Origin of the sequence: Actinomadura chokoriensis, assembly GCF_039529475.1 — a bacterium.
GTDB classification, from domain to species: Bacteria; Actinomycetota; Actinomycetes; order Streptosporangiales; family Streptosporangiaceae; genus Spirillospora; species Spirillospora bangladeshensis.
Map to the genome: position 1 here is coordinate 167,433 of NZ_BAAAMW010000002.1, position 111,356 is coordinate 278,788.

The 111,356-nt window shown below is 72.5% G+C and carries 114 protein-coding genes (2 of these 114 cut by a window edge); 46 read left to right on the forward strand and 68 right to left on the reverse strand.

Going from position 1 to position 111,356, the window contains the following annotated elements; all coding sequences use genetic code 11:
• The 4 genes in view from iolD to ABFX46_RS05000 are tightly spaced (at most 44 nt apart) and all read right to left on the reverse strand, a layout consistent with a single transcriptional unit that may run on beyond the window.
• Positions 1-1,105 carry the 5' portion of a 3D-(3,5/4)-trihydroxycyclohexane-1,2-dione acylhydrolase (decyclizing) gene (gene iolD, locus ABFX46_RS04985; protein WP_346040144.1) on the reverse strand. 752 nt of this gene lie to the left of the window's left edge, so the window shows 1,105 of its 1,857 coding nt (coding positions 1-1,105); the start codon lies at positions 1,103-1,105; its stop codon lies beyond the left edge, outside the window.
• Entirely contained in the window at positions 1,102-1,962 is an 861-nt protein-coding gene (locus tag ABFX46_RS04990; protein ID WP_346040682.1) for a Cgl0159 family (beta/alpha)8-fold protein, read from the reverse strand. Before ABFX46_RS04990 ends, iolD begins: the two co-directional genes overlap by 4 nt.
• A 44-nt stretch (positions 1,963-2,006) precedes the next feature.
• Positions 2,007-2,951 (reverse strand): 5-dehydro-2-deoxygluconokinase, encoded by a 945-nt coding sequence (gene iolC / locus ABFX46_RS04995; protein ID WP_346040145.1) that lies wholly within the window; start codon positions 2,949-2,951, stop codon positions 2,007-2,009.
• On the reverse strand, positions 2,948-3,829 hold the full coding sequence (locus tag ABFX46_RS05000) for a TIM barrel protein (protein WP_346040146.1): 882 nt from the start codon (positions 3,827-3,829) through the stop codon (positions 2,948-2,950). The genes iolC and ABFX46_RS05000 overlap by 4 nt, the downstream gene beginning before the upstream one ends.
• Positions 3,830-3,996: 167 nt before the next feature.
• Between ABFX46_RS05000 and ABFX46_RS05005 the strand changes: the two genes are divergently transcribed.
• The 3 genes from ABFX46_RS05005 (at position 3,997) to ABFX46_RS05015 (ending at position 7,215) form a co-directional block, all read left to right on the forward strand.
• The gene (locus ABFX46_RS05005; RefSeq protein ID WP_346040147.1) at positions 3,997-4,734 is read left to right on the forward strand and encodes a GntR family transcriptional regulator; all 738 of its coding nucleotides are present in this window, start codon (positions 3,997-3,999) and stop codon (positions 4,732-4,734) included.
• A gap of 124 nt (positions 4,735-4,858) precedes the next feature.
• Positions 4,859-6,205 (forward strand): phytase, encoded by a 1,347-nt coding sequence (locus ABFX46_RS05010; protein WP_346040148.1) that lies wholly within the window; start codon positions 4,859-4,861, stop codon positions 6,203-6,205.
• Between the two features lie 86 nt (positions 6,206-6,291).
• Positions 6,292-7,215, forward strand: coding sequence for a LacI family DNA-binding transcriptional regulator (locus ABFX46_RS05015; RefSeq protein ID WP_346040149.1), 924 nt, complete (start codon positions 6,292-6,294; stop codon positions 7,213-7,215).
• 71 nt (positions 7,216-7,286) lie between these two features.
• Here ABFX46_RS05015 and ABFX46_RS05020 read toward each other — a convergent pair whose 3' ends face one another.
• The 11 genes from ABFX46_RS05020 to ABFX46_RS05070 form a co-directional block, all read right to left on the reverse strand.
• Positions 7,287-7,997 carry an MBL fold metallo-hydrolase gene (locus tag ABFX46_RS05020; protein ID WP_346040150.1) on the reverse strand — a complete coding sequence of 237 codons (711 nt, stop codon included), beginning with the start codon at positions 7,995-7,997 and terminating at the stop codon, positions 7,287-7,289.
• Complete coding sequence (locus ABFX46_RS05025) at positions 7,994-8,812, reverse strand: Cof-type HAD-IIB family hydrolase (RefSeq protein ID WP_346040151.1); 819 nt, start codon at positions 8,810-8,812, stop codon at positions 7,994-7,996. The genes ABFX46_RS05020 and ABFX46_RS05025 overlap by 4 nt, the downstream gene beginning before the upstream one ends.
• On the reverse strand, positions 8,809-9,621 hold the full coding sequence (locus ABFX46_RS05030) for an inositol monophosphatase family protein (protein ID WP_346040152.1): 813 nt from the start codon (positions 9,619-9,621) through the stop codon (positions 8,809-8,811). Before ABFX46_RS05030 ends, ABFX46_RS05025 begins: the two co-directional genes overlap by 4 nt.
• Positions 9,618-10,397, reverse strand: coding sequence for an HAD family hydrolase (locus tag ABFX46_RS05035; RefSeq protein WP_346040153.1), 780 nt, complete (start codon positions 10,395-10,397; stop codon positions 9,618-9,620). Before ABFX46_RS05035 ends, ABFX46_RS05030 begins: the two co-directional genes overlap by 4 nt.
• Entirely contained in the window at positions 10,394-11,524 is a 1,131-nt protein-coding gene (locus tag ABFX46_RS05040; protein ID WP_346040154.1) for an ABC transporter ATP-binding protein, read from the reverse strand. The genes ABFX46_RS05035 and ABFX46_RS05040 overlap by 4 nt, the downstream gene beginning before the upstream one ends.
• A 3-nt stretch (positions 11,525-11,527) precedes the next feature.
• Positions 11,528-13,288: an ABC transporter permease gene (locus ABFX46_RS05045; protein WP_346040155.1), complete on the reverse strand. Its 1,761-nt coding sequence runs from the start codon at positions 13,286-13,288 to the stop codon at positions 11,528-11,530.
• A 126-nt stretch (positions 13,289-13,414) separates the two neighbouring features.
• Positions 13,415-14,611: an ABC transporter substrate-binding protein gene (locus ABFX46_RS05050; RefSeq protein ID WP_346040156.1), complete on the reverse strand. Its 1,197-nt coding sequence runs from the start codon at positions 14,609-14,611 to the stop codon at positions 13,415-13,417.
• Between the two features lie 58 nt (positions 14,612-14,669).
• Positions 14,670-15,329 (reverse strand): DUF47 domain-containing protein, encoded by a 660-nt coding sequence (locus tag ABFX46_RS05055; RefSeq protein ID WP_346040157.1) that lies wholly within the window; start codon positions 15,327-15,329, stop codon positions 14,670-14,672.
• Positions 15,326-16,306 carry an inorganic phosphate transporter gene (locus ABFX46_RS05060; RefSeq protein ID WP_346040158.1) on the reverse strand — a complete coding sequence of 327 codons (981 nt, stop codon included), beginning with the start codon at positions 16,304-16,306 and terminating at the stop codon, positions 15,326-15,328. Before ABFX46_RS05060 ends, ABFX46_RS05055 begins: the two co-directional genes overlap by 4 nt.
• Entirely contained in the window at positions 16,303-17,298 is a 996-nt protein-coding gene (locus tag ABFX46_RS05065) for a Gfo/Idh/MocA family protein (protein WP_346040159.1), read from the reverse strand. Before ABFX46_RS05065 ends, ABFX46_RS05060 begins: the two co-directional genes overlap by 4 nt.
• A gap of 230 nt (positions 17,299-17,528) precedes the next feature.
• Entirely contained in the window at positions 17,529-18,002 is a 474-nt protein-coding gene (locus ABFX46_RS05070; RefSeq protein WP_346040160.1) for a CBS domain-containing protein, read from the reverse strand.
• 116 nt (positions 18,003-18,118) lie between these two features.
• Between ABFX46_RS05070 and ABFX46_RS05075 the strand changes: the two genes are divergently transcribed.
• Both ABFX46_RS05075 and ABFX46_RS05080 read left to right on the forward strand, forming a co-directional pair.
• Positions 18,119-19,144 carry an SDR family oxidoreductase gene (locus ABFX46_RS05075; protein ID WP_346040161.1) on the forward strand — a complete coding sequence of 342 codons (1,026 nt, stop codon included), beginning with the start codon at positions 18,119-18,121 and terminating at the stop codon, positions 19,142-19,144.
• A gap of 33 nt (positions 19,145-19,177) precedes the next feature.
• Positions 19,178-20,980 (forward strand): thiamine pyrophosphate-requiring protein, encoded by a 1,803-nt coding sequence (locus ABFX46_RS05080; RefSeq protein WP_346040162.1) that lies wholly within the window; start codon positions 19,178-19,180, stop codon positions 20,978-20,980.
• 45 nt (positions 20,981-21,025) lie between these two features.
• Here ABFX46_RS05080 and ABFX46_RS05085 read toward each other — a convergent pair whose 3' ends face one another.
• The 13 genes from ABFX46_RS05085 to ABFX46_RS05145 all read right to left on the reverse strand — a co-directional run bounded on the left by ABFX46_RS05085 (position 21,026) and on the right by ABFX46_RS05145 (position 32,177).
• Positions 21,026-21,628: an LOG family protein gene (locus tag ABFX46_RS05085; RefSeq protein ID WP_346040163.1), complete on the reverse strand. Its 603-nt coding sequence runs from the start codon at positions 21,626-21,628 to the stop codon at positions 21,026-21,028.
• Between the two features lie 16 nt (positions 21,629-21,644).
• On the reverse strand, positions 21,645-23,252 hold the full coding sequence (locus ABFX46_RS05090; RefSeq protein WP_346040164.1) for an ABC transporter permease: 1,608 nt from the start codon (positions 23,250-23,252) through the stop codon (positions 21,645-21,647).
• Positions 23,249-24,157 carry an ABC transporter ATP-binding protein gene (locus ABFX46_RS05095; RefSeq protein WP_346040165.1) on the reverse strand — a complete coding sequence of 303 codons (909 nt, stop codon included), beginning with the start codon at positions 24,155-24,157 and terminating at the stop codon, positions 23,249-23,251. The genes ABFX46_RS05090 and ABFX46_RS05095 overlap by 4 nt, the downstream gene beginning before the upstream one ends.
• Positions 24,147-24,812 carry a TetR/AcrR family transcriptional regulator gene (locus ABFX46_RS05100; protein WP_346040166.1) on the reverse strand — a complete coding sequence of 222 codons (666 nt, stop codon included), beginning with the start codon at positions 24,810-24,812 and terminating at the stop codon, positions 24,147-24,149. Before ABFX46_RS05100 ends, ABFX46_RS05095 begins: the two co-directional genes overlap by 11 nt.
• Before the next feature lie 93 nt (positions 24,813-24,905).
• Entirely contained in the window at positions 24,906-25,973 is a 1,068-nt protein-coding gene (locus ABFX46_RS05105) for a S1C family serine protease (protein WP_346040167.1), read from the reverse strand.
• Positions 25,974-26,077: 104 nt separating this feature from the next.
• Positions 26,078-26,749 carry a YoaK family protein gene (locus ABFX46_RS05110; RefSeq protein ID WP_346040168.1) on the reverse strand — a complete coding sequence of 224 codons (672 nt, stop codon included), beginning with the start codon at positions 26,747-26,749 and terminating at the stop codon, positions 26,078-26,080.
• Complete coding sequence (locus ABFX46_RS05115) at positions 26,746-28,542, reverse strand: FAD-binding protein (protein WP_346040169.1); 1,797 nt, start codon at positions 28,540-28,542, stop codon at positions 26,746-26,748. Before ABFX46_RS05115 ends, ABFX46_RS05110 begins: the two co-directional genes overlap by 4 nt.
• Positions 28,543-28,592: 50 nt before the next feature.
• The gene (locus ABFX46_RS05120; RefSeq protein WP_346040170.1) at positions 28,593-29,738 is read right to left on the reverse strand and encodes an enolase C-terminal domain-like protein; all 1,146 of its coding nucleotides are present in this window, start codon (positions 29,736-29,738) and stop codon (positions 28,593-28,595) included.
• A gap of 90 nt (positions 29,739-29,828) precedes the next feature.
• Entirely contained in the window at positions 29,829-30,200 is a 372-nt protein-coding gene (locus tag ABFX46_RS05125; protein ID WP_346040171.1) for a peptidoglycan-binding domain-containing protein, read from the reverse strand.
• 53 nt (positions 30,201-30,253) lie between these two features.
• Positions 30,254-30,424, reverse strand: a complete 171-nt coding sequence (locus ABFX46_RS05130; protein ID WP_346040172.1) for a hypothetical protein — start codon at positions 30,422-30,424, stop codon at positions 30,254-30,256.
• Positions 30,425-30,597: 173 nt separating this feature from the next.
• Positions 30,598-30,945 (reverse strand): hypothetical protein, encoded by a 348-nt coding sequence (locus ABFX46_RS05135; RefSeq protein WP_346040173.1) that lies wholly within the window; start codon positions 30,943-30,945, stop codon positions 30,598-30,600.
• Positions 30,946-30,955: 10 nt separating this feature from the next.
• A complete protein-coding gene (locus ABFX46_RS05140; RefSeq protein WP_346040174.1) occupies positions 30,956-31,879 on the reverse strand; it encodes a hypothetical protein in 924 nt (307 codons plus the stop codon).
• 88 nt (positions 31,880-31,967) lie between these two features.
• Positions 31,968-32,177, reverse strand: a complete 210-nt coding sequence (locus ABFX46_RS05145) for a helix-turn-helix domain-containing protein (protein ID WP_165965080.1) — start codon at positions 32,175-32,177, stop codon at positions 31,968-31,970.
• A 237-nt stretch (positions 32,178-32,414) separates the two neighbouring features.
• Here ABFX46_RS05145 and ABFX46_RS05150 point away from each other — a divergent pair, with 237 nt between their 5' ends.
• On the forward strand, positions 32,415-32,927 hold the full coding sequence (locus ABFX46_RS05150) for a helix-turn-helix domain-containing protein (RefSeq protein ID WP_346040175.1): 513 nt from the start codon (positions 32,415-32,417) through the stop codon (positions 32,925-32,927).
• A 108-nt stretch (positions 32,928-33,035) separates the two neighbouring features.
• On the forward strand, positions 33,036-33,776 hold the full coding sequence (locus ABFX46_RS05155; RefSeq protein WP_346040176.1) for a hypothetical protein: 741 nt from the start codon (positions 33,036-33,038) through the stop codon (positions 33,774-33,776).
• 227 nt (positions 33,777-34,003) lie between these two features.
• Here ABFX46_RS05155 and ABFX46_RS05160 read toward each other — a convergent pair whose 3' ends face one another.
• Positions 34,004-34,189 (reverse strand): hypothetical protein, encoded by a 186-nt coding sequence (locus ABFX46_RS05160; protein ID WP_346040177.1) that lies wholly within the window; start codon positions 34,187-34,189, stop codon positions 34,004-34,006.
• A gap of 209 nt (positions 34,190-34,398) precedes the next feature.
• On the opposite strand from ABFX46_RS05160, the gene ABFX46_RS05165 reads away from it, so the two are divergent.
• From ABFX46_RS05165 to ABFX46_RS05195, 7 genes are all read left to right on the forward strand, one after another.
• On the forward strand, positions 34,399-35,859 hold the full coding sequence (locus tag ABFX46_RS05165; RefSeq protein ID WP_346040178.1) for an aminobutyraldehyde dehydrogenase: 1,461 nt from the start codon (positions 34,399-34,401) through the stop codon (positions 35,857-35,859).
• A 52-nt stretch (positions 35,860-35,911) separates the two neighbouring features.
• Positions 35,912-36,886 carry an agmatinase gene (speB, locus tag ABFX46_RS05170; RefSeq protein ID WP_346040179.1) on the forward strand — a complete coding sequence of 325 codons (975 nt, stop codon included), beginning with the start codon at positions 35,912-35,914 and terminating at the stop codon, positions 36,884-36,886.
• Positions 36,883-38,502, forward strand: coding sequence for a N,N-dimethylformamidase beta subunit family domain-containing protein (locus ABFX46_RS05175; RefSeq protein WP_346040180.1), 1,620 nt, complete (start codon positions 36,883-36,885; stop codon positions 38,500-38,502). Before speB ends, ABFX46_RS05175 begins: the two co-directional genes overlap by 4 nt.
• A 13-nt stretch (positions 38,503-38,515) precedes the next feature.
• Entirely contained in the window at positions 38,516-38,875 is a 360-nt protein-coding gene (locus ABFX46_RS05180; protein ID WP_346040181.1) for a cupin domain-containing protein, read from the forward strand.
• A 46-nt stretch (positions 38,876-38,921) separates the two neighbouring features.
• Complete coding sequence (locus ABFX46_RS05185) at positions 38,922-40,418, forward strand: PucR family transcriptional regulator (RefSeq protein ID WP_346040182.1); 1,497 nt, start codon at positions 38,922-38,924, stop codon at positions 40,416-40,418.
• A 125-nt stretch (positions 40,419-40,543) separates the two neighbouring features.
• Positions 40,544-42,022, forward strand: coding sequence for an APC family permease (locus ABFX46_RS05190; RefSeq protein WP_346040183.1), 1,479 nt, complete (start codon positions 40,544-40,546; stop codon positions 42,020-42,022).
• A gap of 16 nt (positions 42,023-42,038) precedes the next feature.
• Positions 42,039-44,537, forward strand: coding sequence for a CehA/McbA family metallohydrolase (locus ABFX46_RS05195; protein WP_346040184.1), 2,499 nt, complete (start codon positions 42,039-42,041; stop codon positions 44,535-44,537).
• 18 nt (positions 44,538-44,555) lie between these two features.
• Here the strand turns inward: ABFX46_RS05195 and ABFX46_RS05200 are convergent, their stop codons facing one another.
• The 4 genes from ABFX46_RS05200 to dapE form a co-directional block, all read right to left on the reverse strand.
• Positions 44,556-45,122 carry a hemerythrin domain-containing protein gene (locus ABFX46_RS05200; RefSeq protein ID WP_346040185.1) on the reverse strand — a complete coding sequence of 189 codons (567 nt, stop codon included), beginning with the start codon at positions 45,120-45,122 and terminating at the stop codon, positions 44,556-44,558.
• Positions 45,123-45,126: 4 nt separating this feature from the next.
• Complete coding sequence (locus ABFX46_RS05205) at positions 45,127-45,459, reverse strand: hypothetical protein (protein ID WP_346040186.1); 333 nt, start codon at positions 45,457-45,459, stop codon at positions 45,127-45,129.
• A 71-nt stretch (positions 45,460-45,530) separates the two neighbouring features.
• Positions 45,531-46,334: an LOG family protein gene (locus tag ABFX46_RS05210; protein ID WP_346040187.1), complete on the reverse strand. Its 804-nt coding sequence runs from the start codon at positions 46,332-46,334 to the stop codon at positions 45,531-45,533.
• Positions 46,331-47,407 (reverse strand): succinyl-diaminopimelate desuccinylase, encoded by a 1,077-nt coding sequence (dapE, locus tag ABFX46_RS05215; RefSeq protein ID WP_346040188.1) that lies wholly within the window; start codon positions 47,405-47,407, stop codon positions 46,331-46,333. Before dapE ends, ABFX46_RS05210 begins: the two co-directional genes overlap by 4 nt.
• A 30-nt stretch (positions 47,408-47,437) precedes the next feature.
• Here dapE and ABFX46_RS05220 point away from each other — a divergent pair, with 30 nt between their 5' ends.
• Positions 47,438-48,112 carry a 4'-phosphopantetheinyl transferase family protein gene (locus ABFX46_RS05220; protein ID WP_346040683.1) on the forward strand — a complete coding sequence of 225 codons (675 nt, stop codon included), beginning with the start codon at positions 47,438-47,440 and terminating at the stop codon, positions 48,110-48,112.
• A 3-nt stretch (positions 48,113-48,115) separates the two neighbouring features.
• On the opposite strand, the gene ABFX46_RS05225 is transcribed toward ABFX46_RS05220, so the two are convergent.
• Both ABFX46_RS05225 and ABFX46_RS05230 read right to left on the reverse strand, forming a co-directional pair.
• Entirely contained in the window at positions 48,116-49,111 is a 996-nt protein-coding gene (locus ABFX46_RS05225; protein WP_346040189.1) for a YwqG family protein, read from the reverse strand.
• Between the two features lie 49 nt (positions 49,112-49,160).
• Positions 49,161-49,997 carry a 2,3,4,5-tetrahydropyridine-2,6-dicarboxylate N-succinyltransferase gene (locus ABFX46_RS05230; protein ID WP_163059263.1) on the reverse strand — a complete coding sequence of 279 codons (837 nt, stop codon included), beginning with the start codon at positions 49,995-49,997 and terminating at the stop codon, positions 49,161-49,163.
• Between the two features lie 44 nt (positions 49,998-50,041).
• Between ABFX46_RS05230 and ABFX46_RS05235 the strand changes: the two genes are divergently transcribed.
• Positions 50,042-50,959: a hypothetical protein gene (locus ABFX46_RS05235; protein ID WP_346040190.1), complete on the forward strand. Its 918-nt coding sequence runs from the start codon at positions 50,042-50,044 to the stop codon at positions 50,957-50,959.
• A 42-nt stretch (positions 50,960-51,001) separates the two neighbouring features.
• On the opposite strand, the gene ABFX46_RS05240 is transcribed toward ABFX46_RS05235, so the two are convergent.
• Positions 51,002-52,264, reverse strand: coding sequence for an RNA-guided endonuclease InsQ/TnpB family protein (locus ABFX46_RS05240; protein ID WP_346040191.1), 1,263 nt, complete (start codon positions 52,262-52,264; stop codon positions 51,002-51,004).
• Between the two features lie 78 nt (positions 52,265-52,342).
• The gene (locus ABFX46_RS05245) at positions 52,343-52,678 is read right to left on the reverse strand and encodes a DUF262 domain-containing protein (protein ID WP_346040192.1); all 336 of its coding nucleotides are present in this window, start codon (positions 52,676-52,678) and stop codon (positions 52,343-52,345) included.
• A gap of 238 nt (positions 52,679-52,916) precedes the next feature.
• Here ABFX46_RS05245 and ABFX46_RS05250 point away from each other — a divergent pair, with 238 nt between their 5' ends.
• Positions 52,917-54,095: a glycosyltransferase family 4 protein gene (locus ABFX46_RS05250; protein ID WP_346040193.1), complete on the forward strand. Its 1,179-nt coding sequence runs from the start codon at positions 52,917-52,919 to the stop codon at positions 54,093-54,095.
• Positions 54,074-55,372 (forward strand): MFS transporter, encoded by a 1,299-nt coding sequence (locus ABFX46_RS05255; RefSeq protein ID WP_346040194.1) that lies wholly within the window; start codon positions 54,074-54,076, stop codon positions 55,370-55,372. The genes ABFX46_RS05250 and ABFX46_RS05255 overlap by 22 nt, the downstream gene beginning before the upstream one ends.
• Here ABFX46_RS05255 and ABFX46_RS05260 read toward each other — a convergent pair.
• Genes ABFX46_RS05260 through ABFX46_RS43415 form a run of 8 tightly spaced genes read right to left on the reverse strand, consistent with a single transcriptional unit; the run spans position 55,338 to position 61,927 of the window.
• Positions 55,338-56,354, reverse strand: coding sequence for a sulfate/molybdate ABC transporter ATP-binding protein (locus ABFX46_RS05260; protein WP_346040195.1), 1,017 nt, complete (start codon positions 56,352-56,354; stop codon positions 55,338-55,340). The two genes, ABFX46_RS05255 and ABFX46_RS05260, sit on opposite strands and share 35 nt — an antisense overlap.
• Positions 56,354-57,142 carry a sulfate ABC transporter permease subunit gene (locus tag ABFX46_RS05265; protein WP_346040196.1) on the reverse strand — a complete coding sequence of 263 codons (789 nt, stop codon included), beginning with the start codon at positions 57,140-57,142 and terminating at the stop codon, positions 56,354-56,356. The genes ABFX46_RS05260 and ABFX46_RS05265 overlap by 1 nt, the downstream gene beginning before the upstream one ends.
• Positions 57,135-57,971, reverse strand: a complete 837-nt coding sequence (gene cysT / locus ABFX46_RS05270; RefSeq protein WP_346040197.1) for a sulfate ABC transporter permease subunit CysT — start codon at positions 57,969-57,971, stop codon at positions 57,135-57,137. The genes ABFX46_RS05265 and cysT overlap by 8 nt, the downstream gene beginning before the upstream one ends.
• 4 nt (positions 57,972-57,975) lie before the next feature.
• Complete coding sequence (locus ABFX46_RS05275; protein WP_346040198.1) at positions 57,976-58,977, reverse strand: sulfate ABC transporter substrate-binding protein; 1,002 nt, start codon at positions 58,975-58,977, stop codon at positions 57,976-57,978.
• A 60-nt stretch (positions 58,978-59,037) separates the two neighbouring features.
• Positions 59,038-59,898, reverse strand: a complete 861-nt coding sequence (locus tag ABFX46_RS05280; RefSeq protein ID WP_346040199.1) for an ABC transporter permease — start codon at positions 59,896-59,898, stop codon at positions 59,038-59,040.
• Positions 59,891-60,739, reverse strand: coding sequence for an ABC transporter ATP-binding protein (locus ABFX46_RS05285; RefSeq protein ID WP_346040200.1), 849 nt, complete (start codon positions 60,737-60,739; stop codon positions 59,891-59,893). Before ABFX46_RS05285 ends, ABFX46_RS05280 begins: the two co-directional genes overlap by 8 nt.
• Positions 60,736-61,794 carry an ABC transporter substrate-binding protein gene (locus ABFX46_RS05290; protein WP_346040201.1) on the reverse strand — a complete coding sequence of 353 codons (1,059 nt, stop codon included), beginning with the start codon at positions 61,792-61,794 and terminating at the stop codon, positions 60,736-60,738. Before ABFX46_RS05290 ends, ABFX46_RS05285 begins: the two co-directional genes overlap by 4 nt.
• Before the next feature lie 55 nt (positions 61,795-61,849).
• Entirely contained in the window at positions 61,850-61,927 is a 78-nt protein-coding gene (locus tag ABFX46_RS43415; protein ID WP_428831222.1) for a putative leader peptide, read from the reverse strand.
• A 141-nt stretch (positions 61,928-62,068) separates the two neighbouring features.
• Here ABFX46_RS43415 and ABFX46_RS05295 point away from each other — a divergent pair, with 141 nt between their 5' ends.
• A complete protein-coding gene (locus tag ABFX46_RS05295; RefSeq protein WP_346040202.1) occupies positions 62,069-62,968 on the forward strand; it encodes a TauD/TfdA dioxygenase family protein in 900 nt (299 codons plus the stop codon).
• A gap of 58 nt (positions 62,969-63,026) precedes the next feature.
• Here the strand turns inward: ABFX46_RS05295 and ABFX46_RS05300 are convergent, their stop codons facing one another.
• Both ABFX46_RS05300 and ABFX46_RS05305 read right to left on the reverse strand, forming a co-directional pair.
• Positions 63,027-63,506 (reverse strand): carboxymuconolactone decarboxylase family protein, encoded by a 480-nt coding sequence (locus tag ABFX46_RS05300; RefSeq protein WP_346040203.1) that lies wholly within the window; start codon positions 63,504-63,506, stop codon positions 63,027-63,029.
• Positions 63,503-64,582, reverse strand: a complete 1,080-nt coding sequence (locus ABFX46_RS05305; protein ID WP_346040204.1) for an NAD(P)H-dependent amine dehydrogenase family protein — start codon at positions 64,580-64,582, stop codon at positions 63,503-63,505. Before ABFX46_RS05305 ends, ABFX46_RS05300 begins: the two co-directional genes overlap by 4 nt.
• Before the next feature lie 173 nt (positions 64,583-64,755).
• On the opposite strand from ABFX46_RS05305, the gene ABFX46_RS05310 reads away from it, so the two are divergent.
• Complete coding sequence (locus ABFX46_RS05310; protein WP_346040205.1) at positions 64,756-66,387, forward strand: GMC oxidoreductase; 1,632 nt, start codon at positions 64,756-64,758, stop codon at positions 66,385-66,387.
• Between the two features lie 59 nt (positions 66,388-66,446).
• On the opposite strand, the gene ABFX46_RS05315 is transcribed toward ABFX46_RS05310, so the two are convergent.
• A complete protein-coding gene (locus ABFX46_RS05315) occupies positions 66,447-67,793 on the reverse strand; it encodes a hypothetical protein (RefSeq protein ID WP_346040206.1) in 1,347 nt (448 codons plus the stop codon).
• Between the two features lie 174 nt (positions 67,794-67,967).
• Here ABFX46_RS05315 and ABFX46_RS05320 point away from each other — a divergent pair, with 174 nt between their 5' ends.
• Together ABFX46_RS05320 and ABFX46_RS05325 are read left to right on the forward strand one after the other, a co-directional pair.
• Positions 67,968-68,861: a DMT family transporter gene (locus ABFX46_RS05320; protein WP_346040207.1), complete on the forward strand. Its 894-nt coding sequence runs from the start codon at positions 67,968-67,970 to the stop codon at positions 68,859-68,861.
• Positions 68,858-69,727 (forward strand): DMT family transporter, encoded by an 870-nt coding sequence (locus ABFX46_RS05325; protein WP_346040208.1) that lies wholly within the window; start codon positions 68,858-68,860, stop codon positions 69,725-69,727. Before ABFX46_RS05320 ends, ABFX46_RS05325 begins: the two co-directional genes overlap by 4 nt.
• Here ABFX46_RS05325 and ABFX46_RS05330 read toward each other — a convergent pair.
• Positions 69,705-70,736, reverse strand: a complete 1,032-nt coding sequence (locus tag ABFX46_RS05330) for an MGDG synthase family glycosyltransferase (protein WP_346040209.1) — start codon at positions 70,734-70,736, stop codon at positions 69,705-69,707. The two genes, ABFX46_RS05325 and ABFX46_RS05330, sit on opposite strands and share 23 nt — an antisense overlap.
• Before the next feature lie 64 nt (positions 70,737-70,800).
• Here ABFX46_RS05330 and ABFX46_RS05335 point away from each other — a divergent pair, with 64 nt between their 5' ends.
• Positions 70,801-71,511 carry a polysaccharide deacetylase family protein gene (locus ABFX46_RS05335; RefSeq protein ID WP_346040210.1) on the forward strand — a complete coding sequence of 237 codons (711 nt, stop codon included), beginning with the start codon at positions 70,801-70,803 and terminating at the stop codon, positions 71,509-71,511.
• Between the two features lie 20 nt (positions 71,512-71,531).
• Here the strand turns inward: ABFX46_RS05335 and ABFX46_RS05340 are convergent, their stop codons facing one another.
• From ABFX46_RS05340 to ABFX46_RS05350, 3 genes are read right to left on the reverse strand one after another with little or no spacing between them, the layout of a single operon-like run.
• On the reverse strand, positions 71,532-72,098 hold the full coding sequence (locus ABFX46_RS05340; RefSeq protein WP_346040211.1) for a hypothetical protein: 567 nt from the start codon (positions 72,096-72,098) through the stop codon (positions 71,532-71,534).
• Positions 72,053-72,670: a hypothetical protein gene (locus tag ABFX46_RS05345; RefSeq protein WP_346040212.1), complete on the reverse strand. Its 618-nt coding sequence runs from the start codon at positions 72,668-72,670 to the stop codon at positions 72,053-72,055. The genes ABFX46_RS05340 and ABFX46_RS05345 overlap by 46 nt, the downstream gene beginning before the upstream one ends.
• Before the next feature lie 16 nt (positions 72,671-72,686).
• Positions 72,687-73,157 (reverse strand): GNAT family N-acetyltransferase, encoded by a 471-nt coding sequence (locus ABFX46_RS05350; RefSeq protein WP_346040684.1) that lies wholly within the window; start codon positions 73,155-73,157, stop codon positions 72,687-72,689.
• A 186-nt stretch (positions 73,158-73,343) separates the two neighbouring features.
• Between ABFX46_RS05350 and ABFX46_RS05355 the strand changes: the two genes are divergently transcribed.
• From ABFX46_RS05355 to ABFX46_RS05395, 9 genes are all read left to right on the forward strand, one after another.
• Complete coding sequence (locus tag ABFX46_RS05355) at positions 73,344-74,735, forward strand: family 2B encapsulin nanocompartment shell protein (RefSeq protein ID WP_346040213.1); 1,392 nt, start codon at positions 73,344-73,346, stop codon at positions 74,733-74,735.
• Positions 74,736-74,762: 27 nt separating this feature from the next.
• Positions 74,763-76,820 carry a family 2 encapsulin nanocompartment cargo protein terpene cyclase gene (locus ABFX46_RS05360; protein WP_346040214.1) on the forward strand — a complete coding sequence of 686 codons (2,058 nt, stop codon included), beginning with the start codon at positions 74,763-74,765 and terminating at the stop codon, positions 76,818-76,820.
• 280 nt (positions 76,821-77,100) lie between these two features.
• A complete protein-coding gene (locus ABFX46_RS05365; RefSeq protein ID WP_346040215.1) occupies positions 77,101-77,442 on the forward strand; it encodes a TraR/DksA family transcriptional regulator in 342 nt (113 codons plus the stop codon).
• A 46-nt stretch (positions 77,443-77,488) separates the two neighbouring features.
• Entirely contained in the window at positions 77,489-77,821 is a 333-nt protein-coding gene (locus tag ABFX46_RS05370) for an ArsR/SmtB family transcription factor (RefSeq protein WP_346040216.1), read from the forward strand.
• Complete coding sequence (locus tag ABFX46_RS05375) at positions 77,818-78,288, forward strand: SRPBCC domain-containing protein (RefSeq protein ID WP_346040217.1); 471 nt, start codon at positions 77,818-77,820, stop codon at positions 78,286-78,288. Before ABFX46_RS05370 ends, ABFX46_RS05375 begins: the two co-directional genes overlap by 4 nt.
• Positions 78,285-78,911, forward strand: coding sequence for a dihydrofolate reductase family protein (locus tag ABFX46_RS05380; RefSeq protein WP_346040218.1), 627 nt, complete (start codon positions 78,285-78,287; stop codon positions 78,909-78,911). The genes ABFX46_RS05375 and ABFX46_RS05380 overlap by 4 nt, the downstream gene beginning before the upstream one ends.
• Positions 78,912-79,013: 102 nt before the next feature.
• On the forward strand, positions 79,014-80,879 hold the full coding sequence (gene htpG, locus ABFX46_RS05385; protein ID WP_346040219.1) for a molecular chaperone HtpG: 1,866 nt from the start codon (positions 79,014-79,016) through the stop codon (positions 80,877-80,879).
• Between the two features lie 35 nt (positions 80,880-80,914).
• Positions 80,915-81,577 (forward strand): response regulator transcription factor, encoded by a 663-nt coding sequence (locus ABFX46_RS05390; protein WP_346040220.1) that lies wholly within the window; start codon positions 80,915-80,917, stop codon positions 81,575-81,577.
• Positions 81,574-82,722 carry a sensor histidine kinase gene (locus tag ABFX46_RS05395; RefSeq protein ID WP_346040685.1) on the forward strand — a complete coding sequence of 383 codons (1,149 nt, stop codon included), beginning with the start codon at positions 81,574-81,576 and terminating at the stop codon, positions 82,720-82,722. Before ABFX46_RS05390 ends, ABFX46_RS05395 begins: the two co-directional genes overlap by 4 nt.
• A 3-nt stretch (positions 82,723-82,725) precedes the next feature.
• Here the strand turns inward: ABFX46_RS05395 and ABFX46_RS05400 are convergent, their stop codons facing one another.
• Both ABFX46_RS05400 and ABFX46_RS05405 read right to left on the reverse strand, forming a co-directional pair.
• Positions 82,726-85,002 (reverse strand): ABC transporter permease, encoded by a 2,277-nt coding sequence (locus ABFX46_RS05400; protein ID WP_346040221.1) that lies wholly within the window; start codon positions 85,000-85,002, stop codon positions 82,726-82,728.
• Positions 84,999-85,700 carry an ABC transporter ATP-binding protein gene (locus ABFX46_RS05405; RefSeq protein ID WP_346040222.1) on the reverse strand — a complete coding sequence of 234 codons (702 nt, stop codon included), beginning with the start codon at positions 85,698-85,700 and terminating at the stop codon, positions 84,999-85,001. The genes ABFX46_RS05400 and ABFX46_RS05405 overlap by 4 nt, the downstream gene beginning before the upstream one ends.
• A gap of 138 nt (positions 85,701-85,838) precedes the next feature.
• On the opposite strand from ABFX46_RS05405, the gene ABFX46_RS05410 reads away from it, so the two are divergent.
• Together ABFX46_RS05410 and ABFX46_RS05415 are read left to right on the forward strand one after the other, a co-directional pair.
• Entirely contained in the window at positions 85,839-87,212 is a 1,374-nt protein-coding gene (locus ABFX46_RS05410) for an FAD-binding oxidoreductase (protein WP_346040223.1), read from the forward strand.
• 15 nt (positions 87,213-87,227) lie between these two features.
• Positions 87,228-88,769, forward strand: a complete 1,542-nt coding sequence (locus tag ABFX46_RS05415) for an acetolactate synthase large subunit (RefSeq protein ID WP_346040224.1) — start codon at positions 87,228-87,230, stop codon at positions 88,767-88,769.
• A gap of 81 nt (positions 88,770-88,850) precedes the next feature.
• Here the strand turns inward: ABFX46_RS05415 and ABFX46_RS05420 are convergent, their stop codons facing one another.
• Positions 88,851-89,993 (reverse strand): acyl-CoA dehydrogenase family protein, encoded by a 1,143-nt coding sequence (locus ABFX46_RS05420; RefSeq protein ID WP_346040225.1) that lies wholly within the window; start codon positions 89,991-89,993, stop codon positions 88,851-88,853.
• A 78-nt stretch (positions 89,994-90,071) separates the two neighbouring features.
• Here ABFX46_RS05420 and ABFX46_RS05425 point away from each other — a divergent pair, with 78 nt between their 5' ends.
• Positions 90,072-90,773 (forward strand): MerR family transcriptional regulator, encoded by a 702-nt coding sequence (locus ABFX46_RS05425; protein WP_346040226.1) that lies wholly within the window; start codon positions 90,072-90,074, stop codon positions 90,771-90,773.
• Positions 90,774-90,809: 36 nt separating this feature from the next.
• Here the strand turns inward: ABFX46_RS05425 and ABFX46_RS05430 are convergent, their stop codons facing one another.
• The 3 genes from ABFX46_RS05430 to ABFX46_RS05440 form a co-directional block, all read right to left on the reverse strand.
• Positions 90,810-92,306, reverse strand: a complete 1,497-nt coding sequence (locus ABFX46_RS05430; protein ID WP_346040686.1) for a polyamine aminopropyltransferase — start codon at positions 92,304-92,306, stop codon at positions 90,810-90,812.
• 143 nt (positions 92,307-92,449) lie between these two features.
• Positions 92,450-92,893: a DUF350 domain-containing protein gene (locus ABFX46_RS05435; protein ID WP_346040227.1), complete on the reverse strand. Its 444-nt coding sequence runs from the start codon at positions 92,891-92,893 to the stop codon at positions 92,450-92,452.
• Positions 92,894-92,903: 10 nt separating this feature from the next.
• Positions 92,904-93,338: a DUF4247 domain-containing protein gene (locus ABFX46_RS05440; protein ID WP_346040228.1), complete on the reverse strand. Its 435-nt coding sequence runs from the start codon at positions 93,336-93,338 to the stop codon at positions 92,904-92,906.
• Positions 93,339-93,476: 138 nt separating this feature from the next.
• On the opposite strand from ABFX46_RS05440, the gene ABFX46_RS05445 reads away from it, so the two are divergent.
• The gene (locus tag ABFX46_RS05445) at positions 93,477-94,676 is read left to right on the forward strand and encodes an RNA-guided endonuclease InsQ/TnpB family protein (protein WP_346040229.1); all 1,200 of its coding nucleotides are present in this window, start codon (positions 93,477-93,479) and stop codon (positions 94,674-94,676) included.
• Positions 94,677-94,717: 41 nt separating this feature from the next.
• Here ABFX46_RS05445 and ABFX46_RS05450 read toward each other — a convergent pair whose 3' ends face one another.
• The 4 genes from ABFX46_RS05450 to fdxA form a co-directional block, all read right to left on the reverse strand.
• Positions 94,718-95,233, reverse strand: a complete 516-nt coding sequence (locus tag ABFX46_RS05450) for a DUF2617 family protein (RefSeq protein WP_346040230.1) — start codon at positions 95,231-95,233, stop codon at positions 94,718-94,720.
• Positions 95,220-95,852 carry a DUF4178 domain-containing protein gene (locus tag ABFX46_RS05455; RefSeq protein ID WP_346040231.1) on the reverse strand — a complete coding sequence of 211 codons (633 nt, stop codon included), beginning with the start codon at positions 95,850-95,852 and terminating at the stop codon, positions 95,220-95,222. Before ABFX46_RS05455 ends, ABFX46_RS05450 begins: the two co-directional genes overlap by 14 nt.
• Before the next feature lie 277 nt (positions 95,853-96,129).
• Complete coding sequence (dapC, locus tag ABFX46_RS05460; protein WP_131936221.1) at positions 96,130-97,215, reverse strand: succinyldiaminopimelate transaminase; 1,086 nt, start codon at positions 97,213-97,215, stop codon at positions 96,130-96,132.
• A gap of 140 nt (positions 97,216-97,355) precedes the next feature.
• Positions 97,356-97,682 (reverse strand): ferredoxin, encoded by a 327-nt coding sequence (gene fdxA / locus ABFX46_RS05465; RefSeq protein ID WP_067632891.1) that lies wholly within the window; start codon positions 97,680-97,682, stop codon positions 97,356-97,358.
• Between the two features lie 112 nt (positions 97,683-97,794).
• Here fdxA and ABFX46_RS05470 point away from each other — a divergent pair, with 112 nt between their 5' ends.
• Positions 97,795-98,064: a putative acetyltransferase gene (locus tag ABFX46_RS05470; protein ID WP_346040232.1), complete on the forward strand. Its 270-nt coding sequence runs from the start codon at positions 97,795-97,797 to the stop codon at positions 98,062-98,064.
• 19 nt (positions 98,065-98,083) lie between these two features.
• Here the strand turns inward: ABFX46_RS05470 and ABFX46_RS05475 are convergent, their stop codons facing one another.
• From ABFX46_RS05475 to ABFX46_RS05485, 3 genes are all read right to left on the reverse strand, one after another.
• A complete protein-coding gene (locus tag ABFX46_RS05475; protein WP_346040233.1) occupies positions 98,084-99,055 on the reverse strand; it encodes a polysaccharide deacetylase family protein in 972 nt (323 codons plus the stop codon).
• A gap of 280 nt (positions 99,056-99,335) precedes the next feature.
• Positions 99,336-100,208, reverse strand: coding sequence for a crotonase/enoyl-CoA hydratase family protein (locus tag ABFX46_RS05480; RefSeq protein WP_346040234.1), 873 nt, complete (start codon positions 100,206-100,208; stop codon positions 99,336-99,338).
• A gap of 48 nt (positions 100,209-100,256) precedes the next feature.
• Positions 100,257-100,592 carry a hypothetical protein gene (locus ABFX46_RS05485; protein WP_346040235.1) on the reverse strand — a complete coding sequence of 112 codons (336 nt, stop codon included), beginning with the start codon at positions 100,590-100,592 and terminating at the stop codon, positions 100,257-100,259.
• Positions 100,593-100,632: 40 nt separating this feature from the next.
• Between ABFX46_RS05485 and ABFX46_RS05490 the strand changes: the two genes are divergently transcribed.
• From ABFX46_RS05490 to ABFX46_RS05500, 3 genes are all read left to right on the forward strand, one after another.
• Entirely contained in the window at positions 100,633-101,445 is an 813-nt protein-coding gene (locus ABFX46_RS05490; RefSeq protein ID WP_428831213.1) for a class I SAM-dependent methyltransferase, read from the forward strand.
• A gap of 42 nt (positions 101,446-101,487) precedes the next feature.
• Positions 101,488-102,144: a hypothetical protein gene (locus ABFX46_RS05495; protein WP_346040237.1), complete on the forward strand. Its 657-nt coding sequence runs from the start codon at positions 101,488-101,490 to the stop codon at positions 102,142-102,144.
• A gap of 139 nt (positions 102,145-102,283) precedes the next feature.
• On the forward strand, positions 102,284-103,456 hold the full coding sequence (locus ABFX46_RS05500; protein WP_346040238.1) for an alpha/beta hydrolase family protein: 1,173 nt from the start codon (positions 102,284-102,286) through the stop codon (positions 103,454-103,456).
• A gap of 11 nt (positions 103,457-103,467) precedes the next feature.
• Here the strand turns inward: ABFX46_RS05500 and ABFX46_RS05505 are convergent, their stop codons facing one another.
• Positions 103,468-104,421 carry a zinc-binding dehydrogenase gene (locus tag ABFX46_RS05505; protein WP_346040239.1) on the reverse strand — a complete coding sequence of 318 codons (954 nt, stop codon included), beginning with the start codon at positions 104,419-104,421 and terminating at the stop codon, positions 103,468-103,470.
• 157 nt (positions 104,422-104,578) lie between these two features.
• Between ABFX46_RS05505 and ABFX46_RS05510 the strand changes: the two genes are divergently transcribed.
• The 3 genes from ABFX46_RS05510 to ABFX46_RS05520 are packed head-to-tail and all read left to right on the forward strand — an operon-like array spanning position 104,579 to position 107,729.
• Positions 104,579-105,172: a hypothetical protein gene (locus tag ABFX46_RS05510; protein WP_346040240.1), complete on the forward strand. Its 594-nt coding sequence runs from the start codon at positions 104,579-104,581 to the stop codon at positions 105,170-105,172.
• A gap of 23 nt (positions 105,173-105,195) precedes the next feature.
• Positions 105,196-105,972, forward strand: coding sequence for a hypothetical protein (locus ABFX46_RS05515; protein WP_346040241.1), 777 nt, complete (start codon positions 105,196-105,198; stop codon positions 105,970-105,972).
• A 29-nt stretch (positions 105,973-106,001) separates the two neighbouring features.
• Positions 106,002-107,729 carry a serine/threonine-protein kinase gene (locus tag ABFX46_RS05520; protein ID WP_346040242.1) on the forward strand — a complete coding sequence of 576 codons (1,728 nt, stop codon included), beginning with the start codon at positions 106,002-106,004 and terminating at the stop codon, positions 107,727-107,729.
• A 238-nt stretch (positions 107,730-107,967) separates the two neighbouring features.
• Here ABFX46_RS05520 and ABFX46_RS05525 read toward each other — a convergent pair whose 3' ends face one another.
• Positions 107,968-108,243, reverse strand: coding sequence for an ATP-binding protein (locus tag ABFX46_RS05525; protein WP_346040243.1), 276 nt, complete (start codon positions 108,241-108,243; stop codon positions 107,968-107,970).
• Between the two features lie 234 nt (positions 108,244-108,477).
• On the opposite strand from ABFX46_RS05525, the gene ABFX46_RS05530 reads away from it, so the two are divergent.
• The 3 genes from ABFX46_RS05530 (at position 108,478) to ABFX46_RS05540 (ending at position 110,619) form a co-directional block, all read left to right on the forward strand.
• Positions 108,478-109,260, forward strand: coding sequence for a helix-turn-helix domain-containing protein (locus ABFX46_RS05530; protein WP_346040244.1), 783 nt, complete (start codon positions 108,478-108,480; stop codon positions 109,258-109,260).
• Positions 109,197-109,427, forward strand: a complete 231-nt coding sequence (locus tag ABFX46_RS05535; protein WP_346040245.1) for a DUF397 domain-containing protein — start codon at positions 109,197-109,199, stop codon at positions 109,425-109,427. The genes ABFX46_RS05530 and ABFX46_RS05535 overlap by 64 nt, the downstream gene beginning before the upstream one ends.
• A 388-nt stretch (positions 109,428-109,815) precedes the next feature.
• A complete protein-coding gene (locus ABFX46_RS05540) occupies positions 109,816-110,619 on the forward strand; it encodes a hypothetical protein (RefSeq protein WP_346040246.1) in 804 nt (267 codons plus the stop codon).
• A 1-nt stretch (position 110,620) separates the two neighbouring features.
• On the opposite strand, the gene ABFX46_RS05545 is transcribed toward ABFX46_RS05540, so the two are convergent.
• On the reverse strand, positions 110,621-111,356 hold the 3' portion of the coding sequence (locus ABFX46_RS05545) for an SAM-dependent methyltransferase (protein WP_346040247.1). It continues 89 nt past the right edge of the window; 736 of the gene's 825 nt are visible here — the last part of the coding sequence; its start codon lies beyond the right edge, outside the window; its stop codon occupies positions 110,621-110,623.

Here is a 111,356-nt window from a genome sequence, read left to right on the forward strand (position 1 = left end):
TCTTCTCCCGGTAGGCGTCGGGGACGGAGTGGCCGCCGAGGGACGCACCGAGGGCCCGGAGCGCCTCCCGCGCATCGGCGACCACGCTCGTGGCGGCGAGCTTGACGGCGTCGGGGCGGGCGACGTTGATGTTGACGAAGCGGACGCCCGGATCGCCGAAGAGGCTGTGGGAGGCGGTGGTGAAGTCGCTGTAGCGCGTGCCGATGCCGAGCACGACGTCGGCTTCGCGGGCCAGCGCGTTCGCGGCCGCCGTCCCGGTCGCGCCGATCGCGCCCACCGAGCACGCGTGGTCCCACGGCAGCGCGCCCTTGCCCGCCTGGGTCTCGGCGACCGGGATGCCCGTCCGCTCGGCGAAGGCGCGCAGGTCGTCGGTGGCGCGGGAGTAGATCACGCCGCCGCCCGCGATGATCAGCGGGCGCTCGGCCGACCGGAGGACCTCCGCGGCGTCCGCCAGCGCGGCCGGTTCGGGGACAGGGCGCGGGATGCGCCAGACGCGGCGGGCGAACAGCTCGTCCGGCCAGTCGAACGCCTCCGCCTGCACGTCCTGCGGCAGGGCGAGGGTGACGGCGCCGGTCTCGGCCGGGTCGGTGAGAACGCGCATCGCCGCCAGCAGCGCGCTCGGCAGCTGCTCCGGCCGGTTGACGCGGTCCCAGTACTTCGACACCGGCTTGAAGCAGTCGTTCACCGACACGTCGTGGGAGCGGACGTCCTCCAGCTCCTGCAGGACGGGGTTGGCGGGGCGCGTGGCGAAGATGTCGCCCGGCAGCAGCAGCACCGGCAGCCGGTTGATCGTCGCCAGCGCCGCGCCGGTCACCATGTTGGTCGCGCCCGGCCCGATGGACGTCGTGCACGCCAGCGTGGACAGCCGGTCGTTCATCCGGGCGTAGCCGGCCGCGGCGTGCACCATCGCCTGCTCGTTGCGCGCCATGTAGTACGGCAGGTCGCCGGCGTGCTGGAGCAGGGCCTGGCCCAGGCCGGCGACGTTGCCGTGCCCGAAGATCCCGAAGCATCCGGCGAAGAACCGGTGCTCCTCGCCGTCCCGCTCGCTGTACTGCGCGCCCAGGAAGCGGACGACCGCCTGCGCCACCGTCAGTCTCGTGCTCATATGACCTCCACTGCTGCGTCCACGGCTCCGGCCACATCGCCGTCGGCAGGGTAAAGAAGGGAGCGGCCGACGACCAGGCCCCGCACGGTCGGGAGCCGCAGGGCGCGCCGCCAGCCGTCGCGGGCCGCGCGCGGGTCGGCGGAGACCTCGCCGCCGAGCAGCAGCGCGGGCAGGGTCGAGGCGGCCATCACCCGCTCCATGTCGGGGACGACGGGGACCTTCAGCCAGGTCCGCGCCGAGGTCGTGCCGAGGGCCGACGCGATCGAGATCGCGCGGATCATCGCCTCCGGGGTGAGGTCGTTGCGGACGCGGCCGTCCACCCGGCGGGCGATGAACGGCTCGACCATCGCCATCAGGCCGTGCCCGGCGAGCGCGGACACCGCGCGGGCGCAGCCCTCCAGCGTGCGCGGCGTCGCCGGGTCGTCGTCGTCGACGCGCAGCAGGACCTTGCCGCCGTCGAGGCGGGACGCGGCGATCGCGTCGGCGCTGTAGGCGGTGAAGCGGTCGTCGATCTCGAAGGACGCGCCGGCGAGCCCGCCGCGGTTCATCGAGCCGATCACGATCTTGCCGTCGAGGGCGCCGAGGAGCAGCAGGTCCTCCGCGACGTCCGGGGTGGCGAGGACGCCGTCCACGCCGGGGCGCTCCAGTGCCGTGCACAGCCGGTCGAGGAGCTCGCCGCGGTCGGCCATGGCGAGCGGGTCGCCGCCGGCGGCGAGGGCGCCGCGCGCCGGGTGGTCGGCGGCGATCAGCATGAGCCGCCCGGTCGGGCCGAGCAGCGACGCGCGCCGGGTGCGGCGGGCGGCGGCCGCGGCGATGGCCTCCGGGCGGGCGGCGCGCGTCTCGGCGAGCGCCGCGATCCGCCCGGCCCGCGACGGCCCCGGCGGGGTCTGCGTGTCGAGGGTCACGGGGCCACCGCCGGTTCCGCGATCTCGGCGGCGGTGGGCATCGCGGCCGAGCAGGCGAGCCGGGACGCGACGACCGCGCCGGCCCGGTTGGCGAACCCGATCGCGCGCGGGAGGTCCCAGCCTTCGAGCAGCCCGTGGCAGAGGGCGCCGCCGAACGCGTCCCCGGCGCCGAGGCCGTTGACGACCTCGACCGGCACCGGTGGGGACTCCACCACCCGCCCCTGGTCGTCGACCGCGAGGACGCCGTCCGGCCCGCGCTTGACGACGGCGAGGCGGACGCCCCGGTCGAGGAGCGCGCGGGCGGCCCGCATCGGGTCGCCCTCCCCCACCGCGACCTCGCATTCGGCGAGGTTGCCGACGGCGACGGTCGCGTGTTCGAGGGCCTCGCCCGCCAGGCGTCCCGCCTCGGCCGGGGAGTCCCAGAACATGGGCCGGTAGTCCAGGTCGAGGACGGTGAAGCCGGTGCGGCGGCGGGCGCCGAGCGCGGCGAGCGTCGCCGTCCGGGACGGCTCGGCGCACAGCCCGGTCACGGTCGTCCAGAGCAGCCCGGCGGCCTCGATGGCGGGGAGGTCCAGCTCGTCGGCGCGGATCTCCAGGTCGGGAGCCTTCGGGAAGCGGTAGAAGTACAGCGGGAAGTCGTCGGGCGGGAACAGCTCGCAGAACGTGACGGGCGTCGGCAGGCCGGGGACGTCCGCGACGAACCGGGCGTCCACCCCGTACTCGGCCAGGGCACGGCGGACGAAGCGGCCGAACGGGTCGGCGCCGGTGCGGGTGACCACGGCGGCGCGGCGGCCGAGCCGGGCGGCGGCGACCGCGACGTTGGTGGCGCTGCCGCCGAGGAACCGGGCGAACGTCTCGACCTCGTCCAGCGGTGCGCCGGACTGGAGCGGGTAGAGGTCGACGCCGACGCGGCCCATGGTGATGACGTCGAACCTGGTCATGCGGCGATCCCGGCGAGGAAGTCGACGCAGGCGCGCACGTCGGCGAGGGGGCCGGCGCCGGGCGCGGGCTCGGCGTCGATGATCATGTCCTGTTCGAGGACGTACCAGCCGTCGTAGCCGGCGCCTTCGAGGGAGCCGATGATCCCGGCGATGTCGATGTCGCCCGCGCCGAGCGGGCGGTAGATGCCGTCCCGGACGGCACCGGTGTAGGAGGTCGCGCCCGTCCGGACGGCCTCGGCGAGCGATGCGTCGACGTCCTTGAGGTGGACGTGCGCGATCCGGCCGGGGGCGCGTGCGGCGAGGCCGCCGGGGTCCGTGCCGCCGATCAGCAGGTGGCCGGTGTCCAGGCAGAGCGGGATCCCCGACCCGTCGAGGACGCGCTGCACCTCGTCGGACCGTTCCACCATCGTCCCGACATGCGGGTGCAGCACCGCGCGGACGCCGGCCTCGGCCGCGGCCGCGTCGATCCGGTCGAGGTTGCCGAGCAGCGCCGCCCAGCCCGCCGCGTCGAGTTCCGGCCTCTCGTCGTAGCCGTCCAGGCCGGTGACGGCGGCGAGCACCAGCGTGAGCCGGTCGTTGGAGCGTTCCACACCGAACCCCGACAGAATCCGCCGGACGTCGGGCAGCGGGTCGCGGTCCGGGTCGTGCAGCACGACCGGCGCGAACCCGCCCACCGCGCGGAGCCCGTACCCGGCGAGCAGCGCGGCTCGCTCGGCGGCCCCGGCGGGCAGGAAGCCGTCCGGCCCGAACTCGGTGGCGGCCAGCCCGAGATCGCGCATCTCCGCCAGCACCCGCGCGGGCGCCAACTGGTGGCCCCAGCCGGGCACCTCGCACACCCCCCACGAGATCGGGGCTCCCGCGACACGATCCTTGATCATCGACTCACCATCTCTCCAGCGGACGTGCTCGCGCCGGCGGTGCCACCGGCTCCGCCGAGTCTGCTGAAGCCCGGGCGGAGATGTCAATAGTTTGTTAGGACATTATGAGGTAATAAGTTAAACACACACTCCGAGGTACGATCGTCCCGTACGAGAGGAGACGATGGGTGTACCGACCGCGCGTGACCGTGGACCGCAGCAGCCCCGTGCCGCTGTACTACCAGCTCGCCCAGCAGCTGGAGGCGGCCATACGCGCCGGTGAGCTGGCTCCGGGCACCCGGCTGGAGAACGAGGTCGAGCTGGCCGACCGGTGCGGGCTGTCCCGCCCGACCGTCCGGCAGGCCATCCAGCACCTGGTCGACCGCGGGCTGCTGGTGCGCAAGCGCGGCGTCGGCACGCAGGTCGTGCGGTCGGAGATCCGCCGCCCGATCGAGCTGACGAGCCTGCACGACGACCTGGCGGCGGCCGGCCGCGAGCCGCGCACCCGGGTCCTGGAGCTCGGGCCCGTCCCGGCCGGGGACACGGTGGCCAAGGAGCTCGGCGTCCCGCCCGGCACCGAGGTCGTCCGGATGCGCCGGATCCGGTGCACCGGCGACGAGCCGCTCGCGGTGCTGACCAACTACCTGCCGCCCGACCTGATCAAGGTGACCGAGGCCGACCTCGCCGAGCACGGCCTCTACGAGCTGCTCCGCGCGACCGGCATCAACCTGCGCATCGCGAACCAGACCATCGGGGCGCGCGGCGCGACGGCCGCCGAGGCCCGGCTGCTGGACGAGCGGCGCGGCGTCCCGCTGCTGACCATGAACCGCACCGCCTACGACGACAAGGGCATCGCGATCGAGTACGGCTGCCACGTGTACCGCGCCGACCGCTACTCGTTCGCGCTCACCCTCGTCGAGCGGTAGCCGCCCGGGAACGGCCCGGCGGACCCGGGCCGGATTCCCTTGATCAATTAGAGCGCTCTATTGAATTAGAGCGCTCTAACGTTTACGGTGCAGGCATCCCCCTTCGCGCATCAGGAGGAACCCGATGCACCTGAAACCCACCCCCAAGGGCGTCCGGCTGGCGGCCGCCGCCACCACCGCGGTGCTCGCCGCCGCCGTGCTGTCGGCCGCCCCGGCCGCCGCCGACGGCGACGACCTCGCCCAGGTCCGCGCCACGCTGGAGACGCCGCCGAACTTCGACGACGAGGCGGGCGGCAACGCCAACGCCGACGACCCCGCGATCTGGAGCCACCCCGACGACCGCGACGGCGACCTCGTCATCGCCACCCTCAAGGAGGGCGGCCTCGTCGTGTACGACGCCGCCGGCCGCGAGATCCAGCGGTTCGCCGCGCCCGCCCCGCCCCGGCCCGGCGACGAGCCCGGCCGGTTCAACAACGTCGACCTGATCTACGGATTCCAGCTCGGACGCCACAAGGTCGACCTGGCCGTGGTCTCCGACCGGGGCCGCGACACCGTCCGCAGCTACGTGATCGACCCGGACGAGGCCGAGGACCACGGGGCGCCGCTCACCGACGTCACCGACCCGTCCGTGCCGTTCGTCTTCTCGTCCTCCCTCGACGACGTCAACGAGCAGGCGACGGCGTACGGGCTGGCGTCCTGGGGCGACTCGGACGGCGGCGGCTACGTCGCGCTCAGCCGCCGGCACACCTCCCGGCTCGGCCTCGTCCGGCTGGTCGCCACGCGGGCGGGCACGATCACCTACCGGCACGTCCGCGACCTCGACCTGCCCACCTCGTTCCCGGTGCCCGGCGGCACCTGGACGCCCTGCGAGGACCCGGGCGAGGGCCCGCAGGTCGAGGGCATGGTCGCCGACCCCGAGCACGGGGTGCTGTACGCGGCGCAGGAGGACGTCGGCATCTGGCGCATCCCGCTGAGCGGCACGCCGCGGCTCATCGACAAGGTCAAGGAGTACGGCGTCCCCGCCACCTACAACCCCGAGACCGAGGAGTGCGACCCGAGCGGACCCGACCCCGGCGTGGGCGGGCAGCACATCACCGCGGACGCCGAGGGCCTGAGCCTCTACAAGCAGGACGACGGTGAGGGCTACCTCATCGCCTCCAGCCAGGGCGACAACACCTTCGTCGTCTACGACCGCGAGGACCCGACCGACTACATCGGCCGGTTCCGCGTCGCCCCCGGCACCCTCGTGGACGGCTCCGAGGTCTGCGACGGCGCGATGGTGACCAGCGCCCCGATCGGGCGCTTCGGCAACGGGCTCCTGGTCGTCCACGACGGCGAGAACTCGCCCGACGACGTGGACGGGAACGGCGAGGTCCGCGAGAACACGAACTTCAAGTTCGTGGCCTGGGAGGATGTGGCCCAGCCGCTGGACCTGGACATCACCCCCGGCGACTGGGACCCGAGAGACTAGCGACCGCGTTGACTTGCGGCGTGTTGTTGTTATGAGGCCGCTCATAACAACAACACGCCGCAGTTCAACGATGAGAAGGAGTTGGTGTGGCCCACCCGACGCTGGAGGACGTCGCCGCTCGCGCCGGCGTGTCCCGGGCCCTGGTGTCGCTGGTGATGCGCGGCTCCCCCAAGGTCGCCGAGCAGCGCCGCAAGGCCGTCCTGGAGGCGGCCCGCGAACTCGGCTACCGGCCCAACATGATGGCGCGGAGCCTCGCCGCCGGCCGGACGGGCATCATCGGCGTCCTCCTGTCCGACCTCGGCGACCCCGCCTGCGCCGCGGTCCACGACGGCCTCGCCGAGGAGGCCGCGCACGGCGACGTGCGGCTGCTGGCGGCCACCGGCCGCGGCCGCCCCGCCCGCGAGCTGGCCGCCCTGAACGACCTCCTCGACCTGCGTCCCGACGGCGTGATCCTGGTGGAGCCGAGGATCGCCGCCGCCGACATCGAACGCGCCGCCGCCGGCTGCCCGGTGACCGTCGTCGGCCGCTCCCTCCGCTCAACCCACGTCGACTGCGTGACAGGCGACGACGCGGCGGCCGTGGAACAGGCGATCGCCCACCTGGCGGAACTCGGCCACCACCACCCGGCCTGCCTGGATGTAGGCGCCCGCCCCTCTCCCCTGCGCCGCGCCTGCGAGACCGCCGGCCTGCCCGTCGCGACCACCCCGGACGAGCTGCCCCGCACCGCCACCGCCGTCCTCGCCCTCGGCGACACGACCGGCACGACCGCCCTCACCGCTCTCCTGCGCGCGGGGAGACGCGTCCCCGAGGACGTCTCCCTGATCGTCCACGGCACCCCGCCGGGCGCCGAGGCGGCGCGGGTGACGACGATCGCCCCGCCGCCCGCCGACCTGGGGCGCCTGGCGATGACGGCCCTGCTGTCGCGCATCAAGGACGGCCCCTCGGCGAAGCCGCAGCGCCTCACCGTCCCCCCGCACCTGGACCCCCGCGCCACCACCGCACCCGCCTGAAAGCGACCGGCAAGCGACCCGAACGGCATGGGCGTCCCCCGAAAGGCACCGCCCGCGAACGTGAAGGCGGGTCAGGCGATGACGCGGAGGCCCGGGGCGGCGAGGGTGATCGGCCCGTCGTAGGACTGGCGGGCTTCGTTCAGGGCCGCCGCCGTGTCGGCCCAGGGACGCAGATGGGTGAGGACGAGGTGCTCGGCATCGGCCCGTTTCGCCAGGTCGCCCGCCTGTGCCGGGGTGAGGTGCGTCTCGGCGGCGCCGGGGGTCTGGACGGACGCCGCCGCTTCGCAGAGGAAGATGTCGGCGTCGCGCGCCAACTCCAGGACTTCGGGGCATTCGCCGGTGTCGCCGGAGTAGGCGAGGGTGCGGCCGCCGACCGTCACCCGGACGCCCAGCGCGGGCACCGAGTGGCGGACCGGCGCCGTCTCGACCGTGAACGGGCCCAGCGCGAAGGGCGCCGGCGGCGGCGTGCGCCAGTCGAAGGCGTACTCGTGGCCGGGCGGCGCCGCCTCCTCGGCCGGGGCGATCACCGGGAGCCGCGGGGACGGGCCCCGGTGGTGCCGGATGTAGGCCAGGGGGACGAGGTCCGCGCAGTGGTCGCGGTGGCCGTGGCTGATGACCGCGGCGTCGAGCGCGCGCGGGTCCGCGAAGCGCTGCAGGGGGCCGGCCGCGCCGGTCCCGGCGTCCAGGAGGAGCCGGAAGCCGTCGTGCTCCAGCAGGTAGCAGGAGCACACCGCGTCCGGCCCCGGGACGGAACCGGCGCAGCCGACGACCGTCAGGATCACGGCAGGACGCGCGCGACCAGGTCGGCGACCGCGCCGTCCGCGCACGCCGCGACGACGATGTCCGCGGCGGCGCGGACCGCCTCGGCGCCGTCGCCCACCGCCGCGCCCAGGCCGGCGGTCTCGATCATGTCCAGGTCGTTGGGGTTGTCGCCGATCGCCGCGACGTCGGCGAGCGCCACGCCGCGGGCGGCGGCCAGCTCGCGCAGCGCGGCGCCCTTCGTCGCGCCCGCCGGGAGCGCCTCCAGGTAGGTGCTCTCCGACCGGACGAGGGTGACGCCCTCGGCGTTCGCCGCCACGACCGCCTCGGCCGGGTCCATCAGCTCGGGGCGGTCGCAGACCATCATGACCTTGGTGATGTCGTCGAGCGGCAGGTCGCCCCAGGCGCCGATGCGGGTGAGCGCGATGCCGTCCCGGTCGGCGTACTCGCGCAGCGCCGGGCTCTCGGTGACCACGTGGGCGCGGCCGCCGCTGAACGCCACCGGCCAGGCCCCCTCGGGGAGGGAGCCGAACAGCATCGTCAGCTTCGCCCAGGTGGCGACGCTCAGGCAGCGGCGGTGCAGGACGGCGCCGGTGCTCAGGTCGACCACGCGCGCCCCGTTGTAGAGGATCGCGGGGGTGGTGAGCCCGAGCGCCCGGTAGTACGGGAGCGCGGCGGCCTCGCTGCGTCCGGTCGCGATGACGACGGTGCCGCCCGCGTCCATGAAGCGGCGCAGCGCGGCGAGGCTCGGCTCGACGATCTCCTTGTCGCGGCCGACGAGGGTGCCGTCCAGGTCGGTGACGATCCAGTCGACCGTGCGGACGCCGGTGGTGCTCATACGCCGGCCACTTCGCGCATGACGGAACCGTCGAGGTCGAACCCGCTGACGCAGGCGAGGTAGCCGGGGGCCTCGTGGTCGGGGGCGCCGGGCTTCCCGCCGAGCGGCAGGTACGTCCCGCCCGCCTGCCGGACGAGCAGCAGCGCCGCGGTGACGTCCCAGGCGTTGATGGACGGGTCGTAGGCCACGTCGGTCCAGCCGGCGGCGACGTGCGCGAGGGTGAGCGCGGCGCTGCCCGGGCGGCGCAGCGTGGCGAACGCGTCCACCATCTGGCCGAAGCGGCGCAGCGCGCCGTCGCGGTCCGCGTGCAGCTCGCGGGCGTTCGGGTAGGACGTGGCGACGACCGCCGTCGCGTCGCGGGAGGCGCCCTTGCTCTCGATGCGCGCCCCGTTGCAGGTCGCGCCGGCGAGGGACGCGCTGAACATCTCGTCCCGCACCGGGTCGTACACGGCGCCCGCGACGACCTCGCCGCCGGAGACGGCGCCGATGGACACGCAGAAGAACGGCAGGCCGACCGCGAAGTTGGCGGTGCCGTCGATGGGGTCGACGTACCAGCGGAGGTCGCCGTCCTCGCCCTGCGCGCCGCCCTCCTCGCCGACGACGACGCTGCCCGGCGTCTCCTTGGCGAGCACCTCGCGGATGGTCTCCTCCGCCGCCCGGTCGTGCTCGGTGACGGGGTCGTGCATGTCGCGCTTGGTGTCGACCGCGGGACGCGAGCGGAACGCCGTCCGCAGCCGGTCCCCCGTGGCCCGAGCGGCGAGCTCGGCGATTCCGGCCAGGTCCCGCGAGGCGGGCACATCGACGTTCATGCGTCTCCTTCTGTGGCGTTGGTGAGCAGGTCGAGCAGGCCGTGGCCGTCGTCGACGACCGCGTCCGGGCGCGAGCGGACCTCGTACGGGACGTCGTAGGTCCCCTTGGCGACCATGAGGATGTTGCCGCCGACGCCCGCGCGCTGCCCGCAGACGACGTCGCGGTCGAAGTTGTCGCCGACGTACCAGGCGTCCGCCGGCTCGATGCCGAGCGCGCGGGTCGCGATCCAGATCATCTCCGGGTTGGGTTTGCGCACGCCGACCTCGTCGCTGTAGACCTCGAAGGCCAGTTTCCCCGCCAGACCCGTCGCGGCGGTGAAGTCCCGGTGGACGGCGCCCGACAGCGTGTTGCTGACGACCGCGCACGGGATGCCGAGCCCGTCGGCGGCGTCCAGCAGCTCGGGGATCCCGGGCCGGACGCGGCGGTCCTGCCGCAGCTCCCCCATCCGCTTGCACAGCGGGGTCGCGTGCGCGAGGACGAGCTGCCGGGCGGGCGCCGGCCAGTCGGCGGCCACGTAGTCGCCCCAGAACGCGGCGTGGGTCATCTCGGGCGGCGCGAACGGGCGGGACATGGCGTCCTTCCAGCACCGGTCCGCCGCGACGCCCGCCTTGAGGTCGGTCTCGACGGCCGCGGCGTCGAGCTCGTGGCAGCCGGCGCGGGCGAGCGCCTCGTGCACCTCCTTGGCGACCACGGCCGTCCAGCCCTCGCGCCGCGAGGTCTCGACGAGGACGCCGCCGAAGTCCAGCAGCAGCGCGCGGGGCCTGGGCAGAGTCATGAGGCCGCCTTCGCGACGGGCGCGACGGCGTCGTCCCAGGCGTCCATCCGGGAACCGTCCGCGGCGAACAGGTGGAGGCGTCCGGGGCGCGCCCAGCAGGTGAGCCGGTCGCCCGGCCCGGCCTCCGGGTCCTCGTGGGTGACGGCGAACAGCTCGGTGTCGAGGACGCGGAGCTGCACGGTCCAGCTCGCGCCGGTCGGCAGGACGGTCTCGATGACGGCCTCGTCCGACCAGGCGGTGTCGGGCACGTCATCGGCCGTCCGGGCCAGCTTCAGCGCCTCCGGCCGGACGCCCACGCACCCCGGCGCCCCCACGGCGCGCTTCTCGGTGTACCGGAGCAGCGACCCGGCGAGCCCGTCGGGTTCGTCCGGAACGGGCACGATGTTCATCGGCGGGCTGCCGACGAACTCGGCGACGAACCGGTTGCCCGGCCGCTCGTACATCTCCATCGGTGGCGCCACCTGCTGCAACTCCCCCTCCGACATGACCGCGATATGCGTGGCCATCGTCATGGCCTCCATCTGATCATGCGTCACGAACACGACGGTCGCACCGGTCTCGTCGTGGATGCGCTTCAGTTCGGTCCGCATCTCCAGGCGCAGCCGCGCGTCCAGGTTCGACAGCGGCTCGTCCAGCAGCAGGACGTCGGGGTCGACGGCGAGCATGCGGGCGAGCGCGACGCGCTGCTGCTGGCCGCCCGACAGCTGCGACGGGTAGCGGTCCATGCAGTCGGCGACGTGCACCTTCTCCAGGGCCTCCTGGGCGCGGGCCTTGCGCTTCTCGGCCGGGACCTTGCGCATCCGCAGCCCGAACTCGGTGTTGCCGCGCACGGTGAGGTGCGGCCAGAGCGCGTAGTTCTGGAAGACCAGGCCCATGTCGCGCTTCTCCGGGGGGACGTAGACGCCGCGTTCCACCGAGTCCAGTACCCGCTCCCCCACGGCGATCTCACCGCGGGACGGCTGCTCCAGCCCGGCGATCATGCGCAGGGTGGTGGTCTTGCCGCAGCCGGACGGGCCGAGCAGGCAGGTGAACGAGCCGTCCGGGATGGTGAGGTCCAGGTCCTTCACCGCCGGGCGGGCGCCGCCGGGATAGGTCTTGACCACTCCGCTGAGGGTGATGGCCGGCATTGATCAACCTCCGATGCCCGAGGCCAGGCTGCTCTTGGTGAGCCGCTGGGCCAGGTAGGTCATGGTGAACGAGAGCAGGGCGATGATGAGGACGACGCCGTTGGCGAGCTGGGTGTAGCCGTACTCGACGAGCCCGATGGACAGGGTGGTCAGCAGCTGGGTGCCGGCGGTGGTCAGCATGATGACGATGCTGAGCTCCTTCAGCCCGGAGATGAACGGCAGCACCACGCCGGTGACGAGCGCGCCGCGCTGGATCGGCATGATGATCCGCGTCATCCGGGTCCACCAGCGGGCGCCGCTGATCTGCGCGGCCTCCTCCGGTTCCCGGCCGAGCTGCATCATCGCCGAGATCCCGGACCGGGACGAGTACGGCAGGTGCGTCACCACCATCACGACCACGAGCAGCGTGATCGTCCCGTACAGGGCCGGGATCGGCCCGCGCTGGACGGCGAACAGCGACAGCGAGGCGGCGGCGAACGCGATACCGGGCACCAGGTACGGCAGGAACGACACCTGCCGCAGGAAGCCGGAGACCCGGCTCCCGGCGCCGCGCACCACCACGTAGCCGATGAGCAGTCCGGCGATGCCGCAGACGAGCGCGGCGACGCCGACGATGCGCAGGCTGTTCCAGGCCGCCGCCCACAGCTCGGTGCCGCGCAGCACGCCGTGCGGGAAGCCGACCGCGCCTTCGAGCTCGGCGCCGAACCAGTACTTGAGCGTGAAGTTGTCGGCGCTGAACACGCCCGGCGTCTTGGTGACGGTGGACAGCAGCAGGGTCAGGACGGGGATGACGACGCTGGCGGCGAACACGGTCATGCCGAGGCCGAACGCGGGCCACCGCCAGCGGCGCAGGTCGCTGCGGCGGTCCATGGCGCCCTTGCCGCCGACCGTGACGAACCGGCGCTGCTCCCGCACGAGCCGGGTGTCGACGACCACGACGAGCACGCCGATCAGCACGATGACGCCGGCGAGCGTCGAGGCGACGCCGGTGCTGCGGTCGCGGATGGCGTGGTAGAGGCCGGTGGACAGGACGTTGTAGTCGCTGGGCAGCCCGAGGATGTAGGGGGTGCCGAACGTGCCGAGGACGCGGCCGAGGACGAGCAGCACCGCCGACGACAGCGCGGGCAGCATCAGCGGCAGCGTGATGCGGCGGACGACCGTCCGGCCGCCGGCGCCGAGGATGCGCGCCGAGTCCTCCAGCTGCGAGTCGATGCGGCGCAGCGCGTTGCCGAACAGCAGCAGGACGAACGGGTAGTAGTGCAGCCCGAGCGTCACGATGATCGGCAGCGGCCCGTAGGCGAGCCAGTCGGGGGTGTGGATGCCGGCGCCCTGCAGGTAGCCGACCTGGCCGCCGGAGCGCTCGTTCTTGAACAGCGACAGCCACGCGAGCGCGAACGTCCAGGACGGCAGCATGTAGGGGACGACGAGCGCGCCGGCCAGGAACTTGCGTCCGGGGACGTTCGTGCGGGTCACGAGCCACGCCATCGACCCGCCGACGACGAGCGCGAAGGCGATGACGCCGACCGCGACCGTGACGGTGTGGAGCAGCGGCTCCCAGAACAGCAGCTTGCTGACGGGCGAGCGGAACACCCGCCACAGGTAGTAGCCCGTCAACGAGCCGTAGTCCTGGCCGGACCGGGCCTCGTCGCCGTACTGGACGCGGGCCGCGTCCGAGATGACCGACACGAGCGGGGCGATGACGAGGTAGAGCAGGACGGCGCTCAGCACGAGGCCGAGCAGCACGGTCGGGTCACGCAGGAGCACGCGTGCCCGGTACAGCACGCGCCGGCCGCGTGACGCCGGCCGTGCGGGGGCGGCGACCGCCATGGGCAGTTCCTCCGGGGGATGGAGCCCGGCGGGCCGCCTCCGCGGCCCGCCGGGAGACGGTGGTCAGGAGTGGTTGACGCGCCAGAAGTCCTTGATGTCCTGGCGGGCGCGGAAGTCGGCGATGAGCTTGTCCGAGGAGAACCAGTACAGCTGCGTGTTCCAGTCGGTCAGCCCGGGCGGGTTGTGCGGGCTGACGCCGACCTCGTTGTTGCCGGAGACGCCGCCGGAGTGGGCCTCGAGGTCGAAGCCCTCCTTCTCCATCGCGAAGTGCACGAAGAGCTTGGCCGCGTTCGGGTGCTTGGAGCCGGCCGCGATCGTGGCGAACTTCGGGTAGGCGAAGCCGGTCCACGGGGCCAGGCCCTCGCAGACCTTCATGTTGAACTTCTTGTCCTCCAGGTCGCGGAACTTGGCGATGGAGAACAGCCCGATCGTGGTGCGGGTCTGGTTGGGCGCGCCGACGGCGGTGGCGACGTCCTCGTCCTCACTGGTGAGGACCGGGTCGTTCTTGGCCAGCCGCTTCACCCACTCGTGGGCGGCGTCCTTCTCCTCCATCTTGAGCTCGCCCTTGCCGAGCTTGCCGTAGGCGGCGGCGAGCTTGTCGGTGCCCTGCTCCGACATCTGCGTGAACCACTGGGTGAAGACCTCCTTGCCCAGCGGGTCCTGCATCATCACCTTGCCCTTCCACTGCGGCTCGGTGAGCTCCCACATGTTCTTCACCGGGCAGCCGCCCGGGTTGAGCTTGGGGTTGTAGGCGAACACGTACGCCTTGGAGATCATCATCAGCGGGTTGCGGTTCTTCTCGTCGATGTTCTTCGCGAGGTCCGGCGGGATCCACGTCTTGACGATCCCCTGCGGGAGGAGCTGCCCGACGAGCATCGGGCCGTCCTCGAACAGGCTGACGTCGATGGTGACGTTCTTGGCCTGCGCCTCCCGGGTCATCTTCTCCGCGGTGGCGGCGGCCTTGGACTTCACGCCCTCGGCCTTGATCCCGTACTTCTTCTCGAACGCCGCCGCCATGTCCTTGACGTCGCCGCTGCCGTCGTAGGCGAGGACGCTGCCCTCCTTCTTCGCGGCGGCGATGAGCGCGTTCAGGTCGAAGGACGCGGCGTCCTCCACGGTGACGGTCGGCAGCGGCTTCTCCGCCGCCTCCTCGCCGCCGGTGGACGGCGCGCAGGCGCCGAGCGCGGCGGTGGCGAGCGCGGCGAGCACGGCGGCTCCCGCGCGCGCCCGGTGCCCTCTCGGGATGGTGGTGCGGATCATTGTGGGTTCTCTCCTTGCGTCCGCCGACGGCCCGGCCTGCGGCGATGGGGGTGGGTGATCAGTGACTGCGTTTGAGCATCGCGTCCGAGAGCGCGTCGGCGGCGTCGCCCAGGCGCCGCCCCACCGCGTCCAGCCGGTCGAGCAGCTCGCGCCTGCGCAGGACGTCGATGTCGAGCGGGCCGGCGAACAGCCGCGCGAGCGCGGCCTGCCGGTTCTCCCGGACGCGGTTGCCGGCCTTGCGCGCGCCCAGCGCCGCGATCGTGACGGCGGCGGGCTCGGCGAGGACCTTCCGGACGGCGGCGTCGAGGGCGGTCAGCCCCTCCAGCACCGCCTCCAGCGGCGGGACGGCGAAGCCGAGTCCGGGCGGCCCGAACATGTCGGCCTCGCGGACGAAGTCGCGGAGGTTGTCCAGGACGTCGTCGACGGAGCGGGAGAGCCGGTAGAGGTCCTCCCGGTCGATGGGGGTGGCGAGGACGCCGCGCAGCATCGCGGCGAGCGCGGCCCGCTCGGCGTCCCCGGCGTGCTCGATCTCGGCCATCCGGGTGCGGGCCGCCGCGGAGGCGATCCGCCCGGCGGCGAGCTCGCGGGCCAGCTCGGCGCCGTCGCGGGCGGCGCTGACCTGCCGGGCGACCTGCCCGATGACCCGGTCGCCGGACCGGCCGCGCAGGTCGTCCCAGACGAGCCTCAGCCGGCGGGCGGGGCGGACGGCGGCGCTCACAGCGCGCTCACCGCCAGGCCGCCGAGGACGCCGCCGGCGAACGCGAGCGGGAGGGTGAACACCCAGGCCGCGCCGATGCCGAGGACGTTCTGCCAGCGCACCCGCGCGGCTCCCTCGCTGGCGGCGACGCCGACGACCCCGGCGGTGACCGACTGGGTCATGCTGACCGGCGCGCCCGCGATCGAGCTGGCCGCGACGGACGCGGCCGCCGCCGCCTCGGTGGAGACCACGTGCAGCGGGCGGGCGAGCACGAGCCCGCGGCCGAGCCGCTCCCCCACCCGGTGGACGGCGCTGAGCGCGCCGGCGCAGAACACGACCGCGATCGCGATCAGCACCGCCGGGGTGGGCTGGACGGGCCCGATCGCGCCGAGCTTGCGGGTGGACACGACGTGCCGCGCCACGCTGACGACGGCGAGCATCTTCTGCCCGTCGTTGGCGGCGTAGGCGGCGCACTGGGCGCTGTAGGCGAGGACGTGCGCGGTCCGCACGGCGCCGGGCATGCCGGTGAAGGACGGGATCCGCCGGGAGGCGAGCCCGAGCGCGTAGCCGACGGACGTCCCGACGAGCGGGGCCGCCGCGCCGATGGCGAGGACGAGTCCGAGGCCGCGCCAGGAGACGTCCAGCCCCATGCCGAGCCCGGTGCCGCCGATGCCGCCGACGATCGCGAGGGTCAGGCTGGTCGGGAGCCCGCGCCGCGACAGCTCGGCGACGACGGCGAGCGCGACGGTCACGCCGAGCAGGAAGGCGAGCGCGCCGCGCCGGTCGCCGAGGTCGGTGAGCCCTTCGGTGAACGTCCGCGCGACCGCGACCGTCCACTGCGGGACGAGGACCAGCGGCACGAGCACCAGCGCCATCAGCAGCGGCCCGGACGAGCGGGGGTAGCGGCCGCTCAGCCCGAGCAGGGCCGCTCCGTCGTTGACCCCGGTGACCCAGACGAAGGCCAGCGCGACCGCGGCGAACGCCATCGCCCAGATCATCGCAGCTCCGCCAGCGCGACCCGGCGGCCCTCGTGCAGCGACAGCGTGGCGGCCTCGGCGACGAGGAACGCCTCCAGCGCCTCGTCCACGGTGCAGGGGCTCGGCATGTTGCCCTTCGCCACTTCTAGGAACGTTCCAATCTCGTTCGCGTAGGCGGGATCGAAGCGCTCCTGGAAGTCGGTCCACGGGTCGCCGGAGGGCCAGTCGACGCCGGGTTCGGCCGACCGGAGCGGCGCGCGCTCGTCCAGCCCGACCACCCAGGTCGCGTCGGTGCCGGACAGCTCCATGCGGACGTCGTAGCCGGCGCCGTTGTACCGGGAGCCCTGCAGCGTGGCGATCGTCCCGTCGTCCATCTCCAGGACGGCGGCGCTCGTGTCCACGTCGCCGGCCGCCGCGAAGTAGGCGTCGCCGCGGTTGGCGCCGACGGCGGTCACCGCCGCGACCTCGCGGCCGGTGACCCAGCGCAGGATGTCGAAGTCGTGGATGTGGCAGTCGCGGAACATCCCGCCGGACGAGCGGACGTACTCGGCCGGCGGCGGCGCCGGGTCCGCGGTGACGAGGTGGACGCGGTGCAGCGCGCCGAGGCGCCCGTCGAGGACGGCCCGGCGCGCCGCCGCGTAGCCCGCGTCGAACCGGCGCTGGAAGCCGATGTGCACCGGGACGCCGGCCTTGGCGGTGCGGTCGCGGACCGCCAGCGTCGTGCCCAGGTCGGGGGCGACGGGCTTCTCGCAGAACGCGGGGACGCCCGCGTCGCAGGCGCGTCCGAGCAGTTCGGCGTGCGTGGCGGTGGGGGTGGCGATCACGACGGCGTCGAGCCCGGCGGCGAGCACCGAGTCCGGGTCGCCGGCGCTCGCGCCCATCGGCCCGGCGAGCGCCGCGGCGCGCCGGACGTCGGCGTCGCCGATCAGGAGGGCGTCCACCTGGGGATGCCCGCCGAGGAACCGGGCGTGCCACGCCCCGATCCGCCCCGCGCCCAACAGTCCGACCCGCATGGTGCCTCCCAAGACCTGTCCGATCGGATGGCGAGTTCACCGGGTGGACCGATGGTGGTCACCGGCCGTTCACCTTCTCGTCATCTTCATGTGGCTTGAGGCACATTTGTAGCCCGAGCCGGACGGGCAGTCAATACTTTGTTCTTACATCTAGACGTTCTGACCTGAAGTCATACAACCTGACACCGCACCGCCGGCGCGGCGCGGGAACGGGTCCCGGCGGGGCCGGGTCAGCCGTCGCCGGGCGCGGGGAGGAGGCGGTTCAGCAGGTGGGAGGCGGTGACGACGCCGATCACGGCGCCCTTCCCGGGGTGCCGCCGGTCGTCGGAGACCGCGACCACGGGGCTGCGGGCGCCCGCCATGGCGCTCGCGATCTCCATCACGGTGGCGTCCGGGCCGACGACGGGGAGCGGCATCGGCTCGTCCTCCAGCAGCTCGGCGACGGTGCGGCCGGTGAGCCGGGCCGCCAGCCGGTCGGCGTGGCGCTCGTCGTAGACGCGGGCGAGCGTCGGGTCGTCGCGGACGTGCGGCGGGACGATCCGGCGCAGCAGCCGCGAGCCGGGCACCACCGCGACCGCGCGCCGCCGCTCGTCCACCACGACGAGGCCGGGCAGCCCCTGGGCGGCCACGAGCCGGGCGGCGTCCAGCGCGGAGTCCGCGGGCGTCACGGTCGGGTACTCGGCGGCGAGGTCACGGGCGCGCACTCCACGACGGTATCCGAGCGCCGCCCGGTGAGCGCCGGGCGGCGGGCCGCCGCGTTACAGAGCCCTTGCTGCGGGCAGTGGGTCCCTGTACCGGATCCGGCCGCCGCGGGAGCGTGATGAAACACAAGATCGGCAAGGATTGCGTCGTCGTGCTCACCGGTGCGAGCGGCGGCATCGGACGGGCCGCCGCGGTGGCGTTCGCCCGGCGCGGCGCTGCGATCGCCCTGCTGGCGCGCGGCGAGAAGGGCCTGGACGGCGCCGCCGCCGACGTGGCTGCGGCCGGCGGCCGGGCCCTGCCCCTCAGCGTCGACATGAGCGACGGCGACGGGGTCGAGGAGGCCGCGCGGCGGGTCGAGGACGAGCTCGGCCCCATCGACGTGTGGGTGAACGTGGCGTTCTCCTCGGTGCTGGCGCCGTTCTGGGAGATCGAGCCGGCGGAGTTCGAGCGCACCACCCGGGTCGCCTACCTCGGGTACGTCAACGGCACCCGGACCGCGCTGCGGCGGATGATGCCGCGCGACCGCGGCGTCATCGTCCAGTGCGGGTCGGCGATGGCCTACCGGGGCATCCCCCTGCAGAGCGCCTACTGCGGTGCCAAGCACGCCATCAAGGGCTTCCACGAGTCACTGCGGACCGAGCTGATGCACGAGGGCAGCGGCGTGAAGGTCACGATGGTGCAGATGCCGGCGGTCAACACCCCGCAGTTCGACTGGGTCCTGTCGCGGCTGCGCAAGCGCCCGCAGCCCGTCCCGCCCATCTACCAGCCGGAGGTCGCGGCGGACGCGCTGCTGTACGCCGCCGAGCACCCCGCGCGCCGCGAGTACTGGGTCGGCGCCAGCTCCGTCGGCACGATCCTCGGCAACAGGCTCGCGGCCGGCCTGCTGGACCGCTACCTCGCGAGGACGGGCTTCGCGTCGCAGCACACCGACGAGGACGCGCGCCCGGACCGCCCGGCGAACCTGTGGGAGCCCGCCGACGGCCCCTCCGGCGAGGACCACGGGAGCCACGGCCGGTTCGACGATCGGGCGCACGGGACGAGCCCGCAGCTGTGGGCGGGGCGGCACAAGTACCTGGTGGGGGCCGCGACGGCCGGTGCCGCCGCCGGTGCGGCGGCCGGCGCGGCGAGGCTGCTGCGGCGCTGACGGCACGACGACACCACGACGAAGGAGAGATCAATGGCGCAGCAAGTGGCCGACTACGTCCTCCAGCGGCTGACGGAGTGGGGCATCGAGCGGGTCTACGGGTACCCGGGCGACGGCATCAACGGGATGCTCGGCGCGTTCGACCGCGCCGAGGGGAAGCCCGAGTTCATCCAGACGCGGCACGAGGAGATGGCCGCGTTCATGGCGTGCGCGCACGCGAAGTTCACCGGCGAGGTCGGCGTCTGCACGGCGACGTCCGGTCCCGGTGCGATCCACCTGCTGAACGGGCTGTACGACGCCAAGCTGGACCACCAGCCGGTCGTCGCGATCATCGGGCAGCAGAAGCGGCTCTCCCAGGGCACCCACTACCAGCAGGAGGTGAACCTGGAGAACCTGTTCTCCGACGTGTCGGAGTACTGCCAGATCGTCATGGAGCCCGGGCAGATGCGGCACGTCATCGACCGGGCGTTCAAGACGGCGCTGACCACCCGCGGCGTCGCGACGATCATCATCCCGGAGGACGTCCAGGAGTCGGAGGCGGTGCCGTCGCCGCCGAAGGAGCACGGCGCGGTGTACTCCAGTGTGGGCTGGAGCCGGCCGCGCGTCCTGCCGAACAAGGAGGAGCTGCACAAGGCCGCGCGGATCCTGAACGAGGGCAAGAGGGTCGCCATGCTGGTCGGCCAGGGCGCGGCGAACGCGCACGCGGAGCTGATCGAGACCGCCGAGCTGCTCGGCGCGGGCGTCGCCAAGGCGCTGCTCGGCCGCGAGGTGCTGCCGGACGACCTGCCGTTCGTCACCGGCCCGATCGGGCTGCTCGGCTCCAAGGCCAGCGATGAGATGATCATGAACTGCGACGTGCTGTTCATGATCGGCACGAGCTTCCCGTACGCCGAGTGGCTGCCGGACGAGGGCAGCTGCAAGGGCGTCGAGATCGACATCGACGGCCGCATGATCGGCATCCGCTACCCGATGGACGCGCACGTCGTCGGGGACGCCAAGGAGACGCTCAGGGAGCTGATCCCGCTCCTGGAGCGCAAGAAGGACCGCTCCTGGCGCAAGGAGATCGAGGAGAACGTCCGCACCTGGGACACGGTCATGAAGAAGCGCGCCGGGCAGAGCTTCGAGGGGAAGATCAACCCGCAGGCCGTCGCGCACGAGGTGTCCCCGCTGCTGCCGGACGGCGCCATCCTCACCGCCGACTCGGGGTCGGCCACCAACTGGTGGGCCCGGCACATCAAGCTCCGCGACGGGATGCAGGCGTCGCTGTCGGGGACGCTCGCCACGATGGGCCCCGGCGTCCCGTACGCGATCGCGGCCCGGTTCGCGTTCCCGGACCGCCCCGTCATCTGCTTCGTCGGCGACGGCGCGTTCCAGATGAACGGCATGAACGAGATGCTCACCGTCAAGCGGTACGCCGACCGGCTGGCCGGCTCCCCGCCGCTGGTCTTCGCCGTGTTCAACAACCAGGACCTCAACCAGGTCACCTGGGAGCAGCGCGCGATGGGCGGCGACCCGAAGTTCAAGGGATCGCAGAGCATCCCGGACTTCGAGTACGCCAAGTACGCCGAGCTGTGCGGCCTCAAGGGCATCTACTGCGACAAGCCGAAGAAGGTCACCGACGCCTGGAAGGAGGCCTTCGCCAGCGACCGTCCCGTCGTGATCGAGTTCGTGGTGGACGACGAGATCGCCCCGATCCCGCCGCACATCATGAAGGACCAGGCGAAGAAGGCGGTCAAGGCCGGCCTCAAGGACCCGCAGAAGGTCGGCATGGCGGCCCGCGGCTTCCGGCAGAAGCTCACCGACATGTACGAGAACATGCCGGGCCGCAAGCACTGACCGCCCTCGCCGGGGGCGGGGGCGCGGGCCCGTCCGCCGGGACGGCTAGAGCTGGGTCTCGGCGTAGTCGCCGGGAGAGAACTCGATGCGGGGCTGCGCCCGCTCCAGGAGGTCGAACGCCTCGGGGACGGTGGCCGTCCAGCCGATGGCGTCCCAGATCTTCGGGCGGGCGAAGCCCTGCTCGGTGAGCCCGACCATCAGGTCGCGGAGCGGCTCGTACACGCCGGTCGGGTCGAGGATCACGACGGGCTTCTCGTGCATCGCGAGGACCCGGGCCGTCCACACCTCGAACAGCTCCTCCAGCGTGCCGATGCCGCCCGGCAGGATGAGGAACGCGTCGCTGCGCCGGTCCATCTCGCCCTTGCGGGTGCGCATGTCGGGCGTGACGATCAGCTCGTCGTTGTCCTCGTCGGAGATCTCGACGCTGACCAGCCCCTCGGGGATCACCCCGACGGTCCGGGCGCCGCCGGCCCGCGCGGCGCGGGCGACGGCGCCCATGCACGACACCTGGGCGCCGCCGCTGACCAGGCTGTGGCCGCGCCGGGCCAGTTCGGCACCGGCCTCGGCGGCGAGTTCGACGTAACGGCGGTCGATCGTGCCGCTGGACGAGCAGAACACGCAGACGGCGAGGGATGTCGAGGTCGTCACCCGGCAATGGTACGGGTCAGTGCGCCGCGAGGTCCCGGCGCCGGAAGCCCGCCAGCCCGGCGGCGGCGAGCACGGCCGTGACCGCCACCAGCCAGAGCACGGGCGCCGCCGCGAACGACTCGCCCGGCAGCTTCGGGATGTGGGTGAACGGCGAGACGTCCAGGGCCCACTGCTCCAGGCCGAGCGCGGCCCCGAAGAGCGTGACCATGGCGCAGGCGGCAACGGCCGTCCAGGACCCGCCCGCCGTCAGGCCGGGGACCAGCCCGAACAGCGCCAGCGCGATCGCGGCGACCAGCCAGACGGCGGGCAGCTGCGCCAGCGCGGCGCCGAGGACGCGCGGCACCTCGCGGCCGGGGTCGCCGGTGTCGATGCCGTGCGCCGTCCCCGCGGCGAGGCCCGCCACGGTGAGCGCGGCGACCGGGCCGAGCAGCGAGAACAGCAGGTGGCTCGACGCCCAGCGCAGCCGTCCCGTCGCGGTGGCGAGCAGCGCCTCGGCGCGCTGCCCGGCCTCCTCGGTGCGCAGCCGCAGCGTGGCCGACACGGCGTAGGCCGCCGCGAACAGGCCGAGCATGCCCATCACGGAGGCGAAGTAGGCGTCGGTGATGCCGCTCTTGCCGCCGAGCCGGGCGAAGACCTCCCCCAGGTCGGGGTTGTCCTCCACCATCTCCCGCACCCCGCCCGCGACCGCGCCGTAGACGATGCCGAGCGCGAGGAAGCCGGCGAGCCACCCGTAGAGCAGGCGGCTCTGCAGCCGCCAGGCGAGCCCGAGCGGCCCCGACAGCCGGGCCGCGGCGCCGGCCCGCCCGAGCCTCGGCGGCAGCACGCCCGCGCCGACGTCCCGGCGCGCCGACAGCCTGCCGGCGGCGGCCACCAGCACCGCGACGAGCGCCACGACCAGCGCGAGCGTCCACCAGCGCTCCCCGCCGTAGGCGCGGATCCGGTTGATCCAGCCGAACGGCGACAGCCAGCCGAGCCAGGACAGCGAGTTCCCGGCGCCGCCGACGTCGGCGGCCATCCGGACCGCGAACGCGCCGCCGAGCGCGGCGAGCGCCGTGCCGCGCGCGGTGCCCGCGCTCTCGCTGAGCTGCGCGGTGACGCCCGCGACGGCCGCGAAGACGCAGCCGCCGGCGGCCATCTGCAGGCCGAAGGCCAGCGATCCGGCGACGGGCAGGCCCTGCCCGGCCAGGCCGGCGGTGAGCAGGGCGGCGAGGACGAGGTTCGCCGCGAACGTGACGATGAGCGCGGCGGCGAGCGCCGCGCCGCGCCCGGTGACGGTGGCGCCGAGCAGCTCGCGGCGGCCCGCCTCCTCCTCGGTGCGGGTGTGCCGGACGACGGTGAGCGCGCTGATCAGCCCGACCACGACCGGGATGAACCCGGAGCGCTGCGCGATGATGCTGCCGAGGTCGGTGCCGTACATCGGCCCGTAGAGGGCCAGGAACGTCGGGTTCGTCCCGGTGGTCAGCGCGTACTGCAGCCGGTCGGCGGCCTCCGGGTAGAGGCTCTCGGTGGCGCCGACGAAGCCGAGCGGCACCACCGCGATCCAGACCACCCAGGCGGGCAGCAGGACCCGGTCGCGGCGCAGGATCAGCCGGATCAGCCCCCCGGTCCCGGTGAGCGCGGTCATCGTGCGGCCTCCTGCAGCTCGTCCTTGTAGTGCCGCAGGAACAGCTCCTCCAGCGTCGGCGGACGGCTGACCAGGCTGCGCACGCCGATGCCGGTGAGCACCCGGAGCGCCGCGTCGAGCTGCGGGGTGTCCACCTCGAACTTGACGGTGTTCCCGTCGATCTGGACGTCGTGGGCGCCGGGCAGCGCGAGGCCGTCCGGCGGCGCGGCGAGCTCCGCGTGGATGGACGTGCGGGTCAGGTGCCGCAGCTCGTCGAGCGTCCCGGACTCGACCGCGACGCCGCTGCGGATGATCGTGACGCGGTCGCAGAGCGCCTCGACCTCGGACAGGATGTGGCTGGACAGCAGGACGGTCCGGCCCGCGCGGCGCTCCTCGCGGACGCACTCCTGGAAGACCTCCTCCATGAGCGGGTCGAGGCCGGAGGTCGGCTCGTCCAGCAGCAGCAGCTCGGCGTCGGAGGCGAGTGCGGCGACGAGGCCGACCTTCTGCCGGTTGCCCTTGGAGTAGGCGCGGCCCTTCTTGCGCGGGTCCAGCTCGAACCGGTCGAGCAGCTCGGCCTTGCGGCGCGGGTCCATGCCGCCGCGCATCCTGCCGAGCAGGTCGATGACCTCGCCGCCGGACAGGTTCGGCCACAGCGTCACGTCGCCGGGGACGTAGGCGAGCCGGCGGTGCAGCTCCGTCGCGTCCCGCCAGGGGTCGCCGCCGAGCAGCCGGACGGTCCCGGCGTCGGCGCGCAGCAGGCCGAGCAGGACCCGGATGGCGGTCGACTTCCCGGCGCCGTTCGGGCCGAGGAAGCCGTGCACCTCGCCCTGCCGGACGGTCAGGTCGAGACCGTCCAGCGCTCGCGTCCGGCCGAAGCTCTTGACCAGGCCGGATACGGATATCGGGGGCGTGTCAGCGGTCACCGGTACTCCTTGTGGGGGGCTGCCCGCCGGCGGCGAGCATGTTCTTCAGGGAGGCACGCGCCTGTTCGACCAGTTCGGGCGACATGAGGTCGTCGCTCAGGACCTCCAGCGCCGCGAGCGCCATCCGGGGGTAGCCCTCGGCGGTGAGCGTGTCGGCGCCGAGGGCCCGGGACAGGTGGTCGTGCAGGACGACCATGCCGACGCTCATCGCCGTCATGACGGTGGCGTAGGCGTGCAGGTCATCGGTCTTGGGCGTGTTCATGCCCGGGGCGCCGCGCCCGAGGATGTCCTCGGAGAACGCGACCGCGTCGTCGAAGAGCGTGTTCGCCGCCTCCGAGCCGTCGGTGAGGGAGCGGGCCAGGTACCGCTGGACGGGCAGGGCCGTCCGCATGGCGATCGCCAGGAAGCCGGGGTCGCCCATGCCGCCGCTCAGGGCCTCCTGCTTGGTCTCGCGGATCACCGCGATGACGTGCTCGTCGCACGCCTGGCGCAGCGCCTCCTTCGTCCCGAAGTGGTGCTGCACCAGGGCGGGCGAGACCCCCGCCGCCTTGGCGATGCCGCGGATGGTCGCGCCCTTCACCCCGTGCTCGGCGAACTGCAGCATCGCCGCGTCCCGGATCCGGGCCCGGCCGGTCAGGTCCTCGTTCCGCTCCATCCACCCCGCCTGTACGTATGTTCAGTAGCCTGTACAGTCGTACACTGTACTCCTGTACAGGCCACCGTCAAGCGGTGCGGACCGGTCGGCGGGTCACCCGCCGCCGGGCAGCTCCCCGAGCGTCACCTGGACGGTCTTCTTCGAGCCGTCCTGCTTCTGGATCTCGACCTTGACCGTGTCGCCCGGCTTGAGGTTCGCGAGCACCGACGACAGCGCCGTCTGGTCGGGTGTCGCGGTGCCGTTCACCGACAGGATCAGGTCGCCCGCCGCGATGCCCGCCTTGGCGGCGCCGCCGCCCCGCTGGACCTCCACGACGGCGACCGCGGAGCGCTGCCCGCTCTGCGGGTCGACGATCGTGCGGACCGTCACGCCGAGCGCCGCCCGCCCCGAGTTCGACACCTTCCCGCTCTGGATGAGCTGCGGGACGATCATCTTGACGGTGTCGCTCGGCGTCGCGAACCCGATGCCGGCCGCCTGCCCGCCGACCGACGGGTCGGACGCGGCGGCCGTCGGGATGCCGATCACCTGCCCGCTCAGCGTGACGAGGGCCCCGCCGCTGTTGCCCGGGTTGATCGCCGCGCTGGTCTGGATGGCGTCGGCGATGGTGGAGCCCTGGAAGTCGCCCTCGCCCTTGGTGGACACCGTCCGGTGCAGCGCGGAGACGATCCCGTTCGTCACGCTCCCGGCCAGCCCCAGCGGGTTGCCCATCGCGAGGACGATCTGCCCGACCCGCGCCTTGCCCGAGTCGCCCCACGACGCCGGCTTGAGGTTCCCGCCGTCCACCTTGAGGACGGCGAGGTCGTCGGCCGCGAACGCGCCCACGAGGTCGGCGCTCAGCGTGGCGCCGCCGCTGGACGACGTCACCTGGATCTTGTTCGCCCCGGCGACCACGTGCGCGTTCGTGACGATGTGGCCCTGCCCGTCGTAGACGACCCCGGACCCCTCCGCCCGGTCGGTCTGGATCTTCACCACCGACGGCAGCACGGCGTCCACGACCTTCTCGTACTGCTGCTGCAGGTCCGCCGCCGACCCGGACACCGGCGCCGACGTCCGCGCCGTCGTCGACGCGGCGTTCTCCGCGTCCCCTCCGCTGCACCCCGCCAGCGCCAGCATCCCCGCCACCGCCACCGCGCAGGCCCTGACCTTCGCGTTCCTGTCCACGCTCCACCTCCAGAGTGGACAGTTCCCCTCATCCGCGGATCAGCCGCCGAAGAGGTCACGTTTTTGCCTCACCATGCCCCGCCCTGCCGGGCCGGCGACGGCGGTCACGCCTCCTCCTCGGGCGGCCGGGCGAAGGCCGCCGCCGCGGCGGCCGCCACGATGCCGAGCGGGACGACGGCGGCGGTGCCGCCCCAGTAATGGAACGCGTAGCCGCCCGCCAGCGCGCCCGCCAGGAAGAACACCACGATCAAGCCCTGGAGCACGTGGTTCGAAGGCTTCCGCTGCGGCAGCGGCCCGCCGTGCGGGCGGCCCGTGAGCCCGACGGTCAGTGCGGTGATGGTGCCGGTGATGAAGACGGTCGTCACGCCGGGGACGCCGAGCCGGGTCACCGCGCCGCTCTGCAGCCCCATCGCGACCCCGGCCAGCGCGATGTAGCCGTACCGCGCCGACCCGTGCGCGGGACCGCCGACGGCCTGCCACCAGCCGAACCAGGCCGCCAGCGGCAGCACCTCCGCCGCCAGGCAGGACGCGAGCGCGCGCCGGCGGCGGGCGAACAACCGGCTGGCGGCGGCGCCGGCGACGAACCCGGCGAGCGCGCACACCGACCGCAGGACCGCGCCCGTCTTCGCGGACGCGATGCCGATGCCGAGCAGCGCGGTGTTCCCCGTCATGTTCGCGGTGAACACGTGCCCGAGGCCGAGGTAGCTGACCACGTCGGTGGAGGCCGAGGCCAGCGCGAGGACGGGCAGGATCGTCGCGCGCCTCGCGAGGGTCACATGCGCCTCGTCCCGGGCCGCCGCCGCAGGGCCGGCCCGATTCCCGCCGCGGTGACCGCGCCCGCGCCGGCGGCCGCGCCGACGCGGGCCGCGCGCCGGGACGGCGGCGGCGCGGGCCTGCCGGCGTGCCGGGCCTTCTCCGGTCGGCCGCCGACCGGGCCGCCGCTCTCCCTGGCCAGTTGCATGAGCTGCGCGATGTGCAGGGCGCGCCGTCCGGTCTTCGCGTGCTCAATCTGCGTCTTGCAGGAGAAGCCGTTGGCGACGATGGCCGTGCCGTCGTCGGCGTCCCGGACGGCGGGCAGCAGCGCCTGCTCGCCGCAGTCCCTGGAGATGCCGTACTTGCCGTTCTCGAACCCCCAGGACCCGGCGAGGCCGCAGCAGCCGCCCTTGAGGCTCTCGGTCTCCAGCCCCATCTGCTCGAGGACCTTCTGCTCCGCGTCGATGCCGCCGGTGGCGCGGTGGTGGCAGTGGCCCCGCAGCAGCGCCTTGCCGCCGCCGGGCAGTTCCAACGGGCGGATGCCGTAGGTCTGGAAGAACTCGGCGAAGTGGTGCGCGTGTTCGGCGAGCCGCTCGGCGTCGTCGTCGTGCGGAAGGAGCTTGGTGAGCTCGTCCTTGAAGACGGCGAGGCAGCTCGGCTCCATCCCGACCACGGGCGTGCCGGCCCGGACGTAGGGGCGCAGGACGTCCAGCACGTTGTGCAGGTAGCGCTCGGCCATGTCGAGGAAGCCGTAGTCGTCGATGTTCTCGTCCTGCTCCCGCTGGTCCTCGATGAGCTGGTCGGCGAGCGCCTCCAGCCCGATCGGCCGGAACTGCTCGACGATCTCGCCGGTGTGCTCGGCGGCGTCGGCGATGTCGCCGTACTCGACGACGACGAGCGTCCGCTGCAGCAGCGCCGGGGTGAGCAGCAGCACCGCTCGCAGCGCGGTCGCGCATGTGCTCTCCGTGCCGCACAGCGCGCGGGCGACGTTGAACCCCTTCTCCGGCAGCAGCTCGTCCAGGGTGAACCCCGACACCCGGCGCGGCATCTCGGCCACCGGCGGGAACCCGGCGCGGATCGCTTCCGCGTACCGGTCCCGCAGGTCGCGCAGCGCCGCGTAGATCTCGCCCTTGCGGCCGCCCGCCGCGATGATGGCGTCGAGGTCCTCCTCCTCGTCCACCCCGACCCAGAACCGGCCGCCGCCGTAGGTGACGACCTCCAGGGCGTGGACGTTGTCGGACGTGCGCGGCCCCGGCCCGTACAGCTGCGACTGGACCGAGTGGATGCCGCACGAGTTGTTGCCGATGTTGCCGCCGATCACGCAGCGGGAGTGCGAGGACGGGTCGGGCCCGAACACCAGGTTCCGCTCGCCCGTGTGCCGGTCGAGGTCCTCGTTGATGACGCCGGGCTCGCAGGTGACCCGCCGGTTCTCCGCGTCGAGCTCGCCGATCCGGGTGAGGTACTTGGAGTGGTCGATGACGACCGCGTAGTCGACGGTCTCGCCCGACAGGCTCGTCCCGCCGCCCCGGTTCAGGATCGGCGCGGCGTACTCCTCGCAGATCCGGTGGACGGCCACCACGTCGTCCAGCGTCCTCGGGACGACCACGCCGATCGGCACCTGCCGGAGGTTGGACGCGTCGTTGGCGTACATGGCCTTCGACCCGGCGTCGAAGCGCACATCCCCCTCGACCGCCTTCTCCAACGCGCGGGCGAGCTTCCGGACCTGCACCACCTGCCGGCCGCGCGGCGGCCCGGGGGCCGTGGGAACCGTCTTCGCCGGCACCTGCCGCGTCCCGGCCACGTGCGTCTTCGCCATGGACGTCGTCTCCGATCGTCGTTCGTCCGCCGACCCCGCCGGCGGCGCCGCTAGGCCCGCGGGCGGGCGCCGTGCACCCGGTACCGCTCCGCGTCGTCCCACTTGACCTCCAGGCCGAGGCCCGGCCGGTCGGCCGCGGGGCGGAGCGCGCCGTCCGCCGGGCTGAGGTTCCCGTCGAAGACCAGGTGCTCCACGCGGACGTGGTCGTGGAAGTACTCCAGGTGGCGGAGCCGCGGCACCGCGCAGAACGCGTGCGCGGACACCGCGGGCGCGCAGTGCGCCGACAGGTCGATCTGCCGCGCCGCCGACATCCCGGCGATCTGCAGCAGGCCGGTGACGCCGCCGCAGCGGGTGACGTCGGCCTGGAGGCAGTCGACCGCCGGGCCGTCCAGCAGGTCGGCGAAGTCCTTCAGGACGAACCCGTACTCGCCGGCGGCGATCTCGGTCCGGCCCGGCCCCTGCTCGCGCACCTGCCGCAGCCCGGTGGTGTCGTCGGAGGACACCGGCTCCTCGAACCAGCGGACGTCCCACTCGTCGGCGAGGCGGCGCGCCCAGTACAGCGCCTCCTTGCGGGTCAGGGCCCCGTTGGCGTCGGTGAACAGCTGGGGCGCGGCGCCGATCGCCTCGCGGACGGCGGTGAGCCGCCGCGGGTCCTCCTCCGGCCGCCGCGAGATCTTCAGCTTGACGCGCGGGATGCCCTGCTCCACCCAGCCGCCGAGCTGGGCGGTGAGCCGGTCCAGCGGGTAGTTCGTGAAGCCGCCGCTGCCGTAGACGGGCACCCGGTCGTGGAAGGCGGGCAGCGCCTTGGCCAGCGGAAGGCCGAGGAGCCTCGCCTTCAGGTCCCACAGCGCGATGTCGACGGCGGACACGGCCATCGCCCCGGCGCCGGGACGCCCGGCGTTGCGGATCCCGGCGAACATCCGATCCCACGTCGCGGCCGGGTCGAGCGCGCCGGCGCCCCGCACGGCGGGCGCGAGCTTCGACTCGATGAACGCGGCGACGGACGTGTCGCCGTAGGTGTAGCCGATCCCCGTCTCACCGCCGGCGTGCGCCTCGACCAGGACCATGGTCGTCGAGGCCCAGCGGAGCGTGCCGTCCTCCTCCATGCCGTCCGGCCCGTCCGTCGGCACCTCGAACGCGTGGACGGTGATGCCCTCGACCTCCGCCCCGACCTCCAGTTCGGCGCCCGCTCGCATCGCCCCTCCCTTCCACGAGCGTCTACTACCGCGGAGGGAGGGGCCGAAACGAACGGGCGGGGACGGGCGGCGCGGCCGGCCGGCGGCGGATCACTCCCAGGTCGCCGCCCACGTCGAGGCGTCGATCTCGCCGTCGTCCGGGATGCCCGCGCGCTGCTGCAGCGATTTGGCCACCTTGCTCGACCGCGGCCCGTACCAGCCGTCGACGCGCAGCGTGTACCCCTTCTTGCACGCCTGCCGCTGCCACTGCTCGACGTCCATGCCGTGCATGATCGGCATGCCCGGGCCCTCGTACTTCAGCGTCCGGCGCGGGAACGCCGGCATGCCCTTGACCAGCTGGACGATGGTGCGGCGCGGCCGGCGGTGCTTGCCGCCGAGCCCCCGCTGCAGCCAGGGCGCCCACTGGATCGGCGCGGCGTACTCGGCCGCCGCGCCCGTCGTCCCCATCACGTCGTGACTCATCGAATCCACCGTTCGTTCTTCTCTCTGTGCCGATGCCGGGCGCGGTCCGCGGGTCAGCGCGGTGCCAGGCAGGGTCCCGGCGACGCGGCCAGCCGGGACATCTCGACGCCGATCACGATCGCGCCGACCAGGGCCAGCGCGATGACGCACACGATGACCGCCAGTTCCGTCCAGACCCGGGAGCGCCCGGGGACGGGCGCGATCTCGGGCTCGTGCAAGGTCATGTCTCAGTTCCGTCTCTGTCGCACGCGGGAAATCGAATGAATGGCCGGCGGCCACGCCCGGGTGGCCGGCGTGGCCGCCGGCGGCGGCGGATCTCCTCCCCCATCCGAGACCCGCCGCCGGAGGTCGTCCCCTTCCCCCCACGGCGGGGGACGACATGGACTCGGCAGCTTGCTCAGCGCCCGTCCCAGCTGTGCAGCCGGACGACGCGGCGGAGCTGCTCGGCGTGCGCGCCGGTGTCGTCGCGGGACAGCGACTCCCAGCGCTTCGCCAGGTCGTAGCAGGCTTCGGTCAGCGAGCGGTGTTCGCGGAGGGCGGCCGTCCCGAGCGCCTCGGCCCGGTGCCGCGCCGCCACCGCCTCGTCGCGCTGCGAGGCGATGAGCCGGACGGCCTTCTCCGCCCGGCCGAGCTGCGCGACCGTCTCCGACGCCTTCCAGGACGTCCGCCGGCGGTGCCGCACGGCGTACGCCAGCAGCCCCAGCATGATCGCCGCCACCAGGGCGGCGGCCTGTTCACCACTCACCGCGTCCACCTCACATTCCGGCGGCGCTCTTGGACCGTCCGCTCCGCCGCACCAGGGACACCACGCCCCCGGCGCGCGACTGGGCCCGCGCCGGCTCCCGTTGGGGGGTCTGGTGTTCGGGGGGCTCCTGGACGGCCGCGTCCGGCGCGTCGCCGTCCAGCGCGTCGCCGTCCAGCGCGTCGCCGTCCAGCGCGGCCGCGTCCGGTACGGCCGCGTCCTGTGCGTCGGCGGCCGGCGCGTCGGCGTCCGGCAGGCCGGGGCCCGGCACGCCGGCGTCCGGTCTCCGCGTGTCCGGCGCGGCCGCCTCATCGGCGGGCGGCCAGGCCCGGACCGCGAGGACCTCGTCCAGCAGCGGCCACGCGCTGGGGACGCCGTCCTCGTCGAGGAGGGTGAGCTGCCCCCCTTCGACGGAGCTGAGCAGGCCGGTCTCGTGGGTGCCGTCGGCGTTGTCCACGCGGACCTGGCGGCCCATCAGGGAGGCGAAGGCGCGGGGGACGCCGACCGGGACGTCCGGTTCCGGCATGAGGGGCGGCGGCGGGGCGCCGGTGCGCGCCCGCTCGTCGGCGTGCAGGGCGACGACGTGCGCGGCCGCGTAGAGGGCGCGCATCGACTCGGCCAGGTGCCCGAACTGGGCGGCGGAGGCGTCCGCCGGCAGCGCCATCCGGATGCTGCCGATCGCGAGGCCGAGCCCCTCCTCCTCGCCGGCGACCTCGCGGATCTCACCGGGCGACGGGATGGGCGCGGCACCGTGCGCGATCGTAAGCAGGAACTTGGCCTCGGCGGCCAGCCCCTGGTGCCGGTGCAGGACCTCCATCACCTGGAAGGCGGCCTTGCGGTGGTTCTCGAGTTCCTCGTGGGCCCTCTCGATCGCGACCTCGTGCTCGGCGACGGACGCGGCGAGGCCGTTGATGGTGCCCTGGCTCAGCCAGTTCATCGGACACCTCGACAGGGAGAGGGTGGTGCGGTGCTCATGTGGCGTTCCTTCTGCGGGGCTTCGTACGGGTCTCGGCACCCGTGGGAGATCAGTTCGACCGATCCCAGCGTTCGGCGGGCTCGACCGGGCACGCCCCCATGTCCTTGATCGCTTCAAGGTCCTCGTGGGCGAACCGGAACAGGCGCTTGCCGTAGCGGCGATGCGGTATCTCTCCCCGGCTCGCTGCCCGGACGAGCCAGTCACGGGTGAACGACGTGATCTCTGCGGCTTCCTGCGGTGTGTACAGAAGCCGTTCCACGGGGATCTCGCTGCCTGGAGAGCTTGACATGCCCGGAAGCGTAACGCATCTCAGCGCGTCGTGCAGCTTCAAGACGCGTTTTAACCATGTCATGTGTTGTTCGATGCACTCTGTTGTGCAGGCATCCGATGGTGGGGCCCCAAAACGCGTTACGACTCGTCAAAGTCCGTTTTGCTCCGCTACACTTACGCACCGTGTCAGGCCGTCACCCCGCGACACGAGAAGGAGCCTGATCACGTGGACGACCTCGACGACATGGACGACCTCGGCCACCCGCCGGAGGCGTGGCGGAGACTGGGACAGATCGTCCGGCAGCGCCGGATCGAGCTGGGCTTCGGCTCCCAGGCCAGCCTCGCCGCGGAGGGCGGCCCGTCGCTGTCGGTGGTGAACAAGATCGAGACCGGGCGCGGCAGGGACTACACCGACCGCGTCATCATCCCCCTGGAGGACCGTCTCGGCTGGCGCCGCGGCAGTTTCCGCACCATTCTCGGCGGCGGCGACCCCGTATGCGTGGACGCCTCCGCTCCCGCTCCCGCCGCGCCGGCCGCCGAGCACACCCATGACGGGAACTATCCCGAGGAGGTGGTGGGCGACCCGTTCCTGCGCTTCATCTGGGACGCCCCCGAATCGCTCGCCGACGACGAGGACAAATGGGCCGCCGTGACCGGCGTCCTGCTGAAGCGCATGCGGCCGACACCGAGATCTCTCGATGTGCAGTCCGACCGTCAACAGAAGGCCGACAACATATAGCGTCGGTTACTGGGTAGCAGGCGAACCTGCAATCCAGGTTTTCTGTCTGAGCGGTCGTGCTGCCGGGGGCGCGGAACGACGCGGATGACGCGATCGGGAGACGACGTCATGGATGTTCCTGATGAACAGCGCCTCAAAGAGACCATCGACCGTCTGACCCGCGAGAACGCCAAACTGCGCACACAACTGGCAGTGGCGCAGCAGTGGAACCCGCCCCTCGACCTGGAACGCGCGTTCCGGGCGGCAAGGAGCTGGCAGTGCCTCGCGGTACCCCTCATGCCCGAAAAACCGACGCTCATTCTCATCAGCGGAAGCAAAGCCGGAAAGGACGGCATCGAGGAGGAGGACGAGGCGGGCGAGGTGTGGCGCCACCTCCAGACCGCCGCCGCGCCGCGCGGCCGCATCGGCCCGTTCGCGCGCGCCAGGATGCCCAGCCGCCTGCTGGGCTACCTGCGCGAACAGAGCGGCCGGACGATCATCGTGCTCAATCGCGACCTGCGCCGCGGGCAGGTGTCGCGGGCCGCGCGAATGCTCCGGGAGGGCGCCAAAAAAAGCCGCCCCGCCCGCCTGTTGGAACTGTCCGCCATTCCGCTCTTGAGCCTGTGCGCGCTGTTCCACGGCGACATGGCCAAGAGTGCGGTCGGAATCTCGGCCGCGGCCGCCGCCGGTCCGGCCGCGACTATCATACTCCCGGCCGCGGTGGCATCGGCGATAAGTCCGAATCTGGACGCGCATACGATAACCATCCGGCCGCAGCCGCCGTCGCACAGCAGATCCATCGATAGGCCGCCGATGTGGCCTCCCGATCCGGGGGCCAGGGATCCGGGCGGCATGGATCCGTCGCGCTGATTAAAAGGCGACCGATCGACCGAGGTGTTCGCTTCTTTCACTCCGCGTGTTTCTCGCACGACGGGGTGTTGACGATAAAACCGACCGAGCCCCGCCCGGCCATCCGCGCGTCCAGCACTTTTCCGCGCAGGACCGCGCCTGCGGAGCTCTCCAGGAAGAGGCGGACACCCTCGGTTTCCCCACCCGGCGGACCCCGGTCCGAACCGCTCCGAACCGCCGGGCACCGCTCACTCGAAGTCGTCGGGGCTGAGATCCTCCATCTGGCCGCCGCGCCCCTCCGGGGAGTCGGGCCTGAACTCCTCCGGGTGCACCTCTTCCGCCGTCGCGGCCGGCATCGGCCAGGCCCCGTGCGCCTGCTCGTCCGGCTCCCGCCGGCCCTCGTCGGCGCCGCCGCCGGTCGTCCGCTCCGTCATGATCCGTCCCCCCTTCTGTGCCGTTCAGCGCCGCCCTACCCGGCCACGTCCCCGTCACACGCCCGATGCCGTCCGGGCACTGTCGGAACTGCACAACCGGCCGCCGCCGGCGGGCCGGTCGGCACAACGCGGGCGGCGGCCGGCGGTTCCTAGCATGACCGCGGAACGCCGCAGCCGAGCGGCATCGCGACGCGGGACCAGGGGGCGCCATGAGCGGCAGGACGGAGCTGCGGAACTTCGTCGGCGGGGAGTTCGCCCCGGCGGCCGGCGGCGGCGAGATGGAGATCGCCGACCCCGCCACCGGCGAGGTGTACGCGACGGCGCCCAGGTCGGACGCGCGGGACGTCGACCGGGCCTGCGCGGCGGCCGAGCGCGCGTTCGCCGACTGGCGGCGCACCACCCCCGGCGAGCGGATGGCCCACCTGCTCCGCATGGCGGACGCGGTCGAGCGCAACGCGGACGAGCTGGCCGCGATCGAGTGCCGCGACACCGGCAAGCCGCCCGCGCTGACGATGCGGGAGGAGATCGTCCCGATCGTGGACCAGATCCGCTTCTTCGCCGGCGCGGCGCGGATGCTGGAGGGCAAGGCGACGGCGGAGTACGTGCGCGGGCACGCCTCCTCCATCCGCCGGGAGCCGATCGGGGTCGTCGGGGCGATCGCGCCGTGGAACTACCCGGCGATGATGGCGGTCTGGAAGTTCGGCCCGGCGCTCGCGGCGGGCAACACGATCGTGCTCAAGCCGTCCGACACGACTCCGGCGAGCGCCGTCCACCTGGCCGGGCTGTTCGCCGAGATCCTCCCGGCCGGGGTGTTCAACGTCGTGTGCGGCGACCGGGAGACCGGGGCCGCGCTGGCCGCGCATCCCGTCCCGGCGATGGTGTCGATCACGGGGAGCACCGCGGCGGGGCGGGCGGTCGCCCGGTCCGCGGCCGACACCCTCAAGCGCGCCCACCTGGAGCTGGGCGGCAACGCCCCGGTCGTCGTGTTCGCGGACGCCGACATCGCGGCGGCGGCCGAGGGCATCGCCTTCGCCGGCCTCTTCAACGCCGGCCAGGACTGCACCGCCGCCACCCGGGTGATCGTGGCCGAGGAGGCGCACGACGCGTTCGTCGACGCCCTCGTCGCGCAGGTGCGGCGGGTCGGGCTGTCCCCGGACGAGCCCCGCGACGGCGGCGACGGCGCCCTCTACATCCCGCCGCTCAACAACCCCGGCCAGCTCGCGCACGTCAGCGGGCTCGTCGCGCGGACGCCGGCGCACGCGAAGGTGCTGACCGGCGGCGCGCCGGCCGACCGCCCCGGTTACTTCTACCGCCCGACCGTCGTCGACGGCGTGACCGCCGGGGACGAGATCAGCCGCACCGAGGTCTTCGGCCCGGTCGTCACCGTGCAGACGTTCGCCGGCGAGGCCGACGCGATCCGGCAGGCCAACGACTCCCCGTACGGGCTGGCGTCCAGCGTGTGGACGCGCGACCACGGCCGGGCGCTGCGCGTCTCCGCCGCGCTCGACGCCGGGCACGTGGGCGTGAACTGCCACCTGCCGCCGGTGCACGAGATGCCGCACGGCGGGGTGAAGCAGTCCGGCTACGGCAAGGACCTCTCCCTCTACTCCGTCGAGGAGTACACGCGCGTCAAGCACGTGCTGTCGGCGCTCGGCGAAGACGCCCGGTGACCCCGGCGACCCCAGTGACCCCCACCCATCCAGCGCTTGGAGGCTGCACCCCATGACGGACGCACCGAGGATCGGCCCGGTGGACGCGACGAGGATCCCCCGCTACGGCGAACCGGCCACCTTCGCGCGGCTGCCCCGGACCGACCAGGTCGACCGCGTGGACGTGGCGATCGTGGGGGTGCCGTTCGACACCGGTGTCTCCTACCGGCCGGGGGCGCGCTTCGGGCCCGGCCACGTCCGCGCGTCCTCCAAGCTGCTCCGGCCCTACCATCCGCCGCTGGACGTCGAGCCGTTCGCCGCCCAGCAGGTCGCCGACGCCGGCGACATCGGGGTGAACCCGTTCGACATCGACGAGGCGATCCGCACCATCCAGCGGCGGTCGGACGAACTGCGCGCGGACGGCGCGAAGCTCCTCACGATCGGCGGCGACCACACGATCGCACTGCCGCTGCTCCGGTCGCTGCACCGCGACCACGGCCCGGTCGCGGTGCTGCACTTCGACGCGCACCTGGACACCTGGGACACCTACTTCGGCGCCCCCTACACGCACGGCACCCCGTTCCGGCGGGCCGGCGAGGAGGGCCTGCTGGACCCCGAGCACTGCATGCACATCGGGATCCGCGGGCCGCTGTACTCCCGCGAGGACCTGGAGGACGACGGGGCGCTCGGCTTCCAGATCGTCCGCGCCGACGACTACGAGAGCGGCGGGACGGCCGCGGCCGTCGAGCGGATGCGGGCCCGGCTCGGCGACCGGCCGGTGTACGTGTCGGTCGACATCGACGTCCTCGACCCGGCGCACGCGCCCGGCACCGGCACCCCGGAGGCGGGCGGGCTCACCAGCCGGGAGCTGCTCGGCACGCTGCGCGGCCTCGCCGGGCTGAACGTCGTCGGCGCCGACATCGTCGAGGTCGCGCCCGCCTACGACCACGCCGAGATCACCGGAATCGCCGCAGCCCACGTGGGGTACGAGCTGCTGAGCGTGCTCGCCCTGGACCGTTCCGGCGACGCATCGGAGGAGGACCGATGAGCACCCGCACCACCAAGCCCGCGTTCGCGTGGTCGCCCAAGGGATGGCCGTCGGAGACGGCCTACGCCGCCCCGGACGCCGAGGAGGTGTGGTGCTACACCGACCGCTTCTCCTACTTCCCCGGCGAGACGGTCGCGTTCCACCTGAGCGCGAGCGTCCCGTCGTTCACCGTCGAGATCACCCGTGACGGCCTCGCCCCGGAGACGGTCTGGACGCGCGAGGGCGTCACCGCCGGACGCCACGAGGCCCCCGCCGACGCCTACGCCAACGGCTGCGGCTGGCCCGCCGGGCTCACCCTCGACGTCCCGGACGACTGGCGCCCCGGCTTCTACATCGTCACCGTCCGCGCCGTGCAGAGCAACGGCGAGTTGTGGGAGCGCGAGCACTTCTTCGTGGTGAAGGCAGCCCCTTCGCGGCGCCCGAAGGCGGCGCTCGTCCTCACCACGGGCACGATGCTGGCCTACAACGACTGGGGCGGCGCCAACCACCACCGCGGCCTCGGCGACGACCCGCGCGACGACGCGGGCAGCCCGCTGTCCTCGACGCAGCGGCCGATCGCCCGCGGCATGATCCGCAAGCCGGCGGGCGCGCCCCGCGAGGCGAACCACATGACGCCGCCGATCGGCGGCGCGCCCCGGTACCCGTCCTACGAGTGGGCCCGGCTGAACGGCTACAGCCGGCACCACGCCGACGCGTTCTGGGCGACCTACGAGCGGCTCTTCGTCCAGTGGGCCGAGCGGCAGGGCTACGAGCTGGACTACCTCGTCCAGCACGACCTGCACGTCGACGAGGCGGTGCTCGACCCCTACCAGTGCGTGATCATGGTGGGGCACGACGAGTACTGGAGCTGGGAGATGCGCGACGCCGTCGACCGGTTCGTGGACGGCGGCGGGGGCCTCGCCCGGTTCGGCGGGAACTACCAGTGGCAGGTCCGGCTGAGCGACGACCTCACCACGCAGTACTGCTACCGGCTGCCGTCCCTCGACCCCGACACGGCGCGGTCGCCGCGCACGGCCACCACCATGTGGGAGGCGAAGTCGGTGGGGCGGCCCGGCGCCGCCACGGTCGGGCTGAACGGCCTCGGCGGCGTCTACACCCGGTACGGGGTCGCCACGCCGCGCTCGTCCGGCGGGTTCACCGTCTACCGGCCGCACCACTGGGCGTTCGAGGGCACCGACCTGTACTACGGCGACCAGCTCGGCGCCGCCCCGACCTTCCTGGCCGCGTTCGAGGTGGACTCCGTCGAGTACACCTTCCGCCGGGGCCTGCCGTACCCGACGTTCGAGGACGGCGCGCCGGAGACGCTGGAGATCCTCGCGCTGACCCCGGCCGTCCGCGGCGAGGAGGACCGGTTCGGCGGCCTGCTGCCGATGGGCGGCCCCGAGGAGGAGGTCTACGCCTACAACCGCGAACTCGGCGAGGACCTGCCCGACTACGTGAACGAGGGCGGGATGCGCGGCGCCGGCATGATCGCGGCGTTCACGCGGGGGCGCGGCGAGGTCTTCAACGGCGGCTCCACCGAATGGCCCTACGCCCTGCACGTCGGCGACCCCTATGTCGACCGCATCGTGCGGAATGTCCTCGATAGGTTCCTCTCCCGCGATCCCGAAAGCTGAGCCACCACCGCACATGAACATCACCGACATCGTCCGGCTCTCTCCTCAGACCGGGCGGCCGAACGTCCCCTCCCTGGATGGATACGAAGTCCTCTCCCCCGAATGGAAGGAGACCGAGTACCTCGCCTACGGCGGCCCTGCCAGGGAGTACACCGGCGGGTACTGGACCGGCGCGCCGGGGACGGTCCGCATCGACCCGTGGCCCTACGACGAGATCTGCGTCATCATCAGCGGCCGCGTCGCCGTCGCCGACCTGGACGGCGGCCGGGAAGAATTCGGTCCCGGCGAGGCGTTCTACATCCCCCAGGGCTTCGCCGGCGACTGGATCACCGTCGAGCCCACGAACAAGATCTTCGTCGCTGTCACCCGCTGAATCCGGCATGGCGCGCTCGTAGCCGGCGGGTGCATACGGTTGTTACGTGGTTCCTCTCCGCCTTTTCATGACGCGGCTGTCGCTGCGGCCGCTCGGCACCGCCGATCCGTCGGACCGGTGGGTGCGCTGGGTGCACGTCAGCGAGCTGGCCGACCCGTCGCCGTTCCTGCGCGGAGGGGAGCTGCTGCTGCTCGCCGGGACCGGGTTCCGGCCCGCCGAGAGCCGCGACTACGTGCGGCGGCTCACCGAGATCGGGGTCGTCGCGATCGGGTTCGGGGTGACGCCGGTCTTCGACGCCGTGCCGCCCGAGCTCGCCGCCGCGTGCGACGAGTTCGGCATGGTCCTGCTGGAGGTGCCGGCGCGGGTGCCGTTCGCCTCGATCGTCGAGCTGCACCACGCCGAACTCGTCCGCGCCGAGACCCACGACCTGAAGCGGCTGTCGGACGGGCAGGCGGTGCTGATCCGGGCGGCGGCCGGCCCCGGCCCGCTGAAGGCCGTGGTGGAGCGGCTCGCCGAGCTGCTGGACGGCTGGGTCCTCGCCGTCGACCGCAACCGGGACCGGACGTGGCCGGCCGGGCCCGTCCGGCGCAGCCCCGAGCTGAGCCGGGCGCTGGACCGCGCCTGCGCGAGCCGGGCGCCGCTGAGCGCCGCGTTGGGCGCCGCCGACGAGCACATCGAGGTCCAGCGGCTGCTCGGCCCGGCCCCGGCCGGGTACGCGATGGCCGTCGCGCGGCGCCGCCCGTTCACCGTCGCCGACCGGGGCATCGTCGGTGTCGCCGCCTCCGCCCTGTCGCTGCTGTTCACCGCGCCCTCGGCGACCGGTTCGCCGGAGGCGCTCGGCGCCGCCGCCGTGGCCGGCCTGCTGCGGCTGCCCTCGCTCGCGCGCGGCCTCGCCGACCCGCTCGACCTGGCCGAGGACGTCCGCTGGCGGGTCGTGCGGGGGGCGCTCGGCGCGCCGCCCGGCTCGCGGGAGACGATCATCCAGCGGCTGTCGGCGCTGCTCGGCACGCCGTTCGTCGAGCAGGACGGCGATTCCTTCGTCGCCCTGGTACCGGACGCGGACGCGGAGGCGGACGCGGAGGCCGCCGGTGCCGCCGACCTCGCCCGCGTGCTGGACGACGCCGGGTTCCGCGCGGGCATCAGCCGCCCGCATCCCGCCGCCGGCCTCGACCCCGCGTGGGGCGAGGCCGGTTCCGCCCTCGACGCGGCGCGCGTGCGGGGCGCGAGCGTGATCGCCGGAGCCGATCCGCGCGGCGTGCTGGCGCTGCTCGACTCCGCGCGGGCGTCCCGGTACGCCGACCGGCTGCTCGCGGCACTGGACTCCGAGCCGTCCAAGGACACCGCCGCGCTGTCCGGGACGCTGCGCAGCTGGCTCGCCCACCACGGCAACTGGGACCGGACGGCCGCCGACCTCGGCGTGCACCGCAACACCGTCCGGCACCGGATCCGGCAGATCACCCGGCTCCTCGACCAGGACCTCAACGACCCGGACGTGCGGATGGAGCTGTGGTTCGCGCTGCGGTGGCGGAGCCAGGTCCGCTGAGCCCGCCGGGACGATTCGCACAATCCGTCCGCTCAGCCGGGGTGGAACGTCCACTTCTGTGGTTCCGGGCCGGTACATACCTTTGGCGCAGCGAGCTCCCGCGGACTCCCGGAAGGCGAACGACCATGGCAACCACCCCGACTCCAGGCTCCGGCGGCCGCCTGGCGACGAACGCGATGGGGACGAACGACCTCGTCTTCACCGTCCTGGCGGCGCTGGCGCCCCTGACCCTGATCGTCGCCGTGGCACCGCTGCACTTCCTCAAGGGCGGCGCCGCCGTCCCGGGCGGCTACCTCGTGGCGGGCGGCGTGATGGCGCTGTTCGCGGTCGGCTTCATGACGATGAGCAAGTACGTCCGCAACGCCGGCGCGTTCTACGCCACGATCACCCGCGGCCTCGGCCGGCCGCTCGGCTCCGGCGCGGCCACGCTGGCGCTCCTCGCCTACAACGGCCTGCAGATCAGCACCTACGGGGCACTCGGCCTCTACGGCGCGGACTCCTTCGAGAAGTACACCGGCGTGTCCGTGCCCTGGTGGGCGTTCGCGCTGGTGGCGATCGCGCTGGTGGCCCTGCTCGGGTTCCGCGGCATCCAGACCAGCGCCAAGATCCTCGCGGTGCTGCTCGTGCTGGAGGTCGCGGTGCTGGTGGTGCTGGCCGTGTTCGTGCTGGCCAAGGGCGGCGCGGGCGAGACGTCCTTCACCTCCTTCAACCCGGGCACGGTGCTCACGCCGTCCAACGCGGCCATGTTCGCGCTCGTGTTCGGCGCCTTCATGGGGTTCGAGTCCACCGCGATCTTCAGTGAGGAGGCGCGCGGCGGCATCCGCACGGTGCGGCGCGCCACCTACATCGCCGTCGCCTTCATCGGGATCTTCTACGCGTTCATCACCTGGACGATCGTGCACGCGGTCGGCGCGGACGGCATCAAGAGCGCCGCGGAGCAGGACACCGCCGGCCTCGTCACCGGGATCTTCGACCGGTACACGCCCGGCGCCATCGGCTCGGTGATGGAGATCCTGCTGCTCACGAGCGCGTTCGCGGCGCTGCTGGCGCTGCACAACGCGGCGAACCGGTACCTGTTCGCGCTGGGCCGCGAGGGCCTCATGCCCGCCGCGTTCGGGCGCACCCACCCGCGCACCCGCTCGCCCTACCTGGCCGGCGCCGCGCAGACGGCCCTCGCCGCGGTCGTCGTGGCGTCCTGGGCCGTGTTCGGCCTCGACCCCTACCTCGAACTGCTGCTGTGGGGCAGCTCGATCGGCTTCCTCGGGATCATCGCGCTGTGGGCGCTGTGCTGCCTCGCCGTGATCGTCTTCCTGCGGAAGAACGCCCCGGAGAGCGGCCTGTGGCGCACGCTGATCGCCCCCGGCCTCAGCTTCGCCGCCCTGTGCCTCATCCTCGGCCTGACGATCGCCAACATCTCGCTGCTGACCGGAGCGGGCACGACCACCAACGCGGTGCTGCTCGGGCTGTGCGCGGTCGCGTTCGCGGCGGGCATCGGGTCCGCCCTGTCGCTGCGCTCGCGGGCACCGCGGCGCTACGCGGGGCTCGCGACGACCAACTTCGACGAGCAGACGAGCGAGAGGCCCGTCCCAGCAGGGCAGGTCTGAGAAAGCGGGGGCATGCATGACGTGGGAGCGCGGCTACCGGGCGCTGGACCTCGCGGGGTCGTGGAACGCGCCGCTGACGCTGCTGGACGACGTGGACGCGTCGCTCACGGGCGAGCGCCGGCTCTACGGGCTGCCGTTCCGCTTCGGCGACGACCTCGCCGGGCCGTCCCTGCTCCGGGTGGACGGGGACGGCACCGCGATCCCGGTGGACGAGGAGTTCGAGTGGGTCTTGTTCGCCCACGCCCTTGAGCAGCCCGACCTGTTCGAGGGCGCCCCGGTCGGGGAGACGGTCGCCCGGTACACGCTCCGGTACGCCGACGGGACCGCCGAGACGGTCCCGGTCCGGCAGCGGTTCGAGATCGGGCCGACGCCGCGCCTGTGGGAGGGCCGCCCGATCCCGCTGGACTGGGGCCAGACCCCGTTCCTCGCGCTGCCGGACGCGCAGCACCGGCTCATGCACCGCACCTGCGGGCGCTACGACGCGGCCGGGGCCAGGTTCGTCGACATCGACGACCCGCAGGCGCGCTCCCCATACGTCCTGCCGTACCGGTTCTACCTGTGGCCGTGGCGCAACCCGCACCCCGGGCGCCGCGTCGCCGCGATCGAGATCGCGTCGGCCGGCCCCAGCGTGCTGATCGGCGCGGTCACGCTCAGCCGGCTGGCCGAGGACCCCTTCGGCCGGACGGTGTCCCGCGAACTGGTCTTCTCGCTCGCCGAGGGCTCGGTGGACGAGGACGTCGCCGTGGTCGTCGACCGCGGCACCGCCACCTACGCCTACCGCACGGTCGACGACGCCAGCCTGTCGACGCCGCCCGGCTGGGGCGGCTCCACGGACCCGCGCACCGGCTACGTCCGGGTCGCCGCGACGCCGTCCGCGACCGTGTCGCTGGAGGTCGGCGGCACCGGCACGGCAGCCTTCACCTGGGGCGACATCCTCGACCAGGGCGAACTGACCACGGCCGACGGCACGCGCTGGCGGCTCCCCGAGGCCGGACGGGCCTGGATCAAGGGCACGATCGTGGACGACGCGACCGGCGAACCCCTCGCCTGCCGCCTGCACTTCCACACGCCCGACGGCGTCCCGCTCGCCCCCTACGGGCACCACGCGCACATCAACTCCGACGGCAACACCTGGAACCTCGACATCGGCGGCGACGTCCGGCTGGGGCAGCGGACCTACGCCTACGTCGACGGTGAGTTCGAGGGCTGGCTCCCCCACGGGCGCGTGATCGTCGAGGCCGCGCACGGCTTCGACTACGTCCCGCTGCGCGAGGAGGTCGTGATCAGCCCCGGGCAGCGCACGCTGGAACTCCGGCTCAAGCCGTTCCACGACCCCGAGGCGGACGGGTACGCGGCCGGCGACACCCACGTCCACTTCGTCTCCACGCACGGCGCCGAGCTGGAGGCGCGCGGCGAGGGCGTCCGGGTCACGAACCTGCTGATGAGCCAGTGGGGCCACCTCTACACCAACACCGAGGACTTCACCGGCCACCCGCACACGTCCGCGGACGGCAGGACCCACGTCTTCGCCGGCCAGGAGAACCGGACCGCGATGCTGGGCCACATCAACCTGCTCGGCCTGCGCACGCAGGTCCGCCCGTGGACGACGGGCGGCGCGGAGGAGGCCGACCTCGGCGGCGGGCTGGAGACCACCCTCGCCCACTGGGCGGACGAGTGCCGCGCCCAGGGCGGGACGGTCGTCCTCGCGCACTTCCCCGTGCCGAACGGCGAGGCGGCGGCCCTGATCGCCACGGGCCGGCTCGACGGCGTGGAGATGATCGCCTACGACGACTACAACATCGCCCAGTACTACCGCTACCTCAACGCCGGCTACCGCCTGACCCTCGTCGGCGGCACCGACAAGATGAGCAGCGAGGTGCCGATCGGGCTCGTCCGCACCTACGCCCGCGTCCCCGACCCGGCGACCATGGACTACTGGGACTGGTGCGCGGCGGTCCGCTCCGGCGACACGGTCGTCACCAGCGGCCCGCACCTGCGCCTGTCCGTGGACGGAGCCGCGCCCGGCGCCGTCCTCACCGGCGCCCCGACCGTGCGCGGCACCGCCGAGTTCCACTCGATCTTCCCGGTCGACCGGCTGGAGATCGTGGTCAACGGCATCGTCGCGGGCTCCCGGCGCTGGGACGAGCCGGTCGAGACCGGCACCCTCGACGTCGACCTGGCCGTCGGCGAGTCGTCGTGGGTGGCCGCCCGCTGCTACGGGCCCGGCGACGGCATCGCCCGCCACCGGGACGTCTGGGAACGTCCGATCATGGCGCACACGTCCCCGGTCTACGTCGCGCCCGGCGACGCCTACGAGCGCACCGACGAGGCCGTCCTGCGGGAGATGCTGCACCTCATCGAGGGCGTCGAGCAGCACATCCGCGACCGCGCCCGGACCGACTGGCCCGGCCCCGCCGACCACCGCCACGGCGAGGCCGACCACGGCCGGTTCCTGCTCGCGCCGCTGGCCGAGGCGAGGGAGACGATCCTGCGCCGCCTCCCCCGGGACGCCTGAGCCCCGGGGAGGGCCGCCTCAGCCGAGGTGCCGGCGGGTGACGTTGCGGATGGCGTCGCGGGCGCGGTCGGCCACGGCCGCGAACGGCCCGGCGATCACGTTCGCGGGGGCCGACTCGAACCCGACGTGCGGATGGGTGGGCGCCACGGCCTCGGCCGCCCGCACGGCCATGGCCATCCGGTGGCGCTCCTTCTCCGACGACAGCTCCCGGATGCGGGGGAACTCCTCCGCCTCCTCCCGCCGGGCGTGGTCCATCACGGCGAGGCGCAGGTCGCCGAGCCGCCGCGCGAACCCGGACTCCCCGGTGCCGAAGTACTCCAGGTCCGACAGGAGCTGCTTGGCCTGGTTCTCCTCGGTGAGGCGGGCGCCGACCACCTCCGGGCCGTCGGCCAGGTGCCGGCGCGCGAACGGGTGGACGATCTCCTCCTCGGCCGTCTCGTGGACGGCGAGGAGCCGGCGCAGCCGGTCGAACGCGGCGGCCCGCTCCTCACCGCCGGCGCCCTCGACCTCGTCGAACAGGCGCCGGATCTCGTCGTGCTGCGCGATCAGCAGATCCACGACGTCACGGGGCTTGTCGTCGCTCACGTGGTCATCCCCCTTCACGGCCGAGCGTGCGCCACTCGTGCCGCTGACCCGGCCCGAGCCCGGCCCGCGCCGCCAGGGCGTCGGCGGCGAGCCCGGTCGCGAACGCGTACACCGCCTTGTGCAGGACGCCCAGCGCCGCGCCCTGCCCGACGTGCATCGCCAGGTTCAGCGGCGCGGACTCCCGCTCGGCCATGCCCGCGACCCGCTCCAGCGTGCGGGCCGGGACGTAGGAGTCCGGGCGGCCGGTCAGCCGCTGCTCCAGCTTCTCCACGGCCGTCATCGCCGCCGTCCCGGCCAGCCCGGCCAGCAGGCCCTCTCCGACCGCACGCATGATCATGACGCCTCATCCCCCCGATCTCGGCGACGGACCTACGCCTACCCGCCAGCCGGCCCGGTAAGCGCCGGGGGTCACTCGGTGGCGGCCTCGCGGGCCTGCTCGGCCTGGGCGCGGGCCTCGATGATCTCCTGCTCGGCGCGGGTGTGGCCCTCGACGATGATCTGGACGACCTCCTCCGGGTCGTCGGTGAGGTGGATCAGGTCGATGTCCTGCGGGGAGATCTTGCCGCTGGGCAGCATCGACGTCTTGACCCAGTCGAGCAGGCCGCCCCAGAACTCCGTCCCGACGAGGACGATCGGGAAGCGGGTGATCTTCTTGGTCTGGACGAGGGTGATCGCCTCGAACAGCTCGTCCAGGGTGCCGAAGCCGCCCGGCAGCACCACGAACGCCTGCGAGTACTTCACGAACATCGTCTTCCGCACGAAGAAGTAGCGGAACTCCAGGCCGATGTCGATGTGGTCGTTGAGCTTCTGCTCGAACGGCAGCTCGATGCCGAGGCCGACCGACAGGCCGCCGCTCTCGTCGCAGCCCCGGTTGGCCGCCTCCATGATCCCCGGGCCGCCGCCGGTGATGACCGCGTAGCCGGCCTCGTGCAGCCGGGCGCCGATGTCGACGCCGAGCTTGTACTCCGGGGAGTCCGGCTTGGTGCGGGCGCTGCCGAACACGCTGACCGCCTTCGGCAGCTCGGCCAGCAGGCCGAAGCCCTCGACGAACTCCGCCTGGATGCGCAGCACCCGCCACGGGTCGGCGTGCACCCAGTCGGCCGGGCCGCGGCCGTCCAGCAGCCGCTGGTCGGTGGTGGTCTTCGGGACGGCCCGGCCGCGGAGCATGGCCGGCCCCTGGCGTCGCGACGGGGAATCCGCGTTCAAAGTCATGGAGCCACGGTAATGGGACCGGCCAGCCACGTGCGCATACGTTGCTCGCACTCGCCGATCAGAGATGTCTCCACGTACTCGTCCCGGGTGTGGGCGAGCGTGGGCTCACCGGGCCCGTAGTTGACGGCCGGGACGCCGAGTTCGGCGAAGCGGGCGACGTCCGTCCAGCCGAGTTTGGCGCGGACCTCGGCCCCGCTCGCGGCGGCGAACGCGGCGGCGGCCGGGTGCGTCAGCCCCGGCCGGGCGGCGGACGCGGCGTCGGTGACCGTCACCTCGAAGCCGTCGAAGATTCCCCGGACGTACGCCTCCGCGTCGGCGACCGACTTGTCGGGCGCGAACCGGTAGTTCACCGTGACGACGCATTCGTCGGGGATGACGTTCCCGGCGACGCCGCCGGAGATGAACACCGCGTTCAGGCCCTCGCGGTATTCGAGGCCGTCCACAACCGGCCGCGCCGGCTCGTAGGCGCGCAGCACGTCGAGGATCCGCCCGGCCGTGTGGATCGCGTTCGACCCCATCCAGGCGCGCGCGCTGTGCGCCCGCTCCCCCGCCGCCCTGACCTCGACCCGCATCGTCCCCTGGCAGCCGCCCTCGATCTGCGCGCCGGTCGGCTCCATCAGCACGGCGAAGTCGCCCGCGATCAGCTCGGGGCGCGCCGCCGCCAGCTTGCGCAGCCCGTTGCGCTCGGCCTCGATCTCCTCGCACTCGTAGAAGACGTAGGTGATGTCGCGGTTCGGCTCGGGGACGGTCGCGGCGAGCTTCAGCGCGACCGCGACGCCGCTCTTCATGTCCGTGGTGCCGCACCCGTAGAGCCGGCCGCCCTCCATGCGGGACGGCAGGTTGCCGTTCAACGGGACGGTGTCGAGGTGCCCGGCCAGCACGACCCGCTCGGCGCGGCCCAGCTCGGTGCGGGCGACGACGTTGTCGCCGACCCGCTCCACCGCCAGGTGCGGGAGCGTCCGCAGCGCCTCCTCGACGGCGTCGGCGAGGGGCCCCTCCGCCCCGCTGACCGACTCGATGTCGACGAGCGCCGCCGTCAGCCCCACCACGTCCGAGAACAGATCAAGCCCCATGCCTCAAGTCCTATCATCACGGTTGTGGAAATGCTGGAGTGCGCCGTCCGCTGGGCGGTCCCCGTGGACGAGCCGCCGATGCGCGCCCTGCTGGACGACCGGGAGCGCGAGCGCTACGACCGGTTCCTCCGCGCCGAGGACAAGGCCCGCTTCGTCACCGGCCGCTTCCTCGCCCGGACCGTCCTCGCCGACGCGGTCGGCCTGGCCCCCGAGAGCATCCGGTTCACCACCGACTGCCCGCACTGCGGCGGCACGCACGGCAAGCCGCGCCTGCCCGGCAGCGGCCTCGACTTCTCCCTCTCCCACTCCGGCGACCGCGTCGTCATGGTGCTCGCCGAGGGCGCCGAGGTGGGGGTGGACGTGGAGCGGGAGAGCGACCGCGACATCGACCGCCTCGCCGAGATGGTCCTCACCCCCGCCGAACGCGAGGCGCTCGCCGCCATGGCCGACCGGAGGCGCGGCTTCCACGCCTACTGGTCGCGCAAGGAGGCCCTGCTGAAGGCCACCGGCCACGGCCTGGCCGCCCCGATGACGGCCATCCACGTGTCGGCCCCCGACGACCCGGCCGAGGTCATCGCGTGGGACCACGACGCCGCCGTCTCCCCGGTCCGCCTCACCGACCTGACTCCGGGCCCCGGCTACGCCGCGTCCGCCGCCGTCCTCACCGCCCGCCCCCTGAAGGTCACCGAAACCCGCTTCGACTGACCCCTACTGCATGCTCGTCTGCGGCGGATGCTCGAACGAGACCGGGCAGATGAAGATCCACAGCGAGTACCCGCGCCCGATGACCACCTCCACCGGGTCCGATCGGGACGGATGCTCATGGAACTCGCTTTCGGGGCCGGAATCCTCCACGGGACGCCAGCTCTCGTTTCCGTCCCATTCACTGGAGTCGACCCTCATCAGCAGTTCCATGTCGGCGCCGCAGTCGCAGACCATCGGGTAGGGGTCGGTGAGATTCCACGCGGAGTAGCCGCCCACTTTCCAGCCGGTGGCGATGGACAGTTCGTAGAAGTACCGATGCCCGGCGGCCGCGTCCCACTCTTCGAGCCGTTCCCGCAGACCGGGCGGCAGGAAGTCCGCGTACGGGTACTCGGTCACCTGCTCCGGGTGCAGGACGCAGGTGTTCGGGAGGTACTCGTACTCCATGACCTCGGGCTCCGGCTGCTCGGCCAGGACATCAGTGACGTCGGCCGAGCGGCGCCAGCGCAGCATGATCTCGGGCGCGCAATGCGGATCATGGTCACGCGGGCACCACAGGAGCTGCAGGACGTCCGTTCCGGGCGGACCCACCAGATCTGGAACGTCCTTCAGGTAGAGCTGGGCCACCGCGAGCATCGTGGTCGGTGTGCCGGGATCGGCCTTCTCGTCGAGCTTGTCGAGCCGCTGGAGTTCCGCCCGCTGCTCGGGAAGGAAGTCCGATCGGTGATCATCGCGCCTGATCCGCCCCCAAGCGGCCGAAAGGACGCGGCGACGCTGCCGCTCGACGTCCAGACGCACGAAGTCGCCGTAGTTGTCGTGCTGTTGCTCGCAGACGGGCCAGGGCTCGTCCGAGGGCCAGAGCAGGGGGCCGCCGATCGAGCTGTCGTGGACGCCGGGCGAGCCGGGGCGGGGGTGCAGCCGGGTGGCGGTGCGGGCGAGCGGCGCGATCTCGGGGAACAGCGCCGCGATGTCCACGGGGCGCGGCGGTGTGGTGCGTGTCATGGCGCCGAAACGTAGCGCGCCCCACCGACAGCGGGGCGCGCCCGTGGTCTCAGGTGTTGATGCCGTGGTCGCGGAGGATGTCGTTCAGGGATGCCTTGTCGTGCCGCTGCCCCTCCTCCAGCCGCTTCAAGATCAAGACCGCGGGCAGGCCGAACGTGCCGCCCTTGAACTCCTTGTAGCGGGTGCCGCCGACGGCGACGCACCAGTCCGGGATGCGGCCGCGGCTGATCTCCTCGCCGGTCTCGACGTCGATGACCGGCATGGACGCCGACAGGTTCGTGCCGGAGCCGACGACGGCGCCCTTCCCGACCCGCGCGCCCTCGACGATCATCGAGCGGCTGCCGATCATGGCCTCGTCCTCGATGATCACCGGCTTGGCGTTCGGCGGCTCCAGCACGCCGCCGATGCCGACGCCCCCCGAAAGGTGGACGTTCTTGCCGATCTGCGCGCACGACCCCACGGTCGCCCAGGTGTCGACCATCGTGCCGGAGTCGACGTAGGCGCCGATGTTGGTGAACGACGGCATCAGCACGACGCCCGGCGCGAGGTAGGCGCCCCAGCGGGCGATGGCGCCGGGGACGACGCGGACGCCGTCCAGCCGGCTCTTCAGCGGGATGCGGTCGTGGTAGCGGAAGTCGCCCACCTGGGCCCGCGCCATGCCGAGGACCTTGAAGCTCAGCAGGATCGCCCGCTTGGCCCGCTCGTCGACGAGCACGTCGTCGGTCGCGGGGTCGATGCGGGCGACGCGGGCCTCGCCCGTGTCGATCTGGTCGACGGCGGCCACGATGGCGGCGCGGGCGTCGGCGTCGTCCGGGGTGAGGTCGGCGCGCCGCTCCCACAGCTCGTCGATCACTCCGGAGATCGGGCTGGTGAACGTTTCGGTCATGCCTCATGAGCTTAGTGGGACCGAACTCCCGGTACCTTCTTCGCGTGGCTGTTTGGGCGAGGTTGAAGGAGCGCCCCGGAGAGGGGTCGGACGACGGTGGCCGCCGCCGCGGCCTGCACTGGGCCGTGGGCCTGGCCGTCTTCGTGATGCTGGCGGCGGTCGGCGGGTTCGTGCTGTACGACCGCGCCCGCCCGTATCTGCACGGGTCGGGCTGCGAGGTGCGTACGAGCCAGGGGACGATGCCGCTCGACCTGGAGCAGGGCGCCAACGCCTCGACCATCGCGGCGGTCGCGTTCCGCAAGCGGCTGCCCGAACGCGCGGCCGTGATCGCCTACGCGACGGCGATCCAGGAGTCGCACATCCGCAACCTGCCGGGCGGCGACCGCGACTCGGTCGGCATGTTCCAGCAGCGCCCGTCGCAGGGCTGGGGCACTCCGGACAAGCTCCGCGACCCCGTCCTCGCCACCAGCAAGTTCTTCGACGCCCTGGTGAAGGTAAAGGATTACCTCGACCGCGACCTGCACGACGCGGCGCAGCTGGTGCAGCGCAGCGCGGACGGCACCGCCTACGCCCAGCACGAGCCGGACGGCAAGCTGCTCGCGACGGCGTTCACCGGCCGGGAGCCGGCGACGGCCCGCTGCTGGTACCCGCCCGACAAGGAGACCGCGTCCCGCCGCCCGGAGGCGATCCTGGAGATGCGCCGCGCCTTCGGCAGCCGCCTCAAGGTCGGCGGCCCGAGCCCGCTGGCCAAGGGCGCGAAGTCCGACCCGGACTCCTGGAACTCGGTGAAGGCGTCGAGCACCCGCGAAGGCTGGGCGGTAGCGTCCTGGGCCGTCACCCACGCCCAGGTCTACGGCCTCACCGAGGTCCGCTACGCGGGCAGGCACTGGCAGTCCGACGCCGGCCACGACGGCTGGACCGAAGACAAGGACGCCCCGAAGGACGCCGTCATCGTCAATTGACGTCCTCCCCCGCCTGAATGCGGGGGATTCCAACCCGGTCTCCTACGCAGAGAGGAGAGCGGGTTGAGGTTCGCGGTTCACCGGCCCGCCCAATGGCAAGCCTCCCCGCGCAGCCGCCGTGCGTCCCACGGCGGTGTCTCTGATGCTGCGTGCGGCGTTCACGTCCGCCTGGTCCCGCCACCCGCAGGCCACGCACCGGAACACCGCTTGGCTCTCACGGTTCTCCGAGGCGCAATGCCCGCAGGCGTTGCAGGTCTGCGACGTGTACGCCGGGTTCACCCGGACCACGCGTCCGGGTGCCTTGTGTTCCAGGCGGGCGGCGAGCCGGCCCCACCCGTTGGCCAGAATGCCGCGGTTGAGCCCGGCCCTGGCGCGGACGTTGACGCCGGGGGCGTCGATCGTGCCCTTGGCGGACCGGGTCATGCCCCGCACGTTGAGGTCCTCGACCGCGATCACGTCGAAGCGGCGCGCCAGGTCGGTGCTGGTCTTCTCCACCCAATCCCTGCGGCGGTCGGCCTCACGCGCTTTGAGCCGGGCTATGGCGGCCTTGACACGGGCACGGCGGTTCGACCCCCGCTGCGCTCGGGCCAGACGCCGCAACAGCCGGTTCAGCCGCTCGGCCCCGGCCTCGGCCAGGCCCGGCACGGCGCGGGTCTCCCCGGTCGACAGGGCGGCGGACACCGCCACGCCCCGGTCGACGCCGACCGCCTCACCGTTGCCCGGCGCGGGGATCGGGTCGGGGATCGCAGCGAACGCGACATGCCACCGCCCGGCCCGGTCACGGGCCACCCTGAACGACTTCACCCCGCCGGGCACGGCGCGGGACCACCGGAACCGCACCCAACCCACCTTCGGGACCCGCACCTCACCGGTACGGCGCGACAGGCGCCGCACGTCCCATTGGCGGCCACGGGCTCCGACGATCCGGAATCCCTCGTGCAGCCCGGCCTTGCGCCACGTGGGACGCCGGTGCGTGCCGCCGAAGAAGTTGCTCACCGCCTGCGCGAAATCCTTGAGCGCCTGCTGTTGCACCGTCACCGACCCGGCCGCCAGCCACGGGTTCGCAGCGCGGGCCCCGGTCAACTGGCGGCATTGCACCGCGAAGTTCGGGGCGGGGCCGCGCCGGGGCGTCCACCACGCGTGCTGTTCCACGGCCAGGTTCCACACGTACCGGGCGTGCGAGCAATGCTCCAGCAACCCCGCCTCCTGGACAGGGGTCGGGCACAGCCGGTACCGGGACATGCCCGAACCATACAGACGGCCACCGACAAAACCCGGACGGTCACCATGCCGCGTTTCCTCCACGCCCTGAAGGACGGGACCTCCACGCTGTAGGTGTCCGGTGACCCACGGCCGGGGACGGCCAAGGATCATTTGCCCAGATTATGTCGGTGGTCCATATGCCAGATTCCACTTGCTGCGCGGGTCGCCCGGCTCCCAATGGAGCGCGCCGCAGATCGTGGACAGGCGCTGGCAGCCATCGAGCAGGTACGCGGTGTCGTCCTCGTCCTCACGGGGGTCGGTCGGCAGGCCTGCTATGGCGCGTTCGCTGGCGAGCGGAAGATCGCTTCGCCACAGCAGGAGGCTGCCGATCGGGTAGTTCCGGGCTATCGAGTCAAGGAGATCGAGAATCTGACCGCGTGTCCAGACGAATTCACGTTGGAACTTGGGAAGCCTGATCCGCCCTTCATACACCCGCGACGCCAGTCCAGTGATCAACTCCGGTACCGGCCTGTGCTCCCGCTCCGGTGGCCTTCTGGGCACCTGGCTCCCACTCCACTCGCATGCCGTCCTTTGACTGCATCATGGCACTCGCATGAGACACACCGATGCACCATTCCAGAAATCTGTGTCTATTGACCGATTTCGCCGGGAGACTCTGACTCGCCGACGGCGTCACATCGGCCAGTGGCTCAATACCTGGTTGGACGGTGTCTGTGCGGGAAGTCGTTGACGCATGGAGATCCCGCGGACCTTGGTGCTGACCGGGCACTTCCCTCCCGAACCCGGTGGCGTGCAGACGTTCACGTGGGAGCTGGTGCGGCGGCTGCCGGCGGAGCGGGTGGTCGTGGTGGCGCCGGCGCGGGAAGGGGCGGCGGAGTTCGACGCGGGGCTGGACTTCCCCGTGGTGCGCAGGCACGGGTACCTGCTGTTCCGGGGGCTGCGGCGGCTGGTGGCCCGGCACCGGATCGAGGCCGGGTGGATCACGGCGGCGGCGCCGTTCGGGATGTACGCGCCGCTGGTGCGGGCCGCGGGGGTGCGGTGGCTGGTCGGGTCCGCGCACGGGCAGGAGCTCGGCTGGTTCCGGGCGCCGCCGACGCGGGCGGCGCTGCGCGCGGCCGTCCGGTCGTTCGACGTGCTGACCCACCTGTGCGAGGCGACGCTGCCGGAGGTCGCGGGCGCGGTCGGGGACCGGACGCGGCTGGTGCGGCTCGCGGGCGCGGTCGACACGGTGCGGTTCCGGCCCGGACTGGACGGGTCGGCGGTGCGGCGGCGGCACGGGCTCGGCGGCGGACCGGTGGTGCTGAGCGTGGCCCGGCTCGTCCGGCGCAAGGGCCACGACATGCTGATCCGCGCGTGGGGCGACGTGGTGCGGCGGCGGCCGGACGCGCGGCTGGTGATCGTCGGGGACGGCCCGATGCGGCACCGGCTGCAGGAGATGGCGGACCGGTCGGCGCCGGGCACGGTCACGCTGGCGGGCCCGGTGTCCGCCGCCGACCTGCCCCGCTACTACGCGGCGGCCGAGGTGTTCACGCTGCCGTGCCGCGACGACCGGCGGGGGCTGCAGACCGAGGGGCTCGGCCTGTCGGTGCTGGAGGCGTCGGCGGCGGGCCTGCCGGTCGTGGTCGGCCGGTCCGGCGGCAGTTCCGCGTCGCTGATCGACGGGCGGACGGGCGTCCTGGTGGACGCGACCCGCCCGGACGAGCTGGCGCTGACCCTGCACCGGCTGCTGGCCGCCCCGGAGCGGTCCGCCGCGATGGGCGCGGCCGGGCGCGCGTGGACCTGCGAGAACTGGAGCTGGGACACGGCCGCCGCGCGGCTCGCCGCCCTGCTGTCGGGCTCCGCTCACCCGGACTCGACGTCGCGCCGCGCAAGTCCGGGGATGGAGCCCGCATGGGACTCAAGGAGCAACTGAGCCGCCGGGACTTCCGGCGGCTCATCCTCGGTCAGACGGTCTCCTCGTTCGGCGACTGGATGGGCACGCTCGCGCTGATGTACTTCGTCCTGGAGCTGAGCGGCTCCACGACGGCGGTGGGCGGGGTCCTGGTGCTGCGGCTGCTGCCGTCCGCGGTGGGCGCGCCGGTGGCGGCGCGGGTGGTGACGCGGTGGCGGCGGCGCAGCGTGATGCTGTGGTCGGACATGATCCGGACGGGCATGGCGCTGGCCCTGCCGATCGTGCCGTGGCTTGTGTGGGTGTACGTGTGGGCGTTCCTCATCGAGGTCGTGGGGTTGATGTTCCTGCCCGCCAGGGACGCGGCGATCCCGTTCCTCATCGAGGACGAGGAGGACGAGCACGACACCGGGACGCTGGAGCTCGCCAACGGCATCACGATGGCGACGTCCTACGGGATGATCCCGCTGGGCGCGGGCGCGTTCGGGCTGCTGCTGTGGCTGTCGAACATGGCCGGCTGGGAGGGCCACTGGCGGTACGTGGTCGTCTTCTGGCTGAACGCCGTGACCTACCTCGTGTCGTACTTCATGATCCGGTCGATCCCCGACCTCGGCCCCGGCCCGGTCGAGAGGGCGGAGATGGAGCACACCGAGAAGGAGGCGCAGGGCGGCTTCTTCCGGGCGCTGCGGCTGCCGGTGGTGCGCGGCGTCCTGCCGGGGGTGGCGGTGGTCGCGCTCGGGCTGGGCGCGCTGTTCTCGCTCGGCGTGGTGTTCGTGAAGAACACGCTGAACGCGGGCGCGGTCGGGTTCGGGGCGCTGGTGGTGCTGTTCGGCGTGGGCGCCCTCGCGGGGCTGCTGCTGATCCACCGCAAGGCGGGCAGCTTGATGACGCAGGTCCGGATCGGGACGGCCGCGCAGGGCACCGTGATCGCGCTGATGGGCGGGCTGGGGTCGATCACGTGGTCGTTCATCGGGGCGGTCGTGTTCGGCGCCGCCGCGACGAGCGCCCTGGTGGGCGGCATCACCTACCTCCAGGAGTCGCTCAGCGGGGTGGAGCGCAACCTGGCGCTGACCGCGTTCCACGCGGTGCTGCGGTTCGGGCTGGCGCTCGCGGCGCTGCTGTCGGGCGGTGCCGCCGACCTCCTGAAGGAGGCCGGCGCATCACCGCTCGGCCTGGCGCCGGGCCAGTTCGTGCTGGCGGCGTCCGGCCTGGTCGTGCTGGCGGGCACGTTCCTGATCCGCGCACCGGGCGCGCGGGAGATGTCCCCTACCGGAGAGGCGCGGGCTCGGCATCATTCGTGACCGGGACGGCGGCGGCCTCGGCGGCGGGCCGGACATGCACCTCCGCGCCCGGCTCCGCCGCCAGCCGCCGGGCGGCGTCCCTGGTCAGCTGCGCCCAGGAGACGTCCTCCCCACCCGACCCGCCCGGCCCGCCCGGCCCGTGCACCCGGAACTCGACCCGCACCTCGAAGCCGAGCCGCACCACCCGCGTGACCACGGCCGGGAGGGTGCCGGGCCCCGGCTCGGCGGTGACCTCCACGTCGTGGGGACGCAGCAGCCGGCCGCCGATCTCGGTGACCGGCCCGAGGAAGCGCATCACGAACGGGCTGGCGGGGTTGTCGTAGATCTCGCCGGGCGGCCCGACCTGCTGGACGGCGCCGTCGGCGAGCACCACGATCGAGTCGGCGACCTCGATCGCCTCCTCCTGGTCGTGGGTGACGAACACGGTCGTGACGTGCACCTCGTCGTGGAGGCGGCGCAGCCAGGCCCGCAGCTCCTTGCGGACCTGGGCGTCGAGCGCGCCGAACGGCTCGTCCAGCAGCAGCACCTCGGGGTCGACGGCGAGGGCCCGGGCGAGGGCCATCCGCTGCCGCTGCCCGCCCGACAGCTGCGCCGGGTACCGCTTGGCGAACTGGTCGAGGTGGACGAGGTCGAGGAGCTCCCCGACCCGCCGCCGGATCTCGGCCTTGGGCCGCTTGCGGATCTTCAGGCCGAACGCGACGTTGTCGAACACCGTCAGGTGCTTGAACGCGGCGTAGTGCTGGAACACGAACCCGACGCCGCGGCGCTGCGGCGGCGTCGACGTCGCGTCCCGGCCGGAGATCAGCACCCGCCCCGAGTCGGGCGTCTCCAGGCCCGCGATGACGCGGAGCAGGGTCGACTTGCCGCCGCCGCTCGGGCCGAGCAGCGCGGTCAGCGAACCGGACGCGATGCCGACCGAGACGTCGCGCAGCACCGGCGCGTCCCCGAACGACTTGTTCACATCGCGGATCTCGATCGCCATCAGGTTCCGTCCTCGGGTCGCAAGAGCCGGGTCGCCAGCAGGCTGGCGACCGCGATCGCCGCCAGCGCGAGCGCCGCGGCGTACGAGGCGTGCACGTCGAAGTTCTCGAAGCGCTCCTCGACGAACAGGGTCAGGGTCTGGGTGTGGTCGACCGTCCGGCCGGACACGACGGCCACCGCGCCGTACTCGCCGAGCGCGCGGGCCAGCGAGAGGACGATGCCGTAGCCGAGGGCGGCGCGGATGCCGGGCAGGGTGATGCGGCGGAACGTCTGCCAGCCGCCCGCGCCGAGGGTCCGCGCGGCCTGCTCCTGCTCGTCGCCGAGTTCCTCCAGGACGGGCACGATGGCCCGCACCACCAGCGGCAGGCAGACGAACACCGTGGCCAGCACCATCCCCGGCGTGGAGAAGATGATCTGGATGCCGCGGCCCTCCAGCCAGCCGCCCACCGGGGTGAACGCGCCGTACACCAGGACCAGCGCCAGCCCGACCACGACCGGGGAGACCGACAGCGGCAGGTCGATCAGCGCGCCGAACAGCCGCTTGCCGGGGAAGCTGTGCCGGACGAGCAGCAGCGCGGTCAGCACCCCGAACAGCGTGTTCAGGACGATGGCCCACCCGGCGACCACGGCCGTGACCTGGAAGGCGTGCAGGGCCGAGTGGGTCGTCAGCGCGTCGAAGAACGCGCCGAGGCCGTCGTCGAACGTCCGCCAGGCGATCAGCCCGACCGGCACGATCAGCAGCAGGGCGAGGTAGGCCAGCACGGTGAAGCGCAGCGCGTACTTAGCCATGGCGGGCTCCCCAGCGGCGGACGAGGTCGATCGCGAGCAGGAACACCAGCGACAGCACGAGCAGCGCGGTCGAGGTCGCCGCCGCGGCGGCGGTGTTGTCGCTCTCGATCTGGCCGAAGATGTGCACGGCGGCGACCTGCGTCTTGAAGGGGACGTTCCCGGAGATCAGCACCGTCGACCCGAACTCGGAGATGGCGCGGGTGAAGGCCAGCGCCGTCCCGGTCAGCATCGCCGGGACCAGGTTCGGCAGGATGATCCGCCGGAAGATCGTCCAGTTGCCGGCGCCGAGCGACGCGGCGGCCTGCTCCATCTCCCGGTCCAGTTCCAGCAGCACCGGCTGGACGGTCCGCACCACGAACGGCAGCGTCACGAACAGCAGCGCGACGACGACTCCCGCGCGGGTGTAGGCGAGCGAGACGCCGAGCGGGCTGTCGGTCCCGTACAGGGTCAGCAGGACGAGGCCCGCGACGATGGTCGGCAGCGCGAACGGCAGGTCGATCACCAGGTCGACCAGGCTCTTGCCGGGGAAGGAGTCGCGGACGAGCACCCAGGCGATCAGCGTGCCCATGACCAGGTTGATCAGCGCCACCACCAGCGAGGCGGCGACGGTCAGCTTCAGCGCCGCCCACGCGTCCGGGGTGGTGATCGCGTCCCAGAACGCGGCGGGGCCCTGCGAGGTCCCCTTCCACAGCACCGCGCCGAGCGGGATCAGCACCACCGCGCTCAGGAAGATCGTCGCCGTGCCCACGCCGACCGCCGTGCCGCCCCAGGAGGGCGGGGTGATCCGGCGGCCGGGCGCGGGAGCGGCCTTCTCGATCGTCGTGGTCAAGGACCTAGCCCTCCACCGAGACGCCGATGCCCTTCTCGACATCGGCCATGATGCTGCCCTTCGGGTCGAAGAACTCCTTCTTCACCTTCGGCCAGCCGCCGAGGTCGGCGATGGTGAAGAGCCCGGCCGGGGCCGGGAACTTCTCCGCGCCCGGGACGCCGTCCGCGACGGGCCGGTACCCGTTCTGGACGAAGATCTCCTGCGCCTTCTTGCCGTGCAGGAACTTCAGGAACGCCCGCGCCTCCGCCGGATGCGCGCTCTTCTTCGTCACCGCGACCGGGTTCTCGATCAGGATGGTCGCGTCGGGAACCGTGTAGTCGAGCGGCTGGTCGTTCTGCCGCGCGAAGATCGCCTCGTTCTCGTAGGCGAGCAGCACGTCGCCCTTGCCGCCCGCGAAGGTCTGCAGCGACTTGCGGGCGCTGGAGTCCTGCACGGGGACGTTCTTGAACAGCGCGTGCAGGTAGGCGGTACCGGCGGCCTTGTCGGCGCCCTTGGCCGCCTTGGCGCCGTACCCGGCCATGATGTTCCACTGCGCCCCGCCGGAGGTGAACGGGTTCGGCGTGATGACCTGGACGCCGGGCTTGACCAGGTCGTCCCAGGACTTGATGTTCTTCGGGTTCCCCTTCCGGGTGGCCAGCACGACGACCGAGTCGGTGACCATCCCCTTCTCCGGCCCGCTGTTCCAGTCGGCGCCGACCAGGCCGGCGTCCACCAGCCGGGTCATGTCGGGCTCCAGGGAGAACGCGACGATGTCGGCCTTGAGGCCGGACGCCACCGCCCGGCTCTGCTCGCCGGACGCGCCGAACGACTTGGTGAACGTGACGCCCTTGCCCTCCGGCGTCCTCTGGTACTCCTTGATGATCGCCTCGTACGCGGCCTGGGGCGTGGAGTAGGCCACCAGCGAGAGCCGCACCTTCCCGCCCGCGTCTGCCGACCCCCCGCAGGCGGCCGCCCCCAGGGCGACGGCGGCCAGCCCCAGTACGGCCCCTGTCTTGCGCACGCGCATCGATCTCCACCTTTTCCTACATGTTTGGTCGAGTAAGCATGTTATATCGGGGCGCCGCCGTCAAGACGTATCCGTGCGCCAGCGGGTGAACCGGCGCTCCAGCAGGACGAGGACGTAGTTGAACGCCAGCCCGAGCGCCGAGATGGCGAGGATTCCCGCGTACATGTCGGTGATCGCGAAGTTCTGCTGCGCGGAGCCGATCAGGAAGCCGAGGCCCTCCTTGGCGCCGACCATCTCCGCGACGATCATCACCAGCACCGAGATCCCGCCGGCCAGCCGGACGCCGGTGAACACCGACGGCACCGCGGCGGGCAGGACCACCTTCTGGAAGACGCGCACGGCGGGCAGCCCGAGCGACCGCGCGGACTTGACCAGCGTCGCGTCCACCGTCCGGACCGCGCTGATCGTGTTCAGCAGGATCGGCCACGTGCACGCGTACAGGACGATCGCGATCTTCGACGTCTCGCCGATGCCGAGGACCAGGATGAAGACCGGCAGCAGCGCGATCGCGGCGGTGTTGCGGAACAGCTCCAGCAGCGGGTTCAGCAGGTCCGCGACCGGCCGGTACCAGCCGATCAGCAGGCCGAGCGGCACCGCGAGGACGATCGCCAGCCCGAACCCCGACAGGGCGCGGACCAGGCTGGCCTCGGTGTCGCTCCACAACCGGCCGCTTTCGGCCAGGTCCAACAGGGCGGGCAGGACCTCCGACACCGGCGGCAGGAAGACCGGGTCGACGAGCTGCGCGCGGGGAGCCAGCTCCCAGACGGCGAAGAACACGGTGATCGCGATCGTCCGCCGGAACGCGACGGCGGCGAGCGCGGCGGCGCGGCGCCGCTTCGCCGGGGGCGCCGCGGCCCTGATCTCGGTGCCGGTCCCGGCGCCGGTCCCGGTGGGTGCGGGGGCTTCCACGGTGCTAGCCACGGGCGGCCGCCTCCTCGCGGGGCGCCGGTACGGCCGGCCGCTGCGCCGCCCGCACTTCGTCCTTCGGCAGCTCGTCCTTCAGCAGCGACCAGACCCGGTGGCGGTGCTCGGCGAACGCGGGGCTGGAGCGGAGGTCCTCCCGCTCGTCGCGGGGGCCGAGGTCGATGTCGACGATCTCCTTCACCCGGCCGGGCCGCGAGGTCAGCACCGCCACCCGTCCGCCGAGGTAGACGGCCTCGTCGATGCCGTGGGTGATGAACACGACGGTCTTGCCGGTCGTCGCCCAGATGCGCAGCAGTTCGTCCTGGAGGGTGTCGCGGGTCTGCGCGTCGAGCGCGGCGAACGGCTCGTCCATGAGCAGGACGCCGGGGTCGTGGGCGAGGCTGCGGGCGATCGCGACGCGCTGCTTCATGCCGCCGGACAGCTCGTGCGGGTAGCGGTCCTCGAAGCCGGAGAGGCCGACGAGGTCCAGGTGGTGCCGGGCGATCTCGGTCCGCTCGCGGCGCCGCAGCCCCTTGGCCTCCAGCCCGAACTCCACGTTGCGGAGCGCCGTCCGCCACGGGAGCAGCGCGTACTGCTGGAAGACGACGGCCCGGTCGAGGGCCGGCCCGGTCACCTCCACGCCGTCGATCGCGACGCGTCCGGCGGTCGGCCGGGCCAGCCCGCCGATCAGGTCGAGCAGGGTCGACTTGCCGCAGCCGGACGGCCCGACCACGACGAGGAACTCGCCCTCGGCCACGTCCAGGTCGATGCCGCTGAGCGCGGTGAAGACGCCGCCGCCCCGGACCGGGAACGTCTTGCCGACGCCCGTGAGACTGATCTTCGCGTTCTGCGCGGTCATCGCGGGGCTCCTCCGTTCGCGTACGGGTTGAACTCGTTCGTGTAGAGGTCCCGGGGCCCGACCTTCACGTCCTTGATCTGGCCGACGTCCTTGAGCCAGCCGCTCCAGGTCGCGAACTCCCGGTCGGTCATCAGGCCGCCCCGGCCGGCGACGCCCCAGGACTTCCAGTACCGCAGCGCGTCGGGGCCCTCGTTCCGGCCGCGCGCCGTGAGGATCCTCGTCTGCCTCTCGATGACCTCCTCGCGCGGCGTGGCCCGCGACCACTCGATGGCCTTGGCGACCCCGGCGGTGAAGGCCCGCACGGTGTCGGGGTTCCGCTCGATGAAGTCGTCGCGGAAGACGTAGGAGCCGGCGGTGAAGGCGCCGAGGAAGTCGTAGTCGCGGAACACCCGGCGGACCCCGCCGGCGGCGACCGCCTTGTCCTGGAAGATCCCGGTGAGCGCGGCGACGTCGATCTGCCCCTGGCGCAGCGACTGCTCCAGGGAGACCGGCGGCACGGCGAGGGCCTCGACCTTCGCGACGTCGCCGGCGCCGAGCCCGTTGCGCCGCAGGTAGAGGTCCAGGACGGCCTGCGCGTGGCCGCCGAGCGTGTTCATGCCGATCTTCTTGCCGACGAGGTCGCGCGGCCCCTTGACCGGGCTGCCGTCCAGGACGAAGAAGCCGGTGTAGCTCACCGGGTCGGTGCCGTAGTAGCCGATGACGGACGTCAGCGGCGCGCCGGCCTCCTGCAGCTTGACCGAGGCGCCGTTGAAGGCGCCGCCGAACGCGACCTGGCCGGTGGCGGCGGTCTGGACGTCCTGCGGGCCGCTGGAGGTGTTGCCCACCCACTCCAGCCGGACGTCGCCGAGGTAGCCGAGGTCCTGGGCGAGTTCCGGCAGCGTCACCTGCCCCGTCCAGCCCTGGTAGCGCAGCGTGCTCGTCCGCGCCGGCCCGCCGCCGGCCGCGCGGCCGCAGGACGCGGCGAGCGGCACGGCCGCCGCCGACACCGCGACCGCCGAGAGGAACCTCCGCCTCGACGGTGCGGCCGCGATCGATCCGGTCTTCTGTCTGGTCATGCCCTTCGCGCTCAACGCGATCTCCCTGGGTCGGTGGTCTGGATGCCGGGTCGGATCACGGGCGACAGAGCGCGCTGGCCTGGCGCCTGAGGTCGACGTGCAGGCGCGCGACGAGCGGGTGGGGGGAGGACACACCCCGGACTATGCCGCCTATTTCCTACTAAGTCAATCGGAATAGTTGCCTTTTGGACGCGGCCGTGGTTCGCTACGAGTCGGCGCGGCCCTTCGCGTCCGTTCCCCGAACCCCGTCCGTCCCCCGAGAGAGGTGGGCAGCATGCCCGAGTTCGACATCCGCAGGATCGGCGGCCGCATCGGCGCGGAGGTCGTCGGCGTCGACGTCCGCGACCTGACCGGCGCCGTCTTCCGCGAGATCCAGGACGCCCTGCTGGATCACAAGGTCCTGGGCTTCCGCGGCCAGGACCTGACCGACGACGACCAGATCGCCTTCGCCGCCCGGTTCGGCGAGCTCACCGGCGCGCACCCGACCGTCCCGGCGATCGACGGCAGGCGGGAGATCCTGCCGGTCGACGGCGAGTCGGGGCGCGCAAACCACTGGCACACCGACGTCACCTTCGTACAGACCCCGCCGCAGATCAGCACGCTGCGCAGCCTCGTCATCCCGCCCTACGGCGGGCACACGCTGGTCGCCAACGCCGGCGCCGCCTACCGGGACCTGCCGGACGAACTGCGCGCCCTGGCCGACCGGCTCTGGGCCGTGCACACCAACGACTACGACTACGTGAAGCCGCCGAACAGCGGGGCCGACCCGGCGAAGGCGGCCGAGCACCGCAGGGCGTTCGTGTCACGGACGTGGAAGACCGCGCACCCGGTCGTCCGCGTGCATCCGGAGTCGGGCGAGCGCACCCTGTTCATCGGCGGGTTCGCGCAGAGCATCGTCGGGCTGCCGCCGCGGGAGGGCCGCACGCTCCTCGACCTCTTCCAGCGGTACGTGACCCGGCCGGAGAACATCCTGCGCTGGGCGTGGGCGCCGGGCGACCTCATCGTGTTCGACAACCGGATCACCCAGCACTACGCGTCCGACGACTACGGCGACCTGCCGCGGCTGCTGCACCGCGTCACCGTCGCCGGCGGCGTCCCGGTCGGCGTGGACGGCCGGGAGAGCTACCGCGTCGAGGGCGACGACGCCTCGCACTACACGCCGTCCGCGGCCTGAGACCGAACCGTCCGCAGACCAGGGCCCGGGGATGGGGTGACCCCGGGCCCTGCCGGCGTCAGAGCTTCGGCAGCATGCACATGGCGTCGAGGCCGAGGACGTGGTTGAGCCGGCCGAACGCCAGCCACGAGCCGATGCACATGCTCAGCTCCACGATCTCGGCCTGCGTGTAGTGGGCCGTCATCCGGTCCCAGAACTCCTCGTCCAGGCCGTGGTGGTCGAGGGCGTACCGCTCGGCGTACTCGGCGGCGAGGCGGGTGCGGTCGTCGAAGCGGTCGGTCGTGCGCCACTCGGTGACCGCGTCCGCGAACTCCTCCTCGACCTTCTCGCCGTCGCGGTCCGTCCGCCAGTCGAGGCAGAACAGGCACCCGTTGATCTGCGCGATGCGCAGGCGGGCCGCCTCGAACTCGCGGAGCCCCAGCGTCGTGTGCGCGTACACGGCGAGCGACAGGTTCGACGCGGCCGGGCCGATGCCGGGCACCATCTCGCCCCACGCGTACTGGATCGGGTCCTTGCCCTCGGGGATGTCGAGGTTCATCGGGCGTTCCTCCCGAGCTTGCCCACGGCGGGACGCAGCGGGACGTCGAGCGCGTCGTAGAGTCCGGGGTCGGCGTCCACGAGCCAGTCGATGGCGCCGACGAGGCGCCCGACCGCGGTGGCGTTGCCGCCCGCCGCGCGGTTGCCGTGCTCGTCGGTGGCCTCGACCGTGACCTCGATGCGCGGGTCGCCCTCGATGATGACGCGGTGGGCGCCGTCGCCGTCCGGCGGCGTCGGCCAGTCGGGCGCGCAGGACGCGTGGATGCGGGTGACGTGCTCCACCACGATGCGCGGCTCGCCCCCGACGATGCCCTGCACCTCGAACCGCACCGCGCCCTGGGTGCCCTTCTCGAAGTCGCCCATGGCCGCGGTGGTGATGGTCTCGTCCAGCGGCCGCCGCTCCACGGTCTCGCGGACCTCGTCCAGCTCGACGCCGAGCGCCCGCGCCATCAGCCGGACCTGCCCGCCCCACACCATGGTCGGGACGGTCGCCGCGAGCATCGGCGGCTCGTAGTCCATGGGCTGGCCCATGCCGACCAGGTAGCGGACGGAGTCGGGCTGGTCGTAGGTGGTGTAGTCGAAGATCTCCTGGCAGCGGACGACGTCGACGACGCCGCCGAGCCCGCTGATCATCAGCGGCAGGACGTCGTTGCCCCAGCCCGGGTCGACGCCGGAGACGAACAGCGAGCCGCCGCCCTCGGCGACGGCGTCCAGCACCGCCTCCCGCATCTCGGGCGGGGCGTTGCGCTGGTCGTAGAGCGCGTACAGCGCGGGCGTCACGACGACGGCCCCGGCCCGGATCGCCCTCAGGATGTCGGCGAGGGCGTCGTCCGGGCGGATGTCGCCGGACGCCGCGTAGACCACGGCCTGCGGGCCGGTGCCGAGGACGGCGCCGATGTCGGTGGTCGCGGCCACGCCGAGGTCGCGGCCGAGGCCGGCGAGGTCGCCCGCGTCCCGTCCGGCCTTGCCCTCGTCGTGGACGATCACGCCGGTCAGTTCGAGTGCCGGATGGGCGTCGACGGCGCGCAGGGCCAGCCGGCCCACATTGCCCGTGCCCCAGACGATCGCGGAGATCATGCGCGGAATGTAACAAAGCCCCGCCGGAAAGCCAAGCAAGCACTTGGTTCACAGCCCGTGACCTGGCAACACGCGTGCGTAATGGTTCGTAAGTTACTTTTGCGTAGCTAGTGACTTCCCTCGCCCGCCGATATAGAACCTGTTCCAATCTCTGCGAGAGTGAGGGAGGTCACATGACCGACTCTGCCATGCCCATGGGGAGACCCGGCGGCGTGTCACGGCGCGGTTTCATTGTTGGAACCGGTTCCATTCTGGGTCTCGGGCTGCTCGGCGGCACCGCCGCGTCCACCGCCCGGGCCGCCGGCCCGATCGGCGACGGCGCGCACGTCCCGGCCCTGATCATCGGCACCGGGTACGGCGGCTCCGTCGCCGCGCTCCGGCTCGCCCAGGCCGGCGTCGACGTGCACATGGTCGAGATGGGCCAGGCGTGGGACACGCCCGGCTCGGACGGCAAGATCTTCGCCAACACCCGGTCGCCCGACTACCGGTCCTTCTGGCTGCGGACCCGGACCAAGCAGCCGCTCAGCAACTTCCTCGGCTTCCCGATCGACAAGGACGTCCCCCGCTACACCGGGATCCTGGACGCCGAGGACTTCGCCGGCATCACCGTCTACCAGGGGCGCGGCGTCGGCGGCGGCTCGCTCGTCAACGGCGGCATGGCGGTCACGCCGAAGCGCTCGCGGTTCAGCGGCGTCCTGCCGTCGGTGAACGCCGACGAGATGTACGGCAAGTACTACCCGCGCGCCAACGCCGGCCTCGGCGTCAACGAGATCGACCGGGCCTGGTTCGACTCGACCGACTGCTACCAGTACGCGCGGGTCGGACGGAAGCAGGCGGGGCGCTCCGGGTTCGAGTGGGTGTACGTCCCGAACGTCTACGACTTCGACTACATGGAGCGGGAGGCGGCCAACACGGTGCCGCGGTCGGCGCTCGCGGCGGAGATCCTCTACGGCAACAACTACGGCAAGAAGTCGCTGCAGCAGACCTACCTCGCGCAGGCCAAGGCGACCGGCAAGGTCTCGATCTCACCGCTGCACCGGGTGACGTCGGTGTCGCCCGCGGCCGCCGGCGGCTACACGGTCTCGATCGAGACGCTCAACACCTCCGGCGACGTCACCGGGACGAAGACCGTGCGGGCCGACCGGGTGTTCTTCGCGGCCGGCAGCGTCGGCACCAGCAAGCTGCTGGTCAAGCTGAAGTCGACCGGCGCCCTGCCGAACCTGAACGGCGAGGTCGGCAAGGGCTGGGGCGACAACGGCAACGTCATGTGCGGCCGCGCCAACCACATCTGGGACCCGACCGGCAGCCTCCAGTCGTCCATCCCGACCGGCGGCATCGACAACTGGGACGCCGGCGGGGCGTTCGCCGAGGTCGCGCCGCTGCCCACCGGGATCGAGACGTGGGCCTCGTTCTACCTGTCGATCACCAACACCCCGCACCGGGCCGAGTTCTCCTGGAACGCCGCGGCGGGCCGGGTCGACCTGAACTGGCAGACGGCCTGGAAGCAGACCAGCATCGACATGGCCAAGTCGATCTTCGACAAGATCAACGCGAAGGAGGGGACGATCTACCGGACCGACCTCTTCGGCGCCTACAAGATCTGGGGCGACCACCTCACCTACCACCCGCTCGGCGGCGCCGTCCTGAACAAGGCCACCGACAACTACGGCCGGCTGCGCGGCTACTCCGGCCTCTACGCCATCGACGGCTCGCTCATCCCGGGCAACACCAGCGTCAACCCGTTCGTGACGATCACCGCGCTCGCCGAGCGCAACATCGAGAACATCATCAACACCGACCTGTAGCGGCGCGCTGACGGTATCCGGCCACGGGCGCGTGTGGCCGGACTTTCATCCCGTCCGGTTCAGGACGGGCACGGGTCGAACAGCCGCCGCGTCCCCGTCCCGGCCGCGTACGCCGCCGGGTCGCTGAACCGGCATCCGTAGTCGGCACGCGCGACCGCCCCCGGGTCCGTCGTCACGTCGCCCGCCGGGCGCCTGCCGGTGCCGATCCAGCGCACCAGGTCGTCCCAGGCCGTCCCCGCCTCGGTCGCGGAGAACTCGCAGTGCTGCGCGGTCCGGACCGCCCGCTGGACGAGCAGCCGCGACCGGTGGTTCCGCGCCACCTCGGACGCGTAGACCTGCTCCATCGAGAACGGGACGAACATGTCCCCGAGCCCGTGCAGGCTGAGCACCGGCACGTGCGGGCGCCCGTTGACGCGCGGCACCTGCGACAGCCGGTTCGACAGCCGCGCCGGCAGGTTCTCGGCCGGCACCCGCTGGACGGTCGCGTTGACGTCCACCGGCTCGTCCGGCCGGTACCGGGTGAACAGGTTCGTGGCGAGCTGCCCCGGTTCCTCCGCCAGGGTCGCGCCCGGCGTGGACGGGGTGGCCAGCGTGAACGGGAAGTCCTTCCAGAGGGCGAACGACTGCACGGCCCCGGGACGCGTCCCGCCCGTCCGGTCGATGACGATCGACCGGAACTGCCTGCCGCGCGCGGTGGTCGTGTCCGGTCCGCCGGGCCGCAGCGCGGTCAGCCCGAGCGCGGCCTCGATCTTCGGGACAGTCACGGTCGCGTAGTCGTCCGTCACCGGGTACTCGCGGACGCCGGACAGGTCCTGCGCGACCACGTTGTAGTCGAGGAAGAAGTCGAACAGCTCGGCGTCGCCGAGCACCCCGCACATCGGCAGCGCGCCGTCGTAGTAACCGGGGAACTGCTCGAGCGAGCGCCCGATGATGTGACCGCCCATCGACACGCCGACGATGATGCGCTGCCTCGGCCGTCCCACCTTGTCGGCGAACAGTTCGGCGAGGTCGCGCGTGCTCAGCACCCCGGCCCGGACGTCGTAGCCGTTGGCGTAGTAGGACGACGCCGCCCACGCGTACCCCTGGTCGAGCAGCCGCTGCCGCAGCCCGAACGGCGGCGGCCCGACCGTCAGCACGAACCCCTGCCCGGCGTAGCCGTGCGCGTAGAGCGCGAGCTTGCCGTTCCAGTGCGGCGGCACCTCGATGTCGTACGCCGCGTGGCGGTGGACGCCCTGCAGCACCCGCGACGGCTCCCCGCGCACCTGGACGGGCGCGAGCACCGGATTGTCGATCGTGTATCCGGGTAGCGGCTGGTCATCGGGGGTTTGGCCGGCCTGGGCCGGGCCTGCGGGGACCAGCGCGGCCAGGACGGCCGCGGCGAGGACGGTGAGGGCTCGGATGCGCATGGTGCTCCTCTGGCCGGCGCGCACTGCCTACCGGCGCATTACATACCGTCCGGTCGGTTTGTGGAATGCCGGAGACCGGATCCGGTCTCGTCCGGGGACGGCGCCCGGTTGCGCCGGACGCCCCCGGGTAGGTGCGGGTCCGGACGAATCAGCCGGGGGAGATCGTGGATTCGGATGAGCATTCTCGGCATGGCCATCGCGGTGGTGGCCGCGGGCTTCATCGGGCTCGGCTTCGTGGCGCAGCAGCACGCCGCGTTCCGGGAGCCGCTGGAGGAGATCCTGCATCCGCGGCTGCTGCTGGACCTGCTGCGCAGCCGGCTGTGGCTGACCGGCATCGCCTCGATGATCACCGGTCAGATCATCTTCGCGTTCGCGCTGAACATGGCCGACGTCGCCGAGGTCACGCCGGTGCTCACCGTCAACCTCATCTTCGCGCTGTTCGCCGCGCACGTGATCTACCGGGAGCGGCTCGGCCGCAACGAGTGGCTCGGGGCGCTGCTGCTGACCGGCGGCGTCGCGCTGTTCCTCGGGATCGGGGTGCCGCACGGCGGGTCCCTGCCCGGGGTGCACTCGCCGCGCTGGCTCGCGGGCGGGGCCGTGCTCGCCCTCGTCGTGCTGTGCGCGGCCGGCGGCCTGCACCGGGACCTGCGCGTCCGCGCGATGCTGCTGGCGTGCGGCGCCGGGCTGCTCTACGGGCTCCAGGACACCCTGACCCGCAGCGTCCTGCTGGTCTCCGACGACGGCTTCTCCCGCATCCTCGTCACCTGGCAGCCGTACGGCCTGGTCTTCATCGGGGCGCTCGGGCTGCTGTTCGCGCAGAGCGCCTTCGACGCGGCGCCGCTGCGGATCTCGCTGCCCGCCACCACCGCGGCCGAGCCGCTCACCGGCATCGCGCTCAGCATCGTGATCTTCGGGGAGCGGGTGCGGCTGGAGATCTCCGACCTCGCCCTGGAGTCGCTCGGGCTCGCCGCGATGGTCGGCGGCATCATCGTCCTCGGCCGGTCGCCCTACCTCGGCAAACCCGGCGAGCGCGCGGCCGCGCCGCCTGACGGGGTGGAGGCCCGATGATCCCCGTCGTCCTCGCGCTGCTCGCCGGCGCGTCCAACGCGCTCGCGTCCGTGCTGCAGCGGCGGGTGGCCAAGGCGGCGCCCGACGCGGACGCCTTCAAGCCCGCGCTCATCCTGGACCTGCTGCGCAGCCCGATGTGGCTCGGCGGCATCGGCGCGCTCATCGCCGCCTTCGTGCTCCAGGCGGCGGCGCTGTCGATGGCGGGGCTGTCGCTCGTCCAGCCGCTGCTCGCCGTCGAACTGCCGTTCACCATGATCCTCATCGCGCTGCTGCCGCCGCGCGGGCTGCACCGGGTGCCGTGGAACGCCGTCATCCTGCTCACCGCGGGGCTGGCGGTCCTGCTGTTCGCGCTCTCGCCCGACGAGGGCTACCACGTGCCGAGCACCGCCGCCTGGATCATCGCGACGGTCGGCACGGTCGGCTGCGTCGCCGGCCTCATCGCGCTGGCCTGGGTCGTCCCCGGGCCCGTCCGCGCCATCCTGCTGGGCGTCTCCACGTCGGTCGGGTTCGCGCTGACGGCCGCGTTCATGAACACCGCGACGCGCAAGTTCGAGCGCGGCATCGCCCTCGCCTTCACGTCCTGGCAGATCTACGCGATGGCCCTCGCCGGGCTCGCCAGCCTCTTCCTGCTGCAGAACGCGCTGCAGAGCGGCAGCCTCGTCGCCGTGCAGCCCGCCCTGACCATCTCCGACCCCGTCGCCAGCATCATCCTCGGGGTCTACCTGTTCGGCGAGGACGTCCAGGGCGGGCCGTGGGTCGTCCTGGAGGCCGCCGGCATGGGGCTGATCCTCCTCGGCAGCATCGGCATCGCCCGATCCCCGCTGCTGCACGAGGAGCACGACGTCAGCCGAGCGCGGCCCGGATGACCCGCTCGGCGGGGACGGCGTCGAACAGCGCGGCGACCCGGCGGGCCCGCGCCTCCCGCACCGGCTCGTCCTTCAGCCGGTCCAGCGCCTCGATCAGCTCGCCGGGCGAGCGGGCGTAGCAGCTCAGGCCGTCGCGGGCCATCGCCGCGGCGCCGTCGCGGCCGTGCCCGGGGATCGGCCGGTAGGACACCACCGGCAGCCCGCACGCGAACGCCTCCCGGCAGGTCAGCCCCGCCGCGTTGTCGATCAGCGCGTAGGCGCCCGCCATCAGCTCCGCCATGTCGTCCCGCCAGCCGAGCGCGGGCCCGTAGACCCGCTCCCGCAGCCGCTCGTTCCGCCCGCACAGCACCACCGGCACGTACCGGCCGGACGCGGCGAGGCCCTGCGCCGTCTCCACGACCCGCCCGACGCCCCAGGCGCCCGCCGAGATCAGCACGATCCTGTCGCCCGGCCGCGCCCCGGTCTCCGCCCGCAGCCGGTCGCTCGCGCGGCGCGCCCGGCGGAACTCGCGGCGCACCACGGGCGCGTACACGCCGGCGTGGCGGCCCGTCCGCTCCATCACCGTCCGCGCGGCCCGCTCGTCCGGGCACAGGTAGCGGTCGTTGCCCGCGTGCAGCCACATCCGGTGGACGGCGAAGTCGGTGACCAGCACCAGCGACGGCACGGTCAGCCTTCCCGAGTCGCGCAGCCGCCCGGCCGCCTGCGCCGCGAGGTGGAACGTCGACACGACCGCGTCGGGCGGCAGCTCCCGGATCCGCGCGTCCAGCCGCCGCGCGATCAGCGCGGTGAGCGGCGACGCGGGCGGCGGGCGGCGGGACACGAAGAACGCCCGGTAGATCCCCTCGTACAGCCAGGGCGCGGACCGGACCATCCCCTCGTACATCCGCCGCAGCCCCCGCCCGAGCCGCAGGGGCACGAGGTCGAGCACGTCCAGCACGGACGCCTCGACGTCCTTCGGCGCCATCCGCCGCGCCAGCTCGTCGGCGACCGCGTCATGCCCGGCGCCCATGCCCGCTGTCAGAATTAAGAGTCGTTTGCCCATGTGTTGAGATCCCCCCGGTGAAAATGTCTTCATGTCCCGCCGCGTGCCCGCCGCCCTGACCGCCGCCCTGCTGGGTCACGCCCTGCCCGCGGCGACCTGGCTGTCCCCGGTACGCCGGCTGACGCCCCGCATCGCCGGCCGCGGCGGCCCCCGCCACGTGGCGCTCACCCTCGACGACGGCCCCGACCCCTCGTCCACGCCCCTCTTCCTGGACGAGCTGGCCCGCCTCGACTGCCGCGCGACGTTCTTCGTCCTCGGCGCCATGCTGCGGCGCACCCCGTCGCTCGGCCGCCGCATCATCGCGGAAGGCCACGAGATCGCCGTGCACGGCTGGCACCACGACAACACGCTGACGACGCGTCCCGGCCGGGTGACGGGCGAGATCCGCGACACGGTGCACCTCGTGCAGGACGTGTGCGGCGTGACCCCGTCCTGGTACCGGCCGCCGTACGGGGCCTTGAGCACGGAGGCGTTGGTGGCCGCCCGCCGCAACGATTTGCGTCCGGTGTTGTGGACGGCTTGGGGGAAGGACTGGACGTCCTCCGCCACCCCGTCCTCCGTGCTGGAGACCCTCGCACCGGGCCTCAGGGGCGGCGCGACGCTCCTCCTGCACGACAGCGACGTCACCTCGGCACCCGGCGCATGGAAATCCACCCTGGGCGCCCTGCCCGAGGTCGTGCGGCGGTGCCGCGCGGCCGGCCTGGCCGTCGGCCCCCTGCGCGACCACGGAGTGCACCCGTAACGACCGCTGTCACACGGCTACTACTCCCCCGGCATCCGTCCTCTATGTGGCGCGACCAGGCGTTTCTGCATCCCCGGGAGGAGGCCGCCGGCGATCAGGGCGAGGCCGAGGACGGCGGCCGCGGCCGGGAGCGCGGTGGGGATGCCGAGGTAGGTCGTGATGCCGAGAATCCGGGACAGGCCCCAGGGCAGCAGAGCCATCTGGTCGTTCCAGACGGTGAGGGCGCGTTCCAGGCCGATGGCGGCGATCAGGGCTCCGAGCAGTGCGAGGGGCACGCCTATCTGGATCATTGTCGCGCCGGTCGCTTCTCGCCTGCGTAGGCCGTAGGCGTCGCGGAGCACCCGGTAGGCGACGACGAACGTCCAGCAGAAGGCGGCGAACGCGACCGTGATGTAGAGGAAGCGGAGGGTGGGCTCCGTCCAGAAGTCGTACCAGTACCGGCCGGGCCCGCGTCCGGCCAGCGGGACGAGGAGGATCAGCGTGCGTCCGAGCGCGACCCCGCCGATCGCGGCGCTGAGCGCGAACCTGTCGCGGCCGCGCATCAGCCGGCGCAGGACGAGGGCGAAGAGCAGCCAGGCACCGAGCACCAGGACCAGGTGGGCGGGCGCTGCGAACCAGTAGGCGCAACAACCCGCCCGTCCTCCTCCTTGGGCAGCACCTCAGCCCCCGACCGAATCCGGTCGGCAACCGCATAGAGCCCATTGGCGACACCACCGGCCGTAGCCGCCTCAAGCAGCAGCCCACCACCCCGACGCCGCAACCGAAACGCTTCTTCTTCCCGCCCGGACGGCGCGAGGAGCGAGTCGACCCGCGCAATGCGCAGCGCCGCGCCCTCCGCCTCCCCGGCCCCAACCTCGGGCTTCGGCAATCCCCGTCCGGCCAACGCCGACGCAACGGCCGCCGCCGCAAGCCGCTCCCGCCGCCGCTCCACGTCCGTCGCGCCCTTGGGCAGCAGGATCGCCCCGAGACGCGGCGGTTCGACCACCGGCGCGACCTTCGCCGCCATCGCCCGCTCAGACGGCACTGCAGCGGGCGCGACTTCGACCCTCAGCAGGGCCCCGACCTGCGACGCGACGACCGCACCAAGGACGAGCACCAGAACGCCCGCCACCAGATACCACCGCCGCACCCCGCCCGACCCCGCACCACCGCCCGACATGCGGCAAATCGTAGATCTAGCTCACCAAATGAGAGATCCGCTTCGTCATGAAGACGCTGTTCGGGTCGGGGCGGTAGTCGGCGAAGGGGGCGCAGTAGTCGAACCCGAACTTCTCGTAGAGCCGCCGCGCCGGGAGGAAGAAGTCGTCGGACCCCGTCTCCAGGCTCAGCCGGGCGAACCCCATCCGCTCGGCCTCGGCGATGACGTGCCCGAGCAGCCTCGACGCGATACCGCTCCGCGTGCGCGCCGGAGACGTGCGCATCGACTTCAGCTCGCCGTGGGCGGCGTCCAGCCTCTTGATCGCTCCGCAGCCCACGACGACCTCCCCGTCCATCACCGTCCAGAACGTGACGTCCGGGCTCCGCAGCGCGTCGAGGTCGAGCGCATGCTTGCTCTCCAGCGGCGTAACGGAACGCATCTGCCGGACGTGCTCAGCCAGGAACTCCGCGATCTCCGCCCCGGACAGGTCGTCAACGACGATTCTCATCTCACTCACCCACACAATTCTCCGCTGACGCCCCACACCGCTAGTCGCGCCCGGCATGTTGCCGGAGTGTGATAGTGACGTTACTGACGGTGTTGGTTTTTGTGCTGGGCATTCTCTTTAGAACCCTGGCGATCACGATTAGCTTCCATCGCATGACTGAATATAGCGACCGGACGGCAGTGGGGCATGTCCGGTGACGCCGCTGGTGACGGCAGGTTGAGTCTCGGGACGCGGGCGGCTCGGAATCTGGCGACGACCACCAAGACCGTGCCGCAGATGCAGGGCATCACGTCGCGGTGGCTGCTGCGCATGCTGCCCTGGGTCGAGGTCTCCGCCGGGACGTACCGGGTGAACCGGCGGCTCAAGCTCGCCGTGGGGAGCGGGCGGGTCAGCTTCGTCCAGGCCGGGGCGGACGATGTTCGCATCGTTCCGGAGACCTTGACGGAGCTGCCGCTGCTGCGGGGGTTCGGCGGGCCGCTCGATGAGCTGGCCCGCCGGTTCGTCCCAAGGGAGCTTCAGCCCGGGGACGTCATCGCCGAAGCCGGAACGCCGGTGCACGAGGCGTTCGTCATCGCCCACGGTCGGGTCGAGCAGCTCGGGACGGGAGAGTACGGCCGCGTCCAGAGCCTCGGCGTGCTGACCGGTGGTGCGCACGTGGGCGACTGGGCGCTGCACCAGTCCGATCCGGTGTGGCCGCACACCTACAAGGCCGTCACGGCCGGAACGCTCCTGGCGCTGCCCCGGGACGACTTCCGGCAGGTCATGGACGCGTCGCCGGAGCTGCGGGCGCACATCGCCGAGTACCTCGCCGTCGCGGCCCGGGCCGTCAACCGCAAGGGCGAGGCCGACGTGGCCGTGGCGTCCGGGCATGACGGTGAGCCCACGCTGCCGAGCACGTTCGTCGACTACGACCCCGCCCCGCGCGAGTACGGGCTCTCGGTCGTGCAGACCGTGCTGCGCGTCCACACGCGCGTCCATGACCTGTACAGCGAACCGATGGACCAGTTCGAGCAGCAGTTGCGCCTCGTCGTCGAGGAGATCCGCGAAGCCCAGGAGTGGGAGCTGCTGAACAACCGGGAGTTCGGCCTGCTGCACAACGCCGAGTACGACCAGCGCATCAGTACCCGGAGCGGCCGCCCCACGCCCGACGACATGGACGAGCTGCTCACCCGGCGCAGGGGCACCCGGATGTTCCTGGCGCACCCGAAGGCGATCGCCGCGTTCATGCGCGAATGCAGCCGGCGCGGCCTCTACCCCCAGCCCGTCGAGGTGGACGGAAAGGCGGTCACGGCCTGGCGGGGCGTCCCCATCCTCCCCTGCGCCAAGCTGCCCGTCAGCGACGCGTTCACGACCTCGATCATCGCGATGCGCCTCGGCGAGGATGCGGAAGGCGTCGTCGGCCTCCGCCAGACGGGCATCCCGCACGAGTACTCACCGGGCCTGAACGTGCGCTTCATGGGGATCGACGAGCACGCCCTCACCAAGTACCTGGTCTCCGCCTACGCCTCGGTCGCGGTCCTCGTCCCCGACGCCCTCGGTGTCCTGGAGAACGTCGAGATCGCCGCTCCTGCCCACTGAATCATCCCGGCATAGAAAGGAAGGCCCATGACGGCCATCGCCAGCGTCTACCAGAACGACGTCGCCAACTACTGGAACGCCGAACGCAACCCGGTCAACCTGCGGCTTGGCGACGTGTCGGGCACCTACCACCACCACTACGGCATCGGCGAGGTCGACTGGTCCGTCCTGGACGCGCCCGAGGACCGCCGGGAGGAGGCGGTCATCGCCGAGCTGCACCGGCTGGAGAACGCCCAGGCGGAGTTCCTGCTCGGCCGGCTCGGCGACATCCGGCCCGAGCACCGGCTGCTGGACGCCGGCTCCGGCCGGGGCGGGTCCAGCCTCATGGCCAACGCGGCCTTCGGCTGCCGGGTCGACGGCGTGTCCATCTCCCAGACCCAGGTGGACTTCGCCAACGCGCAGGCCGTCCGGCGCGGTGTGGCCGACAAGGTCCGGTTCCACTTCGCGAACATGCTCGACACCGGTTTCGAGGCGGGGGCCTTCCAGGCGATCTGGAACAACGAGTCGACCATGTACGTCGTCCTGGACGACCTGTTCGCGGAGCACTCCCGGCTCCTCGCCCGCGGCGGCAGGTACGTCACCATCACCGGCTGCTACAACGACGTGTACGGGCTTCCGTCCAAGGCGGTCTCCGCCATCAACACCCACTACGTGTGCGACATCCACCCGCGCAGCGGCTACTTCCGCGCGATGGCGGGCGAACCGGCTCGTGCCCGTCAGCGTCATCGATCTGACCGCCGACACCATCCCGTACTGGGAGCTGCGCCGCCGATCGCCGGTCGCCACCGGCATCGAGGACACCTTCCTGGAGGCCTACCGCGACGGCGGCTTCCAGTACCTGCTCATCGCCGCCGACCGGATCTGAGGCGGCCGATGACGGAGCGATCGCCTTCGGCGGAGTCCGGCGAAGGCCGCGTGCGGCCGTGCAGCGGCGGCGCGTCCCCGCCGGCGCCGTCCCCGCACGGGTGGCCGGCGGGACCGACCGGCCTCGGGACCGCGGCGGCGTCCCTGGCCTCCCTGCTCGCCGCCGGACGCCCCAGCCGCGAGCCCTCGTACGGAGACCTTCTTTCGGGGGCGCGTCCGAGCCCCGTCCCGAGCGGTCCCGGCTACGTCGAGCGCTCATGGGGGGACGGGTCACACTCCCCGCTCTACTGCCCGGTCCACGAGCGCACCGACGACGCCCTGGCCGCCGAGGTGGACGCCCGGCTGGCCTCCTGGGCACGGGAGTGCGGCTTCGAGGACGACGAGCTCGAAGCACTGGGCAAGGCGGCGTTCGGACGCCTCGTCACCCTCGCCCACCCCGACACCGACGATCCCGACGCCCTGCTCGTCGCCGCGCAGCTCAACGCCGGCTGGTGGGCGGCGGACGACTACTACGCCGACGACACCGCGCTCGGCGCCGTCCCGAAACTGCTGCCGCCGCGCCTCGCCCTCGTGATGGCGGCCATGGACCCGGTACCGCCCGCGGGAGACTTCACCGCTCCCCTGTCCGAGGCGCTCCAGGACGACCTGATCCGCAGGATGCTCGGCTCGGCCGTCGCCCACCTGAACCGGCACGCGACCCCCGCCCAGGTCCAGCGCATCTGCTACTCGACGTTCGCCATGTTCGTGAGCTGGACGGCCTACGCGGCCTGGCGGGAGACCGGCGAGCATCCGCCGGCGTGGGAGTATCTGGCGGCGCGCCAACACGACAGCTTCTACACCTCGATGACGCTCATCGACGTCGTCGGCGGCTACGAGGTCCCGGCGCACCTGTTCTACGAGCCGCGCGTCCGCCGCGCCGCGTTCCGGGCGGGCACCGCGAGCGTCCTCGTCAACGATCTGCACTCGGTGGCCAAGGACGCCGCGGACGAGAACCCGGTCTGCAACATCGTCCTGCTGATCGCCGCCGACCGCGGCTGCTCGGTCGAGGAGGCGACCGAGGTCACCGTGGCCCTCCACAACGACCTCGTCCGCGACTTCGAGGCCGGGCACCGGGAACTCGCGGCCGTCCCGTCCCCGGAACTCCAGCGGTTCCTGCGGGGGCTGCGCGCCTGGATGGGCGGCGGCTTCGAATGGCACGCCACCAACCCCCGCTACGCCTGACGCCGCCCCAGCATCACAGCGGGACGGAGTCCTCCCGGACAGCGGCGGCCTCGGCGAGACACGGGCCGGGGCCACCGATGTCGGCGACGACCGTGCGCAGCGGGAAGCCCCAGCGGCGGTCGGCTCTGCTGTGGCACCCGTCCGATCGCAGTCCTGGACGCCTACGGACGAATCGCGTCCGCGAACTGACCCGCGCCCCGGCGGCCGTCTTGCATGCGCACGCGCGCAAGGCGTTCGCCTCAGCGGAATTCGGTTCGGCGCGCCCGGCGTTGAACCTCAGATGACCACGGCAGAAGAACGCCTGATCGCTGCTCGCGCCGGCACGCTGGAACTCATCGCGTCGCTGAACGGCGACTGGGACGGCGTCGTCGAGGCATCGTCGCAGGCCAACGTGGACGACGAGCACGACCCGGAGGGCGCCACCATCGCCTTCGAACGCGCCCGGATCGAGTCGTCGCTGCAGCGGGCGCGCGCGCAGCTGGCCGACATCGACGACGCGCTCGGCCGGCTCCGCGACGGCACCTACGGCACGTGCGAGCACTGCGGCGGCCCCATCGCGGCGGAGCGCCTGGCCGCCCGGCCGGCCGCCCGCACCTGCATCACCTGCGCCGGCCGCCGCTGACACTTAGCCCTTGCGCTAACTGTTGCCGTGGATAATACTTAGCCGCATGGCACAGTATTCGGCGGAACTGGACGGGGTGTTCGTGGCGCTCGCCGATCCGACGCGGCGGGCCGTGGTGCGGCGGCTCGGGCGCGGGCCCGTGAGCGTCGGGGATCTCGCCCGCGAGTTCCCGATGACGCTGCCGTCGTTCATGAAGCACGTGCGGACGCTCGAATCCAGCGGGCTCATCCGGACGGCCAAGGCGGGACGAGTGCGCACGTGCACGCTCAACCGGGAAAGGCTCCTGCTCCTGGACGGCTGGCTCGCCGACCAGCGCCGGATCTGGGAGGAGCGCACCGACCGCCTCGAACAGTTCGTCACCGACGAGGAGGACCGATGAACCCTGATCTCGATCTCGCGCTGGAGCGGGTCATCCGCGCGCCGCGCGCGACCGTGTGGAGCGCGTGGACCGACCCGGCGCGGCTGGAGCGGTGGTGGGTACCGGCCCCCAGCCGGTGCCGGGTGGAGCGGCTCGAACTGCGGGCCGGCGGGGCGTTCGTCACCCGGTTGAGCGACGGAGGCGAGTTCGGTCCGCACCTCGACGCCTGCTTCCTCGACATCGAGGAGCAGCGGCGGCTCGTGTTCACGAACGCGATCGACAGCACATGGCGGCCCGCGCGGCCCGCGCCGGTCGCGATGACGGCGACGATCACGCTGGACGACCATCCGGAGGGGACGCAGTACCGGATGCTGGTCCGGCACGGGGACCCGGACGCCCGGGAGCGGCACGACAAACTCGGCTTCGCCGACGGGTGGGGCACGGTCGCCGCGCAACTCGCCGCACTCACGGAGGGGACGACGCCGTGAAGCTCACCGTGACCCAGTTCACCACGCTGGACGGCGTCAGCCAGGGGCCCGGGTCGCCGGACGAGGACACCGAAGGCGGGTTCGCCCGCGGCGGCTGGCTCGTCCCGCACATCGACGGGACGTTCGTCCAGCGCACCTCCGAGTGGCTCGACCTCGCCGACGGACTGCTCCTCGGACGGCGCACCTACGAGGCGTTCGCGCGCGACTGGCCGCAGATCACCGACCCGGCCGACCCGTTCACCGAGCGGATGAACACACTCCCGAAGTTCGTCGTGTCGAACACGCTCGCCGAGGGGGCGTGGCACCCGGTGACGGTGCTCAAGGGGGATCCGGTCAAGGCGGTCGCCGAGGTCAGGGCGCGGCCGGGACGGGAGCTCCAGGTCCACGGCAGCGCCCGGCTCGCCGACGCGCTGCTCGCGGCGGGCCTGGTCGACACGCTCCGCCTCGTGATCGCGCCCACCGTCCTCCGGACCGGCCGGCGGCTGCTGGACGGCCCGGGCGCCACGTCCGGTCTGCGTCTCGCCCGCCATGAGGCGACGGCGAAGGGCCTGCTGCTGCTCGAATACGAACCGGCCGGACCCGCACGGCAGGCCGAGTACGAGGGCGTCGCCGCCTTCGCCTGACCGCACCCGCCTCACCCGCAGGGGGTGTTCGGTTGACCGGTGGGGGTGGGATTTCTATTCTGACGGGTCGTCCGGACGGTGGACGGTAGGAGGAGGCAAACGGTGACCCTGCCCGCGGAGGAGACGTTCAGCTTTCAGGCCGAGGCGGCCCAGATCCTCGATCTCATGGCCAATTCCCTGTACAGCGACAAGGAGATATCCCTGCGCGAGCTGATCTCCAATGCGTCGGACGCGATCGACCGGTTCCGGATCGAGCGGTTCAGCGCGCCGGAGGCGGCCGGGGCGGAGGCGGACGACGAGCCGCGGATCCGGGTCGGGTTCGACAAGGACGCCCGCACGATCACCATCGCCGACAACGGCATCGGGATGAGCCGCGACGAGGTGATCGGCAACATCGGCACGATCGCCCGGTCCGGCACCGCCGAGTTCCTGCGCGCGATGAGCGGCGACAAGCGCGGCGACACCGCGCTGATCGGGCAGTTCGGCGTCGGCTTCTACTCGGCGTTCATCGTCGCCGACCGGGTGACGCTGACGACCCGGCGCGCGGGGCTGCCGCCGGACGAGGGCGTGCGCTGGACGTCCGAGGGCAGGGGCGAGTACACCGTGGAGTCCGCCGAGCGCGCCGAGCGCGGGACGACGATCGTCCTGCACCTGCGCGACGGCGAGGACGACCTGCTGAACGAGCACCGGCTCCGGACGATCATCAAGCGGTACTCCGACCACATCGGGCGGCCCATCCTGCTGGGCGACGACGACACCCCGGTGAACCGGGCGACGGCACTGTGGGCGCGTCCCAAGAGTGAACTGAAGCAGCAGGACTACAACGACTTCTACCGGCAGCTCACGAACGATTTCGCCGAGCCGCTCGCGCACGTCCACGCCAAGGTGGAGGGACGGTACGAGTACACGCTGCTGCTGTTCGTCCCGTCGCAGGCGCCCTACGACCTGTGGCTTCCGCAGTCGCTCCAGGGCGTGCGGCTCCACGTGCAGCGCGTCTTCATCGTGGAGGACACCGACCGGCTGATGCCCCGGTACCTGCGGTTCGTGCGCGGCGTCATCGACTCGGCCGACCTGCCGCTGAACGTGTCCCGCGAGATCCTGCAGGGCGGCCAGGCCATTGACCACATCCGGTCCAGCGCCGTGAAGCGGGTGCTCAAGCTGCTCAAGGACATGGCGGACGGCGAGCCCGAGAAGTACGCGACCTTCTGGAAGGAGTTCGGCGCCACCCTGAAGGAGGGCGTCCCCGACGACCCCGCGCACCGGGACGACATCGCGCGGCTCCTGCGGTTCACCTCCACCGAGCGCGCCGGGATCTCCCTCGCCGACTACGTGTCCCGCATGAAGGACGGGCAGGACAAGATCTACTACCTGCTCGCGCCGGGCCTCTCGGACGCCGCGTCCAGCCCGCACCTGGAGGCGTTCCGCGAGAAGGGCATCGAGGTCCTGCTGCTGGACGACCCCGTCGACACCTTCGTCGTCACCGCCCTGCCGCGCTTCGAGGACAGGCCGCTGCAGTCGGTCGCCCAAGGCTCGCCCGACTTCGGCGGGATGGCGGACGCCGCGGACGAGGAGGCCGCCGAGCAGGCCGGCGCCGACTACGCCGCGCTCGTCGGCCGGCTCAAGGAGCACCTGGACGGCAGGGCGTTCGACGTGCGCGTGAGCAGCCGCCTCACCACCTCGCCCGCCTGCATCGTCGCGGACGGCGCGGAGACCGAGTTCGCCCTCGCGCAGCGGCTGCGCGGCTCCGGGCTGCCGGGCCGGCCGGTCCTGGAGATCAACCCGCGCCATCCGCTGGTCGAGCGGCTGAACGGCGGGCAGGACGACCCGCGCCTGGCCGACTGGGCGCACGTCCTGTTCGACCAGGCCGTCCTCACCAGCGGGGCCCGCATCGAGGAGCCCGGCGCGTTCGTCGCCCGCCTCAACGACCTCCTCGTCGCGCTCACCTCCGGGGAGGCGCCCGGCCGTTAACCGCCGCCTTATCGTCCTTCTGCGGCAATGGGACGATGCGGGTACTCGTGGCCGAGGACGAGCGGTTCCTCGCCGATCTGGTCGCCGAAGGGCTGCGGAAGCGGGCGGTGGCGGTCGACGTCGCCTACGACGGGGGCGCGGCGCTGGAGCGGCTCGCGGTCAACGACTACGACGTCCTCGTCCTCGACCGCGACCTGCCGGGCGTGCACGGCGACGACATCTGCCGGGAGCTGGCGCAGCGGGGCGCGGCGGTCCGCATCCTGATGCTGACCGCGTCGGGCGCGGTGCAGGAGCGGGTCGACGGGCTGAACCTCGGGGCCGACGACTACCTCGCCAAGCCGTTCGCGTTCGACGAGCTGGTGGCGCGGGTGGGCGCGCTCGCCCGGCGGAACGTCCCGCCGCTGCCGCCGGTACTGGAGCACGGCGGGATCGTCCTCGACACGGCGCGGCGGGAGGCGTTCCGGGACGGGCGTCCAGTCGCGTTGTCCCGCAAGGAGTACGCGGTGCTGGAGGTGCTGATGCAGGCGCGCGGCACGGTCGTCAGCACCGAGGCGCTGCTGGAGCGGGCCTGGGACGAGAACACCGACCCGTTCACGACGGTCGTCAAGGTGACGATGAGCAAGCTGCGGGCGAAGCTCGGCGAGCCGGCCGTCATCGTCACCGTGCCGGGGAGCGGGTACCGGCTGTGCGGCCGATGACGGTCCGGGCGCGGATGACGCTGCTCTACGGCGGCCTCTTCGCCGCGATCACCCTCGGGGTGCTCGGCGCCGTGCTGTGGGTGCAGAAGGAGATCGTCAGCAGCCGGGTGCAGGACGTCCCCTTCCCCGTCGCGGAGATCCCGTGCGACCGGCGTCCGCCCGGCAGCCCGTGCGCGAAGGTCCCGTTCGACCCGGTGACGGACCATCCGCGCGAAGGACTCAAGCGGGTCGTCGGGCCCGAGCAGTTCCAGGAGAGCCTGGTCGGGTCGCAGCGGCTCGTCATCCTGGTCGCCATCGCGGTGATCGTCGTGCTGGCGTTCGCGGTGTCGTGGTGGCTGACCGGGCGGCTGCTGCGGCCGCTGCACCGGATCACCGGCACCGCCCGCCGGCTGTCGCTGTCCACGCTGCACGAGCGCATCGCGCTGGACGGCCCGCAGGACGAGCTGAAGCAGCTCGCCGACACCTTCGACGCCATGCTCGACCGGCTGGAGCAGGCGGTCGACAGCCAGCGCCGGTTCGTCGCCAACGCCTCGCACGAGCTGCGCACCCCGCTCGCCGTCCAGCGGACCGCGATCGAGGTGGGGCTCGCCGACCCGTCGCCGGAGCGGCTCGCCGAGGTCCGGGAGGCGATGCTGCGGAACACGCGGCGGTCCGAGCGGCTGATCGAGGGGCTGCTCGTCCTCGCGCAGGGCGAGCGGGGGCTCGACCGCCGCACGCCGGTCGACCTCGAAACGGTGGTCGGGCAGGTCGTCGCGGACAACCGGGCGCTCGCCGAACGCGCGGAGGTCGCCGTCGGCGCCCGCACCCGGCCCGTCACGGTCGCGGGCGACGAGGTGCTGCTCACCCGGATGGTCGCCAACCTGGTGCAGAACGCGATCCGCCACAACCGTCCCGGCGGGGACGTCGAGGTCGAGCTGTCGCGGGAGGCGCTGACCGTCCGCAACACCGGGCCCGCCGTCCCGCCCGAGCGGGTGGAGGAGCTGTTCGAGCCGTTCCGGAGGCTGGCCGGCGAGCGGACGGGGTCGGACGGCGGCGCGGGCCTCGGCCTGTCGATCGTCGCCGCGATCGTCCAGGCCCATGACGGCACGGTGAGGGCCACGGCCAACGCGGACGGCGGGCTGTCCGTGACCGTGGCCCTCCCCTGAGCGTCACTCGCTGCGGAGCACGGTGGCGGTGCGGGTGGCGGCGGCCCGGACGGCGGGCCCCCACGCGCCGAGGACGGCGACCAGCAGTCCCGCGCAGGCGGGCGGGAGCAGCAGCGTCCAGGTGTAGACGTGGATCCACGACCTGGCCATCCCGCTGCCGATCATGTCGCCGGTGAGCACCACGACGCCGTGGTGGACCGGCACCCCGAGCGGGGCCCCGAGCGCGCCGCCCGCGATCCCGAGGGCGGCCATCGACGTCACCATCATCAGGACGACCTGCCGCGGCGTCGTCCCGATGGCCTTGAGGACGCCGAGGTCCCGGCTGCGCTCCCGCGCGTTCAGCAGCACGCCGTTCAGCACCCCGAGCCCCGCCGCCGCGCAGATGACCAGCGAGAACAGCGCGAACAGTCCGCCGAAGACGGCGCCGTTCCCGAGGTCGGGCTCGGTGGCCTCGGCGATCAGGCCCGGCGACGCCGCGCTGACGCGGGCGGCGTAGGCGGCCGGGTCCGTACCCGGTTCCACGATCACCGAGAACGGCCGGGGCCCGGATCCGGCGTCCGGCAGGGTCGCGGCGTCGAGCATCAGGCGGTCGGTGTCGGAGTGCGCGAACGCGCCCACGATCCGCACCGTGGCCTGCGTGTTCTCCGCCTGGAGGGTGAGCGTGTCGCCCACGTCCAGGTCGTGGAGCCGCATGAACGCCTCGGTCGGCACCACCTCGCCCGCGCCCGTGAACCAGCGCCCCCGGACGAGGTTGTCGCCGAGGAAGGCCCGGTAGTCGCCGCTGTAGGTCTCGGCCGTCAGGCCCGAGGGCAGCCCGGGGATCCGCACGGGCACCGGGGCGAACGACATCATGTGGGCGGTCCCCGGCTGGGCCCGCAGCAGCGCCGCCACCTGCCCGTCGCTCAGGCCGCCGCCGCCGTGCGGGTCGGCGCCCACCTGGACGGACGTGTGCCCCTCGGTGTCCGCCGTGAGGATCTTCGTGACCGTCTGCTGAAGCCCGAGCCCCATGGTCACCGCGGTCACGCCCAGGCAGAGGCCCGCGAGCGTGAGCGCCGCCCGGCCGGGACGGGCGACGGGCAGCGCCAGCCCGAGCCCCACCGGGACGGGCAGCCGCATCCGGACCAGCCGCTTCTGCACGCCCCGGCCCCGTCCGCCGCGCGACACCGTCCCGGCGCTGATCGCCTGCGCCGCCGGCAGCCGTCCGGCCCGCAGCGCCGGCAGGACGGCGGCCAGCACCACCATGGCCAGGACGCCGCCGCCCGCGGCCGCGTCCACCAGAGGGCCGGCTCCCCCGGCCGACGGCAGGCCGAAGCCCTCGGCCAGACCCGCCGCGACCCGCGCCGCGAGCAGATGGCCGCCGAGCAGCCCGACCGCGCAGCCGAGCAGCGCCGGGGCCGTGACCATCACGACGTAGACGCCGGTCACCTGCGCAGGGGTGAACCCGAGCGCCTTCATGACGCCGATGGTCCGGAACCCGGACACGACCGCGCCGCTGACCGCGTTGCCGATGATGAACACCGACACGGCCAGCGCGAGCGCGCCGAACACCGTGATGAACGGGATCAGCTCGTTGAACTTCTCCTCGAACGCGTGCTTCGCGGTCACGTAGGAGTCGTAGCCCCGCACCGGCAGCCCGGCGGTCGCCGCGGACAGGCTCGTCCGCACCTCGGACGCGTCGCCCGCGCGGTCGAACCGGTACAGCATCCGCAGCCCGCCGGGACGCAGCGCACCGATCTGGGCGGGCGCCACCCACCCGCCGGGCCCGTCCGTCGCCGCGGCGGCGAACCCGACGACGGTGAGCGCCGGAAGACCGGGCGAGGCCAGCTCGGCCCCGATCCGCATCGGGCCGTCGGGACGCCCCCGCAGCACGATCTCACCGGGGCCCCGGACCCACCGCCCGGATGTGACCGTCAGCCTGTCCACCGGGCCACCGGGATCGGCGCGCCCGGCCACGAGCAGCCCGTGCCCTCCGCTGCGCCTCCCCGGCAGCATCTGCGGGAGTTCCGCGGTCTGGAAGGGCCCCGCGGCGGCCTCGACACCGGGCGCCTTCGCGGTGGCGGCGAGACGGTCGGCGCTCACCTCCGCCGGGTCGAACGAGGCCGCCGCGTGCGCCCCGCGCGCCGCCGCGAAGGCGTCGTCGAACAGCGAGTCCGAGGCGGCCAGCAGCCCCAGCCCGAACACGAGCGTGGCCGCCGACAGCGCCACGACGACGGCGATGCCGACCGCCTGCGCCCGGCGCCGCCGCACCCCGGCCCGCGACGCCGCCCAGACCGCGCTCACCGCACGCCCCTCTGCAACTCGGCCTCCCGGACGATCCCGCCGTCCCGGAACTCGACCAGCCGCGTCGCGCACCGCGCCGCGAGCCGCTCGTCATGGGTGACGAGCAGCAGCGTCTGCCCCTTCCGGTTGAGGTCGAGCAGCAGGTCGACGACCTGGTCGCCGGCCGCGCTGTCGAGGGCGCCGGTCGGCTCGTCCGCGAGCAGCAGCGCCGGCCGGTTCATCAGCGCCCGCGCCACCCCGACCCGCTGCCGCTCGCCCCCGCTCAGCACCGCCGGGTAGGCGTCCCGGCGGCCGGCGATGCCGAGCTCGTCCAGCAGCTCCAGCGCCCGCGCCCGCGCCTTGCGCGCCGGGACGCCGACGAGCCGCCCGGCGAGCGCCACGTTCTCCAGCGCCGGCAGGTCGTCGAGCAGGTTGAAGAACTGGAAGACCATCCCGATCCGGCGGCGCCGGAACCGGGCCAGCGCCGCCTCGCCCATCCCGGTGACGTCCTCGCCGTCCACCTCCACCGTCCCGGACGCCGGCCGGTCCAGGCCCGCGACCATGTTGAGCAGCGTCGACTTCCCGCTTCCGGACGGCCCCATCACCGCGACGGCCTCCCCCGCGCGGATCTCCAGGCTCACCCCGTCCAGCGCGGCGACGTCCCCGAACACCTTGCGCACGGCGCCGAGCCGTACGACCTTGTCCTCAGATGCGTTCACGCCGCCAACCTGGCACCCCCCGGGTTTCCGCGAGGTGAGCGCCGGGACCTCCGGCCCTCGGATCAGGGGCGGAGGTCACCCCGCCGCCCGCGGGCGGCGGGGTCAGACTTGGCCGGGCGGGGCACCTGGAGGGAAGCCATGGCGGATGTCCGTACGGCGCTGGCGGAGGTCGTCGGCGAGGAGCACGTGCTGGCAGGCGACGCGGTGCCGCCCGAGTACGGGCGGGACGAGTCGCTCGGCGTCGCCGGCGTGCGCCCCGACCTGCTGGTGCGGCCGGCGGACGCCGGGCAGGTCGCGGGCGTGCTGCGGGTGGCCGGTGAGCACGGGCTGCCGGTGACGGCGCGCGGCTCCGGCACGGGATTGTCCGGTGCGGCGGTGCCGCGTCCGGGCGGTCTCGTGGTGTCGTTCGAGCGGATGAACCGGATCCTGGAGATCGACGCGGACGGCCAGGTCGCGGTCGTGCAGCCCGGCGTCACGCTCGCGGAACTGGACGAGGCGACCGCCGCGCATGGGCTCGTCTACCCGATCTTCCCCGGCGAGGGCAGTGCCAGCATCGGCGGGACGGTCGCGACCAACGCGGGCGGCATGCACGCGGTGAAGGAGGGTGTGACCCGCCACCACGTGCTCGGGCTGGAGGCGGTGCTCCCCGGCGGAGAGGTGATCCGGACGGGCGGCCGGTATGTGAAGACGTCCACCGGATACGACCTGACGCAGCTCATCGTGGGGTCGGAGGGCACGCTCGCCCTGGTGACCGAGGTGACGCTGCGGCTGCGCCCCCGGCTTCCGCACCGGGCGGGCGTGCTGGCGCCGTTCCCCGGCACGGAGGCGGTCACGGCCGCCGTCCCCCGGCTGACGGGCGGCGGCCTCGACCCCCTCGTCCTGGAGTACGTGGACCTCCTCGCGATGTCGGCGATCACGCAGAACGCCGGACTGGACCTCGGCGTGCCGCAGGAGATCCAGGACGCCGCCGGCGCCTACCTGCTGGTGGTGCTGGAGAACCGCTCGGCGGACCGCCTGGACGAGGACGTCCAGACCCTCGGCGAGCAGCTGGCCGACCTGGGCGCGGCCGACGTGTACGTCCTCACCGGCGACCCGCTCCGCAAGCTGATCACGGCGCGGGAGGGCGCGTTCTGGGCCGCGCGGAACGCCGGGGCGAACGCGATCGTGGACGCCGTCGTGCCCCGCGCCGCGCTGGCCCGGTTCTTCGCCGCCGTCCCCGCCATCGCCGACCGGCACGGCGCGCTGATCGGCGGCTGCGGCCACGCCGGCGACGGCAACGTGCACCTGTCGGTGTTCCAGCCCGACGAGGACGCCCTGGCGAAGGTCATGGACGAGCTCCTCGCCGCCGCGGCCGAGCTGGGTGGGACCATCAGCGGAGAGCACGGCATCGGACGGGAGAAGATCCGCCATTTCCTCGCCCTGGAAGACCCGGCGAAGGTGGCGCTGATGCGGCGGATCAAGACATCCTTCGACCCGGACGGGATACTCAACCCAGGCGTCCTGTTCGGCTGAAATGGGGAGATGCGAATGAACGGCGCGGAGGCCATGGTGCGGACGTTGGCGGAGGCCGGCGTCGGGGTGTGGTTCGCCAATCCGGGCACGTCCGAGCTGCATCTGGTGGCGGCGCTGGACGGCGAGCCGCGTGCGCGGGGCGCGCTGTGCCTGTTCGAGGGCGTCGCGACGGGTGCGGCCGACGGGTACGGGCGGATGGCGCCGGACCCGGCCGCCGTCCTGCTGCACCTCGGGCCGGGGCTCGGGAACGGGCTCGCGAACCTGCACAACGCGCGGCGGGCCGGGACGCCGGTCGTGAACGTCATCGGCGACCACGCGACGAGCCACGAGCGGTTCGACGCACCGCTCCAGTCGGACATCGCGGCGGTCGCCGGGTCGGTGTCGGCCTGGATGCGGCGCCCGGTGGACGTGGCCGAGGCGGGCAGGGCGGCGGCCGAGGCCGTCGCGGCGGCGCGGGCCGCGGGCGTCGCCACCCTGGTCGTGCCCGCCGACGTCGCCTGGTCGGAGGGCGGCGACGTGGCGGTGGAGCCGCCCGCCCTTCCCCGTGAGCCGGTGGCGGAGGGCGCGCTCGCACCGGCCGCCGCCGCGCTCAAGAGCGGCGAGCCCTGCATCGTGCTGATCGGCGGCGGCGCGACCCGGCGCGGCGGGCTGGAGGCCGCCGGGCGGATCGCGGCGGCGACCGGGGCGCGGGTGCTGTGCGAGACGTTCCCGGCGCGGCTGGAGCGGGGCGCCGGACTCCCGGCGGTGGAGCGGCTCGCGTACCTGGGCGAGATGGCGGCGGCGCAGCTCGACGGCGCCCGGCACATCATCCTGGCGGGCGCGCGGCGTCCGGTGACGTTCTTCGCCTATCCCGGCAAGCCGGGCGACCTGGTGCCGGACGGCTGCCAGGTGCACGACCTCGGCGCGGACGGGCTCGCCGCGCTGGCCGACGCGGTCGCCGGGGACGCGGTCCCGGGGCTGCAGGTGGCGGCGCGGCCGGACGTCCCGACCGGGGCGCTCACCGGGGAGAGCGCCGCCGCCGTCATCGGCGCGCTGCTGCCCGAGGGCGCGATTGTGTCGGACGAGGCGAACACGTCCGGGCTGTGGCTTCCCGGCGCGACCGCCGGCGCGCCGCCGCACGACTGGCTGTCGCTGACCGGCGGCGCGATCGGGCAGGGCCTGCCCGTCGCGACCGGCGCCGCGATCGCCTGCCCGGACCGCCCGGTCGTCTGCCTGGAGGCCGACGGCAGCGCCATGTACACGCTGTCCGCGCTGTGGACGCAGGCCCGCGAGGGGCTCGACGTCACGACCGTCGTGTTCAACAACGGCTCGTACGCGATCCTGTCGATGGAGACGACGCGGGTCGGCGCCGTCCCCGCGCCGCCCGAGGAGGGGACCATCACGCGGGACATGGTCGACCTGTCGCGGCCGGCCCTCGACTTCGTCGCGATGGCGTCCGGGATGGGCGTGCCGGCGTCCCGCGCGCACACGGCCGAGGAACTCGCCGACCAGTTCGGCAAGGCGCTCGCCGAACCGGGCCCGCACCTCATCGAGGCGGTCGTCCCACCCCTGGGCTGATCCTCCGTTGATCTGCGGCGTGTTGTTGTTATCCGCCTTGCCATAACAACAACACGCCGCAGATCAACGCATCGGGAGGGGTCAGACGCCTAGGCCGCGGCCGATGATCTCCTTCATGATCTCGGTGGTGCCGCCGAAGATCGTCTGGATGCGGACGTCCTGGTACGCCTTCGCGATCGGGTACTCGGTCATGTAGCCGTAGCCGCCGTGGAGTTGGACGCAGCGGTCGACGACCCGCTTGAGCAGCTCGGTGTTCCACCACTTGAGCATCGCGGCCTCGTCGGCGGTGAGCTCGCCCTCGCTCTCCTTGAGGATGCACTCGTCGGTGAACGAGCGGGCGATGGTCAGCTCGGTCTTCATCTCGGCGAGCGTGAAGCGGTTGTGCTGGAACTTGCCGATCGGGCGGCCGAACGCCTCGCGCGTCTTGCAGTACTCCAGGGTCTGCTCGAAGGCGTCCTCGGCGGCGGCCATCGCGGTCGCGCCGATCGACAGCCGCTCGCGGGCGAGGTTCGTCATCAGGTAGATGAAGCCCATGCCCTCCTCGCCGAGGAGGTTCTCCTTCGGGACGCGGACGTTGTCGAAGAACAGCTCGGCGGTGTCCTGCGCGTGCATGCCGACCTTGTCGAGGTTGCGGCCGCGCTCGAAGCCCGCCATGCCGCGCTCGACGACCAGGAGGCTGACGCCCTTCGCCCCGGCGGACGGGTCGGTCTTCGCGACGACGATGACCAGGTCGGCGAGGATGCCGTTGGAGATGAACGTCTTCGACCCGTTCAGGACGTAGTCGTCGCCGTCCTTGACCGCGGTGGTCTTGATGCCCTGCAGGTCGGAGCCGGCGGCGGGCTCGGTCATCGCGATCGCGGTGATGATCTCACCGGAGCAGTAGCCGGGGAACCAGCGGGCCTTCTGCTCGTCCGTGCAGAGCTGGCGCAGGTAGCCGCCGTTGATGTCGTTGTGGACGGCGAAGCCGGGGCCGTGGATGCCGGCCTTCGCCAGCTCCTCGTTGAAGATGACGTAGTAGCGGTAGTCGTCGTTGCCGCCGCCCCCGTACTCCTCCGGCATGTCGATGCCGAGCAGGCCCGCGCGCCCCGCCGCCAGCCACACCTCGCGCGAGACGATGCCGTCCTTCTCCCACTGCTCGTGGTGGGGCGTCGCCTCCTTCGCGATGAAGGAGCGCACCATGTCGCGGAAGGCGTCGTGCTCGTCGGTGTAGATGTCCCGTCCCATCCGGCGGTCTCCCTCAAGTAAGTGTGTGCTGATACAGGGTTAATGTAACACTAGTGCTGTCACATAGAGGGAGGCGGGATGGAGCTCACCGTCGACGAGCTGGCCTCGCGCGCCGGGGTCACCGTCCGGACCGTGCGGTTCTACGCCGGGCGCGGCCTGCTCCCGCCCCCCAGGCTGCGCGGGCGCACCGGGCTCTACGGCCCCGACCACCTCGCGCGGCTCGAACTCGTCCGGGAGCTCCAGTCGCTCGGCCTGACGCTCGCCTCCATCGAGAAGCACCTGCAGAGGATTCCCCTGGACGCGCCGGCCGAAGACCTCGCGCTGCAGCGGGCGCTGCTGTCGCCGTGGGCGCCGGAGCAGCCCGAGGACCTCGACCGGCACGGGCTCGACCGGCGGGCCGGGCGGCACCTCGACGACGAGACGATCACGCGGCTGGAGGCCCTCGGCGTCGTCGAGCGGGTGGCCGACGATGTCGTCCGGGTCGTCAGCCCGGCGCTGCTCGGCATCAGCGCCGAACTGGCCGAGCTGCCGATGCCGCTGGACACGCTGATCGCGTCCCACGAGGCCGTCGACCGGCACACGACCGCGCTGGCCGCCGAACTCCAGCAGGTCTTCCAGGACACCGTCGTCCGCCCCTACCGGGAGGGCGGGCGGGCGCCGCAGGAGCGCGAGCGGCTCATGGAGATGGCGGGCAAGCTCAAGCCGCTGATGATCCAGTCGCTGGTGACGTCGTTCCAGCGGGCCGTCGACAAGGCCATCCGCCGGTCCGTGCCGGACTGACGGCCTGACTGACGGCCCGACCGGCGCGCCGTCCGGTCAGGCGTTCTTCCACTCCTCGCCCTCGTACTCGACGAGGCGCGGGTGGACGAGCGTGTTGACCTCGACGTCCCGGTGCCGCCGGTCCTTGGGGAACACCGTCGACGCCTGCAGCACCGCACTGTCGAGGAAGCGGAGGTCGGGGACGTTGGGCGCGAGCTTGAGCGCGGGTGCCCTCTTGCCAGGGGACGCCAGGACGAACCCCCAGTCGCCGAAGCTCGGCACGTCCACGTGGTACGGCGACACCGCGAAACCGGCGGCGGCGATCGACTTCTCGATGCTCCAGAACGACTTGGGCGCGAAGTACGGCGACCCCGACTGGACGACCATCCGCCCACCGGGCGCGAGGGCCCGCTTCACCATCCCGTAGAACTCGACCGAGTACAGCTTGGCGGTGGACACGTCGTCCGGGTCGGGCATGTCCACGATGACCGCGTCGAACTGCCGGTCAAGGGAGCGCAGCCACGAGAACGCGTCGGCGGCGACCGTCGTCACGCGGGGGTCCTCGAACGAGCGGTGGTTCAGTGACACGATCGGCTTGTAGGTGCGGGCCAGGCGCAGCATCTCCGGGTCGAGTTCGACCAGCGTCGCGCTCTGGACGTCCTTGTAGCGCAGCACCTCGCGCAGCGCCAGCCCGTCCCCGCCGCCGAGGATCAGCACCCGGCCGTGCGGGCCCGACATCAGCGGGTGGACGAGCGACTCGTGGTACCGGTACTCGTCCACCGACGAGAACTGCAGGTCGCCGTTGAGGAACAGCCGCAGGTCGGACGGCCCGAGCCCCACCTGCCGCGTGATCACGATCTCCTGGTACTTCGTGCGCTCGGAGACCGCGATCGGGTCGCTGTAGAGCGCCTGCCGCGCGGACACCTCGAAGCGGTCGGCCAGCGCGTACGTCCCGCCGAGGACGGCGAGCACCGCGACCATGCCGAGGGCCAGCGAAGCCCGCGCGACACGCCCGACCTGGCGGCGGAACAGCCACAGCACGACCGCCATCCCGGCGACCGCGTTCACGGCGCCGACCAGCAGCGCGCCCTTGATGTGCCCGAACGCGGGCAGCAGCAGGAACGGGAACGCGAGCCCGCCGACCAGCGCGCCCACGTAGTCGGCGGCGAACAGGTCGGCGACCGCCGACCCCGCGTCCTGCTTGCGGATCCGCTGCAGCAGCGTCATCAGCAGCGGGATCTCCGCGCCGATCAGCGCGCCGACCGCGAACGACACCGCGACCAGCGCGGGGACGTACAGGTCGAGCCACGCGAACGCCGCGTACAGCACGAGGACCGACACGCCGCCGATCAGCGCGAGCGCGCCCTCGACGACCGCGAACGCCACGACCGCGCGGCCCTGCAGCGGCTTCGCGGCGAGCGACCCGACGCCCATCGCGAACACCATCACCGACAGGACGATCGACGCCTGCGTGACCGAGTTCCCGACGAGGTAGCTGCCGAGCGCGACCAGCGCCAGCTCGTACACCAGCCCGCACGCCGCGCACGTGAACACGGCCGCGAGGACGAGCGTGCGGGCGAGCCGCGCGGGAACGCGCGGCCTCCCCGGCCCGTCCGCGGTGGACGGCTCCGGGGAGGACGGCGGGACGGCGGCCGGTTCGGCGGCCTCGCCGACGGCCTGGTCCGTGTCGCGGGACGTCAGGAGACCGCCCCGGCCACGATCGCGGCGACGCCGAGGTCGGCCGCGGCGACGACCCACCCGGCCGGGTGGATGCCGGTGCCGTTCCCGGCGCCGTCCGCGCCGACGAGCGTCGCGCCGAGCCTGCCGGGCGTGATCACGTCCAGCAGGAAGAACGCGATGACCATCAGCACGATGCCGCACGCGCCGAACACGGCGGTGTCGATCAGCCCGTCGCGCAGGTCGTTGTCGCTGGTGATGATCGCCGTGAAGACGATGCCGCCGATGCCGAACAGCTTGACCGCGAGCAGCAGCGCGGCGCCCTTGTTCCCCTCGGTCCAGATCTGCTTGCCGAGCCGGCCGGGCGTCGTCACCTCCACCACCAGGTAGCCGAGCGCCATCAGCGCGATGCCGACCGCCCCGTAGGCGAACGTCGCGCCGACCTCGTTCAGGATGTCGTTCATGTGTCGCTCCTCATTTGCCCGATCCCGGGCCGCCGCCCCGGAACGACGCGGCGCCTCTGCTGTTCCATCCGTTGCTGCCGGGGCTCGCCCAGTACCCGCCGATGTGGGAGTAGTAGCGGTTGTAGCCGCGGCGGGGTTTGTCGACCGTGATCCGGCTGCCGGCGCCGTTCGGCAGGACGCCGACGACGAGCTTCGGGTAGCGCAGGAAGATGCCGCCCGCCGCCCCCTTGGTCGCCATGTCGTCCACCCGGTCGATCGGCTTGAACTTGCGGCTGATCTCCGAGGCGACCGTCCCGGGGGCCTTGGAGGACCGGTAGGTGTCCGCCCCCATCCGGGTGTACTTGTCGCCGATCCACGACGACTGCGACTGCCCGCAGGCGCCGAGCGCCACGGTGGTCAGGGCGGCAGCGGCCACCGCGCCCGCCGCCCGTCTCCTGCAGTTCATCGGATACCTACAGCGTGGAGACCCCGTCCTTTAGGGCGGGGAGGAAGCGCGGAACAAGGCAGCACTGTGGCCTCCAGGTTTTGGTCTCGGGGTTGTGTCGTCCGGGTTTTGTCGGTGGCCGTCGGTAGGTTGCGGGGCGTGTCGCGGTACCGGTTGTGTCCGACCCCCGCCCAGGAGGCGGGGCTGCTGGAGCATTGCGGGCATGCCCGGTTCGTGTGGAACCTGGCGGTGGAGCAGCACTCCTGGTGGACGCCGCGGCGCGGCCCGGCGCCGGGGTACGCCGCGCAGGCCCGCCAGTTGACCGAGGCCCGCGCCGCGAACCCGTGGCTGGCGGCGGGTTCGCAGACGGTGCAGCAGCAGGCCCTCAGAGACTTTGCCCAAGCGATGGCGAACTTCTTCGCCGGGACGCACCGGCGCCCCACCTGGCGCAAGGCCGGTGTGCACGAGGGCTTCCGGGTTGTCGGGGTGCGGGGCCGGGCGTGGGAGGTGCGGCGGTTGTCGCGCTACACCGGGCAGGTGCGGATCCCCAAGGTGGGGTGGGTACGGTTCCGCTGGTCCCGCCCCGTCCCGCCGGACGTGAAGTCGTTCCGAGTGACCCGCGACCGCGCCGGACGCTGGCACATCTCCTTCGCCGCCATCCCCGACCCCATCCCCCCGCCCGGCAACGGTGAGGCCGTCGGCGTCGACCGGGGCGTGGCGGTGTCCGCCGCCCTGTCCACCGGCCACACCTGCACCGTGCCGGGCCTGACGCCGGGTGAGGCCGAGCGGTTGAAACGCCTGCTGCGGCGCCTGGCCCGCGCGGAACAGGGGTCGAACCGGCGTGCCCGCCTCAAAGCCGCCATCGCCCGGCTCAAAGCGCGAGAGGCCGACCGGCGCAAGGACTGGGTGGAGAAGACCACCACGGACCTGGCGCGCCGGTTCGACATCATCGCCGTCGAGGACTTGAACGTGCGGGGCATGACCCGCTCCGCCAAAGGCACCCTTGAGGCCCCCGGCGTCAATGTCCGGCAGAAGGCCGGGCTCAACCGGGGCATCCTGGCCAACGGGTGGGGACAACTCGTAACCCGCCTGGAGGACAAGGCGCGCGGACGGGTCACCCGGGTCGACCCTCGCTACACCTCGCAGACCTGCCACGCCTGCGGGTACCGCGCACCGGAGAACCGTGAGAGCCAAGCGGTGTTCGGGTGCACGGCCTGCGGGCATCGGGCCAACGCCGACGTCAACGCCGCACGCAACATCAAGGACACCGCCGTGGGACGCACGGTGGCCGCGCGGGGAGGCACGCCATTGGGCGGGCCGGTGAACCGCGAACCCCAACCTGCTCTCCTGCCTGTGTAGGGGACGGGCTGGAATCCCCCGCCTTCAGGCGGGGGAGGACGTCAAGAGGGTCTGACCAACCGGCTCCGCGTCATTACGATCTCCCGGGTCTGGGGGTAGGCGTGCCAGGTCCGCCAGCCGAACCCGGGTTCTTGCGTCTCTTCCAGGGCCAGTGCGGTGACGGCGTGCGGGGAGCCGGGGAACGCCCCGGTCAGCGCGTCACCGCGGTCCGCGAGCCGCGCGCACACGGCCTCGACGGCGCGGGCGAACGCCGTCGCGTCGCTGTGCGCGGCGGTCGTCGCGGCGAAGTCGTACGCCCAGCCGGGCACGGTCACGGCGGCGCGTCCCGGCAGCGGCTCGGCCCGGTCGGCCAGGCACGCCACCGTCTCGCTCAGCGGACCGGCGATGACCTGGTGGGACGCCCCGAGCAGGCGCATCTCCACGGTCAGGCCCTCCCGCTCCACCGGCAGGACGGCGAGGGCCGCGAGCGGCGGCAGCCCGAGCGCGAAGGAGAGCCCGTCGGCGCGCGCGTCCGCGTAGGGGGTGTCGAGGGTCGCGCGCAACTCAGCTACCGCCACCCGGGTAGATCGTCATCGATCCGGTCGGGACGCGCTCGCCGAGGCCGGCCTCCCACTGGCCGCCGCCGTACTGCTCGAACGACAGGTACTTCCCGCGCGGGCCCTCGTAGTCGACGTACTCGACCCGGCCCTGGACGCCGACGCCGGTCGTGCCCTCGCTGGTGTAGTCGGCGGTCCCGTGCTCGTCGCGGCGGTACTCGACGCCGTCCACGACGATGGTCTTCTCACCGGGGGCGAGGTCGCCGATGTCGTGCTCGGTCCACCAGACGACTTCGAGGTCGGGGTCCTCCTCGACGGAGACCCACACCTTCTGGCCCTCGATGGTGTCGGCGTCGAGGAGGTGCTCGCTCCAGGTGAAGCCGCCCTCCTTCAGCCGCAGCGAGCCGCGCACGAAGTAGCGGGTGCCGAGGTACTCGACCATGTCGCCGGCCTTGAGGGTGCGCGGGTCGCCCGCCACCGAGTCCTCCGGGGCGAACGGGTCGTGCGGGGCCGGCGGGGCGGCCGCGGGGGCCGGGGCGTTCGAACGACGTCGCAGCAGGACGAGGATGAGCACGACCAATGCGACAAGAATCAGCGCGAGAAGGATGACAATCGCCGTTCCGCCCACGGACACCTCCATCGTTTCGTCGACAGCAAGGGCACAGACCAGCGGGATCCTACCGACTGTGGCGTCTCAGGCCCATACCGCGATGAGACGTATCAAATGATCCACGGGTTTCCTAGGAGAAGCCGCGATCCGATGCAAGGCCGGAACCGGAGCGGTGCCGAAATGTGCGACGCCGCGCCCCTGCGCCCCGATACGCCCGGCCGCGTGCGCGGACGTGCCCACGCGGGCGAAGACCGGTCCGGAGGCCGGCGGAGGCCGGCGGGGTCGGCCGCCGGTGGGTGGGGGCGGGTCAGAGGCGGGCAGCGGCGGCGGCCACGCGGTCGTCCGTGGCGGTGAAGGCGATCCTGATGTGGCGGGCGCCGGCCGGGCCGTAGAACTCGCCGGGGCCGACGAGGACGCCGAGGGAGGCGAGGTGGGCGACCGTGTCCCAGCAGGGCTCGTCCCGCGTGGCCCACAGGTACAGGGACGCCTCGGAGTGGTCGATGCGGAAGCCGTGCCGCTCGAACGCCTCGCGCAGGGCCGCGCGGCGGCGGGCGTAGCGGGCGCGCTGCTCGTCCACGTGCGCGTCGTCGGCGAACGCGACCGTCATCGCGGCCTGCACCGGCGCCGGGACGATCATCCCGGCGTGCTTGCGGACCTCCAGCAGCCGCTTCACGATCGCGAGGTCGCCGGTGACGAACCCGGCGCGGTAGCCCGCCATGTTGGAGCGCTTGGAGAGCGAGTTGACCGCGAGCAGGCCCTCGTGGGAGCCGTCGCAGACGTCGGGGTGCAGGATCGAGATGGGCGGCTTGTCCTCGTCCCAGCCGAACTCCAGGTAGCACTCGTCGCTGACGACGATCGCGCCCCGGCCGCGCGCCCACGCCACGACCTTGCGCAGGTGCTCGGCGGGCAGCACCTTGCCGGTCGGGTTGGACGGCGAGTTCACCCAGACGATCTTCGGGTTGACCGGGCCGAGCGCGAGCAGCCCGTCCGTGGAGACGGGCGTGGCCCCGGCCAGCCGCGTCCCGACATCGTAGGTCGGGTAGGCCAGTTCGGGGAAGACGACCTTGTCGCCGGGGCCGGCGCCGAGCAGCGTCGGCAGCCAGGCGACCAGTTCCTTGGTGCCGATGACGGGGAGCACCGCGTCCGGGTCGGCGCCGGACACGCCCGCGCGGCGGCGCAGCCAGCCCGCGACCGACTCGCGCAGCGCGGGCGTCCCGTAGGTCTGCGGGTAGCCGGGCGCGTCGGCCGCGCCGGCGAGGGCCTCCCGGATCGGCGCGGGCGTCGGGTCGACGGGCGTCCCGACGGACAGGTCGACGATGCCGTCCGCGTGCGCGAGCGCCCGCTCCTTGTACGGGGCGAGCCGATCCCACGGAAAGTCCGGCAGCGTGAACACTGGCCCTGCTCCTCCTCTGGAGACCCGGCGGGCCGCGGCCTTCCCGAACTCGGGAGACCACGGCCCGGAAAATCGACGCGGGAGACCTCGGGACGCGCCCGCGGGCGCGCCGTCCGGTCCCCCGGCTCAGTCGTCGTGGCTCAGTCGTCGTGGCTCTGCGGAGGCAGCGCGGCGACGATCGGGTGGTCCTTGTCGATCTTGCCGACCTTGGACGCACCGCCGGGCGAGCCGAGGTCGTCGAAGAACTCCACGTTCACCTTGTAGAAGTCCTTCCACTGGTCGGGGACGTCGTCCTCGTAGTAGATGGCCTCAACCGGGCAGACCGGCTCGCACGCACCGCAGTCGACGCACTCGTCCGGGTGGATGTAGAGCTGACGCTTACCTTCGTAGATGCAGTCGACCGGGCACTCCTCGATGCATGCCTTGTCGAGCAGGTCCACGCAGGGCTGCGCAATGACGTAGGTCACGTCAGTGACTCCTCTCGGATATCCGGCCCCGCCGCACGTCACGGGTCGCCGCAAGCTCGCTAGGAATAGTATGGCCACCACGGCTCAGTCGATTCGACATGGGGGTCCTCACATGTCCGCCCGCTTCGCCGCGCGGCTGGTGGTGTCCATCAGTGGCGCGGACGTGGGTCAGCGGATCTCGCTGCGCCGCCGTCTGCCTACGGGAGAGTACAGCGACGTCGTCGGCGTACTCGAATCGTGGTCCGACAAGCGGCTCATGGTGCGCCGGCGCAACGGCGAGCTGGTCGAGGTCCCCGAGGAGATCATGGTCGCGGCGAAGGTCGTCCCGCCGCAGCCGCCGCCGCGCCGCCGCCCCCGCCGAGAGGAGCCGGGGGACGGCTGACGCGGCCGGCCCGCTCCGCTCAGCCGGTGCCCGACGGCACCGGACCGGACGGGTCGGCGCTGCCCGGCGCCGGGCTCCCCGGCACGGCGCTGCCCGGCGCGGGCCCGCTCGGCGCGGGGCCGCCGGACGGCGAGCCGCCCGATCCCGAGTCGGCGGGTGCCGGGCTGCCGGCGCCCGGCCCGGCGGGCGAGCCGTAGGGCGGCGGTTCCGCGGTCACCTCGGTCGTCCGCTCGGTGTAGGTCTGGCCGGGTTCGAGCTCGCGGCCCTGGAACAGCTCCGACACGGTGACGAACGTGAACCCGCGCTTCTTGAGGCCGTCCACCACCTGCGGGATCGCCTCGACGCTCGTCTTGTGGATGTCGTGGAACAGGATGATGCCGCCGCTCTTCGGCTCCTTGATCCCGACCCGGACGTCGCGGGCGACGTTGCGGTAGCGCCAGTCGAGCGTGTCGACGCTCCACAGGATCAGCGGCATCCCGATGATGCGTCCGACGTGCTTGTTCGTCGCCCCGTACGGCGGGCGCATCAGCGTCGGCTCCACCCCGCCGGACGCCTCCTTGACGGCCTTCTGCGTCCGCTCGATCTGCGACCGCACCTCCGCCGCCGACAGCGAGGTGAGCGGCGGATGGGACCAGCTGTGGTTGGCCAGCTCATGGCCTTCGAGCGCCATCCGGCGCACCACGGCGCGATGGCTGCCGACGTTCTGGCCCAGCATGAAGAACGTCGCGCGCACGCCGTCCTTCTTCAGCGTGTCGAGCAGGCCCGCCGTGTAGGGGCCGGGGCCGTCGTCGAACGTGAGCGCGACGCACTTCACCCGGTCGCAGTTGATCTTCCTCGGCGGCGGCGGTGTCGGCGACCGGCTCGCCTGCGCCTTCTCCCCCAGGGCGGCATGCTCCCCGGCCGTCCGCGCCTGCCGCTTGTCGGTGTGGCTGCATCCCGCGATGAGCAGGAGGCCGGCGCCGCCGATAACGGCGAATTTCCTGATCCGCACCACGCACCCCCGAACGTGTCGCTTTCGCGCCGCTAATACCCTGCGTCACGCTGAAGACACACCGCGCTGACATTCCCGATGCGTGAACTCTGTACGGAGATGCGGGTGAAGACGGGTGACCGCGCGATGTCCGCACGGCGACCGGACGAGGAACCGCACAGGACAGAGCCGCATGACCGCAAGCCCACGGAACGCGCCCGAGGCGACGGGCGTCGTCGACCAGGTCGGCGAGCGGCCCGGACGGCGGCCCTGAGCGGGCCGCCGGCCGGGCGGGCGGGCGTCAGCGCTGGGGCCAGTCGGGGACTTCGGGCGGGAGGTCCTTGCTGACGCGCATCGGGAAGGCGGCGTCGCGCTTCTCCAGGAAGGACGACACGCCCTCGATCGCGTCGGCGGCGCCGCCGAGGGAGGCCATGAGGCGGGAGTCGGCGGCGTGCGCGTCCCACGGGGACGGGGCGGACAGGCCCGACCACATCAGCCGCCGGATCGCGGCGACCGACACGGCCGAGGTGTTGTCGGCGATCTCGCGGGCGAGGGCGTAGGCGGCCGGAAGCAGTTCGTCCGGCGCGTGGACGCGGGAGACGAGGCGGCCCGCGAGGGCCTCCTGCGCGTCGAACACGCGGCCGGTCGCGGCCCACTCCATGGCCTGCGCGATCCCGACGAGGCGCGGCAGGAACCAGCTCGACGCGGCCTCGGTGACGATGCCGCGGCGCGCGAACACGAAGCCGAACTTCGCCTTCTCGCTGGCGAGCCGGACGTCCATCGGGAGGGTCATGGTGACGCCGACGCCGACCGCGGCGCCGTTGAACGCGCCGATGACGGGCTTGAGGCAGCGGGCGATGCGCAGCGCGACCGTGCCGCCGCCGTCGCGCGGGGTGCCGTCCTCCAGGACGTCGTCCTCGCCGGCGAACATGTCCTTCGACTTCTCCTTGTCGAAGGTGTCGCCGCCGCCGCTCAGGTCGGCGCCCGCGCAGAACGCGCGGCCCGCGCCGGTCACGACGACCGCCCGCACCTCGTCGTCGGCGTCGATCCGGTCGAAGACGTCGAGCATCTCGTTGCGCATGGTGAACGTGTAGGCGTTCATCTTCTGCGGACGGTTCAGCGTGACGGTGGCGATCCCGTCGCGAACCTCGTACTCGATCTCCCTGTACGGCACGTGCGCACCCCTCTCCCGCTGGACAGAACCCGATTCTAGAACGGGTCTTCAGATGAGGGCTTCGGGGAAGAGGCGGAGCAGGACGTCCCGGCGCCACTCGGCCAGGTCGCGGCCTTGCGGCGGGACGGGCAGCAGCGCGCCGTCCGACGCCGACGTGAATTCGATCTCAATGCCGGGGGCGATCTCGGCGGGCGGCTCGCCGGTGGCCGCGAGGCGCCGCGCCAGGGCGCCGAGGACGCGCGCCCAGCCGTCGCCCAGGTAGGGCGGCAGGGCCTCGGCGCGCAACTCCGGAAGGCCGCGCGCGGACAGCCCGATCGTGCGCAGGGTCAGGCCGTCCGGCCCCTCGGCGCCGACGATCCGGACCTCGGACGTGACGTCCGCCATTCGCAACGCCGCCTCCCTGCAGGACTTTCTCCGATAAATTATGACAGTGAACTGGGCCGTGACGACGTACGACTCCGCCTTCGGGTACGTCTCCGCGCACGGTGCGCCCCTGGTCGACCTGCTCGATCCGCAACCCGGCGAACGGGTCATCGACCTCGGGTGCGGCACCGGGACGTTCAGCGCGGAGATCGCAGAGCGGGGCGCCGAGGTGCTGGGCATCGACGGCAGCCCCGACATGGTCGCGCAGGCGACCGCCATGCACCCCGGGCTGTCCTTCATCGTCGGCGACGCCCACGACTTCACGGTCGGCGAGTCCTTCGACGCGGTCGCCTCCAACGCGGCCCTGCACTGGATGACCCGCGACCCCGACGCCGTCATCGGGCGCGTGCACGCCGCGCTGCGCCCCGGCGGCCGGTTCGTCGGCGAACTGGGCGGCGCCGGCAACTGCGCCGAGCTGATCGTCGCGATGCAGACCGCGTGGCGCGTGTTCGGCCTCGGCGAGCCCGAGCTGCCCTGGTACTTCCCGTCCCCGGCCGCGTACGCGACCAAGCTGGAGGAGGCCGGGTTCACGCTGCGGCTGCTGGAGCACGCCGAGCGCCCGACCCGGATGACCGAGGGCCCGAACGGCGCCGCCGACTGGGTCCGCGCCTACGCGGCGCGCGCGCTGGCCGACGTCCCGCCGGAACTGGTCGACCCGCTGCTCGACCGGGTCAACGACCTGGCCGCGCCGGCGCTGCGCCGCGAGTCCGGGTGGGTCGCCGACTACGTGCGGCTGCGGTTCGCCGCCGTCCGCCGCTCCGACGGCGCCGCCCCGACCCCGTTCGGCCCCCTGGCCGCCGACCGCCCCCTCTGACCCGCCGGGCCCTCCGGCGGCCCCGGCGCCTAGGGTGGAGGCATGCTGCGGTTGTACGACCATCGGACGGGCCGGGCGGAGCCCCTGCCGGCCGGGCCGGGTCTGCGGGTCCAGGTCCTTCCGGGCGCCGGGTACCGGGCGCTGGTGGTCGCCGATCTGCTGCGGCGCGTCGTGCAGCGGTCGGGGCGCCGCGTGCGGCTGGTGAGCACTCCCCCCGCGGGCGACGACTACACGGACTACGCCGCCGCCTCGGTCGAGGTGCTCGGCGAACCGCTGGCGGACGCCGACGTCTACGTCACGGCAGGCGAGCCCGTGGACGCGCTGTGCCTGGCCGTCCCCGCCGAGACCGGCGGAAAGCCGTCGGACGCGCTGACCGCGCGGCTGGCGATGCTGGAGGTCCCGTACCGGGAGCCCGTGGAGCTGTCGGACGCGCGCCTGGCGGCCGCGGCCGAGCGGCTGGACGCCTGGCGCGGCAAGGTCGCCGAGTGGGCGACGTCCCCGGGCCGTCCCATGAGCCGGGAGTACGCGGACCGGGCGGACGCGGCCCTGGCGGACGACCTCGGCACCCCGGGCGCCCTCGCCGTCCTCGACCGGCTCGCCGCCGACCCGGACGTGCCGCCGGGCGCGAAGCTGGAGACGGTCGTCCACCTCGACATGCTGCTGGCGCTCGGGCTGGTGGCGGCGATCGGGAGCGCCTGACCGCGCGCCGGTCGAGTGGCCGTTTGTACGACGGTGAGCATCTCGCGGGCCTCCTTGATGGCACCTGTCCGGCAGGTGAACCGCACCGCGGGGTGACCCGGGCTTTCGCGGTCGCCGGGAGAAGCTAACTTCGTATGTCGTGTCGACCGAAGCCCCGGAATCACCGGCCCCGACGTCCCCCGAGCCGCCGGTCCGCGCGCGCCGCCGCCGCGCCCGCCCGCTGATGGCGGCCTTCGTCGCGCTCGCCGTGCTGCTGTGCACGGTCGTCGGAGGGGTCGGCTGGTACTTCGCGGGCGTCGCGATCGAGGTCGACCACTCCCCCGAGTACCCGCTGACCATCGCGGACACGGCGGACGGCACCGTCACGCTCCCCCGCGTGCCGGTGACGGAACGCCCCGGAACGTGGGCGCTGGTCTGGAAGGACGGGCGGGCCCTGCTCGGCCCCGTCGTCGGCGGCGACCGCGACCACGTGGTGCGGAAGGTGACGTCGGTCGTTTCGGGTTCGCTGCGGAAGGGCGCACCGGCGGCCATCGACCACTGGATGTACGACGGCGACCCCGAGAAGGCCGTGGGCCTGCCGTTCGAGGACGTCACCTATCCGTCCCGGGTGGGGCCGATGCCCGCGTGGCTGATCCCGGGGTCGTCCGATAAGGGGACGTGGGTCATCGCCGTCCATGGACGGAACGCGGACAAGGCGGAGACGTTCCGCGTCATGCGGCCCGTCCACGAGATGGGTCTGCCGATGCTGTCCATCGCCTACCGGAACGACGTGGGCGCGCCCTCGTCCGGCGACCGGAAGAACCATCTCGGCGACACGGAGTGGCAGGACGTCATCTCCGCGATGGGCTACGCGCGCGCACACGGCGCGACCGGTGTCGTCCTGTACGGATGGTCGATGGGCGGTGCGATGGTCATGACGGCCTTGCGCAAGGACCCGTCGTTCGTGCGGGGCATCGTCCTCGACTCCCCCGTCCTGGACTGGAGCGCCACCCTCGACAAGCAGGGCGAAGCCCGCAACCTGCCCGGCCTCATGACGGACGTGGCCAAGCAGGTCCTCGAATGGCGCATCGGCATCGACCTCACCGACTACGACCAGCGCCGCTTCGCGCCCCGGCTGCGTACGCCCGTCCTCCTTTTCACGACGCAGGACGACGCCACCGTTGCCAACGGCCCCGCCTACACCTTCGCCAGGACGGCGCCGCCCGGCATGGTCACGCACATCTCCACACCGGGCGACCACACCGAATCGTGGAACGTCGACCCGTCCGCCTATGAACGCAACCTGGAGTCCTTCTTGAAGAGGGTCGGCTAGCGGCCCGCCCGTCAGGCGCGGCGGACCTCAAGCAGCGTCTTACCGACGGTGGAGCGCGACTCGATGGCTCGGTGCGCGTCGGCGGCGCCTTCGAGCGGGAAGCGCTGCCCGATGACGGGCTTGAGGCGTCCGTTGGCCGCCTCGTCCAGCGCACTGATGGTGAACGCGCGGAGTTGTTCCGGCGTGGCCGTGGGCTGGACGAGCGTCACCCCGCGTTCGGCCGCCTGCTCCTCCGGGACGCTCGCCCACTCGCCGGACGCCAGCCCGAAGCTGACCATGCGCCCCTTGGGCCGGACGAGGGTGAACGCCGCGCGCGCCACATCCCCGCCGACCCCGTCGAAGACGACGTCCACCCTGCCGGCCTTCTCGGCCCAGCCGGGCTCGCGGTAGTCGACCGCCTCGTCCGCGCCGAGGCGCATCGGGACCTCGGTCTTGCGCGCGCCCCCGGCCGCCGCGACGACCGTCGTCCCGCGGGCCTTCGCCAACTGCACGAGGAGCGTCCCGACCCCGCCGGCCGCCGCCTCCACCAGCACCCGCTCCCCCGGACGCGGGTCGGCCGCGCTCAGCATCATCGTCGCCGTCCTGCCGTCGGCGAGGAGCGCGACCGCGTCGTCGAGCGCCAGGCCGTCAGGGACGTCGAACAGCCCCTTCGCGTCAACGGCCGCCTTCTCCGCGTAGGCGCCCGTACCGCCGGTGCTGCTGACGACCCGCCGCCCGACCAGGCGTTCGTCCACACCGGTCCCGACCGCCGCCACCACACCGCCGACCCCGTTGCCGGGGATGACCGGCGGCTCCAGCCTCACCGGCGCCGGTCCCGTCCCCGCCCGCATCTGCGTCTCGACGAACGTGATGTTGACGAACTCGACCCCGATCAGCACCTGCCCCTCACCCGGAACCGGATCCGGCGCCTCCCCCGGGACGAGCACCTCCGGCCCACCGAACTCCTTCAGCCACACCGCGCGCATGTGAACCCCTCCGATCAGCGGCAGCTCCTCCAGACTGCTACCTCAAGCAAGGTCGAGGTCAACTCGTTCGCAACGAATCTCTTTTCTCGCCCCACGAGGCTCTGTAAGCTTTCGCGCGAGTTCTGCCCCCGTTGTCGGCTGCCGCTCAAGGAAGACGATGCGCGCCCGGTTGGTACGTTCCTCCCCGCTCGGGTCGCCCCGCGCCGCCTCCGTGCTCGTCGCGGCGGCCGCCCTGTGCGCGGTCGCGGGCTGCGGCTCGTCCGGCTCGTCCTCGAACGGCGAGTTCGCCCCGAACGGCTCCTTCGACACCGGCGCCGCCCCCGCCCCGGCCGCCATCGCCCCCTCGGCGATCCCGACGGCGGAGCTTTACAAGACCGTCCTCGATCGGTACCGCGCCTACCAGGACGCCTACAAGAAGGCCTACGAGACCAACGACCCGTCCGGCCTGACCGACGTCGCCATGGACCCCCTCCTCACCGTGGTCACCGGCGACGTGGAGGCCACCAAGGCCAAGGGTGTGGTCTGGCGTTTCGCGAACACGTTCAACCCTCGCGTCTACGCCCGCTCCAAGGACAGCACGAAGGTCTACGTCATCGACTGCGTCCGCACCCTCGTCGCCTACCGCTTCTCCGCCAAGACCGGCAAGCAGCTGGAGAAGCTGTCCGGCGGGGCTTTCGTGTACCGAGCCACCGTCCAGTACGACTCAGGCACCTGGAAGGTCGCCGCCAACGTCCGGGACCGGCAATGCTGACGGTCCGCAGGGAAGGACATGTGATGTCTCCCCACATCCCCGGCAGGCGCCGGACCGTCACCGCTGCGGTCATGGCGACGGCACTGATCACGCCGCTACTGGTCGCCGCCCCCGCCATGGCGGAGGGCTGCGGGGTCGTTTCCGGCCAGCCGAGGGACCACGCGAACTGCAATGTGGTCACCCATAAGCCGGGCACCGGAGGCGGTGGCGGTGGCGGCGGCACCGGCGGCGGGAACAGCGGTCCCACGCTGCCTCCTCCACCGGAGGGGCTCACTCCGGACGAGGCACAAGGCGTCATCCAAGTCCCGGGCACGACCGCTCCCGCCCCAGCGCCGATCACTACGGCCGACCTGCTCGCCATGGCCAGGGCCTCAGCAGTGTTCCCCAGGATCGTTGTCAGTACGACCCCGAAGGACAAGACTTACGTCGGGCTTCGAACGTCCCTGCGGGTCCAGGGTTTCAAGGACGTGAACACCATCCCGATCGGTCCGCTCGATCAAAGGGTGAGGCTGACCGCCAAGCCCAAGTCCGTGAAATTGAACCTGGGCGAGACGAGGGACTTTCCCTGCGATGACGCCGGCAGTGAGGACGTGCCGACCTGCGACTACACCTTCAAGAAGTCGTCCGCCTCGGAGGCCGGTGGCGTGTACCAGATCAGTGCCACCATCACATGGGAAGTTTCCTGGTCGTGCGGGGGCGATAATTGCGACTCCGCCGGGGCTCAACTACCGGACCATTCCATAACATCGGGGAACACTCCCCTCACCGTCGGCGAGATCCAGACCAACACGGGCCAGTGATCTCGGGCGAGCACCGGCTCCCGGGATTCATGGAACTCGCGGAACTGGGAACGGGAGCCCAGGGCGAGGTCGTGCTCGCTCGGCACGAGTCGGGCGGCGGACCGGTAGCGATCAAGTACCTCGCCGCCGGCCTTCTCGGTGATACGGCCGCGAGGAGCGTCTTCCGCGAAGAGGCGCAGATGCTCAAGCGGGTGAACAACCCGCATGTGGCGCGATTACTCGATTACCTGGAGTCGCCGTGGGGCGCGGCGATCATCCTGGAGGCGGTGCCCGGCCGTGCCCTGCGGAAGGTACTGGACGAACTCGAAGGGGCGCTGGCGCCCGAGGCGGCCTTGTCGATCCTCAAAGGCTCACTGCTCGGCTTGGCGGCGGCACACTCCGTGGGCGTCGTCCACCGGGACTACAAGCCCGGGAACGTCCTCGTCCAGGACAACGGGCAGAGCAAACTCATCGACTTCGGCATCGCCGTCCTCACCGGGCAGGGCGGCCGGGCCGGAACACCTGCGTACATGTCCCCCGAGCAGTGGACGGGCGGACCCGCCACTCCGGCGACCGACCTTTACGCGGCGACATGCGTATTCGTCGAATGCGTCACGGGCGAGAAGCCCTTCACTGGAACGACTCTCGCCGAACTGAAGACCGCGCACGAGGAGGGCCTCACATCGTTCGAGAGCGTCCCCGAGCCGTTGCGTCCTCTCGTCCGACGGGGCTTGGCGAAAAGACCGAGTGATCGGGTCTCGAACGCGTACGAGTTCGTCAGCGAGCTGGAATCGGTCGCCGCACGGGCATACGGGCCCGACTGGGAACGGCGGGGCTTCCTCGCACTCGGCGCGGTCGCCGCGACCGTCGTGACGGCCGCCCCACTGGCCATGCTCGGCGGAGCCCTCCTGGCCCCCGGGGCGTCGGCGACCGGCGCCGCAGCGTCCACGGCGGTGGGCCACGTCGCCACCGGCCTCGCGCAGAGCGCCACCTCGGTGGACGTGCTGGCGAAGACCGGCGCCTCCGCGTCCAAGGGCTTCCTGGGCAAGATCGGCGGGGCGAAGGGCGCCGCGGCGATCGGGGTCGCGGGCGTGGGCGGTGTGATCGCGGCATGGCTGCTCTGGCCCGGCCCGAGTGTGGGCGGGACGAGCCGCGCCGGAGTCCACGCGTACTTCACCAAGCCGGGTGTGCTCCTCGGGCAGGCTTACCTGCCCGCCTCCGAGACCCCGTACATCGACTTCACGTACTCGCTCACCCCGGCCAGGGCCAAAACCGGCACCGAGGTGCGCCTCGTCGAGGAGTTCCGAGGACGCACTCCCGGAGGTCTCTACTACACCCCGAGCGGTGAACGTCAATGCTCAGGGCCCGACCCAAAGCCGCCGAAGACCCATGGGTACGATTGGGCGATCGGACTCGGCCAGGACCAACTCGATGTCCAAAGCTCGGACTACATGGGCTTTTACCGCATCCCACCGGCCAAGCGGAGCGACATCCCTCAGACGACAACGGATGCCATCATTCTCCCCGTCCGCAGTGACACGGTCGGTGAACAGCAGCCGTTCATCCAGGCGGAATGCGCCAATATCAGCCGATGGACGACCACGTCCAGGATCGTTCTTCCAGAGCACGACCTCCTGCCCCCGGGCAAATATCTGGTGACACCCCATGTGCCGATGAAGGTGACCAGAACGCTACGGAGCAACGAGGCGATCCCTCCGGAGTCAGCGGGAGCGCGGATCGACGGAACCTTGCCCGTGATCGAGGTACTGAACGACTGACGCGCTGCCCAGCCCCTGCCGATCACGGCCGACGGCTGGCCTCACAGCGCGCGCACTCGCACGCGGCGCACTGTGAGTTCGTCCGGGAACGGGGTTTCACCGTTTATCGCCGCTTCCAGCAGGTCTGGTGACGAAGCCGTGATGAGACGTCGCCCAGCCGCCCGCCACATGCCGCGGTGCACCCAGACGGCCCACCCTGGAAAGCGGCCCCGCAGAGCGGCCAGCAGTTCAGCTTCCTTCACGCGGGGCCCTCGGGCAGGAGTGCCCAGACGGCCTTGCCGCCGCCTCCGAGCGGCTGGGCGCCCCACTCCTTGACGAGCGCGCCCAGCATCGCGAGCCCGCGACCGTCCTCGCTCAGCAGTTCCGCCGAGCCCGCGACCGGCAGGACGTCGGAGGAGTCGAAGACCTCCACGACCGTCCCCTTGTCCGCCTGAACGAGCCGCACCCGCGTCGTGGTGCTACCGGTGTGCCGCAGGACGTTCGTCACCAACTCCGACACCACGACCTTCGCCACGTAGCGTCCTGCCCCCACCTCTCCAGGACGTCCCCGACCCAGTCCCTAGCCACCTTGACCGACTCGCCCCGAACCGGGACAACGATCTCCGCGGGCTCCTGCATGAACGATCACCTCCGAGTTCCGTGACTCACCGCACAGAATCCACTCCGAGGCGTAGTGTCACTATGGAACAGCGCCAGCACACGCAGAGCACAGTCAGATGGTGCGAGCGGGTTTCAAGGAGGTGTGCACGTGGCTGCACGCAGGCCGACGCGTCAGACGATCTCCTTCGGCCAGGAAGTGTCCCGACTACGCCACGAGGCCGGTCTATCGAGGCTCGAACTGGCCAAACGCGCCGCTGTGAGCCGCAGCTACATCGCCCAGGTGGAGAACGGGACAACCCGCTGCAGGAGAGACTTCGCCATCCGACTGGACGACGCCCTGGGCACCGGCACCGCCCTCACCGACGCATGGGACCGCATCGTCAAGCCCTCCGCGCACCCCAAGTTCTTCGCCGATTACTCGGAGGCCGAGTCGACCGCAGACCTGGTGCGGATGTACGGGGAGACGTTCGTCGTCGGGCTGTTCCAGACAGAGGATTATGCTCGGGTTCTACTGCCCACTCAACAAGCGCTCGAAGGGCGGCTCAAGCGACAGCAGATCTTGACGCGTGAGGCGCCCCCGAGGATCGTGGTGGTTCTGGCGGAAGTCGTCCTGGCCAAGCAAGTCGGCACTCCTGAAGTGATGTACCGCCAATGCGAGCACCTCCTGCAGGTCTCCCAGCTGGAGCACGTCACTCTCCAGATTGCCCCAACGGCGTACTACCGAGGTGTCTCGGGAACTTTCAGCATCGCCACCCAGCCGACCGGAGAGGAGTTGCTCTACCAGGAGGTGTCGACCGGAGGCCTCACATCCCAAGAAGCCAGCGATATCTTGCACTGCGTCAGCGCGTTCGCAGAGATGCAGGCGCGATGTCTGAGCGTCAGCGACTCCCGCGACTTCATTCGAAAGGCGATGAACCGGTGGACAACGTGACTTGGCGCAAGGCTCGGCGAAGCAACGACCAAGGCGGTGAGTGCGTGGAGGTCGCTGCCCTGACCGAGGGCGTCGGCGTGCGGGACTCCAAGGACCCGGACGGGCCCAAAATCCTCCTCGACCCCACCGCATTCCGCGCACTCTTGACCGACCTCAAGCAGCACTAGCCTTCCCCGCGGCCGCAGAGCCTCGCCCAGATGGGCGGGGCTCTGCCGCGTCTCAGCGGTTCGGCCTGAGTGTTAGTGGGCGGCAACGGTTAGGGCGACTCTGTACACGGGGAATGTGGTGGTGCCGATTCGACCGACCGGACCGTCCCGTTCGGGCGGGGGTGGCGGCGCGGATCAGGGCCGGGGCGGAGGAGCCGACGCGGGGCGGCGGCCGGCGCTCTTCGGTGGTGTGGTTGTGCGGTGGCACTGAGGCGCGGCAAGAGTACAGTTGGAGGCCGGTTTCCGGGGACTGGTCGCACCTGCCTGACTGTGACTTGCCCATGCCCTCGGGACCGGTCGGCGCGTTCGGGGGCGCATCCCCGTGTATGCCGCAGGCTGGGAGTGGAACATGGTCAGCATCAAAGGCAGTTTCGAATATTCTGACGGGCTGACTCCCGGGCAATCGAAAGACGGCGGCCTCCATCAGAATCTCTACGATGAGCAGGGGAAGCTCGTCGGCCACGGTGCGTTCTTCCCCGACGACGAGGATGGCGACGACTGGTCGACCAGTCCACTTTTCTGCGATCATGATCATGAGTGTGCGTCGTGCGCAAAACGCAAAGAAGAGGAACTCGCGGAAGCCCAGACGCTGCTCGCCGCCCTGGTCATTCTGGGCACCCTCAAGGCGGTGGAGAAGGCTGCGCCGCACCTCAAGAGATGGTGGAGGAATCAGGCGCTTCCGTTCATCAGGTCGACACGGAAGAAGCTCACCAGGGCCCGCGGGGCCGACGGTGAGGCCGCCGACGGCGAGGTGGACGACCTGATCGAGTGTGTGCCTTCGATGCTGGTCGACGCCCCTCCGGAGACCTCTTCGGAGTCCTCGCGGGAGGTGATCACCGCGCTCGAGGAGTACCGGGCCGGCATGAGCAGCGCGGAGGCGAGGGAGCGCTTCGTCGCGGCGCTGATGGCCAAACTGCTCAGCGAGAAGGCCCGGCTCTTCAGTGAAGAGCAGATGGCGGTGGTGCTCAATGCCCGGATCGACGACGCCGAGTTGAAGAGCGCATTGGAGGCGGTCACGCCCGAGCAGGTCGCGGACAGCGTCAAACTGATGCTCGAGACGAATCCGTCCTTGCTCGATGAACTCGGGGAGATCACCAAGATGGGGCGGAATGGGCCGCTACGTTTGAACGGCGGCAATTTCCGCCGGGGGTGAGTCAGGTGGGTTTGTGGGCCAGTCCGGCCCAGAGGACGGCGGGGGTGGACGCCTCGGCGGCGGAGCGGGGGCGCCAGGTGGGGACCTCTACGACGCCGGGGGCGACCAGGTCGAGGCCGTGGAAGAGGGCGGTGAACTGCTCGCGGTCGCGCAGGGTCACCTTTTCCGCTGAGTTCTTGTTCATGGCCTGCGCGAAGGCGGCCATTTCCTCGGGGAGGATGTCCTTCGCCGTGTGGGACACCACCAGGTGGCTGCCCGGCGGCACGGCGTCCATCAGGGTTCGCACGATCTGAGACGGGTCCGACTCGTCGGGGATGAAGTGCAGGACGGCGATGAGCATGACCGCAACGGGCTGCGTGAAGTCGAGCGTGCGGGCGGCCTCTTGGAGGATCTTGGCGGGGTCGCGCAGGTCGGCGTCGATGTAGTCGGTCGCGCCCGGTGCGGTGCTCTGCAGCAGCGCCTCGGCATGGGCGAGCACGATCGGGTCGTTGTCGACGTAGGCGATGCGGCATTCGGGTGCGAGTGCTTGGGCCACCTGGTGGGTGTTGTCGGCCGCCGGCAGGCCGGTTCCGATGTCCAGGAACTGGCGGATCCCGGCCTCGGCGACCAGGTACTCCACCGCCCGCGCCAGGAACGCGCGGTTGGCCCGCACGGATTCGACCGTGGACGGGAACGCCTTCAGGCCGGCCTCGGCCGCGGCCCGGTCGACCGCGAAGTTGTTCTCACCGCCCAGCCAG

Bases quoted from the DNA above. Each gene is read 5' to 3' on its own strand.
- iolC (WP_346040145.1), bottom strand. From the start codon at position 2,951: ATGACCAGGTTCGACGTCATCACCATGGGCCGCGTCGGCGTCGACCTC.
- ABFX46_RS05000 (WP_346040146.1), bottom strand. From the start codon at position 3,829: ATGATCAAGGATCGTGTCGCGGGAGCCCCGATCTCGTGGGGGGTGTGC.
- ABFX46_RS05010 (WP_346040148.1), top strand. From the start codon at position 4,859: ATGCACCTGAAACCCACCCCCAAGGGCGTCCGGCTGGCGGCCGCCGCC.
- ABFX46_RS05025 (WP_346040151.1), bottom strand. From the start codon at position 8,812: ATGAGCACCACCGGCGTCCGCACGGTCGACTGGATCGTCACCGACCTG.
- ABFX46_RS05030 (WP_346040152.1), bottom strand. From the start codon at position 9,621: ATGAACGTCGATGTGCCCGCCTCGCGGGACCTGGCCGGAATCGCCGAG.
- ABFX46_RS05035 (WP_346040153.1), bottom strand. From the start codon at position 10,397: ATGACTCTGCCCAGGCCCCGCGCGCTGCTGCTGGACTTCGGCGGCGTC.
- ABFX46_RS05040 (WP_346040154.1), bottom strand. From the start codon at position 11,524: ATGCCGGCCATCACCCTCAGCGGAGTGGTCAAGACCTATCCCGGCGGC.
- ABFX46_RS05050 (WP_346040156.1), bottom strand. From the start codon at position 14,611: ATGATCCGCACCACCATCCCGAGAGGGCACCGGGCGCGCGCGGGAGCC.
- ABFX46_RS05060 (WP_346040158.1), bottom strand. From the start codon at position 16,306: ATGATCTGGGCGATGGCGTTCGCCGCGGTCGCGCTGGCCTTCGTCTGG.
- ABFX46_RS05065 (WP_346040159.1), bottom strand. From the start codon at position 17,298: ATGCGGGTCGGACTGTTGGGCGCGGGGCGGATCGGGGCGTGGCACGCC.
- ABFX46_RS05075 (WP_346040161.1), top strand. From the start codon at position 18,119: ATGAAACACAAGATCGGCAAGGATTGCGTCGTCGTGCTCACCGGTGCG.
- ABFX46_RS05080 (WP_346040162.1), top strand. From the start codon at position 19,178: ATGGCGCAGCAAGTGGCCGACTACGTCCTCCAGCGGCTGACGGAGTGG.
- ABFX46_RS05090 (WP_346040164.1), bottom strand. From the start codon at position 23,252: ATGACCGCGCTCACCGGGACCGGGGGGCTGATCCGGCTGATCCTGCGC.
- ABFX46_RS05100 (WP_346040166.1), bottom strand. From the start codon at position 24,812: ATGGAGCGGAACGAGGACCTGACCGGCCGGGCCCGGATCCGGGACGCG.
- ABFX46_RS05115 (WP_346040169.1), bottom strand. From the start codon at position 28,542: ATGGCGAAGACGCACGTGGCCGGGACGCGGCAGGTGCCGGCGAAGACG.
- ABFX46_RS05120 (WP_346040170.1), bottom strand. From the start codon at position 29,738: ATGCGAGCGGGCGCCGAACTGGAGGTCGGGGCGGAGGTCGAGGGCATC.
- ABFX46_RS05125 (WP_346040171.1), bottom strand. From the start codon at position 30,200: ATGAGTCACGACGTGATGGGGACGACGGGCGCGGCGGCCGAGTACGCC.
- ABFX46_RS05130 (WP_346040172.1), bottom strand. From the start codon at position 30,424: ATGACCTTGCACGAGCCCGAGATCGCGCCCGTCCCCGGGCGCTCCCGG.
- ABFX46_RS05140 (WP_346040174.1), bottom strand. From the start codon at position 31,879: ATGAACTGGCTGAGCCAGGGCACCATCAACGGCCTCGCCGCGTCCGTC.
- ABFX46_RS05155 (WP_346040176.1), top strand. From the start codon at position 33,036: ATGGATGTTCCTGATGAACAGCGCCTCAAAGAGACCATCGACCGTCTG.
- ABFX46_RS05160 (WP_346040177.1), bottom strand. From the start codon at position 34,189: ATGACGGAGCGGACGACCGGCGGCGGCGCCGACGAGGGCCGGCGGGAG.
- ABFX46_RS05165 (WP_346040178.1), top strand. From the start codon at position 34,399: ATGAGCGGCAGGACGGAGCTGCGGAACTTCGTCGGCGGGGAGTTCGCC.
- speB (WP_346040179.1), top strand. From the start codon at position 35,912: ATGACGGACGCACCGAGGATCGGCCCGGTGGACGCGACGAGGATCCCC.
- ABFX46_RS05175 (WP_346040180.1), top strand. From the start codon at position 36,883: ATGAGCACCCGCACCACCAAGCCCGCGTTCGCGTGGTCGCCCAAGGGA.
- ABFX46_RS05180 (WP_346040181.1), top strand. From the start codon at position 38,516: ATGAACATCACCGACATCGTCCGGCTCTCTCCTCAGACCGGGCGGCCG.
- ABFX46_RS05190 (WP_346040183.1), top strand. From the start codon at position 40,544: ATGGCAACCACCCCGACTCCAGGCTCCGGCGGCCGCCTGGCGACGAAC.
- ABFX46_RS05195 (WP_346040184.1), top strand. From the start codon at position 42,039: ATGACGTGGGAGCGCGGCTACCGGGCGCTGGACCTCGCGGGGTCGTGG.
- ABFX46_RS05205 (WP_346040186.1), bottom strand. From the start codon at position 45,459: ATGATCATGCGTGCGGTCGGAGAGGGCCTGCTGGCCGGGCTGGCCGGG.
- ABFX46_RS05210 (WP_346040187.1), bottom strand. From the start codon at position 46,334: ATGACTTTGAACGCGGATTCCCCGTCGCGACGCCAGGGGCCGGCCATG.
- dapE (WP_346040188.1), bottom strand. From the start codon at position 47,407: ATGGGGCTTGATCTGTTCTCGGACGTGGTGGGGCTGACGGCGGCGCTC.
- ABFX46_RS05220 (WP_346040683.1), top strand. From the start codon at position 47,438: ATGCTGGAGTGCGCCGTCCGCTGGGCGGTCCCCGTGGACGAGCCGCCG.
- ABFX46_RS05225 (WP_346040189.1), bottom strand. From the start codon at position 49,111: ATGACACGCACCACACCGCCGCGCCCCGTGGACATCGCGGCGCTGTTC.
- ABFX46_RS05230 (WP_163059263.1), bottom strand. From the start codon at position 49,997: ATGACCGAAACGTTCACCAGCCCGATCTCCGGAGTGATCGACGAGCTG.
- ABFX46_RS05250 (WP_346040193.1), top strand. From the start codon at position 52,917: ATGGAGATCCCGCGGACCTTGGTGCTGACCGGGCACTTCCCTCCCGAA.
- ABFX46_RS05255 (WP_346040194.1), top strand. From the start codon at position 54,074: ATGGGACTCAAGGAGCAACTGAGCCGCCGGGACTTCCGGCGGCTCATC.
- ABFX46_RS05260 (WP_346040195.1), bottom strand. From the start codon at position 56,354: ATGGCGATCGAGATCCGCGATGTGAACAAGTCGTTCGGGGACGCGCCG.
- ABFX46_RS05265 (WP_346040196.1), bottom strand. From the start codon at position 57,142: ATGGCTAAGTACGCGCTGCGCTTCACCGTGCTGGCCTACCTCGCCCTG.
- ABFX46_RS05275 (WP_346040198.1), bottom strand. From the start codon at position 58,977: ATGCGCGTGCGCAAGACAGGGGCCGTACTGGGGCTGGCCGCCGTCGCC.
- ABFX46_RS05285 (WP_346040200.1), bottom strand. From the start codon at position 60,739: ATGACCGCGCAGAACGCGAAGATCAGTCTCACGGGCGTCGGCAAGACG.
- ABFX46_RS05290 (WP_346040201.1), bottom strand. From the start codon at position 61,794: ATGACCAGACAGAAGACCGGATCGATCGCGGCCGCACCGTCGAGGCGG.
- ABFX46_RS05295 (WP_346040202.1), top strand. From the start codon at position 62,069: ATGCCCGAGTTCGACATCCGCAGGATCGGCGGCCGCATCGGCGCGGAG.
- ABFX46_RS05300 (WP_346040203.1), bottom strand. From the start codon at position 63,506: ATGAACCTCGACATCCCCGAGGGCAAGGACCCGATCCAGTACGCGTGG.
- ABFX46_RS05305 (WP_346040204.1), bottom strand. From the start codon at position 64,582: ATGATCTCCGCGATCGTCTGGGGCACGGGCAATGTGGGCCGGCTGGCC.
- ABFX46_RS05310 (WP_346040205.1), top strand. From the start codon at position 64,756: ATGACCGACTCTGCCATGCCCATGGGGAGACCCGGCGGCGTGTCACGG.
- ABFX46_RS05315 (WP_346040206.1), bottom strand. From the start codon at position 67,793: ATGCGCATCCGAGCCCTCACCGTCCTCGCCGCGGCCGTCCTGGCCGCG.
- ABFX46_RS05320 (WP_346040207.1), top strand. From the start codon at position 67,968: ATGAGCATTCTCGGCATGGCCATCGCGGTGGTGGCCGCGGGCTTCATC.
- ABFX46_RS05325 (WP_346040208.1), top strand. From the start codon at position 68,858: ATGATCCCCGTCGTCCTCGCGCTGCTCGCCGGCGCGTCCAACGCGCTC.
- ABFX46_RS05330 (WP_346040209.1), bottom strand. From the start codon at position 70,736: ATGGGCGCCGGGCATGACGCGGTCGCCGACGAGCTGGCGCGGCGGATG.
- ABFX46_RS05335 (WP_346040210.1), top strand. From the start codon at position 70,801: ATGTCCCGCCGCGTGCCCGCCGCCCTGACCGCCGCCCTGCTGGGTCAC.
- ABFX46_RS05345 (WP_346040212.1), bottom strand. From the start codon at position 72,670: ATGTCGGGCGGTGGTGCGGGGTCGGGCGGGGTGCGGCGGTGGTATCTG.
- ABFX46_RS05350 (WP_346040684.1), bottom strand. From the start codon at position 73,157: ATGAGAATCGTCGTTGACGACCTGTCCGGGGCGGAGATCGCGGAGTTC.
- ABFX46_RS05355 (WP_346040213.1), top strand. From the start codon at position 73,344: ATGTCCGGTGACGCCGCTGGTGACGGCAGGTTGAGTCTCGGGACGCGG.
- ABFX46_RS05360 (WP_346040214.1), top strand. From the start codon at position 74,763: ATGACGGCCATCGCCAGCGTCTACCAGAACGACGTCGCCAACTACTGG.
- ABFX46_RS05365 (WP_346040215.1), top strand. From the start codon at position 77,101: ATGACCACGGCAGAAGAACGCCTGATCGCTGCTCGCGCCGGCACGCTG.
- ABFX46_RS05370 (WP_346040216.1), top strand. From the start codon at position 77,489: ATGGCACAGTATTCGGCGGAACTGGACGGGGTGTTCGTGGCGCTCGCC.
- ABFX46_RS05375 (WP_346040217.1), top strand. From the start codon at position 77,818: ATGAACCCTGATCTCGATCTCGCGCTGGAGCGGGTCATCCGCGCGCCG.
- ABFX46_RS05390 (WP_346040220.1), top strand. From the start codon at position 80,915: ATGCGGGTACTCGTGGCCGAGGACGAGCGGTTCCTCGCCGATCTGGTC.
- ABFX46_RS05395 (WP_346040685.1), top strand. From the start codon at position 81,574: ATGACGGTCCGGGCGCGGATGACGCTGCTCTACGGCGGCCTCTTCGCC.
- ABFX46_RS05410 (WP_346040223.1), top strand. From the start codon at position 85,839: ATGGCGGATGTCCGTACGGCGCTGGCGGAGGTCGTCGGCGAGGAGCAC.
- ABFX46_RS05415 (WP_346040224.1), top strand. From the start codon at position 87,228: ATGAACGGCGCGGAGGCCATGGTGCGGACGTTGGCGGAGGCCGGCGTC.
- ABFX46_RS05420 (WP_346040225.1), bottom strand. From the start codon at position 89,993: ATGGGACGGGACATCTACACCGACGAGCACGACGCCTTCCGCGACATG.
- ABFX46_RS05425 (WP_346040226.1), top strand. From the start codon at position 90,072: ATGGAGCTCACCGTCGACGAGCTGGCCTCGCGCGCCGGGGTCACCGTC.
- ABFX46_RS05435 (WP_346040227.1), bottom strand. From the start codon at position 92,893: ATGAACGACATCCTGAACGAGGTCGGCGCGACGTTCGCCTACGGGGCG.
- ABFX46_RS05440 (WP_346040228.1), bottom strand. From the start codon at position 93,338: ATGAACTGCAGGAGACGGGCGGCGGGCGCGGTGGCCGCTGCCGCCCTG.
- ABFX46_RS05455 (WP_346040231.1), bottom strand. From the start codon at position 95,852: ATGGAGGTGTCCGTGGGCGGAACGGCGATTGTCATCCTTCTCGCGCTG.
- ABFX46_RS05470 (WP_346040232.1), top strand. From the start codon at position 97,795: ATGTCCGCCCGCTTCGCCGCGCGGCTGGTGGTGTCCATCAGTGGCGCG.
- ABFX46_RS05485 (WP_346040235.1), bottom strand. From the start codon at position 100,592: ATGGCGGACGTCACGTCCGAGGTCCGGATCGTCGGCGCCGAGGGGCCG.
- ABFX46_RS05490 (WP_428831213.1), top strand. From the start codon at position 100,633: ATGACAGTGAACTGGGCCGTGACGACGTACGACTCCGCCTTCGGGTAC.
- ABFX46_RS05495 (WP_346040237.1), top strand. From the start codon at position 101,488: ATGCTGCGGTTGTACGACCATCGGACGGGCCGGGCGGAGCCCCTGCCG.
- ABFX46_RS05505 (WP_346040239.1), bottom strand. From the start codon at position 104,421: ATGCGCGCGGTGTGGCTGAAGGAGTTCGGTGGGCCGGAGGTGCTCGTC.
- ABFX46_RS05510 (WP_346040240.1), top strand. From the start codon at position 104,579: ATGCGCGCCCGGTTGGTACGTTCCTCCCCGCTCGGGTCGCCCCGCGCC.
- ABFX46_RS05515 (WP_346040241.1), top strand. From the start codon at position 105,196: ATGTCTCCCCACATCCCCGGCAGGCGCCGGACCGTCACCGCTGCGGTC.
- ABFX46_RS05520 (WP_346040242.1), top strand. From the start codon at position 106,002: ATGGAACTCGCGGAACTGGGAACGGGAGCCCAGGGCGAGGTCGTGCTC.
- ABFX46_RS05535 (WP_346040245.1), top strand. From the start codon at position 109,197: ATGTCTGAGCGTCAGCGACTCCCGCGACTTCATTCGAAAGGCGATGAA.
- ABFX46_RS05540 (WP_346040246.1), top strand. From the start codon at position 109,816: ATGGTCAGCATCAAAGGCAGTTTCGAATATTCTGACGGGCTGACTCCC.